At 73.2% G+C, this 115,343-nt stretch carries 74 protein-coding genes and 4 pseudogenes (1 of these 78 running past the window's edge); 58 read left to right on the forward strand and 20 right to left on the reverse strand.

Annotation, left to right across the window (positions count from 1 at the left end):
* Both AB0D08_RS05240 and AB0D08_RS05245 read left to right on the forward strand, forming a co-directional pair.
* Nucleotides 1–606: helicase-related protein (locus AB0D08_RS05240; protein WP_359886263.1), on the forward strand; the 606-nt coding region annotated here is incomplete at its 5' end.
* A gap of 134 nt (nucleotides 607–740) precedes the next feature.
* Nucleotides 741–1,109, forward strand: coding sequence for a CBS domain-containing protein (locus AB0D08_RS05245; protein ID WP_359886264.1), 369 nt, complete (start codon nucleotides 741–743; stop codon nucleotides 1,107–1,109).
* 121 nt (nucleotides 1,110–1,230) lie between these two features.
* Here AB0D08_RS05245 and AB0D08_RS05250 read toward each other — a convergent pair whose 3' ends face one another.
* On the reverse strand, nucleotides 1,231–1,623 hold the full coding sequence (locus AB0D08_RS05250; RefSeq protein ID WP_051813926.1) for an STAS domain-containing protein: 393 nt from the start codon (nucleotides 1,621–1,623) through the stop codon (nucleotides 1,231–1,233).
* Between the two features lie 532 nt (nucleotides 1,624–2,155).
* Nucleotides 2,156–2,503 (reverse strand): helix-turn-helix domain-containing protein, encoded by a 348-nt coding sequence (locus AB0D08_RS05255; RefSeq protein WP_233289298.1) that lies wholly within the window; start codon nucleotides 2,501–2,503, stop codon nucleotides 2,156–2,158.
* A 1,730-nt stretch (nucleotides 2,504–4,233) separates the two neighbouring features.
* Here AB0D08_RS05255 and AB0D08_RS05260 point away from each other — a divergent pair.
* The 3 genes and pseudogenes from AB0D08_RS05260 to AB0D08_RS05270 all read left to right on the forward strand — a co-directional run.
* A pseudogene (locus AB0D08_RS05260) lies at nucleotides 4,234–4,362 on the forward strand (family 1 glycosylhydrolase); the annotation flags it as partial.
* A 219-nt stretch (nucleotides 4,363–4,581) separates the two neighbouring features.
* On the forward strand, nucleotides 4,582–4,953 hold the full coding sequence (locus tag AB0D08_RS05265) for a hypothetical protein (protein ID WP_359886265.1): 372 nt from the start codon (nucleotides 4,582–4,584) through the stop codon (nucleotides 4,951–4,953).
* Between the two features lie 149 nt (nucleotides 4,954–5,102).
* Entirely contained in the window at nucleotides 5,103–6,077 is a 975-nt protein-coding gene (locus AB0D08_RS05270; protein WP_359886266.1) for a hypothetical protein, read from the forward strand.
* 317 nt (nucleotides 6,078–6,394) lie between these two features.
* Here AB0D08_RS05270 and AB0D08_RS05275 read toward each other — a convergent pair whose 3' ends face one another.
* Nucleotides 6,395–9,157 carry a hypothetical protein gene (locus AB0D08_RS05275; RefSeq protein WP_359886267.1) on the reverse strand — a complete coding sequence of 921 codons (2,763 nt, stop codon included), beginning with the start codon at nucleotides 9,155–9,157 and terminating at the stop codon, nucleotides 6,395–6,397.
* A gap of 171 nt (nucleotides 9,158–9,328) precedes the next feature.
* Here AB0D08_RS05275 and eccB point away from each other — a divergent pair, with 171 nt between their 5' ends.
* From eccB to AB0D08_RS05315, 8 genes are all read left to right on the forward strand, one after another.
* Nucleotides 9,329–10,789: a type VII secretion protein EccB gene (eccB, locus tag AB0D08_RS05280; protein WP_359886268.1), complete on the forward strand. Its 1,461-nt coding sequence runs from the start codon at nucleotides 9,329–9,331 to the stop codon at nucleotides 10,787–10,789.
* A gap of 85 nt (nucleotides 10,790–10,874) precedes the next feature.
* Nucleotides 10,875–11,201, forward strand: a complete 327-nt coding sequence (locus AB0D08_RS05285) for a hypothetical protein (RefSeq protein ID WP_033824552.1) — start codon at nucleotides 10,875–10,877, stop codon at nucleotides 11,199–11,201.
* A 31-nt stretch (nucleotides 11,202–11,232) separates the two neighbouring features.
* Nucleotides 11,233–11,532 carry a WXG100 family type VII secretion target gene (locus tag AB0D08_RS05290; protein ID WP_033824551.1) on the forward strand — a complete coding sequence of 100 codons (300 nt, stop codon included), beginning with the start codon at nucleotides 11,233–11,235 and terminating at the stop codon, nucleotides 11,530–11,532.
* Nucleotides 11,533–11,551: 19 nt separating this feature from the next.
* Nucleotides 11,552–11,926 (forward strand): hypothetical protein, encoded by a 375-nt coding sequence (locus AB0D08_RS05295; protein ID WP_033824550.1) that lies wholly within the window; start codon nucleotides 11,552–11,554, stop codon nucleotides 11,924–11,926.
* Nucleotides 11,927–12,004: 78 nt separating this feature from the next.
* Entirely contained in the window at nucleotides 12,005–14,170 is a 2,166-nt protein-coding gene (locus tag AB0D08_RS05300; protein WP_033824549.1) for a hypothetical protein, read from the forward strand.
* Nucleotides 14,171–14,322: 152 nt separating this feature from the next.
* Entirely contained in the window at nucleotides 14,323–14,772 is a 450-nt protein-coding gene (locus AB0D08_RS05305; protein ID WP_359886269.1) for a YbaB/EbfC family nucleoid-associated protein, read from the forward strand.
* The gene (locus tag AB0D08_RS05310) at nucleotides 14,765–15,064 is read left to right on the forward strand and encodes a hypothetical protein (RefSeq protein ID WP_033824548.1); all 300 of its coding nucleotides are present in this window, start codon (nucleotides 14,765–14,767) and stop codon (nucleotides 15,062–15,064) included. Before AB0D08_RS05305 ends, AB0D08_RS05310 begins: the two co-directional genes overlap by 8 nt.
* Nucleotides 15,065–15,140: 76 nt before the next feature.
* Nucleotides 15,141–33,302: a hypothetical protein gene (locus AB0D08_RS05315; protein ID WP_359886270.1), complete on the forward strand. Its 18,162-nt coding sequence runs from the start codon at nucleotides 15,141–15,143 to the stop codon at nucleotides 33,300–33,302.
* A gap of 43 nt (nucleotides 33,303–33,345) precedes the next feature.
* Here AB0D08_RS05315 and eccD read toward each other — a convergent pair whose 3' ends face one another.
* A complete protein-coding gene (eccD, locus tag AB0D08_RS05320) occupies nucleotides 33,346–34,728 on the reverse strand; it encodes a type VII secretion integral membrane protein EccD (RefSeq protein WP_359886271.1) in 1,383 nt (460 codons plus the stop codon).
* A 207-nt stretch (nucleotides 34,729–34,935) separates the two neighbouring features.
* On the opposite strand from eccD, the gene eccCa reads away from it, so the two are divergent.
* The 4 genes from eccCa to AB0D08_RS05340 all read left to right on the forward strand — a co-directional run bounded on the left by eccCa (nucleotide 34,936) and on the right by AB0D08_RS05340 (nucleotide 41,419).
* Nucleotides 34,936–38,862 carry a type VII secretion protein EccCa gene (eccCa, locus tag AB0D08_RS05325; protein ID WP_359886316.1) on the forward strand — a complete coding sequence of 1,309 codons (3,927 nt, stop codon included), beginning with the start codon at nucleotides 34,936–34,938 and terminating at the stop codon, nucleotides 38,860–38,862.
* Nucleotides 38,863–38,934: 72 nt separating this feature from the next.
* Nucleotides 38,935–39,513, forward strand: a complete 579-nt coding sequence (locus tag AB0D08_RS05330) for a hypothetical protein (protein WP_359886272.1) — start codon at nucleotides 38,935–38,937, stop codon at nucleotides 39,511–39,513.
* A 66-nt stretch (nucleotides 39,514–39,579) separates the two neighbouring features.
* Nucleotides 39,580–40,017, forward strand: a complete 438-nt coding sequence (locus tag AB0D08_RS05335) for a hypothetical protein (protein ID WP_033824544.1) — start codon at nucleotides 39,580–39,582, stop codon at nucleotides 40,015–40,017.
* 106 nt (nucleotides 40,018–40,123) lie between these two features.
* Nucleotides 40,124–41,419, forward strand: a complete 1,296-nt coding sequence (locus AB0D08_RS05340; protein ID WP_359886273.1) for a S8 family serine peptidase — start codon at nucleotides 40,124–40,126, stop codon at nucleotides 41,417–41,419.
* A gap of 44 nt (nucleotides 41,420–41,463) precedes the next feature.
* Here AB0D08_RS05340 and AB0D08_RS05345 read toward each other — a convergent pair whose 3' ends face one another.
* The gene (locus AB0D08_RS05345) at nucleotides 41,464–44,292 is read right to left on the reverse strand and encodes a BTAD domain-containing putative transcriptional regulator (RefSeq protein WP_359886274.1); all 2,829 of its coding nucleotides are present in this window, start codon (nucleotides 44,290–44,292) and stop codon (nucleotides 41,464–41,466) included.
* Nucleotides 44,293–44,489: 197 nt separating this feature from the next.
* Here AB0D08_RS05345 and AB0D08_RS05350 point away from each other — a divergent pair, with 197 nt between their 5' ends.
* The gene (locus tag AB0D08_RS05350; RefSeq protein WP_359886275.1) at nucleotides 44,490–47,150 is read left to right on the forward strand and encodes a BTAD domain-containing putative transcriptional regulator; all 2,661 of its coding nucleotides are present in this window, start codon (nucleotides 44,490–44,492) and stop codon (nucleotides 47,148–47,150) included.
* Nucleotides 47,151–47,459: 309 nt separating this feature from the next.
* Nucleotides 47,460–49,778, forward strand: coding sequence for a helix-turn-helix domain-containing protein (locus AB0D08_RS05355; protein WP_359886276.1), 2,319 nt, complete (start codon nucleotides 47,460–47,462; stop codon nucleotides 49,776–49,778).
* Nucleotides 49,779–49,853: 75 nt separating this feature from the next.
* On the opposite strand, the gene AB0D08_RS05360 is transcribed toward AB0D08_RS05355, so the two are convergent.
* Nucleotides 49,854–50,480 (reverse strand): hypothetical protein, encoded by a 627-nt coding sequence (locus tag AB0D08_RS05360; protein ID WP_359886277.1) that lies wholly within the window; start codon nucleotides 50,478–50,480, stop codon nucleotides 49,854–49,856.
* 257 nt (nucleotides 50,481–50,737) lie between these two features.
* Here AB0D08_RS05360 and AB0D08_RS05365 point away from each other — a divergent pair, with 257 nt between their 5' ends.
* The 4 genes and pseudogenes from AB0D08_RS05365 to AB0D08_RS05380 all read left to right on the forward strand — a co-directional run.
* The gene (locus AB0D08_RS05365) at nucleotides 50,738–52,198 is read left to right on the forward strand and encodes a hypothetical protein (RefSeq protein WP_359886278.1); all 1,461 of its coding nucleotides are present in this window, start codon (nucleotides 50,738–50,740) and stop codon (nucleotides 52,196–52,198) included.
* Between the two features lie 78 nt (nucleotides 52,199–52,276).
* On the forward strand, nucleotides 52,277–55,645 hold the full coding sequence (locus AB0D08_RS05370; protein WP_359886279.1) for a right-handed parallel beta-helix repeat-containing protein: 3,369 nt from the start codon (nucleotides 52,277–52,279) through the stop codon (nucleotides 55,643–55,645).
* Nucleotides 55,646–55,839: 194 nt separating this feature from the next.
* The gene (locus AB0D08_RS05375; protein ID WP_033819139.1) at nucleotides 55,840–56,517 is read left to right on the forward strand and encodes a sigma-70 family RNA polymerase sigma factor; all 678 of its coding nucleotides are present in this window, start codon (nucleotides 55,840–55,842) and stop codon (nucleotides 56,515–56,517) included.
* 511 nt (nucleotides 56,518–57,028) lie between these two features.
* Nucleotides 57,029–57,124: pseudogene (locus AB0D08_RS05380) on the forward strand (family 1 glycosylhydrolase); the annotation flags it as partial.
* Nucleotides 57,125–57,341: 217 nt separating this feature from the next.
* On the opposite strand, the gene AB0D08_RS05385 reads toward AB0D08_RS05380, so the two are convergent.
* Both AB0D08_RS05385 and AB0D08_RS05390 read right to left on the reverse strand, forming a co-directional pair.
* Complete coding sequence (locus AB0D08_RS05385) at nucleotides 57,342–58,007, reverse strand: hypothetical protein (protein WP_359886280.1); 666 nt, start codon at nucleotides 58,005–58,007, stop codon at nucleotides 57,342–57,344.
* 363 nt (nucleotides 58,008–58,370) lie between these two features.
* Nucleotides 58,371–60,332: a glycoside hydrolase family 9 protein gene (locus AB0D08_RS05390; RefSeq protein WP_359886281.1), complete on the reverse strand. Its 1,962-nt coding sequence runs from the start codon at nucleotides 60,330–60,332 to the stop codon at nucleotides 58,371–58,373.
* Nucleotides 60,333–60,495: 163 nt separating this feature from the next.
* Here AB0D08_RS05390 and AB0D08_RS05395 point away from each other — a divergent pair, with 163 nt between their 5' ends.
* From AB0D08_RS05395 to AB0D08_RS05405, 3 genes are read left to right on the forward strand one after another with little or no spacing between them, the layout of a single operon-like run.
* Entirely contained in the window at nucleotides 60,496–61,170 is a 675-nt protein-coding gene (locus AB0D08_RS05395; RefSeq protein WP_033819142.1) for a response regulator transcription factor, read from the forward strand.
* Nucleotides 61,170–62,414 carry a HAMP domain-containing sensor histidine kinase gene (locus AB0D08_RS05400; RefSeq protein ID WP_359886282.1) on the forward strand — a complete coding sequence of 415 codons (1,245 nt, stop codon included), beginning with the start codon at nucleotides 61,170–61,172 and terminating at the stop codon, nucleotides 62,412–62,414. Before AB0D08_RS05395 ends, AB0D08_RS05400 begins: the two co-directional genes overlap by 1 nt.
* Before the next feature lie 46 nt (nucleotides 62,415–62,460).
* Nucleotides 62,461–62,601, forward strand: coding sequence for a hypothetical protein (locus AB0D08_RS05405; RefSeq protein WP_158515460.1), 141 nt, complete (start codon nucleotides 62,461–62,463; stop codon nucleotides 62,599–62,601).
* A gap of 787 nt (nucleotides 62,602–63,388) precedes the next feature.
* Here the strand turns inward: AB0D08_RS05405 and AB0D08_RS05410 are convergent.
* Nucleotides 63,389–64,018: a TetR/AcrR family transcriptional regulator gene (locus tag AB0D08_RS05410; protein WP_033819143.1), complete on the reverse strand. Its 630-nt coding sequence runs from the start codon at nucleotides 64,016–64,018 to the stop codon at nucleotides 63,389–63,391.
* A 109-nt stretch (nucleotides 64,019–64,127) separates the two neighbouring features.
* Between AB0D08_RS05410 and AB0D08_RS05415 the strand changes: the two genes are divergently transcribed.
* The gene (locus tag AB0D08_RS05415; protein ID WP_051812000.1) at nucleotides 64,128–64,796 is read left to right on the forward strand and encodes a hypothetical protein; all 669 of its coding nucleotides are present in this window, start codon (nucleotides 64,128–64,130) and stop codon (nucleotides 64,794–64,796) included.
* A gap of 432 nt (nucleotides 64,797–65,228) precedes the next feature.
* On the opposite strand, the gene AB0D08_RS05420 is transcribed toward AB0D08_RS05415, so the two are convergent.
* Complete coding sequence (locus AB0D08_RS05420) at nucleotides 65,229–67,025, reverse strand: glycosyltransferase (protein ID WP_359886283.1); 1,797 nt, start codon at nucleotides 67,023–67,025, stop codon at nucleotides 65,229–65,231.
* Nucleotides 67,026–67,470: 445 nt separating this feature from the next.
* On the opposite strand from AB0D08_RS05420, the gene AB0D08_RS05425 reads away from it, so the two are divergent.
* Together AB0D08_RS05425 and AB0D08_RS05430 are read left to right on the forward strand one after the other, a co-directional pair.
* On the forward strand, nucleotides 67,471–68,841 hold the full coding sequence (locus tag AB0D08_RS05425) for a glycosyltransferase (protein WP_033819144.1): 1,371 nt from the start codon (nucleotides 67,471–67,473) through the stop codon (nucleotides 68,839–68,841).
* A 251-nt stretch (nucleotides 68,842–69,092) separates the two neighbouring features.
* Complete coding sequence (locus AB0D08_RS05430; protein WP_149038018.1) at nucleotides 69,093–69,377, forward strand: hypothetical protein; 285 nt, start codon at nucleotides 69,093–69,095, stop codon at nucleotides 69,375–69,377.
* A gap of 70 nt (nucleotides 69,378–69,447) precedes the next feature.
* Here AB0D08_RS05430 and AB0D08_RS05435 read toward each other — a convergent pair whose 3' ends face one another.
* Complete coding sequence (locus AB0D08_RS05435; protein WP_359886284.1) at nucleotides 69,448–69,717, reverse strand: hypothetical protein; 270 nt, start codon at nucleotides 69,715–69,717, stop codon at nucleotides 69,448–69,450.
* A 90-nt stretch (nucleotides 69,718–69,807) separates the two neighbouring features.
* Between AB0D08_RS05435 and AB0D08_RS05440 the strand changes: the two genes are divergently transcribed.
* Nucleotides 69,808–69,972, forward strand: coding sequence for a hypothetical protein (locus AB0D08_RS05440; RefSeq protein WP_359886285.1), 165 nt, complete (start codon nucleotides 69,808–69,810; stop codon nucleotides 69,970–69,972).
* A 230-nt stretch (nucleotides 69,973–70,202) separates the two neighbouring features.
* On the opposite strand, the pseudogene AB0D08_RS05445 reads toward AB0D08_RS05440, so the two are convergent.
* Nucleotides 70,203–70,403: pseudogene (locus tag AB0D08_RS05445) on the reverse strand (serine hydrolase); the annotation flags it as partial.
* Nucleotides 70,404–70,662: 259 nt separating this feature from the next.
* On the opposite strand from AB0D08_RS05445, the gene AB0D08_RS05450 reads away from it, so the two are divergent.
* From AB0D08_RS05450 to AB0D08_RS05460, 3 genes are all read left to right on the forward strand, one after another.
* Entirely contained in the window at nucleotides 70,663–70,914 is a 252-nt protein-coding gene (locus tag AB0D08_RS05450) for a hypothetical protein (RefSeq protein ID WP_033819145.1), read from the forward strand.
* The gene (locus AB0D08_RS05455) at nucleotides 70,911–71,690 is read left to right on the forward strand and encodes a hypothetical protein (protein ID WP_359886286.1); all 780 of its coding nucleotides are present in this window, start codon (nucleotides 70,911–70,913) and stop codon (nucleotides 71,688–71,690) included. The genes AB0D08_RS05450 and AB0D08_RS05455 overlap by 4 nt, the downstream gene beginning before the upstream one ends.
* Nucleotides 71,691–71,837: 147 nt before the next feature.
* Nucleotides 71,838–72,152, forward strand: coding sequence for a hypothetical protein (locus AB0D08_RS05460; protein WP_359886287.1), 315 nt, complete (start codon nucleotides 71,838–71,840; stop codon nucleotides 72,150–72,152).
* Nucleotides 72,153–72,880: 728 nt separating this feature from the next.
* On the opposite strand, the gene AB0D08_RS05465 is transcribed toward AB0D08_RS05460, so the two are convergent.
* Entirely contained in the window at nucleotides 72,881–73,510 is a 630-nt protein-coding gene (locus tag AB0D08_RS05465) for a helix-turn-helix domain-containing protein (protein WP_359886288.1), read from the reverse strand.
* Between the two features lie 81 nt (nucleotides 73,511–73,591).
* Between AB0D08_RS05465 and AB0D08_RS05470 the strand changes: the two genes are divergently transcribed.
* The 3 genes from AB0D08_RS05470 to AB0D08_RS05480 are packed head-to-tail and all read left to right on the forward strand — an operon-like array spanning nucleotide 73,592 to nucleotide 76,301.
* Nucleotides 73,592–74,344: an MBL fold metallo-hydrolase gene (locus AB0D08_RS05470; protein WP_359886289.1), complete on the forward strand. Its 753-nt coding sequence runs from the start codon at nucleotides 73,592–73,594 to the stop codon at nucleotides 74,342–74,344.
* Between the two features lie 43 nt (nucleotides 74,345–74,387).
* Nucleotides 74,388–75,032 (forward strand): NAD(P)H-binding protein, encoded by a 645-nt coding sequence (locus AB0D08_RS05475; RefSeq protein ID WP_359886290.1) that lies wholly within the window; start codon nucleotides 74,388–74,390, stop codon nucleotides 75,030–75,032.
* Between the two features lie 3 nt (nucleotides 75,033–75,035).
* A complete protein-coding gene (locus AB0D08_RS05480; RefSeq protein ID WP_359886291.1) occupies nucleotides 75,036–76,301 on the forward strand; it encodes a multidrug effflux MFS transporter in 1,266 nt (421 codons plus the stop codon).
* A gap of 222 nt (nucleotides 76,302–76,523) precedes the next feature.
* On the opposite strand, the gene AB0D08_RS05485 is transcribed toward AB0D08_RS05480, so the two are convergent.
* The 3 genes and pseudogenes from AB0D08_RS05485 to AB0D08_RS05495 form a co-directional block, all read right to left on the reverse strand.
* Complete coding sequence (locus tag AB0D08_RS05485; RefSeq protein WP_359886317.1) at nucleotides 76,524–78,206, reverse strand: AfsR/SARP family transcriptional regulator; 1,683 nt, start codon at nucleotides 78,204–78,206, stop codon at nucleotides 76,524–76,526.
* A 16-nt stretch (nucleotides 78,207–78,222) separates the two neighbouring features.
* Nucleotides 78,223–78,900, reverse strand: a pseudogene (locus AB0D08_RS05490) (metal-dependent transcriptional regulator); the annotation flags it as partial.
* 8 nt (nucleotides 78,901–78,908) lie between these two features.
* Nucleotides 78,909–79,448 (reverse strand): YbhB/YbcL family Raf kinase inhibitor-like protein, encoded by a 540-nt coding sequence (locus AB0D08_RS05495; protein WP_359886292.1) that lies wholly within the window; start codon nucleotides 79,446–79,448, stop codon nucleotides 78,909–78,911.
* Nucleotides 79,449–79,608: 160 nt separating this feature from the next.
* On the opposite strand from AB0D08_RS05495, the gene AB0D08_RS05500 reads away from it, so the two are divergent.
* From AB0D08_RS05500 to AB0D08_RS05525, 6 genes are all read left to right on the forward strand, one after another.
* A complete protein-coding gene (locus tag AB0D08_RS05500; protein ID WP_033819153.1) occupies nucleotides 79,609–80,307 on the forward strand; it encodes a GntR family transcriptional regulator in 699 nt (232 codons plus the stop codon).
* A gap of 912 nt (nucleotides 80,308–81,219) precedes the next feature.
* Entirely contained in the window at nucleotides 81,220–82,272 is a 1,053-nt protein-coding gene (locus tag AB0D08_RS05505; protein WP_033819155.1) for an alpha/beta hydrolase, read from the forward strand.
* A 714-nt stretch (nucleotides 82,273–82,986) separates the two neighbouring features.
* A complete protein-coding gene (locus tag AB0D08_RS05510; protein ID WP_359886318.1) occupies nucleotides 82,987–84,450 on the forward strand; it encodes an FAD binding domain-containing protein in 1,464 nt (487 codons plus the stop codon).
* Entirely contained in the window at nucleotides 84,447–86,888 is a 2,442-nt protein-coding gene (gene xdhB / locus AB0D08_RS05515; protein WP_359886293.1) for a xanthine dehydrogenase molybdopterin binding subunit, read from the forward strand. Before AB0D08_RS05510 ends, xdhB begins: the two co-directional genes overlap by 4 nt.
* A 1-nt stretch (nucleotide 86,889) precedes the next feature.
* Complete coding sequence (gene xdhC / locus AB0D08_RS05520; protein ID WP_359886319.1) at nucleotides 86,890–87,699, forward strand: xanthine dehydrogenase accessory protein XdhC; 810 nt, start codon at nucleotides 86,890–86,892, stop codon at nucleotides 87,697–87,699.
* A gap of 373 nt (nucleotides 87,700–88,072) precedes the next feature.
* Nucleotides 88,073–89,011 (forward strand): MBL fold metallo-hydrolase, encoded by a 939-nt coding sequence (locus AB0D08_RS05525; RefSeq protein WP_199520280.1) that lies wholly within the window; start codon nucleotides 88,073–88,075, stop codon nucleotides 89,009–89,011.
* A gap of 73 nt (nucleotides 89,012–89,084) precedes the next feature.
* Here the strand turns inward: AB0D08_RS05525 and AB0D08_RS05530 are convergent, their stop codons facing one another.
* Together AB0D08_RS05530 and AB0D08_RS05535 are read right to left on the reverse strand one after the other, a co-directional pair.
* On the reverse strand, nucleotides 89,085–89,861 hold the full coding sequence (locus tag AB0D08_RS05530) for a hypothetical protein (RefSeq protein WP_359886294.1): 777 nt from the start codon (nucleotides 89,859–89,861) through the stop codon (nucleotides 89,085–89,087).
* Nucleotides 89,862–89,943: 82 nt separating this feature from the next.
* Entirely contained in the window at nucleotides 89,944–90,909 is a 966-nt protein-coding gene (locus tag AB0D08_RS05535) for a helix-turn-helix transcriptional regulator (RefSeq protein ID WP_359886295.1), read from the reverse strand.
* A 138-nt stretch (nucleotides 90,910–91,047) separates the two neighbouring features.
* Between AB0D08_RS05535 and AB0D08_RS05540 the strand changes: the two genes are divergently transcribed.
* The gene (locus tag AB0D08_RS05540; protein WP_359886296.1) at nucleotides 91,048–91,635 is read left to right on the forward strand and encodes a YbhB/YbcL family Raf kinase inhibitor-like protein; all 588 of its coding nucleotides are present in this window, start codon (nucleotides 91,048–91,050) and stop codon (nucleotides 91,633–91,635) included.
* An 87-nt stretch (nucleotides 91,636–91,722) separates the two neighbouring features.
* On the opposite strand, the gene AB0D08_RS05545 is transcribed toward AB0D08_RS05540, so the two are convergent.
* A complete protein-coding gene (locus AB0D08_RS05545) occupies nucleotides 91,723–94,638 on the reverse strand; it encodes a BTAD domain-containing putative transcriptional regulator (protein WP_359886297.1) in 2,916 nt (971 codons plus the stop codon).
* A gap of 298 nt (nucleotides 94,639–94,936) precedes the next feature.
* Between AB0D08_RS05545 and AB0D08_RS05550 the strand changes: the two genes are divergently transcribed.
* The 5 genes from AB0D08_RS05550 to AB0D08_RS05570 all read left to right on the forward strand — a co-directional run bounded on the left by AB0D08_RS05550 (nucleotide 94,937) and on the right by AB0D08_RS05570 (nucleotide 99,314).
* On the forward strand, nucleotides 94,937–95,908 hold the full coding sequence (locus AB0D08_RS05550) for an ABC transporter ATP-binding protein (RefSeq protein ID WP_359886298.1): 972 nt from the start codon (nucleotides 94,937–94,939) through the stop codon (nucleotides 95,906–95,908).
* On the forward strand, nucleotides 95,905–96,654 hold the full coding sequence (locus AB0D08_RS05555) for an ABC transporter permease (RefSeq protein WP_199520281.1): 750 nt from the start codon (nucleotides 95,905–95,907) through the stop codon (nucleotides 96,652–96,654). Before AB0D08_RS05550 ends, AB0D08_RS05555 begins: the two co-directional genes overlap by 4 nt.
* A gap of 14 nt (nucleotides 96,655–96,668) precedes the next feature.
* A complete protein-coding gene (locus tag AB0D08_RS05560; RefSeq protein ID WP_199520282.1) occupies nucleotides 96,669–97,793 on the forward strand; it encodes a sensor histidine kinase in 1,125 nt (374 codons plus the stop codon).
* A complete protein-coding gene (locus AB0D08_RS05565) occupies nucleotides 97,790–98,392 on the forward strand; it encodes a response regulator transcription factor (protein WP_033819161.1) in 603 nt (200 codons plus the stop codon). Before AB0D08_RS05560 ends, AB0D08_RS05565 begins: the two co-directional genes overlap by 4 nt.
* Before the next feature lie 127 nt (nucleotides 98,393–98,519).
* On the forward strand, nucleotides 98,520–99,314 hold the full coding sequence (locus tag AB0D08_RS05570; RefSeq protein WP_359886299.1) for a DUF6193 family natural product biosynthesis protein: 795 nt from the start codon (nucleotides 98,520–98,522) through the stop codon (nucleotides 99,312–99,314).
* 37 nt (nucleotides 99,315–99,351) lie between these two features.
* On the opposite strand, the gene AB0D08_RS05575 is transcribed toward AB0D08_RS05570, so the two are convergent.
* Nucleotides 99,352–101,415: a radical SAM protein gene (locus AB0D08_RS05575; protein ID WP_359886300.1), complete on the reverse strand. Its 2,064-nt coding sequence runs from the start codon at nucleotides 101,413–101,415 to the stop codon at nucleotides 99,352–99,354.
* A 412-nt stretch (nucleotides 101,416–101,827) separates the two neighbouring features.
* Here AB0D08_RS05575 and AB0D08_RS05580 point away from each other — a divergent pair, with 412 nt between their 5' ends.
* The 10 genes from AB0D08_RS05580 to AB0D08_RS05625 all read left to right on the forward strand — a co-directional run.
* Nucleotides 101,828–102,892: an LLM class flavin-dependent oxidoreductase gene (locus tag AB0D08_RS05580; protein WP_359886301.1), complete on the forward strand. Its 1,065-nt coding sequence runs from the start codon at nucleotides 101,828–101,830 to the stop codon at nucleotides 102,890–102,892.
* 40 nt (nucleotides 102,893–102,932) lie between these two features.
* The gene (locus AB0D08_RS05585; RefSeq protein WP_149038406.1) at nucleotides 102,933–103,100 is read left to right on the forward strand and encodes a thiomuracin/GE37468 family thiazolyl RiPP peptide; all 168 of its coding nucleotides are present in this window, start codon (nucleotides 102,933–102,935) and stop codon (nucleotides 103,098–103,100) included.
* A gap of 57 nt (nucleotides 103,101–103,157) precedes the next feature.
* Nucleotides 103,158–103,325, forward strand: coding sequence for a thiomuracin/GE37468 family thiazolyl RiPP peptide (locus AB0D08_RS05590; RefSeq protein ID WP_149038406.1), 168 nt, complete (start codon nucleotides 103,158–103,160; stop codon nucleotides 103,323–103,325).
* Nucleotides 103,326–103,439: 114 nt separating this feature from the next.
* The gene (locus AB0D08_RS05595; protein WP_359886302.1) at nucleotides 103,440–105,446 is read left to right on the forward strand and encodes a hypothetical protein; all 2,007 of its coding nucleotides are present in this window, start codon (nucleotides 103,440–103,442) and stop codon (nucleotides 105,444–105,446) included.
* Nucleotides 105,439–107,094 carry a TOMM precursor leader peptide-binding protein gene (locus AB0D08_RS05600; RefSeq protein ID WP_359886303.1) on the forward strand — a complete coding sequence of 552 codons (1,656 nt, stop codon included), beginning with the start codon at nucleotides 105,439–105,441 and terminating at the stop codon, nucleotides 107,092–107,094. The genes AB0D08_RS05595 and AB0D08_RS05600 overlap by 8 nt, the downstream gene beginning before the upstream one ends.
* Nucleotides 107,091–108,677: a SagB family peptide dehydrogenase gene (locus AB0D08_RS05605; protein WP_359886304.1), complete on the forward strand. Its 1,587-nt coding sequence runs from the start codon at nucleotides 107,091–107,093 to the stop codon at nucleotides 108,675–108,677. Before AB0D08_RS05600 ends, AB0D08_RS05605 begins: the two co-directional genes overlap by 4 nt.
* Entirely contained in the window at nucleotides 108,677–111,292 is a 2,616-nt protein-coding gene (locus tag AB0D08_RS05610; protein WP_359886305.1) for a lantibiotic dehydratase, read from the forward strand. The genes AB0D08_RS05605 and AB0D08_RS05610 overlap by 1 nt, the downstream gene beginning before the upstream one ends.
* The gene (locus AB0D08_RS05615) at nucleotides 111,285–112,271 is read left to right on the forward strand and encodes a lantibiotic dehydratase C-terminal domain-containing protein (RefSeq protein WP_359886306.1); all 987 of its coding nucleotides are present in this window, start codon (nucleotides 111,285–111,287) and stop codon (nucleotides 112,269–112,271) included. Before AB0D08_RS05610 ends, AB0D08_RS05615 begins: the two co-directional genes overlap by 8 nt.
* A 3-nt stretch (nucleotides 112,272–112,274) precedes the next feature.
* Complete coding sequence (locus AB0D08_RS05620; protein WP_359886307.1) at nucleotides 112,275–113,690, forward strand: nitroreductase family protein; 1,416 nt, start codon at nucleotides 112,275–112,277, stop codon at nucleotides 113,688–113,690.
* A gap of 13 nt (nucleotides 113,691–113,703) precedes the next feature.
* Nucleotides 113,704–115,343: the 5' portion of a TOMM precursor leader peptide-binding protein gene (locus AB0D08_RS05625; protein WP_359886308.1), read on the forward strand. It continues 211 nt past the right edge of the window; only the first 1,640 of its 1,851 coding nucleotides appear in the window; it begins with the start codon at nucleotides 113,704–113,706; its stop codon lies beyond the right edge, outside the window.

Consider the following 115,343-nt stretch of genomic DNA (forward strand, 5'->3'; position numbering starts at 1 on the left):
TTCACCGACACCAAGCACGGCGCCGACCGCCTGGTGGAGGAACTGCTCGCGAACGGGGTGAAGGCCGCCGCCCTGCACGGCGGCAAGTCCCAGCCCCAGCGCACCCGCACCCTGGAGCAGTTCCGCACCGGCCAGGTCACCGCGCTCGTCGCGACCAACGTCGCCGCTCGCGGCATCCACGTCGACGGGCTCGACCTGGTCGTCAACCTGGACCCGCCGGCCGACCACAAGGACTACCTCCACCGCGGCGGGCGCACCGCCCGCGCGGGGGAGTCCGGCACCGTCGTCACGCTGGTGCTGCCCAACCAGCGCCGCGAGATGGCCCGCATGATGACCACGGCCGCCATCACCCCCGTCACCACCCGGGTCAGCGCCGGGGACGAGGAGCTGGCCCGCATCACCGGCGCCCGCGTGCCCACCGGCATCCCCACCGTGATCGCCAACCCGGTCGTCGAGCGCCCCCGCCGTAGCGCGTCCACGAGCCGCGGCCGCAGCAGCCGCCCCGCCTACGCCGGCGGTGACACCGGCACGGCCGCCGTGGGCCGCGCCGGCCAGGGCTCCTCCGGCCGCCGCCGGGCACCCCGCCGCGTCGCCCTCGCCGCCTAGAAATCAAGCGCGGGCCCGGACCGTGCCCACGGTCCGGGCCCGCTCCCCGGCGGACCCCCCGCCCGCCTTCCCACCGTCGTCAGTGCCCCGACCGCCGCCGGCCCCGGCGGAAACGACACCAAAGGAGTCCGCCGATGACCCTCATCCTGGCCCGCACCGCCACTACCGCCACGGTCCGCGACCTGATGACCCACCCCGAGCTCCAGATCAGCGACGACGTCATGCTCGACGTGGCGATCCACATCCTGCACGGCTCCGGCGCCGACCACCTCCTGGTCCGCGACGACGACGGCGGCTGCGCCGGCCTCCTGACCCGGCGGCACCTCGCCCCGTTCCAGGCCCACTCCCGGACCCCGGTACGCGACATCGTCCTCGACCGCGCCCCGTTCGCCACCCCCGACATGTCCGCCGCCACCGCGGCAGCCGCCATGCGCGCCCGCGGCCTGGACACGTGGCCGGTCGTCGACCACGACGGCCACGCCATCGGCCTGCTCACCCTCTGAACCCGCCCGCCGGCAGTCGCTGCATCCGCCTGGGGACGCTCCGCCTCCGCTCTCGACCCGTCCCCTCGCCCCCGGTAGCCTCCCCTCCTCCAGGCTGTGGACCCACCTGGACGGCGGGGCATCACAGGATCCTGGAATCCTCCTGCGCGGAACGGGCCTCCGCGGGGTCGGGACTCACCCGAAGCACGTGGTTCACTCCGGTACGCCGCAGCAGGGCCGCTACAGGACCGGTCGGGTTCAGCAGCTGGAGTTCCAGGCCCGTTTCGCGCACTTTCCAGTGGGCACGGATGAGCGCATTGAGTCCGCAGGAGTCGCAGAACGCCACCCGGGACATGTCGATCACCAGTTCCCGCAGCACGGAAGACGTGTCCAGGGCGCTGTCCACTGCGGCGTTGAACAGAGGGCCGGTGTCGTGGTCGAGTTCGCCCACCGCGTCGAGCACGCGGCCGTCCGTTCCCGGTCGCAGGCGGATGTCGAAGGCAGTGGGATGATCGAACTCCGCAGGGACGGCCACGCGGTGCTCCTTGCGGCTCCGGTCTGCGCGGGCCGGGGTGCGCCCGCGTTGCGGGCGGCTGACCTGACGGCCCACGTGCGGGGGCGCACCCGTACCGTAGCGACTGGGTGACGCCGCGGACCACCCGCTCAGCGCAAGGCGGACCGCCGACAGGAAGGTCCGGGTGCGGGCAAGACAGGGCAGGGCAATCACATGCTGAACACGGCCTGGGCGATCCGGTCCCCGGGTGCCGGTCCATCGGGCGCAGTGGGAGCGCGGGCCCGGTACGGCCAACGAGAAGTAGGCCACCGGACCCACGCAGCGGGGCACGCGTCATGACCCGGGCAGGACGGTAGTGGATCAACGACCCGGAAGTGAATTCCGGCGGGGAGGAGAGCTGTCGTACCGGGCGGCGTGGAACCAGCCTGCGCCGGTGAGGCGGGTCGTGCGGGTGGGAGTGGCCGGCCGGCGGTCGGAGGGCTGGTATCCGGGGCGGCCTGCGGTGAGCACGTGTCGCTCACCGCGGGCCGGTCTCGTCGGCCTGGTGGGTGGGTCAGGTGTCGGCTGCGGGTTCCTGTCCGGCGTCGCGGCGGAGCTGTTCGTTGATGCGCAGGGCTTCTTCGAGTTGGTCTTCGAGGATGATGATGCGGCAGGCGGCGTCGATGGGGGTGCCCTGGTCGACGAGGTCGCGGGCGCGCATGGCGATCCGTAGCTGGTAGCGGGAGAAGCGGCGGTGTCCGCCGTCCGAGCGCAGGGGGGTGATGAGTCCCTGGTCGCCGAGGGCGCGTAGGAAGCCGGGAGTGGTGCCGGTCATCTCGGCGGCGCGGCCCATGGTGTAGGCGGGGTAGTCGTCGTCGTCGAGGGAGTCGGGGGCATGCGGTCGGATGGCTGTCGTGGTCACTGCACCTCTTCTTGTTGTTGTGTCCGGGGACGCGCTGAGGGGCCCCGGGGCCATTACGGCTCCCGGGGCCCCGAAGGGTTTTACACCATCTACCGACTCTGGGTCGGGTTCCTTATGTCCGCGTCGCCCCGGGGGAGGGGGCGTGCGGGGATCGCGTATGCGTGACCGGAAACCACCGTCCTTGCCTTGGGGTCTTCGGAATCCGCCCGGGCGACTTCCTCACGGGCCGGGCGATCCTGATGGCGCGCTGTCCCTCCATTCATCCTCTGTACTGGCCGGTTCCTGCGAACTGCGGTACGTCCAACTGCGTGGTGATACGACCTGCTCGGTACCGCTCACACGGGTACTGCGGTAGTGCGAACTGCGTGGTAGTGCCAACTACCCGGTACTGCTGCGGCGGTCCCTGACGGTCCCGCCGACTCCGGCAGCCAGCCCCGTTGCCCGTCCTGCTCAACCGCTCGGCTTGGAACCCCACTGCCGGACTCCCAGCGCGCGCGCCCGCAGTCTGGGCGCCTTCACTGGGGTACCGCGTACTGCGACTGCCGGTACTGCCGAACTCAACTTCACCTACGAGTAGTGCACTTGCTGAACTGCGGTACCGCTCGGTGGCGGCCCCTGATGCCTGCGGGCCACCTGGCCCGGCCGCCAGTCCCGTCACCGTCCTGCTGTGGCTCCGGGGCTCCGCTACCGCGCCGCCTTCTTCACGCCCACCTGCCCGGCGTGTCCTGCGTCCTGCTCAACTGCTGGGTACTGCGTACTGCCTTGCTGAACTGCGGTACCGCTGGGTAGCGGCCCCTGATACCTGCGGGCCGCCCGGCCCGGCCACCGGTCCCGTCGCCTAACTGCACCATCCTGGCTTCAGGACCCTGCAACCGTGCCGACCTGCGAATTTCTGAACTGCTGTCCGCCAGTTCGTGTCTGGCGGGTACCGCTTGACTGCTCTCTACGGGAGAAACACTAGCCACGGTGCGCGGCAATGTCTACTCCCGCGGGAACAGATTTTTCGGTGCCGGTCGGATAGGTATTCTTCGCCCCGCACGGGGCTGGGCTGCCGGTCGCCGCAGCCGTGCTGTGAGGAGGACGCCGCGTCCGGCGGCCAGGGATCACGAGTGAGCGGGAGGCGAAGGGTGGAGGGGCCGCAGGACGCGCGGCAGGCGCGCACCCCAGACCCCCACGCCCAGGCGGCGCTGGCGACGGCCATCGCCGAAGCCGTGCGCGACCGGGACGAGCGGGTCCTGCGCCGATTGCTGGCCCGCTTCGCCGAACAGGCCGCCATCACGGACCTGCCTGCCCTGCGCGACGCCCTCGACACCACAGCGACCGCCTGCCGGAGGCCCGATAGGATCGCGCCGGCCCGCGCCACTGCCGGATCAGAAGGCACGGGTGGCGGCATCACAGGTCAGGCACAAGTACCCGGCCCAGCGCGGCGAATACCACCCCTGCCCTGGCCGCTGTGGGCTCCACCGGTCGACCCACCATGGCCGCGGTGCCCATGCCGCACACGGTGAGCGCCCCCAGGCCGCCGGGTGCATCCGGATCCGAGGGTGCGGCATGGACCGCGTCCTTTGCGATCGCGGCGGCCAGCTCGCAGTCCTCGGCGTTGTTCCTTGAGGAGGGCAGGTCGCCTGCATCGAGTAGTCATGAGCTTCCGTCGTCTCCAACTGCTTTAGTAGGAACGAGGATTGAAGATGCAGAACGGGCTTTGGGTAGAATGACAGCCTGTTCGACGGGCTGAGGGGTTCAATCAGAGATTCGGCCTGGTCCACGTCGACTTCGAGACGCAGGTGCGCACGCCCAAGGGCTCGTACGCCTGGTACCGCGACCTGATCGCGGCCCATCGGTCGCGGTACGGGAGGTAGCCTGCGGCCGTCCTGGGGGAGGCGACGCGGGGGCAGGCCCGTGCGCCGATCCCCTGGCTGCAGCCCTGGGCCCGAAGCGCGTACTGCTCATGATCACAGCACCGGCCGGCCGGAGACCCCGGGTGGCTCGCCGCCGGATGAACGCCGGACGGGGGTGCGGCCGTTCTCGTCGACAGAAATGGTGGTGATGGCCGGCAGCGGTGCTGGCATCCTGGGGGCATGAGGGGGGAGCAGGGGATGCGCGCACTGATCGGGTCCTGGCTGGCGGCGGAGGAGGTCCCGGAGCCGTCCGGGGTCGGAGCCTGCGTGGACGAGGACGAGCACGGCGGCGCGCTGCCGGTGCCGTCCGCCACCGCCGCCGAGGTCGCCGAGGCGGCGCGCCGACTGGCCCTGCGCGAGTTCGACGGGTCGACGGCGGAGGCGCCCCCCGCGCTGAGCGCGCTGGCCGAGGCGCTGGTGGTCGACGAGCACCCGTCCGCCGCGCAGTGGATGGCCCCGGAACGGGCCGACGCGGTGCGGTGGGTGGCGCTGCTGGTCCACCGCTTCGGCGAGGACGGCGTCCAGGAGCTGGTGGCCGAGCTGTCACGCTGAACCGGCGCATGTCGGGCGGCGCGGCCCGCGCCCCGAGCCGGCCCGCGCCACGAGCCGGGCTGAACCCCGGATGTCCGGCGGTCCGTCGAGCAGGTAGCGGGGCCGGACCGTCCGCCCCGCGCGGACTCGGGGAGGCAGTCTTGCTGCGGATGAGCGGAGCGTGGCGGATCACGGTGCTCGGCACCGACACCGGGCAGGAGCGGCGCGTGGTCGCCCGCACCCCTCGCGGCACCTTGATCCTGCCCGGCCGGGTCGATGCGGTCCTGGACGTCCCCGCCGCCGCCGAATGGCACCTGACGCCGGAACACCTCGCCCCCGGCGCGGGCTGGCAGCCGTCCCCCTGGCAGGACACCGGGGCCGGAACCGTCCGCAGCCACGGCCTCTCCCTGCACCTCTACCGCCTCGACACCCCGACCAGGTTCGCCCCGCCACCGCCGCCGGCCGCCAGACCCGTGGTGCGGACCTCCAGCGATTCGACGCCCGGTGGCGGCGGAGGCGGTGCTGCGCAGCGCTGGGGTCGGGAGCCGGAGACGGGGGCGCTCGACGGCGGGCGTCGGGAGGAATGGGAGCGGGCGGAGTGGCAGGAGGCCCCGGCCACGGGGGCGGTGCACCGGCGGCCTGAGCAGCCCCCGGTCCCCGAGGGCTGGGAGTTGGCCCCGGTACCGGAGTCGATGCTCGGACCGGGGGAGGTCCGGGCGATCCGCCCGAAGCAGGGCCGGGCCCTCGGCCCGATGCGCGGCGTGGAGGCACGGCCGGCCACTCCGGCGCGGCAGGCCACCGGGCAGGAGACCGTCCTCGACGCCTTGGCCGGGCACGACGCGGGCGCTGGGTCGGCACCGCGCCGTGCGCCCGCGTTCCGGAAGGCGGAACACGATGCCCCGGAGCCGGGGGAGCGCCGGACGCCCGCGCTCTGGGACGTCGAGGACGACGAGTCCGAAACGGCCGACGTTCGGCCGGGACGGGAGGCCCCCGGTGCGCGGCGCACCGCGAACAGCGGCCCCGTGGAGCCCGGCTGGCGGAGGGCGGCGCGCGGTGTACTTCCGGCGGCCGGTCGCCTGTCGGCGTCGGAGGAGGCCACGGGGCCGACGGCGCGCACCGTCGGGACTGGCCGCTCGGAGGCCTGAGGGGCGGGCCCGCTGGGGCGGAGTGGTGGGCCGAGCGGTGTGCCGCCGGAGCGACGCCGGCCACAACGTGGCGCGCCGTGGCCGTCCGGCTCCGTGGACCGGCGGCCCCGCAGGCTTGCCGCTGGCAGGGCGTCAGTACGACTGTGCCGCGGAGATGATGACCCGGGCGGGGGATCGATCCTGCCTGATGCCTGCCGCCCGACCGTGGGGGCCGGGGGTAACTCGTTGACGCAACGTCAACACACTTGTGTCGCCATCATGTTGAGCCCGGTATGGGGCTGATCCTGTCCGGGGAGCCGTCGCAAGCCAGGTCGGGACTACCCGGGGTCCGGTGCGGGGCAGAGTTCCACTCCCGGCGTGAGGTGGAAGCGCCCGGGGTGTTCGATCGTCCGGCGTTCGGCCGTGCTCAGCCGGTCGCGGCGGTCCAGCCAGGAGTGCAGACGGGTCAGGGCGTCGCGGTCGCGCCCGGCCGGATCGGCGTCCGTGCCGCCGGACTCGCGCAGCAGCACCCGTGCGGGCCCGTCTGCCGGGTCGGCGGTCGGCAGCACCTCGAGGACGGTGAACGCGGTGGCCGGGGGGAAGGTGGCCCGGGTCTCCTCCGGGCCGACCGCGAACGCGGAGGTGCGTCGGCCGGTGACCGACCAGATCACGAACTCCACCGGAGAGCCCGGCAGTTCGGCGGCGGCTGTGGTCAGGCCGGTGACCGGGCCCGGCTCGGTCAGCTGCTGCCCCACCCGGTACTGCGCCAGTAGGTCGTCCCGATCCGACCCGGGTGGGGCCGTGAGCAGGACCGCGCCGTGGTGGCTCGGCAGCCGACGCAGCCCGGAGCCCAGGCAGCGCAGGAACGGCGCGAGCCGGGGGTCGCCGGAGCGGGCCGCCGCGACCAGTTCGTCCCGGTCGGCCGGAACGCCTGCGTCGGTGTGGTGCAGCAGGACGGCCACCAGGTCCGGTTTGATGTCGTCCCCGGTGGTGAACCGCAGGCCGGGAAGCCGGGTCCAAAGCTGTTCCACCCCGCCCGAGCACCGGCGGTAGTACTCGCCGAGCAGCGCCCGGACGGCCTCCCGGTCCTCGACGGTGCTGACCCCGGTGGGTGCGGGTGCGGAAAGGCCCTCGGACCGGAGCAGACGCGGCACGGACTTGCCTGACGCGGAAGCGCCCGGGGTGTCCCCGAGCGGGGGCGCGGACACCGGGTCGGGCCGGGGTCGTGCGCCGGGCTCGGGCTGCTCGTCGGTCGGGGGAACAGGGACGGTGTCGGGCGGGGGGATTGACGGCGCGTCGGTCCGCGGGGGCGAGGATGCCGGTGGCGCTCCGGTCCACGAGGACTCCGCCGGGGCGCCGTCCGGGGCGTCGGCCGGTCGGGCCGGTTCGGCGGCCGGCCGTGACGGTGTGCCTGCGGAGGCGGTCGCGGTGGGCTCCCCGGTCTCCGGCGCGGACGAGGCGCCGAGGGCGGGGAGGTAGGGGAGGTCGGGGCCGCCGGAGGCCGTGGGGCGGGCGGTCGGGCCGATCGGTGCGACGGCCTCGGGTCCGGTCGCAGCGGAGGTGGAGGTCCGGACGGTCGGGGCCGTGGCCGGCGGGGGCACGGGCCGCTGGTGGTTCCGGACGGGCGGTGGCGGCGGGGCGACGGCGCCGTAGCGGACGGGCACGGGGCGCGGCGGGGCGCCGACGGGCTGTTCGGGGCCGAGCCAGTCGAGGTCGTGGGTGCGGGCGACGAAGCGCGCGACGGGGACGGCGGCCGGTTCGAGCAGGCCGTGGACGAGCAGGCCGAAGCCGTGCACCCCGACGGCGGGGAGCCGGTCGAGGAGGCAGCCGAGTTCCTCGAACACGTCCGGGGCGACCGGGCGGTCGCGTTCGCCGACGATCAGCAGCGGACGGGTCGCCTCGGGCCGGCGGAACCGCGGAGTCAGCACGTGCGGCGGTTCGGGTCGCAGCCAGAGGCCGGCCGGGACGGCCTCCAGCGCCCAGTGCGGGAACGCGGCGAAGACGGCCGGCCGTTCGGTGCGCCAGTCGGCGCCGCCGTTGTGCCAGGCGACGGGGGCGACGGCGTCGCCGGGAACGGCGGCGAGCTGCAGCAGGAACGGCTCCCAGCGGGGGTGCCCGTGGGCATCCAGGACGCGCGAGGAGGGACCGGTCGACCCGGCCATGGGCACCCCGATCGAGGCGTGCACGGGCCGGTCCAGGCGGGTGGTGAGCGCGGCGGTGAGCGCGGCGAGTTCGTCGGGGGCCGCCCACGGTGCGCTGACCACCAGCCGGTCGGGGGCGACGGGCAGCGCGGTGACGGCGGCGACGAAGTCCTCGGGCAGCAGGACGGGCGCGGCGGGCGTACCGACCACCAGGACGGTGCTGCCGAGCGGACCGGCGGCCATCGCGAGTCCGGGCAGCGGGCCGGGGGCGGGGGCCGCGACGTGCGTGAGCCAGTACCCTGCGGGCAGCCTTCGCACCCGGACGGTCGGCGGGACGGAGGACCGGAGCGCAGGGACCGCGGTGGGCACGAGGGCCGCCCGGCGGGCGCGGCGGGGGGCGGCGTCGGGGGCGCAGTACCACCAGGAGGCGGGTCCGGACGCGCCGTCCGGGGCGAGCACGTCGAGGTCGCCGTCGGGGGTGATCTCCACCAGGCCGTCGGGGGCGATCACCGGAAGCCCGGCCCGGGCGGCGACCACCTCGGCGGGGCGGCGGCCGTTCGGGGCGCGCGCGGCCAGGCCGGACGCGGCCAGCACCAGGACGTTCGCGCCGCGAGCGCGGGCGAGGTCGCCGAGCTCGCCCATCCGGTCGCGCAGCACGGGCGCGGCGTCGGCGGCGGCGGCCACCACCACCAGGCTGTCCGGGATCGGCCGCAGGACCCCGACCGCCGCCCACAGGCCGTCGTAGTTGGCCGAGGCCGGGGCGATCACGACGTGCGGCCCCAGCTCCCGCAGCTCGGAGCGGTGCGCCAGCCCGGCGGGTTCCGGCCGCGCGACCTCGGACGCCGGGCCGGTCCCGGCGGGCAGCGCGGCGGCCGCCCCGCGTCGACGGACGAACCGTCGGCGGGGCGGGTCGGGCTGCGGGGCGTCGCCGGTGGCGGAGCCGGAACGGAAGGCACTCATCGCCGGGTTCTACGGCCCCCGGCCGCCCCAGGGTTCACCGGGCCCGCCCGGGCCGGTGCCTTCGGGCCCGGTGAACCGTGCGGCGCCCACGGCCCGTGACACAGGAGAGGACGTGCAGGACGCGCGTCCGGTGAAGCCGAGAACGCGCCCCGTGAGCCGGGAAGGAACCGGATGCAGTCCCGTCGTGACCAGGTGCAGGCGCACATGTTCGTGCTCAGCAGGATGGCCTCGGGCATGCTGCGCGCGGAACCCGACGCGCCGGACACCCCCAACGGGCGGACCGTCCGGGGCACCATGACGGGGCTGGCACTGGCGGTGCTGGCCGGACTGGGAATCGCCGTGTACGGCATGATCAGCCCCGGGGGCAACGACAGTTGGGCCACACCCGGCACCCTCGTGGTGGTCGAGGAGACCGGTGCCCGCTACCTCTACGTCGGTGGACAGTTGCACCCGGTGCTGAACGACGCCAGTGCCCGACTGGTGGCCGGCGACCGGATGGCGGTGCGTCAGGTCAGCCGGAGCTCGCTCGCGGACGCCCCGCGCGGCGCGCCGATCGGAATCGTCGGCGCCCCCGACGGCCTGCCGCAGGCGGCCGACCTGGCGGGGGGCGTCTGGCTGGTCTGCGGCACCGCCCGGCCGGGCCCGTCCGGCACGCCGGTTCCCCGGCTGGGCCTCGTGGTGGACCCTTCCGCCGAGGGGCGGGTCCTGACCAGGGACCAGGGGCTGCTGGTCTCCCTGCCGGACGGTTCCGTGCATCTGCTCTGGCAGGGCCAGCAGTTGCGGGTCGACACCGGGAACCAGGCACTGCAGGCGCTCGGCTACGGGGGATCGACCCCCCTGCCCGTCCGGCCCGGCCTGCTGGACGCGTTGCCCGCCGGGCCGGACCTCGCCGCACCGCCCGTCCCGGGACGGGGCGAGGCGGGGCCCACGCTGGGCGGGAAGCCGACCAGGGTCGGCCAGCTCTTCGACGGGCCCGGCGGCGCGCACTACCTGCTCACCCGGGGCGGTCTCGTGCCGCTCACCCCGACTCTGTACGGGCTGGTGCTCGGCGACCTGCTGACCCAGAAGGACGCCTACGGCAGCACCCCGCCGATCGCCGCGCCGATCGGCGCGATGGACCTCGCCGGGCACACCGCGCCCGGCGCCCCGCCGGGCGCCGGCCTCCCGGAACGGCCACCCGCCCTGGTGGTGCCGCAGCGGGGGGAAGGCGTCTGTGCCGATCTGCACGCCGGGAACGGATCGCCCACGACCACCGTCACCGTGCTCCCCGCCGACCAGGCCGAAGCGGGCCGCGCCCCGGCCGCTCCGGCCGGCACGCCGGCGGGCGCCTGCGCGACCGCGGACCTGATCGCCGTCCGGCCCGGCCGCGGAGCCCTGGTCCGGGCGCTGTCCGGTGCCGGCGTCGGCACCGCGGAGTACCTGGTCACCGAGACCGGGGTGCGCTATCCGCTGCCGTCGTCGGCCGCGGCGAAGCAGCTCGGCTATGGCGGCCTCACCCCGGTCGGGGTGCCCTCGACGGTGCTCGGGCTGCTGCCGTCCGGACCCGGCCTCGACCCGGCCGCCCTCGGTGACGGCACGGGCGCCTCGCCGCCCGCCGCGGCCGCGCCGCGGGCCGTTCTTCCGTGCGGCTGAACCACCCTGTGCCGCAGGGCCGTTGTGTTGAACAGGAATCCCCGCCGGGCGGTCCGTCCGGCGAGCGCAGGGAAGGGAGAACACCATGGTTGACCAGGGCACCTTGGCCAAGGAGGACGAGGCGATCCGCAAGGTCCTCGCCGACCTGGAGCACCAGATCGAGAACATGGTGACCGCCGGCCGTACCGTCGAGCGGATCAAGGAGGAGCTGGGCGCGGGTTACATCTCCGGCGCCTCGAGCGTGTTCCAGAGCAGGGTGGAGGACTGGATGGCCCGCTACCAGAAGGTCACTGGTGCCTTCGAGCACTTCATGCAGTCCACCCAGGGCGCGAACCAGATCCTGAACCAGGCCGAGGAGGACGCCCGGGCCCACGCCGCCGACGGCATCTTCCTGGGCCTGCAGGGCGACTGAGACCACCACCTAGGAAGGAGAACCGTTTCCCATGGAATTCGGCAGCATCAAGCTCCACCACGAGACCGTCTCGCAGGCGGCGACCGAACTGAAGCAGGCGGGCCAGATGATGGACGAAAGCCTGCACGAGCTCATCAGGAAACTGGGGGACGTGATCGACGGCGGCCACTTCCAGGGTGCCGCGGCCACTGCTTTCCACGACTTCTCCGCGCAGGTCACCGCCAACGCGGGCGCGATGGACAAGGACATCACCGCCGCGGCGAACACGCTCACCAACATGCACCAGATCATGATCGAGTCGGACGACCAGGCCCGGAAGCAGTTCCACTGACGGATCGGGGTGTCCATCCATGGTCGAGCAGAACATCGAGGTCTCGTTCGACGGCCTCAACAAGTTCGCGGACACGCTGTACACGTTCGAAGTGGACGTGAAGAGCGAGAAGAGCAAGGTCATCGAATGCCCGGCCCTCCTGCCGGGGAACGACACCTTCATCCCGGTCGCGAACCTGCGGGAACAGATCAAGCAGTACCGCGCCAGCCTGGGCGACGCACTGGAGACCATCAGGGGGAGCGTCGACAAGATCGTCGTCGACCTCCAGAACGCGAAGGCGAAGCTCTGGGACGGGGAGGGCGACTCCCTGACCGAAGCCCAGATGCTCGATGTCCTGCAGGACGTGCTGGGCGGCGGCACGGGCTCCACTTCCGCTCCGCCGAAACTCAGCTGACCACCACCGGGGCCGGGCCCGCCGGAGCCTGCGCCCGGCCCCGGCGGGCAGCCCGTCCTCCACAGCCGGGAAGAGAAGATGGCAGATCCCAAGACGTCCTCCGTGTCCTACCCCTGGGAGGACATGGTGAAGGCGTTCGCGCCCACCTCGCTGACCGACAGCGCCACCCGCGACGACGTGGTCGGCGAGCCGTGGCTCGGCAGTCTGAACGTCCAGACGGACTGGGTGGGCAACAACAACAGTCGCAAGACCAAAGGGTTCGACCTGAAGGACAACGCCGGTCTCGACATGTGGGCCGAATGGACCTACAGCGACGGCAAGAGCACATTGATCGGCGCGACGTACCACTGGGAGCTCTGGGACAAGGACAAGAGCATCCTCAGCAGATTCGAATGGGCCGGGGAGCACGTCTTCAAACCGCTGCTGACCGAGGGACGGAACGACACGACCGATCCGACGTCCTTCGAGTCGGCGGCCGCCCTCATCGAGGGCGTCGACACGTGGTGCACCGCGCGGATCGACGAGATCGTCGCCTGGGCGAAGCACGTGGACGGCGCGGACAGCGACTTCCAGGGCAGCGCGGCGAACCGTTTCAGGGAAGTGCTGATCGGGCTGCGCACCGAGTTCGACCAGCTGCACCGGCGGCTGGGCGGGTCCGGAGCCGACGGTGACGGCAAGGCCGCCAAGGAGACCAAGAACGACAACGCGGAGAAACTGCGCGCGGCCGAGAGCGCGCTGCGCAAGGCGGCGCAGGACCTCTTCACCGCCTGGCAGAGCTGGCAGGGCGAATCGACGTACGGAGAATTCGGCGACGGCTGGACGTACAAGGCCGACAATTACGGGATGGCCTGGCCGCACGCGTGCCTCCACATGGCCTTCATCTGGACGACGCTGGCGCTGTCGCCGACCAAGGGCACCGGCGACGTCGTCACCTGGTCGGGCTCGACGGACTCCGTGGGCTATCTGGGGGGTGCGAGCGGTTGGCCGGAGAGCGGTACGGACAAGCCGTTCGCCCAGAACCTGGAGAAGATGGCGAAGCACTGGTGGCTGCTCAACGTGGTCACCACGCTGGACTCGGCGGCCATGACCGCCCAGACCGAGCTGACGACCGCCTACGACACCGCGGCCGCCCGGCTCGGGAAGTTCGATCCGCCCAGGATGATCCTGCCCACCGACAAGCCGAACACCCCGGACACCAAGGGCGGGCCGGACACCAAGGGCGGCCCGGACACGAAGGGCGGCCCGGACCTCAAGGACGGCCCGAACAGCAAGAAGGACATCGGCGGCGGGACCCCGCCCCCGCTCACCGGAAACCACAGCGGTATCGGTGGCAACTCCGGCAAGGGCGGCATCGGTACCGGCGGGGGACAGTCGCCGCTGCTGGACAAAAACGGCAAGCCGCTCCTCGACAAGCACGGCAAGCCGCTGCTCGTGCCGCCCGGCACCACGGTCAACGGCAAGGGCGAGCTCATCGGGCCCGACGGCAAACCGCTGCTCGGCCCGGACGGCAAGCCCCGGACCGTCCCGCCGGGCACCACCGTCGGGAAGCCGGACCCGACCGGTGCCGGGAGCGTCTTCAAGGTCCCGGCCGGTTCCAAGGTCAACGCGGACGGGACCGTCACCGGCCCGGACGGGAAACCGGTGCTGGACGCCAACGGCAATCCCGTGGTGCTCGACAAGGGTTCGACCGTCGACAAGGACGGCACCGTCCGGGACGCCGGCGGCCGGACGGTCTCGCCGTTCTCCCAGCTGCTGTCGGACCAGGAGCACGCGCTCGGCCTCCGCGGCGGCGGTGGGTCCACCGGCGGGTCCGGTACGGGCGGTCTCACCGTCCCGCCGCTGACGTGGGGCGGCTCCGACAGCCTGGGCATCGGTTCCACCGGCTCCCTCGGAGGCCTCGGCGGCTCCGGTGGCAAGGGGCTCGGCTCCCTCACCGCCGGGCCGCCCACGGTCGGCTCGGGCGGTCGGCTCGCGGAGCTGAACGGCGGTTCGGCCACCGGGGCCCTGGCCCAGGAGGAAGCGGCCGCGCAACAGGCCGCCGAGGAGTCCCAGTTGCTGGGCCGCGGGATCTCGACCACCGGCGGTATGGGCGGCCCGATGATGCCCCCGATGGGCATGGGCGGACTCGGCGGCGCCGGGGCGGGCCAGACGGAGAAGGAGCGGCAGCGCACCACCTGGCTGACCGAGGACGAAGAGGTCTGGGGCACCGACTCCGGTGCGGTGACGGGCGTCATCGGCCGCTGAGCGGAGCACCGCCGGCTTCCCCGGGCCGGCATCGAACCCGCGGGTCCCGTCCAGCCGTAGAGAGAACCGTACAGCCCAATGGACCGGTGGTCCCGGGCCCGGCGCCGCCGGGCCCGGGGCGTGCCCGCGGGAAGAGACGGAGGTGCGGGCCGATGGAGTTGTCCTTCGCCGAGCAGATCGAGCAGACGATGGCCGCGCTGGAGAAGCAGCAGGCCAAGATGGCCGCGGTGGCCAAGGAACTGGAGGCGGCGACCGCCTCGGCGACCTCCAAGGACCGGTTGGTCACCGCGGTGGTGGGCGCCCAGGGACAGGTGGTGTCGCTGACCTTCCACACCACCGGCTACCGCTCGATGGCGCCGGCCGAACTCGCCAAGGCTGTCACCGACGTGCTCAACACGGCGCGCGCCGACCTCGGCGACCGGGTGGCCGCGACGATGGGCGAGTTCCAGGGCCTGGGCGAGACGCTGGCGGCCTCGATGACCGGCGGCACGGAGCTGGAGTCGCTGTTCGCCCCGCTGCGGCAGATGCGGCCCGGCTTCGCGGACGAGGAGGCGGCCGCGGAGCGGCGCAGGCGCGACCGGCAGGAGGAGTTCCGTGGGTGAGCAGCTGACCTCGCTGGAAGACCTGAAGGCCAAGTTCGGCAAGTACCCGGAGCTGGCCGACCTGTTCAAGGAGATCGAGGCCAAGATCCGGGAGATCAACGAGTACAACAAGAACTCGGCGGGCCACGACGAGCTCGGCAAGACCTACCACGAGAACGTCGACGAGCCCACCGCCACCATCACCGAGCTGCTCAAGAAGGTGTGGCATGCCGTCGAGAACGCCGGCCAGGGCGGGACGAACACCGCCGACATCCTGAACAACGGCGACGACCAGGCCGCGCACCTGCCCTGACGAGTCGTCAGCCAAGTCCACCCTCCGTCCGTCCCCGGGCGCCGCTGCGCCCGTTCCCCGCCAGGAGTCCGTTCCCGTGTCGATCATGCTGCCGCCGGGCCTGGCCAAGTTCTTCAGCATCGCCACTGGCATGAAGTGGCCGGAGGCGAACGAGGACGACCTGCGCGCGGCGGGCGACGACTACCTGGCGATCCACGAGAAGGTCCCCGAGCTGCGGGGCTACTTGGTCGACCTGGTCAACTGCTGCAGGGACAGCTTCGAGGGGAAGGCGGCCGACGCCTTCCTGCTCCAGATGCGCCGCCTCATCGGCGACACCGGCAGCACCGACTATGTGTCGTCCTCGGGTGAAGTCGCCAAGCAGCTCGGCGACTTCGCCCACAAGGTGGCCAACAAGGTCGAGTACGCCAAGTGGATGATCATCGCTCAGCTCATCCAGCTCGTGGCGCAGATCGCCTGGGCCATCGCCATGATCCCGATCACCTTCGGCGGCTCGATCGCGGAGATCTTCGTCGCCTACAAGGTCACCGGCGAACTGATCAAGCAGGTCTTCCTCTGGCTGCTGAAGCAGCTCCTGCTGCACGAGTTCCTCTCCATCACCACCGCCATGCTGATGGACGGCATCATCCAGGGCATCCAGATCGGCAAGGGTCACAAGGACCGCTGGGAGAGCGAGTCCTTCGTCCAGTCCATCGAGATGGGCGCGATCAACGGCCTGCTGACCGGTCCGCTGGAGCTGCTCACCTTCGGCATCGGCAAGCTGTTCGGGCGGATGTTCGGGAGCGGCCTGACCAAGGGCCTGCTGGCCGACATCAAGACCCTGGCGGGGTCCGAGTTGAAGGGCGAGCTGAAGACCCTCACCACGGCCGAGTTGGACGGGGTCCTCAAGGGCCTGCGGAACGCCCCGACGAGCAGCTTCCAGACCGTCCTGAACATGGTCCGCAACGACCTCGCGGAGCAGGCCGCGAAGACCGCCGCCAAGGACACCCTGGGGCTCACCTGGCGCAAGGAGCTCGGCGAGCTCGCGCACACCGCCGGGGAGGGCGTCGCGCAGGCCGAGAAGAAGCTGGACACGGCCGCCCTGGGGGCGGTGGAGAACCTCGGGCACGGCTTCACCAAGGTGGAGCGGCTGTCCCACCAGATGGGCGAGCTGTTCGAGCAGGGCCTGATCAAGCAGGGCGTCGACGCCCAACTCGCCAACGCGGCAGGGAGGTTGGTCGCGGCCCGGGCCGCGGCCGCCGGCGGCCGCTACGCCGTGGACCTCGGAGCCTTCAACAAGCTGGCGCGGACCCTGGTCGAGACCGCGGGTCAGGCCGAGGGCAAGGCCCTGGAGAGCCTCACCAAGCGCATCGCAAGTCTGCAGAACGAACTCAAGGGCCTCGCCGGCAACGTGGCGGCGAGCGAGGCGAAGAACCTGGAGCTGCAGGGGCTCAAGGACACCGTCAAGGCCACCCAGGACCTCGCCCGGACCGCGGTGGGCCTGATGGACGGACTCCACCCGCAGACCGCCGGGCAGTTCCTGTACCGGTTCGGCGAGGGCGTCGGCGGCTGGATCAGGGGAGGCGTCCAGAACGTCCTCACCGAAGGGTCCTACAACCTCGCCTTCGGCGAGGACCACAAGTTCACCGTCAGCATCGAGAGCTTCTACGGCGGTGTCTCGATGGGGGCGCTGGGACACCTGGGGCACATCGCGGGCGGCCCCCTGCGGCTCAAGCTCCAGCAACTGGACCTGGCCATGCCCAACTACGCCCGCTTCCCGCTCGCCGTGGTCTCCACCCTGATGGGCCACCCGACCGCGCTGTGGCGCTCCGGCCCGGAGGGGACGGAGGCCGGCGGCGTGCCCTCGGTGAAGCCCCTCGACGGCGCCCCCACCCGGCCGGAGAACATCAAGCTGTCCTCCGACGGCCGGACGAGCGGCGGGAGCGCCGGGGAGGAGCGCAAGACGGCCGAGGCCCCCGAGCCCCCGAAGCCGGTCGCGACGGTCGGCGGAGAAGGAGCGGCGCCGAAACCGGCGGAGGAGGAGAGCACCGGGCACGCGACGGCCACCGCCCACGCCGAGACCCCCTCGCCGGACGTGCCCCCGCCCTCCCGCGTCGTGACGGCCAGTGCCGTGCAGCACCCGTCGCCGCCCGACTACGGCCCGGCGTCGGAGCACGGCCACCCGCTGAGCACCGGGGACAGGTCGGCGTGGGTGGTCGGCAAGGAGCTCCCGGACTCCGTCCAGAAGGCTCTGGAGCTCCGGCCCAAGGACGACACGCGCTACGCCCTGGTGATGCACACCAACGCGGACGGCGTCCCGACCGACGGGAGCGGCCGCGAGCTGTCGCCGCGGGACGTCGCCGACGTCATCATCGCGCTCGGCGAGCACGGGCAGCTCGGCGGCCGGAAGATCATCGACTTCATCGCCTGTGACCTGAACGGCGGCGATCACGTCCACTTCGGCGCGGAGGTGATGGAACTCGTCTGGAAGCAGCCGGAGTTCGCCGGTCTGAAGGCGAGGGCGGCCGACGGCCCGGTCTGGGTGGCGCCCGGTTTCACCGGGGAGAAGACGATGGCGGAGGGCCCCGGCACCGGTCACCTGATCGTCGCCGAGAAGGTCGGCTTCGACCAGGACGGGCGTCCGGTGATCGAGGGCGGCGGCAACTGGCACGAGTACACCAGGCACGAGGACACCGGGGGCGAGAAACCCTCGGAGATCATGGCGATCGTGAGCACGACCGCCTCGAAGCTCCCGGAGTACTACACCTCCGGAGAGTTCCACGAGTCGATGCCGGGCGCCGAGCGCTTCGGCGAGGTTCCGCCGAAGTTCCTGCAGCAGAACCGCTTCATCAAGAACGCCGACGGCACCATGAAGAACTTCGGTGCGCCCGGCGGACCCGAGGAGTTCCGGCGGGAGGAGGTCCCGTACCGCAGGGTCAGCGTCGAGGGCGAACTGCTGGGCGCCAAGCGGATCGAGGACTGGCTGGCCGACCACGGGAAGCCGTTGACCTCCGGCACCAAGGACCTGGTGCAGGAATTCCTGGAGCGCGCCCCGCGGACCGACTACCGGAACGACGCGCACGAGCAGTTCTGGTCCGACGCCCGGCGGTTCGCCGCGTACCGGCAGCGCACGGAGTACGTGGAGGTGATGGAGGCGGTCGAGCGCGCCGGCGACTGGATGGTGAAGGAGTACCCCCCGTCCGAGTACTTCTACCTCGGTCTGGGGCGCAGCCCGGCCGGTGTGGTCGCCCTCCTGCACGAGCAGGGGCGCGACGCGCTGTCGATGCCGCTGTCGAGCTTCCGTCCGGGCCCGCGCGACGAGACGGCAGTCGTGGCGAAGGGGCTGGTCAACGACCAGGGGAAGCCGAACCCCGTGCCGAACGACCGTCAGCTCGACCACCTCGACATGGCGTTCGAGCGGACGCTCGGCGGGCTGACCCCGGAGCGGCTGAACGGCCGCAAGGTTCTGATGATCGACTACGTGCAGGGCGCCCAGTCGCTGGTGGCGGCGCAGCACTACGTGGAGCGGTATCTCAAGGGGCGTCCGGGTCTGGAGCACGCGGTGGTGGAGGCCCTGGCGCTGCACCAGGACATCAACCGCGGCTCGGTCGACCGGATCATCGGCTCCATCACCAACCCGGAGCGGAGTTGGCGGGAGTGGGTCCTGGGCACCCCGCAGGAGGTCCTGAACGACCGCCAGGCGTGGAGGGATCGGTTCCACACCCTGGACCTCGGGAAGGGCGGCCCGCTGGGCGAGGCCGGGGACTTCCTGGGCAAGCTGCTGAAGAACGAGGCGTTCGACGGCTTCGCCCAGTACCGGTCGCTCAAGATCCTCGAGGCCGACACGCTGTGGACCGGCAGCGCCGTCCGCACGGTGGAACTGCCGGCGGACAAGCTGACGCAGCCGGTGGGGAAGGTCCGGGAGACCCTCGCGGGCGTCTTCGCCGACCACTACCACAGCACCGGCGACCGGGAGGGCGGGCAGCGGCTCCGCGACGAACTGGAGACCTCCCTCAAGGACTTCCTGCTGCCGGGCAGCAAGGACGGGGCGAAGGACCTGGCGGGGCAGCTCGCGGACGCCTACCGCAAGCGCGCCCGCCAGGAGACCGAGGCCCGGGCCGCCGGCCGCGCCGAAGCGATGATCCACCAGGCCACCGCGGTGCGGACCAGGGCGGAGGTCCGGGAGGGGGTCGTGCCCTCGTACGACGTCCTCCGGGAGGAACTGGGCAACTACCTCAAGCTGGTGCGGCGCGGCGAGTCCCTGGAGGAGTTCGACAGCACCGTGCCGGGTCGCTGGATGGGCGACCTGAAGCTGGACGCCGCCCGGCGGTGGGACCTGCGCGAGACGCTCTCGCGCTTCCCCGTGCGGGAGGGCGTCTTCACCGTGGCCGTCCACGGCGGGGCGGACGGACAGCCGACCCGCGACGGAGCGCCGATCACCCCCGAGGAGATGGCCGGTACGCTGCGCCGGCTCGCCGAGGACGGGACCTGGAACGGCACCGACACCCTGCACTTCGTCGTCTGCGACCTGGCCGGCACGGCGGGGAAGGGCTACGTCACCGAGGTGATGCGGCTGCTGGGCGAGCACAATCTGGGCACCAAGGCGCTGGCCGCGGACGGGAAGGTGTACTTCGTCCCCAAGGTCGAGGGCGACGCGGTCGTCCCGGCCGCCGCCGGGCACCTGGTGGTGGCCTCCCACGTCGGCTACGACGCGGCCGGGCATCCGGTGCTGGTCCGGGGCGGCGAGTGGCTGGAGTTCCGGCGCCCGACGGCCGAGGATCCGCACCCGGAGCCCGTCCCGCTCGACACCTCGGACCCGCTCCGGCAGGTGCCCGAGGGCTACGACACGGTGCCGACGGAGCGCGAGCTCGACCCGGACCGGCATCTCACGGGCGCGCTGGCCTTCACCGACGGGCCCGCGCACCCGCCGCAGGACGGCACGCGGCCGGACCACACCGCCGCCGGACCCTCCTACCGCTACGCCGACGCCCCCGAGCACGTCCGCGCCGAAGCGGACGGCACCCGGGCGGAGCAGTGGCGGCAGACCCAGCGGGACCTCCAGGACGCCTACGACACCAAGCTCTCCGAAGCCGCCGAACAGCACGGCAAGGACCCCGACAACAGCGCCCACCCGCTCGACGAAGCAGCCCGCGGCCGGCTGGCCGAGCAGCTCGCCGAGGGATCCGTGCACCTCCCCGAGCACGCGCCGGCGGACCTGCCGGCGGCGGTGCACCGCCGGGCCCAGGACATGCTGCACGGGGAACTCGCGGCCCGGCCGCAGGACCGCGAGCGGATCCTCGCCGACCTGGACCGACTGGTGCGCGTCGCAGCGGTGCGCGAGAGCTACGTCCGGATGGCCCGCGAGCGCTTCGAGCGGGCCCTGGAGGCCACGGGGGCCTCCAAGCTCCTCGGCGACGGCACCGGTCCCACCCGTGCGCCCGCCCCGCTCCCGGAGGCCGCGCTGCGGGCCGTCCGCACGGCGACGGAGAGCGGGTTCCTGGCCCGCGCCGAGGCCGAGGCCGCCCGGCTGCACGCCCGGCCCGAGGACGCCGGCGAGCACACCGCCGAGGAGGCCGGGGCGCAGGCGCGGGACTCCCTGGAGCGGCTCACCGTCCGGTTGCGCGAGGAACTTGCCCTGCACGCCGACCGTGAGCGCGCCCTCGCCGAGGCCGACCGCCTGGTCGACCGGGCGGTCCGGGACGACGGCTGGCGCGACCGGCTCTCGGCGGCGGACCGGGACCTGCTCGCCGCGGTCGGGGTGACGGGGCAGCCGAAGCCCTCGGACGCCAGTGCGGCGGCGATCAAGAAGCGGCTGCGCGAGCGGGTCGCCGAGGACTTCGCCGGGATCACCGGCCCGCTCGACGCCACTGGGCGGCGGCGCGGGCGCACCGAGGCGGTGGAGCTGTTCGAGCTGGCCCTGGGCGGGCACATCGCCGGTCTGCCCCACGAGTTCGCCGTCCAGCTGGCGCGCGAGAGCGCGATCCGGCAGGCCTTCGCGGAGGCGGAGCAGGCGGTCGAGTCCTGGCAGTCGGCCCCCGGGCACCAAGCGCTCGCCGAACATTTCGGGGTCACCGCCGGGGACCTCCACCGGGCGAAGGAGGAGGCGGCCCGGGACCTCGCTGAGGCGCTGGACCAGCAGGTCCTCGAACACTCCGACCGCCCGGCCGTCCTGCGCCGCGCGATCGAAGGGCTCACCGAGGCCGGGAACATCCGCGACCTGCTGCTGCACCGCGCCGCACGGTCGGCGGCCCACCGCATCGCCGAGACCGCCGCGCGGACGGCGGCGCAGGAGCACGGCGTCCCGTCCGAGCACGCCCGCGACCGGCTGGCGGAAGGCCACACCCAGCGGACCGAGCGGGCCTTCGACGAACTGTTCCGCACCTCCGAGGACCTGACCGGACGACAGGAGGAGTGGGCCCGGCGCCGGAGCGACCTGGACCGGGAACTGGTCGAGCACGCCGCCTTCGAGCGGCAGGCCGCGCCCGCCCTCCGCCAGGCCGCGCGGGCCTTCGACGACCTGGCCCGGCCGCACGTCCTCGGCGAGGACCGGGCCGCCGCGCTCAGGCGCGCGTACGGCGACGAGTTCTTCACCCGCTACCGCGAACTGTGGACCCTCGACCAGTTCGACGCGGTCTCCTGGCAGGCCCACGAACGCACCCACGAGGACGCCTTCGCCCACCGGGTGCCGTCGCGGGTCGATCGGACGCCGCGTTTCGTGGTGCGGTCGTCCTTCGAGGCCCGGCGTTTCGAGCACGGTGGCGAGGAGCACACGGATCTGACGGTGCGGATCGCGTTCCGCGAGGGTGGCGGGCGCGAGGCCGCGGCGGTGTGGGAGAAGCTGGTCGGGGGAGTGGAGGAGCACCTCAACGCGCCGGGTCACCGCTTGGCCAACGGTGACCGGATGCACGTCACCGTGGTGCGGGTCGAGCCCGGTGCGGCGGCCCATCTGACGGTGGACCTGGTCGGGCGGGACCGGCCGATGGACCAGGGCGCATGGTGGGCCGACGCCGAACCGCTGGACTACGTACACGAGTTGGGCCACCAGTTGGGTCTGCGCGACGAGTACCGGACGGCGGACCTCCCGCACCGGCCCGACGTCGACGGCAGCCTGGCCGGGAACCCGCACGCCCCGGCCCCGCAGGGCCTGCGGCAGGGCGGTCTGCGCGATCGCCACCTGCAGCTGATCTCCTCCGTCGTCGGGTACCTCGATCGGCACCCCGGCGACGGGGCCGGCCACCGGAGCTGGGACGAGGCCCGTGACGCCGCCGCCCCGCAGGCGCGCAGCCACGTCTGGGTCGACCCGGTCTCCGTGCCGAAGCTCCACGACGGCACGCACGAGGCGACCGAGGTCGCCCCGCTGGCACCCCCGGACGGCAAGACGCGGATCATCAAGCAGCCCGGCTACTCGTCCGGCGACCAGTTCGGTATCGCGGCGGCGCTGCTCCACGACCCGAACCTGCACGTCGTGATCGGCCGTGGCCCGGCGCGGGGAGCGGACGGCCACGACAGCAGGGACAAGTCCGAGGAGATCCTGAAGTTCTACAAATCCATCAGGATTCCGGCGGATCGCATCCACGTCGCCGACGTGCCGAGCATGCGGACGAAGGACCTGTACAACAGCCTGGACCCGCAGGCCAAGGACATTGCCCGGAAGGTCCTGAAGATCTCTCCGGCGGATCTCCCGGAGGCGATCAAGGACACGCAGTACGGGACCGAGGTCGTCGGCGGCGGTTTCGGCGGGAAACTGCGCGAGGACCTGCGGGAGGCCTGGGGGCTGCATCCCGATCACCGGGCCGTGACCGATGCCCATGACGCCGAGATCGCGAACTGGCTGACGGCGAAGGGCGTCACGCTCCCGGAGCACCGGGGAAAGGTCCTGGTGCTCTGGTCCCGCTTCACCGGGAAGAAGTCCCACTGGGACGACGTCAAGGGGCGGATGGAGCACGACACGAGCTTCGAGGGCACGCGGCAACTCCTTCGCATGGCGGGCGGGTACTACGACGCGGTCGTCATCACGGGTGACCCCCATCCCCGCCGGCCGAACAAGTGGCAGGAGCTGGTCCAGCAGATGGCCGGCGAACTCCCCGGCGTGAAGTTCCACGACATCACCGGCTTCTGGGAGCACGACGCCGCCGTCGCGCGATGGACGGAGGGCAACCGGATCGGGCAGCTCAGGCTGTACGACTACCTCCACCGGAACCACGCCCTGAGCCACCTCGGCGCCCGCTCCGGGAACCTGGAGTCCGTGGCGTTGATCGGCCACCACGTCCGCTACCTGGAAGAGCGCGGGGCCACCGGTTCGAAGCGGATGGAGCACTGGCACGCCAGGCCGAGCGGTCTCACCAGGGGCGGTGCCACACCCCCCGGGTACGAGCGGGTGCAGATCACCGAATCCCCGACGGCGTCCGGCCGTTATGCGTCCCCGTTCGACTCGCGCCGGCCGGGCCACACCGAATTCGCCCCGCCGAGCGGAATCGACCTCCGGCGCAAGCCGGTGGGGGTCTACGGAAAGGACCGCGGGCTCGACCTCGAATCGGTCAACAAGGTCCTGGAGTCGCTCGGACACCAGCCTTCCGACGGGACGTCGGAGTGGTTCCACCAGAAGCGTCTGGAATACCTCCAGCAGCGCTACGAGAAGGTCCGGCAGGAGGTCGAAGGATTCCTCGGCGACGGCCGCAACCGCAGGGAGACGAGGGATCTCCGGAACGAGGCCAAGCGGGCGATCGACCAACTGGAGGAGATCCTCTACGCCGACCGGAAGCCGGGTCAGACGTCCAAGGAGCACTACGAGAACCTGGTCAAGAAGGTGCTGCCCAAGCTGGCCCAGCTCTGGAGGGCCAAGCGTGACCTCGAAGACTCCCGGACCCTGATCGGCGAGGGGTACCGGATCGTGGCCGCAGGGCACGACGGGGACAGCTTCTACAAGGCCCTGGTCCTTTCGCAGGTCGAGGGGGTGACGGCGCACGGAAACGACGCCGCCAAGGTCAGGGATCTGCGCACGCTCCTCCACGCCTGGATCGGCGAGCACAAGGAGGCTGTCGAGGGGATCGCCGGGCCGCACGGACTCACGGTGGGGGACGTCCAGTGGACGGTCCGGACCGGAGGACAGCCGGCCGGGAACCTGGGCGACGTCATCCCGAGGATCGTCGCCTCGGCGGTTCGGGTACGGCTGAACATCTTCGACGGAAACGAGCTGCGCACCTTCGAGCCGGAGGGCGCACCGACGGCGGCCGGGGAGCCCCAGGAGGTCGTCCTCCTCGCGGGCGACAAGCGCTACTCGCTGCTCGGCCGCATCGACACGGCGGCGACCGGAAGCAAGCGGCTCCACGAGAGCGACTCCGAGGGGGAGAACCAGGAGGAGAAGCGAACCCGGCCGCAGGCGCCCACCGAGCAGGAGATCTCCAACGCCGCGCAGGGGATCCACGCCCTGCAGATCGATCCGCAGGGAGACGGGAGCAATCCCGGACGTCCCCTCCAGGGCAGGACGGGCAAGCCCTACGGGTGGGTCCTGGACGGCAGTGCGCTGCCGGGGTTCAGCCACCTCCTCGGGTCGGAGGGCGCGTTCAGGCTCGTGGTCCACACCGACGACGACGGCTGGCCGACGGTCAACGGGCAGCGGGTCACCGCGGACCGGATGGCCGATTGGGCCAACTGGCTGTACCAGAGCAAGCACTGGAACGGCACGGACCCGCTGGAGTTCGACGCCTGCCGCCTCGCTTCCCTCACCACCGAGGACGGCACCGGCTACCTGGAGGCCGTGGGAGGCGCCCTGGTCGGCATGGGCTACTCCTACGTCCGGCTCCGCAGCTTCACGGAGGACGTCTGGTTCGCCCCCACCTTCGTGCAGCACACGGGCGACGCCCCCCGGGAACTCGGCAACCGCGCCTTCGTGACCGCGGCCGAGGTCGGCTACGACGCCATGGGCCGCCCGGTGGTCAGCGGCCCCGGCAAGCGGGTGTCGGTCGATTCGTGGCCGGACGAGGCGGGTCAGCCGGTCCATCACAGGTGGGATCCGGGACAGGCGGAGCAGCCTCCGCGGGTCTATGCGGAGGTCGCGGCCGGGCAGGTCACCAGGCCGCTGCCCGAGGGGTTGAGGTTCGCCAGGCGCCGCGGGACGTCGGACGGGGAGGACGGCTACGACGGCGACACGGAGTCCCTGGCCGGGGACGGCGACCGGCGGCCGGTCGAGGACCGCGGCTACGACGGTGATGTCGACACCCAGTCCGAAGGCGAGTCGCAGTCCGACACCGGGCACGAGCGCAGGCTCCAGCTCGAGCGTGAGTACGAGCGCAAGCTCGAACTGGAACGTCAGGAACGCGAACGCGAGCTGGAGGACCGGCGCCGGCTCCTGCGCGAGCAGCGTGACCGTGAGCTCGAAGAGCGGCGCGAGCTCGAACGGCAGCGACTGGAGCAGGAGCGTCAGCGCCTTGAACGTGAAGAATCGGAGCGTCAGGAACGCGCGGAGCAGGCGCGTCAGGAGCTGGAGCGGCAGCGTCTGGAGCGTGAGGAGCGGGAGCGTCAGGAGCACGAGCTGGAGCTCCGGCGTCCGGCGGCGGTGCTGGACGGGCGGCACCGGCAGTACCTGGAGGGCATGAAGATCGTCGGTGAGCCGGGCCCGGACGCGGTGCGTGCGCGGGTGCACGAGCTGCTCGGCGCCGCGGGGAACGACCGGCAGGTGCGTCGGCAGTTGGACGCGGTGCTGGATCCGGCGAACTTCCGGGCGAAGCACGCCGAGATGGTGAACGGCGGCTGGCACACCACGGTGTGGGTGAGCGGCCGGCAGCACGAACTGGTGGTCGCGGCGGAGGCCGCCGCCTGGCAGTTGCGGACCACCGGGGAGGAGGACGCGGAGAACACCGGGGAGGGCTTCGAGGTCGTCTCCGAGGCGGCTCACGAGTCCGACCCCCGCATGGTCCAGCTCACGACCAACCGGGCGGGCCTGGACCTGGCGCCGACCGGCATCCACCCGATCAACTCGACGCTCCAGTCGGTGCACACGGTGTCCGTCGCCCTGGGCGGTGCCAGCCACGGCATGGAGTCCGCCCTCAAGGTCACGGCGTCGGCGGCGAACAAGGTCGCCCTGGTCGGCCGGACGGACACCTACGCCTCGGAGTTCAGCTACCGGGTGCGGGTGCTCGACGAGCAGGGGCGGGAGCTCACGCCGCCCCCGGAGGGCCACCCGCCGATCACGGCCGAGGTGACCGCCGAGATCCCGCACAGCTCGGCCGTGCACGGCCCCGCGCTCCGGTGGCAGGGCTGGGACCGCCCCGCGGGCGGGCCACCCGTCGGCGCCGGCCGGCCCGTCGGCGGCCACCCGCTGGCGATCCGGGGCCTGCACGCCGTGCGGGACGCAGTCTTCGCGGCGCTGCCGCAGGAGCGGCGCCCCGACGGGACGGCGCACCGGGCCGTCGTCGACTTCCTCAGCACGAAGAACGTGGTCGACGGCTTCGAGCACGCGTCGAGCTGGGGGCTGGACTCGCCCGACCTGCGGTTGACGGACGGGCGGACCGGCCGGCTGCGGCTGACGGTCGAGCCGCTGGAGAGCACCCTCCAGGTCCTGACGGACAGCAGGAGCGTCCTGGGCGCCAAGTGGTCGGCCGAGCAGGCAGCAAACCGCTCGGAGGGCAGCAACCGGAGCGTGGGCACCAACCACGGCCTCTCCGGCCAGATCTGGAAGTCCGATGCGCCGCTCTCCAAGGAGAGCAAGTGGCTCACGGGCAGCCTCGGGTACGGCTACACGGGCGCGACCTCGCACGGTACGAAGGGCAAGAACACCCTCACGCTGGAGCACGGCCACGAGGTGCAGAGCCGGGCGGACCTGGTGTCGACCACGGTCCGCTTCCGGGTGCAGCTGATCGAGGACCACCTGTCGCCCGGCACCGACGGCCTATTCCACAGCCGTGTCACCGACATCCCGCTGCCCGAGCACACCACCGGCGAGGTCGTCCGGATCAGCCCGTTGTGGGAGCCCGCCGAGGTGCCCGCCGGGGACGCGCCGCAGCAGGACGCCCTGACCGGCCCGGGGCTGCGCAGCCGTACCGCCTACCTCAACGTCCCGGGGTCGACCGAGCTGGTCACCCACGTCGTCCGGTACCTGGACACCCACGCCCCGGGCCTGCTGCCGCCGCCGGGCGGCCGCCCCACCGCGGTGCTCACCCCGCGGGCGCACGCCAACCTGCGCAGCCTGCACGAGCAGCTCTCGCCCTCCGCGCTGCGCGCGGCCGCCCCGGACCTGCTGGAGGGCGCCTTCCGGATCGTGCTGGAGGCCCCGCGGCTGCCCGGATTCCCGGAGCACGGGTACGAGATACTGGTCCGGGCCGACCTCGGGGCCGGCCGGCCGCTGGGCACCGGCCCGGCCACCGCGAAGGAGGTCGTCACCCGGACGGTGGGGGCCGACAAGTCGGTGAGCCTCGGCGGCAAGCACGCCTGGAGCGCCGGAGGTTCGCTGCGCACCGCGCTGAACCCGCCCAACACCCAGCGCGCCTTCGTGACGGTCGGCCTCGAATACGCCCGCGGGAACTCGCACCAGCTCACCACCGGGGCCGAGACCGAGGTGAAGCAGGACTTCAGTCTGGAGGCCACGACCGACCGGATCGCCTACCCGGTGACCCTCGGCGTCGACATCGGCCCGCTGGACCCGCGGGCCCCCCGCACCCGCCTCGGGTCCGGGGAGCCCCAGGAGCCGCTGCCGGTCGGCGACCTCGTGGTCGGCGTACAGCGCGTGCAGCAGGCCGACGGCCTCCCCGCCGAGCTGGAGCCGGCGAACCTGCCCGTCCTGCACCTGGTGCGCGACGTCGGCACCGCGAACTTCCGCGACCGCGTCGAGGAGGCGCTCCGATCGGCCTACACCGCCCGGAAGGACGGGACGGAGGCGCCGGAGGACCTGCGCGAGGCCGTGGACGTCCTCGCCGACCGCCGGCGGCTGACCGGGATCCTCCAGGCCTCGCGCCACGGGTGGGTCAACACCATGGACCTGCACGTCGGTTCGGGGCGGAACCGGGACACCGTGGGCCTGTCCCTGCACACCGACCTGGGCACGCTGCGGTACCGGGAGACGCTGACCGGCGAGGGCAAGCTCGCCCTGGAGCTGAAGTCCAGCACGTCCAGCGCCACGGCGGACAAGAACACCAGCACCACCAAGGGCAATCTGGCCGCCGACTTCGGGCGCTTCCCGGAGACCCCCGAGGGCCTGAACACCTCGACCTACCAGCTCAGGGGCGGCGGCAAGCCCAAGGGCTCGTTCGGGAGCGAGTACAGCGACACGGTCAAGGAGAAGACCTCGACCACCCGCAAGCTCGCCCAGAAGGGGACCTGGCACGTCTACGAGGCCACGGCGACGATCACCGTCAAGGGCCGGGTCACCGACCCGGACGGGAACGTCGGCCACGGCGCCGGGCAGCTCAGCGAGCACCACACCGTGCTCGTCCTGCTCTCCGACGCGGACGCCCGGGCGATGGCGACGCCGCTCGCCGGGCCCGTCCCGGACCCCCGGGAGGCCCATCTGCTGGAGCAGGGGGTGGGCGCCGGCACCGTCGTCGAGTTCCACGACAGCAACGCGATCCTGCGGGAGATCGACAGCCAGCTCCGGGGCCGGCAGCCGGACGGCGCGCCGCTCAGGGACCCCGACGCGGCCCTGCCCTTCGCCGAGGCGTTCTCCGCGCACAGCCTGTCGGCGAACTTCGACGACCTCGTCAACAAGGGCATCCTCGACCACTACGTGCAGGAGACCCGGACCGGCCGGATCGTCACCAGGGTCCTGGTGCGCGGCCTCGTCGAGGGCGGCTGGCAGGACGCCCAGCAGCAGTCGACGATGGAGATCACCCGCAAGACGGGGATCGCCCGGACCGTCAAGGGCAACGACGGGACGAACCGGAGCGCCGGCCTCGACCTCAACTTCCGTCCCTCGTACGGCGTGCCGAGGGCCGCCGAGCACTTCGGCAGCGCCACCTACGCCCCCACGCTGGGCGGCGAGCTCGGCGGCGGCACCGGCCACGAGTCCGGGATCACCACCAAGGTCGGGCACAAGACGTCGAAGTTCGGCGCCACCCGCCTGTTCACCGCCCGGATGCGCTTCGAGGTGACCGTCACCCGGCAGGAGCACGGCCGGTACGTCGACCTGGACGCCCCGGTGCCGGTCACCCCGGACCGGCCGGTGAAGGCCTGGGTCCCCGAGTCGATGACCACCGCCCCCGGGGCGGTGGCGCCGGTCGTGCCGCAGGAGCAGCAGCCGGCTCCCGGGCCCGAGCACGCCGGCGCGATCCCGCTGCAGCAGATCGTCGTCCAGGACCCCGCGGCCTGGGCGCGCTCACTGGCTTCGGGGCACGACCTGGTCGGCTTCGACAGGACGAACACGCTGCTGGACAGCGCCGTCACCCTGCTGAACGCCCCCCGGCCCTGGGGCGACGGCATGCTGGGCACGCTGGGCCGGAACGCGGCGAGGATCTACGAACCGGTGCACGGCCTGGTCGGCAGCATGGCGGCCGACGCCGTGTCGGCGGTCGTCCCGGAGCGGGTCGTGGCGATGGCGAGGAAGACCGTCGCCTCCTTCGTCACCGACAGCCGGCTCGCCGAGGACCACCCGCTCCGGACCGAGAGCGGGCTGCCCCTGGCCACCCAGAGCGCGCTGCGCCAGGCGCTCTCGCCGCAGACCCTGCACGCGGTGTTCCACCGGCTCAAGGACCGGGCCGCGGGGTACGAGACGGTGGCGATCGGCCAGGACGGCCGGACCCGGCTGCGGGTCGGCCTCGAGGCCGTCGGCGACGTCACCGAGATCGCGGTCCGCCCCCGGGGCGAGGACGAGCTCACCGGGACCACCGAGCTGGAGTCGGCCACCACCGGCACCGGCACGGTGACCTGGAACGCCACCCCGTTCGACGTCGCCGCGACGACGACGGCCCCGATCGCCACCGTCCCGGTCAACACCGCCCGGTACGGCGGCACCAGCACCTTCGACCGCCGGACCCCGGTGACGTACGCCCCCGGCGCGCCGCACGCGGACCTCCCGATCGGCGGGGTCCCGCACGACAAGGCGCCCACCGAACCCGGCAAGGCCACCCTGACGGGTGAGCAGGCCCTGCTGCGCCAGCCCGTCCGGTTCACCCTGCGGCGGATCGACGGCGACGGCCCGTACGGCGACCCCGTCCCGGTGGAGGGCAACCTCTACTACTGGGCCGCCCGGCCGACGGTGACCGAGGTTCAGAGCACGGTCCACGTCCAGGAGGGGCACCACGAGGGCGACGGGCAGACGCCGCCGCAGCCCCACCGGGAACACCAATCCGAGCAGCTCACCGTGGAACAGGAGATCGAGCTGGCCCTCAACCCCGGCGCCGCCCGGCCGGTGGTGACCGAGCAGCCGGTGCACATGGACACCGTCCGGTTCACCGAGGGGCACCGGGTGCACCTGCTGATGGACCCGCCCGCCCGCGCCTCGGACGCCCACCGCGACCTGCTGGAGGCACTGCGCGCGCTGCCGCACGACGACCCGTACCTCACCCTGGTGTTCCACGGCCACCCGGAGGACGGCGCCCCGCTCCTGAACGGCGAGCGGGTCACCCCGGAACGGTTCGCCGGAGAGCTGCTGCGGCTCGCCGAAAACGGCCGGTGGACGGGCGAGGACGTGCGCTTCCTGTCCTGCAACAGCGCGGTCGGCGGGGCCCGGTCCTTCGCGGGCAGGACCATGATGGCCCTGCACGAGCTGATCGCGGCGCACCGGGTGGAGGCCGTTCGCACCGGACAGCCGCTCGCCGAGCACCTGGCCGCGCTCACCCGCCCGGTGGCCTTCGCCGGCGACGGCTCCGTCTTCCTGACCGGTGGCCAGGACGCCCGGGCCGTCGTGGCCCGCAACGTCGGCTTCGGCGCCGACGGCCGCCCGCTGGTCGACGGTCCCGGCAACTGGCTGCGCCTCCAGGTCGAGGGCGGGGAGGTCAGGGTGACCGAGGCCGGGCAGGAACTCCTCCGCCCGGACCAGGAACCGGTCCCTCCCGTCACCGACCACAACCCCGTCGACCCCGACCGGCCCGCCCCGGTGCGGCTGGTGGACCAGCCGGACCAGGGCGCTGTCCCGCAGAACCAGGCCCCGGCGCGGGTGGACTGGCGGTCGCTGCGCGCCAGGGCCCGGGAGCTGGTCGCGGACGAGGAGACGAGGATCCTCCTGCCGACGGGCTGGCACGAACAGCAGCTCCTGGACACGGAGGGCGGCACCCCCACGGAACGGTGGATCGACCCGCTGCTGTACGACTACGGCACCGGCCACGCGGCGCTGGAGAGGATGGAGGCGAACCTCCGGCGGGCCCTCGGGGCGATGCCGGAGTCCGGCCGGGTGGCCACGGTCGCGATCACCCGGCCCGACGGGGACTTCCGGCTGCGCGTCGAGCGGACCGGGGCGGACACGCTCAGGTGGCGCCGCGACGGCCAGGAGGCGGACTGGGATCCGGCGGGTGAAGACCTGACCGACGCCCATGTCTGGGCGGTCACCGCAGGCGACCACGTACGGGGTACCGAGCTGGCGACCGTGCTCGACCCGGGGACGACGTACGTGATCAAGGCGGAGAACTCCGGCGACATGTACCACGTGCGGGCGGGGCTGGTGGTGAAGCCGGGCCACAGCCTGCTGATCTGGAACGTCGGCCAGGACACGGCGGAGCAGGCCGAGGGGATGCTCAACCTCCACGACGACATGATCAAGGCGGGCCGCCGAGTCCTCTACACGACCGCCAAGCAGCTGCCCCAGCGCTTCGGACGCAAGGAGACCCAGGCCTCGGAAGACGTGGCGAACCACTTCACCCCCAGGTCGGAGCCCGAGCTCATCGGCTACAAGACCGGCATGCAACGGCTCATGCGCGCCTGGCCCGTCGGCGAGCCGCGGCCTGCCGACCTGCCGGGGGTGCTGGGCGACGGCCCCGCGACGCTGCTGGCGGCGGTCCGGACGATCCACGACCGGGCCGAGGCCCACACCCTGCACCGGTCCCTGGAGGAGCACTTCGAAAGCAGGCGGGAGGGGCTGCAGCGGCTCCGTGACGGGCACCTGCGGGCCTGGTTCCAGGACTGGGACAGGGCGTTCTTCGACGGCTTCGGGCACTACTCCGCGGAGGAGGGAGCGGCCTTCGAGACCGACCTGACGGCCGTGGACCGCGGCGGGCTCCGGCACGGGCAGAAGTACGTGATCGTCACCTATCGCGGCAGCGGCCACAGCGGGCGGGCCGGGGCCAACGCGCCCGCGCTCGACACCGGGGAGCACGGCGTGCGGGAGGTGATCGCGGAGGTGCGGGCCGCACTCGGGCCGGAGGTCGAGGTCGTCCTGATGGGCGAGAAGCCGGAGGACTGGACCGGACCGAGCCTGCGGGAGTACTGGAACTGGCCGTCGGCCGGCAACCGGCGCAAGGAACTCGCCCTGCTGCGGTACCTCGAGCGGGAGTTCGACGTCGTCGGCGCCGTCGGCATGCGCAGTGGGGTCATCGACCAGATGGCGTTCGCCGGCATCAAGGTGGTGTCCGTCGACGTCAGCCCGCACCGCGACGAGGGGGACGGCCTGCCGAAGGTCGCGCAGTCCAAGGGGTGGACCCGCGGGCTGAGGTTCGAGGACGCCATGGGGCGCCTGTACGGCCGGATGTTCCTCATCCACCCCAGGGCGGACGACACGCTGCTCGGCGGCGGGGAATTCCCCGGACACTTCCACCCGGAGGACCGGGACGCGATCCGGCACTCGGTCGGCTTCTACCTCGGCCACAGCGAGGACGAGCGGGGCATCGCGGACCGGTCGCACCCCCACCGGACCCCCCAGGTCGAGGCGGGCATCGGGCGGATGAGGGGGATCGACTCCATGACCGGCATGGAGCTGGGCCGGCGGGCCCTGCCGTACCTGAACGAGCTCAAGAGCTTCCGAGCACGGCTCCCCGCGGAGGCGTGGGCCCTGGTGGAGCCGAGCGTGGAGGCCGCGGAGATCGCGGCCGCCGGGTTCCGGCACGAGGCCGGCGAGCTGTGCCGGGCGCAGGTGACGGGGTTCCCGCAGGGCCTGAGCGCGTTCACCGTGACCGCGGCGTCCGACCTGCTGAGGAAGGGCGCGTTCCTCCGTCTCCAGCTGGGGACCGCCGACGAGGCGACCCTCAAGGAGGTTCGAGCGGCACTCCTGAAGGGAGCCGCGGACGCGGCCAAGCCATGGGTCCGGGCGGCGACCCCGGAGCGGCTGCTGGCCGTCCTGGAGATCTGTCTGCGGAGGTACGGCTGGACGCCCGACATGCAGCCGGAGCCGCAGGACGACGAGTGAGCCCCGGCCGGAGCGTTCCGGCCGGGGCCCGGCGTGGCGGCGGTCAGCCGCCCAGGCCGCGCAGGGTCCGGTAGACGCCGCAGGCCTGGAGCGCCAGCGGCAGCAGGGCGAGGGCGCACAGGGTGTGCAGGATGTCGGCGGCTCGCCCCCAGTACGGGAGCAGCCGTCGGCCGGGCACCGTCCAGCCGACCACCAGGAGCGCGGCTCCCGCGGCCGGCAGCGCGCCCGCCAGGGCCAGGCGCCCGGTCGCCGACACGGTGGCCACGGCGGCGGCGAGCAGGAGCAGGATGCCGAACACGCCCGGCAGCAGGACGACCAGCCGCTGGCGGATGCTGCCGACGGCCCGCGCGTGCAGCACCAGCAGCAGGCTCAGGGCGGCGGTCTCGGCGGGCCCGGCCCAGCCGTCGATGAAGGGCAGGACCGCCAGGCAGGCCGCGCAGACCGCGCCGATCGCGGTGTGGAAGGCCATCAGATAGTCGTCCGCCACCAGCGCGCGGGGAAGGACGGCGGAGGCCGGCACCGGGTCGATGTTCTCCTGCAGCTCCTCGGCGTTGCGCGGCAGCATCGGCAGCCGCAGCCCGGACAGCCGGAAGGCCGTCGACGGTACGAACGCGCCCGCCAGCACCGCCGCCACGGCCAGCACCGCCACCACGGCGGACGGCGGTGGCCCGACCAGCAGCATGGCCCCCGCCACCATGCCGAGCAGGGCGGTGAGGACCACCCCGAGGAACAGCGGCGCCGCTGCGCCGACCGCCGCCAACGCCAGGACCGCGGCACCGGCCGCGGCCGAGGACGCCGCCAGCACCCGCGCCCCCAGCAGGTCGTCGCCGCTCGGCCCCTGCGGGACCAGGAACGCGGCCAGGGCCAGGTACGGCACGGCCGCCGCGCCCAGCGCGGCGCCGGTGCCCGCGTCGGCCATCGCCCGTGATGCGCCGGCCGCGCCGAACAGCAGCAGCAGCGCCACCAGCGCCGCGGCCGCCGTGCGCGGGGCGCCCGGGCCGGACACGGCCAGCGGCACCCAGCCGGCCGCGAACGCGGTCAGTCCCAGGGCCAGCGACACGATCCGGGTCGCGGCCGGGTGCCAGGTGTCGCCCCGCCCGCGCACACCTGTGGCCACACCGTCCACCAGGTCGTCGAAGTGCACCGGCGGCAGGGCCTCGTGGCGCTCCCTCAGGTAGAGGGACTCGCCGTCGTGCAGGCCGAGGGCCTCGGCGCTGCGCTCCTCGTCCAGCGGTTCCTCGCCCAGCCGCTGCAGCACCCAGCCGCCGTGCTCCAGCCCGTCCTCGGCGAGGTCGGGCCCGGCATGGCCGAGGACGGCGGGCAGCAGGTCGGCCAGCGGAACGTCGGCGGGGACCGCCAGTTCGAAGGCCGTACCCGGTGCGTGGAACCTCAGTCGGCACAGTCCTGCGACGACACTGTTGCTCATGCCTGTCCTCCGGCTCGGTGGGTGCGCCCCGCACTCGGGCGCACTCGGTCTCCGCTCCGGAGAACGGCCGGTCGGGCGCGGGGTGTTCACCCCGGATGAACCCGGCGCCCCCCGCCGTCCGTCAGTCCGGGAGACGGCGACGGCGGTGAGGAGGCCCGGGTGGGTGTGGTGCTGATCAAGCGGAAGCCCCGGCGGCCGGGGCCGGCGATGCCCGACGGCGAGGTCCAGCTGCAGGAGCCGCCGGGCCTGCCGGAGAAGCAGAGCGGCCTGTCGAGCATGATCAGCATGGCCCCGATGGCGCTCGGCTCGCTGTCGATGGTCTTCATGTTCCTGCACCCCGGCGGCAGCCAGGGCGGCGGCGCACTCAGCTACCTCGCGATGGGCATGATGGCGCTCTCCGCCGTCGGCATGCTCCTCACCCAGCTGATCCGGGGCTCCAGCGACCGAAAGCAGCAACTGCGCGCCGAGCGGCGCGACTACCTGCGCTACCTCTCCCAGATGCGCCGCCAGGTGCGCCGCTCGATCGACGCGCAGCGCCGGGCGCTCGCCTGGCGCCACCCGGCCCCCGAGGACCTGTGGACGCTGGTGGGCACCAGCCGGCTGTGGGAGCGCCGGCCCACTCACCCGGACTTCAGCGACGTCCGGATCGGCCTCGGCGCGCAGCGCCTGGCAACCCCGCTGGCCCCGCTCGCCACCAAGCCGGTCGAGGACCTGGAGCCGCTGTGCGCCCACGCGCTGCGCCGCTTCATCCACGCCTACGGCACCGTCGACGACCAGCCGATGGCCATCCACCTGCGAGGCTTCGCCCAGGTGCTGCTGCGCTCCGACGACCCGGCGGCCGCCCGGGCCATGGTGCGCGCTGTGCTCGCCCAACTCGCCGTGGTGCACGGCCCGGACGAGCTGACCGTCGCAGTCGTCACCGCCGCCGAGCAGCGGGCGGACTGGGAGTGGACCAAGTGGCTGCCGCACGCCCTGCACGCGACCGACACGGACGGCGCCGGGCCGGTCCGGCTGGTCGCGGGCAGCCTCGGCGAGGTCGAGCAGCTGCTCGGCGAGGAGTTCACCGGCCGGCCCGGGTTCGAACCGGACGCCACGCCCGAACGCGACGAACCCTTCACCGTCGTGGTCCTCGACGGTCCCGGCGCGCACACCGGGAGCCGGGCGGCCCTCGCCGGGTACCGCAACGCCGTCCTGGTCGACCTGGCCGACACCCTGGACTGGTCCCCGGCCCGGACCACCCTGCGCCTGCGGATCGAGGACGGCCGGCTCGCCATGGTCGGGTCGGACAGCAACCGCAAGGACGTCGTCACCGACCTCGGCCGGCCCGACGCCCTCGCCCTGCCCGCCGCCACCAGGCTCGCGGCCCGGCTCGCCCGCTACCGGATCGCCGACGGCGTCGACGCCGCCGAACCGCTCGCCACCGACTTCGACCTCACCGCCCTGCTCGGCATCGCCGACCTCAACACCGTGGACGTCGAGGCGCTCTGGGCGCAGCGCGGCATCGCGCAGCGGCTGCGCGTGCCGCTGGGGCTCGGCCCCGACGGACGCCCCGTCGACCTCGACCTCAAGGAGTCCGCCCAGGGGGGCATGGGCCCGCACGGCATGCTGATCGGCGCCACCGGCTCCGGCAAGTCGGAACTGCTGCGCACCCTGGTGCTCGCGCTGGCCGTCACCCACTCCTCCGAGGTGCTCAACTTCGTCCTGGTCGACTTCAAGGGCGGCGCCACCTTCCTCGGCCTGGACACCCTGCCGCACACCTCCGCGGTGATCACCAACCTGGCGGACGAGTCCTCCCTGGTCGACCGGATGCGCGACGCGCTGCACGGCGAACTCGTCCGGCGCCAAGAGCTGTTGCGCGACGCCGGCTACGCCTCGCTGCTGGAGTACGAGACCGCGCGGGCCGCCGGCACCGAGCTGCGGCCACTGCCCACGCTCTTCGTGGTCGTCGACGAGTTCAGCGAACTGCTGTCCGCGCACCGGGACTTCATGGAGCTCTTCATCATGATCGGCCGACTCGGCCGCTCCCTCGGCGTCCACCTGCTGCTCGCCTCGCAGCGTCTGGACGAGGGACGGATGAGCGCGCTGGAGTCCCATCTGTCCTACCGGATCGGCCTGCGCACCTTCTCCGCCATGGAGAGCCGCGGCGTCCTCGGCGTCCCCGACGCCTACCAGCTGCCCTCCCAACCCGGCAACGGCTTCCTGCGCAGCGACATCTCCACCCTGACCCGGTTCAAGGCCGCCTACGTCTCCGGCCCGTACCGGCCCAAGCGCAGCGCGGCCCGGCAGGCCGCGATCGCCGGCCAGGTGGTCGCCTACGGCACCGACTACGTGATGCCCCGCCGGCCGCAGAGCGCCCCGGTCGAACCGCCGGAGGAGCAGGGCCCCGTCGGCTCGCTCCTGGAGGTCGCCAGCGGCCGACTGCACGACGCCGGCCCGCCCGCCCACCGGGTCTGGCTGCCGCCGCTGGACGTCCCGCCCACCCTCGACGAACTTCTGCCCCCGCTCGTCCCGAACCCCGGGCGCGGACTCACCACCGCGTACCCGGGCAGCCACGGCACCCTCCGGCTGCCGCTGGGCGTGGTCGACCGCCCCTTCCAGCAGCTGCGCGACCTGCTCACCGCGGACCTGGCCGGCGCCGGCGGTCACGTCGGGGTCGCCGGCGCCCCGCAGAGCGGCAAGAGCACGCTGCTGCGCAGCCTGATCGCCGGCCTGGCCCTCACCCACACCCCGGCCGAAGTCCAGTTCTACTGCCTCGACTTCGGCGGCGGCACGCTCTCCACCCTGCGCGGCCTGCCGCACGTGGGGGGCGTCACCGGACGGCACGACGGCGAGCGGGTGCTGCGCACCGTCGCCGAGGTCAACACGGTCATCACCCGCCGGGAGCGGTACTTCGCCGAACTCGGCATCGACTCGGTCTCCGACTTCCGCCGTCGCCGGGCGGCGGGCGGCCTGCCCGAGGAGGAGCAGCACGGCGACGTCTTCCTGGTCATCGACGGCTGGAACACCCTGCGCCAGGAGTTCAACGACCTGGTCCAGCCGCTCACCCTGATGTCCCAGCGCGGCCTCAACTACGGGGTCCACCTGGTCGTCGGCACCACCCGCTGGGGCGAGATCGCCGGAGGCCTGCGCGACCAGTTGCAGACCCGGTTCGAGCTGCGCCTCGGTGACGCCGTCGACTCCATGATCAACATGCGGGCCGCCACCAAGGTCCCCAAACTCCCCGGCCGCGGCCTCACCGAGGAGCAGCTGCACTTCCTCGCCGCACTGCCCAGGATCGACGGCTCGGGGCGGACCGACGACCTCGGCGAAGGCATCGCCGACCTGGTCGACGCGGTCGCCGCGCACTGGAGCGGCCCCCGCGCCCCCGAGGTGCGGATGCTCCCGCTGAGCCTGGACGCCGGACTCCTCCCGGCGCCCCAGGGGCGTCTGCGGGTCGCCATCGGCCTGGAGGACACCGAGCTCTCCCCGCTCTGGCACGACTTCGAGGAGAACCCGCACCTCCTGGTCGTCGGCGACACCGAATCGGGCAAGACCAACCTGCTGCGCCTGATGATCGACTCCATCACCGCCGCCTACACGCCCTCCGAGGCCCGCATCATGCTGGTCGACTACCGGCGCGGCCTCTACGACGCGGTGCCAGAGGAGTACCGGCTCGGCTACGCGGTCGCCGTCGACAAGCTCCGCCAGATCGTCGACGGCGCGTCCCGGGCGATGAAGAACCGCGTCCCGCCGGCCGACATCACCCCCGCCCGGCTCAGGCTGCGCGACTGGTGGACCGGCCCGGAACTGTTCGTCCTGGTCGACGACTACGACCTGGTGGGCTCCGGCAGCGGCAACCACCCCTTCGCCGCCCTGCTGGAGTACCTCTCCCAGGGCGCCGAGATCGGCCTGCACCTGGTCGTCGTACGGGGGGCCAACGGCATCGGCCGGGCGCTCTCGGACCCCCTGCTGCGCAAGCTCCAGGAGGTCAACTCGCCCGCGCTGCTGATGTCCTGCCCGCCGTCGGAGGGCTACCTGTTCGGCAACTTCAAGCCCCGGCAGCTCGCCGCCGGGCGCGGGCACTACATCACCCGGCGGCGGACCGTCCAGGTGCAGACCGGACACCTGGCGGTGGAGGAGGAGGGCGAGGAGTGACCGGGCCCGCCCGCGTCCCGCCTGCCGAGCCTCCGCTTCCGTGCAGAGACCGTCGACCCGTCGCCCGAACCGGTGGCCGTGCTCCTCCGGCACGAGGACTGCACCCCGCTGGCCCCGCGCGCCGAACTCCTGGCGGCGGCCCGCTCCGGAGCCCCCGGCGTGCACCGCCCGTACCTGCGCTGCCTGGCCGCCGGACTGCGCCGGCTGCCGAGCCATTACGGCGGCGTGCTGGTTACGGGGTGCGACCCGGGCGCGTACGTCCCCGGGAGGGTCCTGGTCGAGCGGGCGCCGGTGGCCGGCCCGGCGGTCCCGGACGCCGCACTCGGCCCGGGCGCCGGCGTCGAGTTCGTCAACTGGTCGCTGACCGGCCGCCGCAGCTCCGTCTTCGGCGCCCCGGGCGAGCCGCCGGCCGTCGTCCTCCTGCCGGGCACCGGCTTCGAGGTGCTCGACATGCGGCCGTCCGACCCGGGACCGGGACGCCCGCCCCGGGTCCTGCTGCACGAGGCCGGCGGGGTCCGCCCGGACCTCGGCCGCCTGGAGGAACGGCTGGCGCGCCGTGACGCCGTACCCCCGTCCGGCCGGATCGGGCCGTCCGACCCCGCCCGCTACCTGCTCGCCCGCGGCGCGCGGCAGCCGCTCCCGGTGCGGTGAACCCCGGGGCCCCGTTCGCCCGTCGGACTGGGTGTACGGACCAGGGATCGGCAGGAGGAGGACGGCATGAGCGGGGAAGTGCACGACGGGTTCCGGCTCGCGGCGGTGTTCGACAGCGTGGACCCGGCGACCGGTCCCGGTTTCGCGCCCGACCGGCCGCGGCTCGAGGAGGTCGAAGGGCGCGAGGCGGTGGCCCGCTACCTGCGGGCAGGGGCGCCGGTGCTGCTGACCACGATGCTCATGGACGACGTGGTCGACCCGGGCCGCCGGGCCGTCGTGCCGATGGGCTTCCGCACCGACGGCCGGTGGATCTGGACCGACACGGTGACGTACTACCTCCAGGAGTACGGGCTGGCGCCGGACCCGGACCTGCTCGCGCACGTCCGTGCGCAGGGCGACGGCCCGTGGGCGGAGCCCTCCCCGGAGACCGTCGAGCAGGCGGTCGCGTTCGTGCTGGCTCCGCAGGAGGAGCCCCGGGAAGCGGTCTGGACCGTCGGGTCCTGAAACGGCCGGAGCCACCGGCCGCCCCGCCCGCCAAGCCCACCCGCATCCCCGCCGGCGGCGACCCGGCCACCTGCACCTCCCGACCCCCGACGAAGGGAACCCCGGCATGCCGCGTCCGGCGCCGACGGTCCGCGCGGAGCAGCGCGGGCCCGGCTCGTCCCGCCCGACCGGAGCAGCCCCCCACTCGGGGAGGCGGACCGCGGCGCGCGGCACGGTGCTGCTCCTGGCCGTCGGCCTGCTGCTGCCGGCCGCGGCCGGTGCGGCCGCCGACACCGCGGACGCCCTGCCCGGCGTCACCCAGCAGCGGCGCGACGCCGAGGACGGGCAGAACGGATGCCTGCCGCGGTCCACCAGGGGCACTCAGCTCACCCCGTGGTCGCAGGCCTTCCTGCGGCCCGACCGGGTGTGGCCGCTCAGCCAGGGCGAGGGCGTCACCGTCGCCGTCCTCGGCTCCGGGGTCGAGGACGGGAACGGCCTGCTCGCCGGCCGCCTCGACCGCGCCCCGCTGCCCGGCGGCGCCGATCCCGCGCAGGACTGCGTCGGCCACGGCACCTTCCTGGCCGACCTGATCGCCGCCGACCGGCGGGAGGGAACGGGATTCGCGGGCCTCGCGCCGCGGGCCAGGATCCTCGCGGTCTCGGTCACCGACGGGACGGGGGCCTCCTCGCCGGACCTCCTCGCCCGGGGGATCACCGCAGCCGTCGACCGGGGCGCGCGGGTCCTCGCGGTCGCCGTGGCACTGCCCGCCGGCAACGACGCGCTGGCCGCTGCCGTCCGGGCCGCCCGGGACAAGGGCGCGCTGATCGTCGCCCCGGCGGCCCCCGACGCCGCCCCGTCCGGCACCGCCGAGCCCGCACCCGCCTACCCGGCGGCGTATCCCGAGGTCCTCGCCGTCCGCGGTCTCGCGCCCGGCGGCGCCCTCCCCGGCGCTTCGTCCACGGCCGTCGGGGGCCGCGTCGACCTCGCCGCCCCCGGCGAAGCCGTCACCGGACCCGGGCCCGGCCCGGGCGGCTACTACATCGGTACCGGCTCCAGTTTCGCCACCGCCTTCGTCGCCGCCACGGCGGCCCTCGTCCTCGGCTACCGCCCCGACCTCACCGTCGACCGGTTGACCCAGCGCCTGGAGGGCACCGCCTACCGCAGCGCCGACCCGAGGTACGGCTACGGCACCGTCGACCCGGTCTCCGCCGTCACCCGGTTCGCCGAGGTTGCGTCCGGTACCCCGCCCCCCGCCGCCGCCGTCGTCATGCCGCCGGCCCGCCCCGCCACCCACGCCCCGACCCAGGCCCTGCTCATCGCCTTCGCGGCCCTCGGCGGCTCGGCCGCGGTCGCGGCGGCGGCCGCCGCCGCCCCCCGCGCCCGCGGACGCGGCCGGCGCCCGGGACGGCCCGCCGGGGAGTGAGGTGTGCGCGGTCGCCGACGGCGACCGGGGCCGGCGGGCGCCCCTCAGCCCTGCGCCGGCCGGTCCGCCGGGTCGAGCCCCAGGGCCGCGGCCAGGCCCGTGGTGATCTCGCTCGGGCCGCCTCCGCGCCGGTCCTCGGCGCGGAAGTGGCCGAGCGCCGCGTGCAGCCGCCGGTCGGCCTCCCGGGCCCGGCCGCGGGCCGTCAGGTGGGCGGCGTACGACCGTTCGGCGGCCGCGTGGAGGTCCAACAGGCCGGCTTCCCCGCAGGTGGCGAGCAGCCGGTGCCAGACGAGGTCGGCGGTCTCGTCGCGGAGCGTCGGCGCGAGCGTCTGCGCCTCGGTCAGCAGGCACCAGAGGTGGATCCGGGTGAGCGGCACGGGCGGCAGCAGGTCCCGGGCCTCCCACGAGCGGCGCCGCGCGCCCTCCGGGTCACCGGCTGCCAGGCAGACCCGCGCCTGGTGCACCTTTGCCTCGACCAGGTGGCGGCGCTCGCCCGCGGGGAGGGCGAGGGTGAGTGCGGATGCGGTGAGCCGCTCGGCCTCGGCGCGCTCGCCGACCAGCCCGGTGGCCAGGCCGAGGGTGGCGAGGGACCGGATGCGGGCGGCCGCGGCCCCGGGGCCTTCGGCCGCGTCGAGGGCCGCGACGGCCCGGCGCGCCGCCTCGGCCGCCTCGTGCGGCCGCTCCAGCGCGACCAGTGCCTGGGCCCGGCAGGTGTGCAGCAGCGAGACCGGCACCGGATCGCCGCACCGTTCGGCGGCCCTCCGGCCGACGTCGGCGCAGTCGAGCCAGGCGGTGAACCGGCCGAGGCCGTGGTAGAGCGCCCCGCTGAACAGGGCGAGTTGCCAGGCGCGTCCGGGATCGGTGCGGGCGGTCGTGTCCGCCAGTGCGCGGACGGTGGGCTCCTCGGCGCGGAACCAGTCGAGCGCGGTGCGTATGTCGGCGATGGCCGGGAGTGCCTGCGGCGGGTGCGCCGGCGGCCCGGCCCCCTCCTGCCAGGGGTCGAGGAAGCGTCCGCAGCGCCGGAGGACGGCGAGGAAGTAGTCCGCCAGCCGCTCGCTCGGCAGCCGCCGGAGCGGCTCCGCCCGTTCGGCGAGCAGCCCGGCGCCGAACGGGCGCACCAGGGGAGCCCGGCCGTAGCGCCCCGGCCCGGTGCCGGTGAGCAGGTGGTGGGCGGCCAGCTCGTCCAACGCCCGGCGGGCGGCCGGGGTGTCGGTGCCGAGCAGCGCGGCGCTCGTGAGGGCGTCGACCCGGTCGCCGGGGTGCGCGGCCAGGGCTGCGAGCAGGTCGGCGGCCGGTGCGGAGAGCCGACGGTGCGTCAGGTGCAGCCGGCTGTGGACACCGAACGCGCTGTCCGTGCTCAGGGCTGTCAACCGCGCCTGTTCGTCGGCGAGTTCGTCCGCGAATGCGGACAGCGACCAGCCCGGCTGGGTGGCCAGCCGGGCTGCCGCGATCCGCAGCGCGAGCGGCAGCCCGTCGCACAGCCGGACGAGGCGGGCGGCGGCCCGCGGATCACCGTGCACCCGTTCGGGAGTCAGGGCACGTTCCAGGAGGAGCAGGGCGTCGTCCTGCGGCAGTTCGGCCAGCTGCAGCACGACGGCCCCGTCGAGGGCGGGCAGGTCCTGCAGGGGCCCCCGGCCGGTGACGACCGCCACGCAGCCGGGGTCCTGAGGCAGCAGATCGACCACCTGGTCGGCGCTGTCGGCGTCGTCCAGGACCACCAGCAGCCGCCGGCCGGCGGTGCGTTCGCGGAACAGCCGGGCCCGGTCGGCGCGGTCCGCGGGAACGGCCCCGGCGGGGACGTCGAGCGCGTGCAGGAAATCGGCGAGGACGTCCTCGGGGCGGGCCGGGCCGGACTCGGTGAGGCCGCGCAGGTCGGCGTAGAGCAGGCCGTCGGGGAAACGGGCGGCGGCCCGGTGCGCCCACGTGACGGCCAGCGCGCTCTTGCCGATGCCGGCCGGCCCGGTCACCAGGACCGGGCCCCCGGCGGTGCGCTCGGGGAGGCCGGCCCGGTCCAGCCGGTCGAGTTCCGCCCGCCGCCCGGCGAACCCGGCCGTCCGGCGCGGTAGCCGGTCGGGGATGCGCACGATGGGCCCGGCCGGGGCCGCGGCTGCGGCCGGCCGCTCCGGGCCGTCGTCGGCCAGCACCTCGGCAAGTGCGGCCCGCAGGGCCGGGCCGGGCCGGATGCCCAGTTCGCGGTCCAGCCGCCGACGGGTCCGGTGGTACACGGTGAGCGCGTCCGCCGGCCGTCCGGCCCGGTGCAGACAGAGCATCAGCAGCGCCACCAGTTCCTCCCGCAGCCCGTCCGTCCGCACATGCTGCTCCAGCACGGCGACGGCGGCCGCCCCGGTGCCCCGGCGCAGCTGCAGCGCGGCCCAGCGGAGCAGCACGTCGGTGCGGGTCCGGTTCAGGTGGTCCACCAGAGCGGTGCGCAGCGGGGTGTCGGGGAGGTCGGCCAGGGCTTCGCCGCGCCACAGCCGCAGGCCCTCCTCCAGCAGGGCCACGGCCCCGGCGTCGTCGACCGGGCCGGCTGCGTCGGCGTGTCCCGCGGTACGGGCCGCCAGCGCCTCCAGACGCAGCGCGTCCACGTCGTCCGCCGACCCGGTCAGCAGGTAGCCGCCGGCCCGGGTGTGGAGGCCGAACGGGGTGTCGACGAGGACTTTGCGCAGGGCGGCGACGTGCCCCTGCACCGCGGCCCGCGCACTGGTCGGCGGCCGGTCGCCCCACAGCACCTCGCAGAGCCGCTCCACCGGCACGACACGTCCGAGTTCCAGCGCCAGCAGCGCCAGCACCGCCCGGCGCTGGGCCCCCGACACGGTGGTGAAGCCGACCGGTTCGGTCCGCAGTTCCACCGGACCGAGCAGCCGGATCCGCACCCCGCACCCCCTCCGTCCACACCCCCGGCGCCACAGGTCGGCGCCGGGGGACGCAGTGTAGTGTGCGTACTTGTCCGGGATGTGTCATCGTCCGGCCCCGCCGGTCGACGCGGCGGGCACGGGAGCGACCGGCGGGGGCCACGGCGGGCGGACGTGTCGCGGGAGGCCGGTCAGGACCCGGCACGGGGGAGAGGCGCGTGCACATCGATCTGCTGGGGCCGATGGTCGTACGACGGCCGGACGGCGCCGTCGTGACGCCCTCGGCACTGAAACGGCGGGCGCTGCTCAGTGCCCTGGCCGTGAAACTCAACCGGACCGTGGCCACCGGCGAACTGATCGAACTGGTCTGGGACGGCGCCGCGCCGCCCACCGCGCGGGCAGCCCTGCAGGGACATGTCGCCGCACTGCGCCGACTGCTGGACGGGCCGGGGTTCGCCCTGGAGACCCGGAGCTCCGGATACCTGCTGGCCGGTGACCCCGAGCGGGTCGACGCCCTGCGCTTCGCCCGCCTCTGCGAGGAGACGGCGGCACTGCCGGGCGAGCCGGTCGGCCCCGCCGCGGCGGCCCGGGAATGCCCCCTGCCGAAGTTGCGGACCGCGCTGGACCTGTGGCGCGGGCCCGCGCTCGCCGACTGCGGCTCGGTCCGGCTGCGCGAACGGGAGCTCCCGCACCTCACCGGCCTGCGGCTCGACGCGCTGGAACGGCTGGCCGAGACCCTGCTGCGGGCCGGCCGGGGCGGCGAGGCCGTCGCCCCGCTGACCGGGGCCGCCGACGCCCACCAGTCCCGGCGGACCCTGGCCGTCCTGCTGGTGCGTTGCCTGCAGCAGGACGGGCAGCACATGGAGGCGCGGGAGCGGTTCGACCGCATGCCGGTCCGCCCCGCCGGGCCGCCCGGGGCCGGGCCGCACGGCGCGGGAACGCCGCCGGTCGCCCGGCCCCTCGTGCCCGACCGCCGCTTCTGCGGCCGCAGCCTCGAACTCGCCCGCCTGGACGAGGCGCTGCCCGCTGCCCGGACCGGCCGCCCGGTCCTGGTCACGGGCCCGGCGGGGGCGGGCAAGACCGCCCTGGTCCGGTACTGGGCCGCGCAGCGGGCCGGGAACTTCCCGGACGGCGTCCTGGACGCCGCCCTGGGCGGGTTCGACCCGGGCGGGCCACGGGAACCGGCGGACGTCCTGGGCGGTTTCCTCACCGCGCTCGGCGTCGCGCCGGACGACCTCCCCGCGTCGACGGCCGAACGCTCCCGCCGCTACCGCGAACTCGTCGCCGGCCGGCGGATGGTGGTCCTGCTGGACGACGCGGCCTCCCGGGAGCAGATCCTCCCCCTCCTGCCCGACCCGCCGCCGCCCGGCGCCGAAGGCGCGGAGCAGACCCCGGTCACCGTCGTCACCAGCCGCAGCCGACTGCACCGCCTGCTGGTCCACGAGGGCGGCGTCCCGGTGCCGTTGGGTGCCCTCACCCACGAGGACGCCGTCACGCTGCTCGCCCGTGCCTGGGGGCCGGACCGGGTCGAGGACGACCCGGGCGCGGTCGCCGAACTCGTCGAACACTGCGAGCGCCTGCCGCTGGCCGTGCGCCTGGCCGCCACCCGGCTGGCCGCCCGGCCGGACTGGTCGGCGGGCGCTCTCGCCCATGAACTCGCCGACCCGGAGGCGGGGTTGACGGTCCTCTCGGGGGTCGGTGCCGGCCCGGCGGGTGCCCCGGCCGGCCTGGTCGCTGCCCTGGACCGGACCCACCGGACTCTGGCTCCCCCCGCGGCCCGGCTGTTCGCACTGCTGGGCCTGCACCCCGGAAAGGTGATCGACACCGGAGCCGCGGCCGCCCTCGCCGGCACCCCGCGCACCGCCACCCGCACCCTGCTGGCCGAACTGGACGCGGTCCACCTGCTGGACGAGGCGGCCCCCGGCCGCTACAGCAGGCGCGAATCGGTGCGCCGCTACGCCGCCCGGTACGCCGCCGAGCTCGGCCGGGACGAACGGTCCGCCGCCCTCGACCGGCTGATGGACCACTACCTGGACGTCACCGCCGAGTGGACGGCCGCGTGCACGGCGGACGGCGGGCCGGCGTCGATCAGGGGCGCCTTCGAGGAGGAGGAGGGCAGCCTGCGCGCCCTCGTGCTCCTCGGTGAGCGCAACGGCCCGGCCCCCGGTACCTGGTGGCTCGCCCACCGCACCGCCCTGCTCCACGAGGAGACCGACCACGACCGGTGCCACTGGCGGACCGTCGCCGAGGCCGGACTGCGCGCGGCCCGGGCCGGGAACGACGACGCGGCCGTCGCCCGGCTCGGCACGGACCTTGCCGTCCTCCACACCGTGCGGGCGGCCCACCACGCGGCTGCCGTCCAACTGGACCTCGCGATCGAGGCGGCCGACCGGGCCAGGGACGAGGTCCTGCGCCACGACTGCCGCAGCCGGGTGGCCGCCGCGCTGCTGCGCACCGGGCAGCACTGCCGGGCGCTGCCCATGCTCGTCGACCTGGTGGAGGCCGCCCGGACCCCGGCCACCGCCCACCTGCTGGTGCCCGCGCTGACCGGCCTCGCCGACGCCCTGGTCCTGTCCGGGCAACCGGGTCCGGCCCTGGCCCGTGCCGACGAGGCCGTCCGAGCCGCCGCCACCCGATCCGAGGACGCCGCGGCCGTCCTGGCGCTCCACAGCCGCGCCCGGGCCCTGCACGTGCTCGGTCGGCGCGACGCGGCGATCTCCTCCGCCCGGCTCTCGGTCGCCCTGGGCCGGACCGCCGGCGTTCCCGCGGCCGAGAAGCGCGCCCACGAACTGCTCGCGGACCTGATGGGCGTGATCGGCCGGGGCATCGAGGGACCCGTGCCCCCTCGGCGGGCCGCAGCACCGACCGCGGCCCGCTGAGCCGGTCCGCCCCAGCCGCCCCCACCCGCCCCCACCCGCCGCGGCGCGGCCCCGTGCGCCCCTCGGCACCCTGGTACCGGCAGTTCTGGAGAGGAAGAGGCAGAACCGGGTGAGGAACCGCCGGCGGTTCTGCAGGCAGAACGCCCGCGCCGCCGGATCTGCCCCGGGCCGGCGCGGCCCCGGACGGCAGGTGGCGCCGGGTACGTATCGCGATCATGGATACTTCTGCCTGTTCAGGCAGAAGTGCCGAACACGAGCACACGTGCGGGCACGGCGTGAGCGGATGAGCGAATGAGCGGGGGACGGGGCATGGTGGCTGGGGACGGCAGCAGGACGGACGTGGGCGAGTTCGGCCGGCTGTTGGCCGGGTACCGGACGGCGGCGGGTCTGACCCAGGAGGAGCTCGCCGCAGCCGCCGGTGTCAGCCTGCGCGCCCTCGGCGACATGGAGCGCGGCCGCACCCGCGGGCCGCAGCGCCGCACCGTCCGGGCGCTGGCCGCCGCCCTGCACCTCGCGGACGACCGGGCCCGGGCGCTGGACCGGGCCGCCCAGTCCGGGCGTCCGCGCAGCGTGCGGCCCGAACCCACCCCGGCCGAGGACCGCAGCCCGGCGCTCCCGGCGCCCGCCGTCGGCGTGGGGCAGAGCTCCCTCGCCCTGCCCCGCGACATCGCCGACTTCACGGCCCGCGAGGACGTCCTCGCCGAACTCGTCGCCCTCGCCTCGGAGGAGCTGCCCGCGCACCCCCGCGTGGTGCTCGTCAACGGCCAGCCCGGGCTCGGCAAGACGGCCTTCGCCCTGCACGCCGCCCACCTCCTCGCCGGGCGCTTCCCCGGCGGCCAGCTCTCGCTCAACCTCGGCGGCATGTCCGCGCAGCCCCTGTCCGCGCACGACGCCCTCGGCCAGGTGCTGCGCGCCCTCGGGGTCCGGGACGCGGCCGTGCCGGTCGGGGCGGAGGAACGGGCGGGGCTCTACCGGGCTCTGGTGCGCGAGCGGCGGCTGCTCCTGGTCCTGGACGACGCCGCCGACGAAGGCCAGGTACGGCCGCTGCTGCCGGGCTCCGGGCCCACGGTGACCATCGTGACCAGCCGTAACCTGCTGCCGGGGCTGGAGTCGGTGCGTCGGCTGAGCCTGGACGTGCTCACCGCGGCCGAGGCGGCCGACCTGCTCGCCCGGATCGCGGGCCGCGAGCGGATCGGGGCCGCACCGGACGCGACCGCAGAGCTGGCCCGGCTGTGCGGCTACCTGCCGCTGGCCCTGCGGATCGCCGGGCAGCGACTGGTCGCCCGGCCGCAGCAGACCGTCGCCCACCTGGTGCGCCAACTGGCCGCGGAGGAGAACCGCCTGGACCTGCTGCAGACCGGCGACCTGGCGATCCGCCCCGCTTTCGAACTGTCCTACCGGCGACTGCCCGCCGAGTCCCGGCTGGTGCTCCGGCGGTGCGCCCTGACGGCGGGACCGGACTTCACGGCAGCCGTCGCCGCCGCCCACACCGGCCTCTCGGAAGGCCGCACCGAGCTGTTCCTGGAGCAACTGGCCGACGCGGGCCTGGTCCAGGCGCTCGGCGCGGACCGTTACCGGCTGCACGACCTGATACGGCTCTGCGCCGGCGAGCGGCTGACCGTCGACGAGACGGCCGAGGAGGTGGCGCAGGCCCGTGACCGGGCCGCCCGCCTGCTGCTCGGCCGCACCGTCGCCTGCGGGCTGCGGTTCGACCCCGAGCACGCCGAGGACGACACCGGGACCGCCGAGGCGGCACAGTGGCTGGAACGGGAGCACCCCGACTGGCTGGCCGCCCTGCACGTGGCGCAGCGGACCGGGCTCCACCGCGAGGTGATCGACACCGCCGAGGCCGTGCACTGGTTCTCCGACCGGCTCATGAGCTGGGGCATCTGGGAGGAGGTGTTCCAGCTCTCGGTGGACGCGGCCCGCGCGCTCGGCGACCGGCAGGCCGAGGCCGTGCACGTCAACTACCTCGCCTGGACGTACGTCACCTGCCTGCACAGCTACCGGCGGGGCGTCGAACTGGCCTCCGAAGGACTGCGGTTGGCTCAGGAGCTGGGCGACCGCGAACAGCAGGGCTGGGCGCAGGTCTACCTCGCCACCGGTCTGCGCAACCTGCAACGCCACGAGGAGGCCCTCGACGCCCTCGAGCGGGCGGCGGACGCGTTCGCCCGGCTCGACAACCGCTCGGCGGCGATCGGCCGGCTGGTGGCGCTGCGCGTCGCCGCCAATTGCCTGCGTGAGTCCGACCGGGCGGAGGAGGCGGTGGGCACCCGCCGACGCGTCCTCGCCAGCGCGCTGGAACTGGTCGAGCGCCAGCCCTCGCCGCCGATGCACCTGCTGGCCGCCATGACCGCGCACGAACTGGGCCTGGACTGTGCGGCACTGAAGCACTGGTCGGCCGCCGAGACGGCCTACCGGCAGGCCCTCGTGCACTACGAGGAGGCCGGCCGGCCCGACAGCATGACCAAGACCCTGACCGAACTGGGCACCGCGCTGATCGAGCAGGGCCGCGCCGACGAGGCCCGGGAACTGCTCACCGAGGCGCTCAGCGGGCTCAGCGAGGACAGCCGCACCGACCCGGACACCCGGCGCCCCCTCGGCCGCAGCCCGGTCCCGCACAGGTAGGCCGCGGGCTGCTCCGCGGCGTTCCGGGCGGCCGGGACCGCCGACGGCCTCCGGCCCGGGCCGGATCCCGGCGCGTCACCAGGACACCTCGGCCCCGCCCCCGTCCGTCGCGGTCGTCCGGCCACCGGTGCCGGTGCCGGTGCCGGTGCCGGTGCCCCCGCCGCCGCTGGTGACCGCTCGGCCCCCGGCCGCGGCGTCCGGGCCGGCGGCCCACCCGCCGCCGCTGGTGGCCACCCGCACGCCGGACCCGGCCTCCGTCAGCCCGCCCCGCGGCACCGCGGACATCGTCCGGGCCTCCCGCGCCGCGGACTCGGTGCCGACCGGAACCGCCCGGGTCGTCCGATCGGCGGCCGGACGACGGGCCTCGGCGCGGTCGATCCGGATCACCACGTTGCGTTCGCGGTTGGCGCGGTTCGGCCAGTCGTGGTCCTTGCTCCAGACCAGTTGGCTGCGGACGCCGGCCACGTCCGTCCACTTGCCCTGCGTGGCACGGACGTTCGGCCGCCAGAGGCCGTCGTACTCGTGCTCCAGGGACAGGTCCCACCCGTGGCCGCAAGCGCTGTCGTCGATGAGCTCGCTCGCTCCGACCCTGCCGGGGATCACCACGGTCTCCCCCCGCCGGATGTCCACCACGATGCGTTGCGGCCAGTCCGCGTCCACCCCGACGACGGTGATCCTGCAAGGGCCTTCGTACCAAGTCATGGGCAACCTCTCGCGCTTGCGCCGACCGAGCCCGGAACCGGACTCTCCGACCAGGCGAACGGCTCCCCCCGCCCCAGGGGTTCGAACGGAGCCCGGTCCGCGACTCGGGAACCCCCGATCGCGGGTCCCGCGACCGCTCGCACGAACGGGTGAACCGCCGGGCGGGTCCGGGCCGTAACGAGGGAGGGGGATCGTCCGCAGACCGATCGGCGGGGCGCTCCCGTCGACAGGACCGCAGGGGAAGCCGAGGAGATCTGGTGGGTTCGAACACGGGTGGAAACGGTTCTCAGGCCGACCCCGGGGGCATTCAACTGCCGACGGTCGCCTGGGAGATCGAGGAGGGCCCGGCAGCCGCCGCGGCGGGGGCCGAGGCCGAGGCGCCCTCGTACGGGCCGGTCGAGCCGGCCGCGGCGGAGGCACCGCCCGCACCGAAGTACGGCCGGGTGCTGCCCGGCCCCAACGCGGTGCGCCGGCAGCCCGAGCCCGCCGAGCCGCAGCCCGGACCCGTCGCCGTCTCCGTTGTCGAGCCCGAGTCCGATCCGGAGACCGACGACCGGCAGGCCCCGCGTCCGCGCCGCATCCCGCCCGGGGTGTTCCCGTTCCTGTCGCCCGAGCCCGAGCCGGAGCCCCGCCCCGTCCCCATGCCCGACCCGACCGCCGTCGGCCTCGACGGCGAAGCCCCGGACGGGATCGACCAGGAGGAGCCGGAGCACCGCCGGTCCAAGAAGCCGATGATGTTCGCTGCCGTCGCCGTCGGCGCGCTGCTGCTGGGCCTGCCGTTCGTGCTGACCGGCAGCGGCACGAAGACCCCCGGCGCCGCGGCCGACCAGCCGCCCGCCGGGGTCAGCGGGCCCGGCGACCCGCTGCCCACCCCTGGCCCGAACGACCCGACCGCCGTCGCGGCGCCGGTCGACGCGACGCTGCTCCCCGGTAGCTCGGCCTCGCCGACCGACGGCACGAACGGTGCGGGCGGGGCCGGCGGTGCGAACGGCACGACCGACCAGACCACCGGTGCCGCCGGCTCGCAGAACCGCCAGGGCACCACCGGCGGCACGGCCACTGGCGGTAGTACGGGCGGCGGGTCCACCTCCGGCGGCAGCACGGGCGGCGGGTCCACCTCCGGCGGCAGCACGGGCGGCGGCTCCACCTCCGGCGGCGGCGCCCCGGTCGTCCCCGTCCCGAACAAGACCACCCCCGCCGCGCCGACCTTCACCGCCGTCGCCGGAACGGGCTGCACCAACGCGGGCATCGGCTACGACCAGAACGGCTTCTACACCGACGGCAGCAAAGGCTGGACCACCAACACGACCGGCGGATACGCCGGTTCGGGCTGCGGCGGCAAGTACGTGTCGGTGCCGATGTCCGGCAGCGCCGGCAAGGACGCCGGCAAGTCGGTGCTGTGGGCGTTCACCACCAATCCGGTCCCCTCCGGCAACTGCAGGATCTCGGTGTACATCCCGAACAACGGCGACGTGAAGGCCGTCGGCGGCAAGCCCGCCTACTACACCGTGCAGCGGTACTTCACCACCGGCGAGGGCACCATCAGTGCGTTCACCATCGACCAGACCGCCAACCGCGGCAAGTGGGTCAACGCCGGAACCTTCCCCGTCACCAACGGGAAGATCGCCGTGATGCTGCACGACCGCGGCGTCGACTTCGGCTCAGGCGCCGAACAGGCCCACCACGCGGCCTCCGCCGTCCGGGCCGACTGCTCCTGACGGAACTCCGGTACCCGTCGGCCCCTCGCAACACCATCCAGCCCGCCCAGCCCACCCAGGAAGAGGAGAGTCCACGCCATGTCGCGCCACGTGCTGACGGTGTGCCCGGAACAGCGGGACGGCCGCTACCGCACGATCGGCGAGGCACTGGCGGAGGCCCGCAGCGGCGCGGTGATCTCGGTCCGGCCCGGCCGGTACGAGGAGAACCTGGTGATCAGCAAGCTGGTCACCATCACCGCCGCCGAGGCCCGCGGCACCGTCCGGATCACCGCCCGGCGCGGCTGCGTGGTCCAGGTCACCGCCGAGGCCGTGCAGTTGACCGGCCTGATCCTGCAGGGTCAGGACGAGGAACTGCCCGCTGTCGACGTGCCGCGCGGCCAGGCCGCCTTCCAGGACTGCGAGGTGGTCGGCAACTCCTGGACCGCCCTGCTCACCCGCGGCGACGGCTCGCTGGCGATGCGCGGCTGCCGGGTCACCAACCCGGCCGGCGCCGGCCTGGTGGAGACCTCCACCGGCAACAGCGTCATCGAGGACTGCGTCGTCGAACACCTCGGCAGCTCCGCCGTGGTGATCGGCGAACGCGCCGACCCGCTGCTGCGCAACTGCGTGCTGCGTGACGCCCGCGGCAACGGCGTCTGCGCCAACGGCAACGCCCGCGGAACCTTCGAAGACTGCGAGATCTCCGTCACCGACAAGCCCGGCATCGCCCTGGAGGAGAACAGCACCACCCGGCTGCTGCGCACCGACGTCCGCGACACCACCATCGGCGTCTACATCAGCTCCACCGCCCGGGTCGTGCTGGAGGACTGCACCGTCACCGGCACCTCCGGCCACGGCATCGCGCTCGCCGCCGGCACCGACCCCGAACTTCGCCGCTGCCGCACCGCCCGCACCGCCGGCCACGGCATCCACGTCACCGGCCGCGCCCGCGGCACCTTCGAGGACTGCGAGGTCGCCGCCGCCCAGGGCACCGGCATCTGGATCGGCGAATCCTCCGGCCCCACCCTGCTGCGCACCGTGGTCCGGGACTGCGGGGGCGACGGCCTGGAGCTGACCGGCGACAGCGCCGCCGACCTGGACCGGCTGGAGGTCCGCGACGCCGTCGGCACCGGCGTGCTGATCACCGAGGGCGCCAACCCGCGGCTGCGCCGCGCCGCCGTGCACCGCGCCAAGGGCGACGGGGTGGCCGTCCTGCGGGACGGGCGCGGCCAGTTGGACAAGTGCGAGGTGCTGGACGCCGGCCGCTCCGGCATCCGGATCGCCGACGGCGCCGACACCCGGATCGGCGACTGCGTGGTGCGCGACGCGGCCGGCTCCGGCGTGCAGGTCGGCCGGATCGGCACCGCACACCTGCGGGACTGCGAGATCACCGGCTCCGGTGAGGACGGCATCACCGCCGAGGACGACTCCGACCTGAACTGCACCCGGGTCCGCGCCATCGGCAACCGCCGCCACGGCCTCCGCCTCGGCACAGGCGCCCGCGCCGTCCTGGTCAGGGTCGCCGCCGCCGAGAACACTGGCGACGGCGTCCGCACGGACTCCGTCGAGGCCGTCCGGCTCACCGGCTGCACGTTCTCCCGCAACAAGGGTTCCGGCCTGCGACAGACCGTCCCCAGCGAGCGGCTCGCCCTGGAGGAGCTGGTCAGCGAGGAGAACGGCCTGCCCGACGCGCACGGCACCGCCGCCGCCACCCAGTCGTCCGTCCAGGCCGCCCCCGAGGCCGGGATGGACCCCGCCCCTGGCGACCCGACCGCCGCCCCCGCCGAGCCGGCCGCGCCCGCCCCGCCCGCCGCCCCGCCCGGCCCGCTGGAGGTGCTGGAGTCGCTGGTCGGCCTGGCCGAGGTCAAGGAGCAGGTCGCCACGCTGGTCAACCTCAACAAGCTGGCCCGGCGCCGCGAACTCGCCGGCATGCCCGCTCTCCCGATGAGCCGTCATCTGGTCTTCGCCGGGCCGCCGGGCACCGGCAAGACCACCGTCGCCAGGCTCTACGGCAGCATCCTGGCCGAACTCGGCGTGCTGGCCGGCGGCCAGCTGGTCGAGACCGCCCGCGCGGACCTGGTCGCCTCCATCATCGGCGGCACCGCCCTGAAGACCACCGAGGTGTTCCGCTCCGCGCTCGGCGGCGTCCTGTTCATCGACGAGGCATACACCCTCTCGGCCGGCTCCGGCGGCAGCGGCCCCGACTTCGGCCGGGAGGCGATCGACACCCTGGTCAAGCTGATGGAGGACCACCGTGAGGAGATCGTCGTCATCGTGGCCGGCTACTCCACCGAGATGACCGACTTCCTGGCCTCCAACCCCGGCCTCGCCTCCCGGTTCAGCCGCACCGTCGAGTTCGCCAACTACTCCGACGAGGAACTCGTCACCATCGTCGAACGCGCCGCCGCGAACCACGGCTACACCCTCGCCGACGACACCCGGGAGGCCCTGCGCACCCTCTTCGAACGGCTCCCCAAGGGCGAGGACTTCGGTAACGGCCGGGCCGCCCGGAAGGTCTTCGAGGAGATGGTGGACCGGCAGGCCACCCGCCTCGCCGCCTGCCCCGAGATCTCCGACGAGGACCTGGCCCGGCTGCTCGCCGAGGACGTCACCCCCGCCGGACCCGACCCCGCCGCCCGCAAGGACGGCACCGAGCTGCTCGCCGAACTCCGCGCGATGGTCGGCCTCCCCGCCGCCAAGGAACAGGTCGAGGACCTGGTCGACCTGCTCCGGCAGACCCGCCGCCGCGAGGAGGCCGGTCTGCCCACCGCCAGGATCGGCCACCACCTGGTCTTCGCCGGCCCGCCCGGCACCGGCAAGACCACCGTCGCCCGGCTCTACGGCCAACTCCTGGCCGAACTCGGCGTGCTTCCCACCGGCCAGCTGGTCGAGACCGCCCGCGCCGACCTGGTCGGCCGCTACATCGGCCACACCGCCCAGCTCACCAAGGAGGCCTTCGATCGGGCCCGCGGCGGCGTCCTGTTCATCGACGAGGCGTACACCCTCACCCCGCGCAACGGCGGCGGCAACGATTTCGGCCAGGAGGCCGTCGACACCCTGATGAAGCTGATGGAGGACCACCGCGACGAGGTCGTGGTCATCGTCGCCGGATACGAGGACGAGATGCAGCACTTCCTCGCCTCCAACCCCGGCCTCGCCTCCCGCTTCTCCCGGCAGATCGAGTTCGGCCACTACACCGACGAGGAACTCGTCACCATCGTCGGCCGCCACGCCGACCAGGCCGGGTACACCTGCGCCCCCGAGACCGTCGCCGCCCTCGCCCACCACTTCGCCGCCGTCCCCCGTGACCGCACCTTCGGCAACGGCCGCTACGCCCGCCAGACCCTCGAAGGCATGATCACCCGCCAGGCCCGCCGCCTCGGCCGCCTCGACTTCGCCGACGTCTCCGAACTGAGCCTCCTCCTCCCGCAGGACATCGCCGACACCCGCCCCCGCAACCCCGCGTAAACGCACGCCCGGCAGCGCCGCAGCCGACCCGCAGCGCCGCCGCCCCGGGCCGGTGCCTCCGTCCCCGCCGGCACCCGCGTTGGCGCGACGTTGGCGCGACGTTGGGGCGGCCCGCGACGGTGGGCGGCAGAAGACGGTGGGCCATGCAGGCGGCTGGCCCGATGCAGACGATTGTTGTGAAGGGCTCTACCGCTGTGGCCATCGACGTTACTGCTCACCTGAAGGACACCCTCCCCACCACCGGGCCGACCGGCGGAGCGACAGCCGCACGACCGGACACCACCCCGGACACCACCCCGGGGACCGCACCCACCGCGGACGCCCTCGGCGCCGCCCACGCGCCGCGACGTGCCACCCTCGACCAGCAGACCCTGGCCGAGCTGTACCGCCTGCACGGCGGCTACCTGCTGCGCGCCATGCTGCGCGCCACCAACGGCGACCGGGGCAAGGCCGAGGACATCGTCCAGGAGACCCTGCTGCGCGCCTGGCAGAACCCGGACGCGATCCGCCGCGGCCCCGAGCACAGCCGCCCGTGGCTGTTCACGGTGGCCCGCCGGATCGCCATCGACCACTTCCGGATGCAGTCCGCCCGCCCGCAGGAGGTCGCGGGGGAGACCCCCGAGGGCCACGCCGGCGCCCACGACCCCTACGAGGAGGTGCTGGACGCCCGCGACATGGCCGTCGTGCTCGCCGAACTCTCGCCCCGCCACCGCGACGTCCTGGTCGAACTCCACATGAAGGACCGCTCGATGGCCGAGGCCGCCGCCGTCCTCGGCGTCCCCGTCGGCACCGTCAAGTCCCGCAGCTTCTACGCCGTCCGGGCCCTGCGCCCCATCCTCGAAGCCCGCGGTCTCGCCTCCGCCGACCACTGACACCCCCCCGGTCACCGGGCCCCCACGCCCGCCCGGAACCCTCCCTCGGGCGGGGCGATCCCGTGGACGGCCCGTCTGAGCCGGCGCCCCTCGGGGGAGGGCGACGCCCGACCGGAACCCACGCCCTTGCCCGGCACCTGTCGCGCAGCCACCGACGCCTACGACCTGGGCATTCCCCGGCGTGCGAGCCGGCTGGACCCGGAGCACCTGGAACACCTTCCGGAGGTCGCAACCCAACTGTTCCGGCCTGACCTTGGCGTACCGCGGTGTTCGTGCAGGGCTGTCTCTGACACGCGTGCCCGGAGCACTTCGCCGTGGACAAGGGTGCGGAGTTGCTCGTTTCTCAGGGGCATCCACGCGCACGGTGGTTGGCCCGGAATTCCGCGCGGAGCACCGAGGCGGCGCTGAACGCGACGGGCCCGTTCAGCCCCGGTGGGTATGACTCCCGAGAGGCGGTGCGACGTCGGCAGGAGCGATCGCCCGGTCGGTACGATGACACCCCGTCCGACGGGCTGAAGGGTTCAGTCAGAGATTCGGCCTGGTCTATGTCGACTTCGAGACGCAGCGTCGCACCCCGAAGGCGTCCTATGCCTGGATCGCGACCTGATCGGCGCCCATAGGGCGCGGCACGAGAGATTGGAGCGGCTTCGGGCGCGCGCCGGTATCGAGCAACGGTGCTTACTTCCAGTGGAGTTGGCGAATCTGATCTTTGGTCGCATAGGTTGGCAGGTTGTTCGGCGGGCTGGGAGTCTTTCGGATCGAGCCACATACAGGGGTCGGCGCAGACCTCACCGGAAGTCCGACACGGTCCGCTGCTGGGGTCATCAGGAAGCCGGGGAAACGGACATTCGCGCCATCTCCCGGCCGCTCTCGTCCTCCACGAGTACCACCGTTACGGCCTGGCGTGGTAGGGCCGTCGTGATCCTCATGTGCACGGTCTCGCCCTCGGAGATACGCACGCCGCCGCCCGGGGCGCGGTTCCCAGCGGCGTCGGCGGTCATCACACGGTAGGTCCGACCGGGATTCAGACCGGTCAGTACCACGGGAATTTCGGTCCCCCATCCGTGCGAGACCATCTGCCCCTCTCGGGTCACGGCGACATCATGCTTTGGTTCCGTCGGCCACCGCCCGAGCCAGACCGCGGTGGTGATCACCGCCGCTGCTGCCACGACAGCCGGTCCCAGCAGCAGGCGGTGACGGCGGCGGACGCGGACGCGAGCTGTCTCGGCGATGCCCAGGTGGCCCTTGTCGCCGAGATCAGGCGGGCGCGGCACTTCGAGTGGGCTGCTGTACCGGGCAGGCGACCAGTTGCCGGGCGAGGCCCGTCGCAGCGTTCGAACGACGTCCCGGATTTCGGATGCCTCCCGGCGGCACTCCCGGCAGCCGTCCAGATGCCGAGTCGCGGCCTCCGGCGACGCAACCCCCAGCATCAGGCACTCGGCCAGCACCGGCCGGATCTCCCGACAGGCCGGACTCATGGCGCCAACCATCCGTTCTCCTCCAGCACCAGTCGCAGGGAACGCACTCCGTAGTACAGCCTGCTGCGCATGGTCGAGGCCGGAACACCGAGTTCCTCGCCGAGTTGCACGCACGTCTCGCCGCCGAAGTAAACCCGCACCACGGCCAGCTGCTCGGGTCGTCCGCTGGCCAGCTCGCGGCGGCGCGGAGGGAGTGCGGGGCGGGCCCGCAGGAGAGTGCGACGGCGCCTCGGTCGGGGGGAGTCGCCGGCATCGGCGGATGTCCCTGTACCTGGGGGTGGTGGACCGGGGGCCGCACTTGCGAGGACGCCCGGCCTGTGGACGTTGGGTCAGCGTTCCGAACTCGCCCACAGTCCCGCAGCCACCCAATACCGGTCAGCTCGGCTTGGTGTTGGTGTCCTGGGGTGCGGCGGCGAAGGTGAAGGCGAGTAGGGCGGTGGCGGTGAAGTCGTCCGCGGATTCGACGGTCTGCCAGGCGCCGACATGGTCCATGAAGCCGCCGCCACGACCGTCGAAGGCGGTGAAGGGGTTGCCCTGGTTGGCCGGGCAGGCGCGCATGGTGGGGAAGGCGTTGAGATCCTTGAGCTTGTCTGCCGCGTTGGGGCCGTTGACGACGCCGCCGAGGAGGATGTCGCCGTCCCCGTTGAGGTCGCCGGCGAGGTTGGCGGCCTGGTGTTCGGGGCAGCGCGGGAAGGTGGTTCCGGCGCCGATGACGAAGGAGGAGCCCCACGCGTTGGCCCCCAGGGCCCAGTTGCGCTGCTGGGTGGCGAACGCGGCGTAGCGGGAGTCGCCGGTGACCTGGTGGTAGAGCTGGGCGGTGGCGGCCAGGCCCAAGGTGTGGGGCACGGAGTCGAAGTCGGTGTAGACGGCGCCGGCCCTGAAAGGGTCGCGGGCCGCGCGGGCGCTGCCGTCGTCGAGCTGGCGCTTGAGGTCGGCGGCGAGCTGCTCGCGTGTCACTTCCGTGTGGGTCGTGCCGTCGGCGAGCAGGTGGGCGAGGTCGGCGTGGGCGAGGGCGCTGACATCGCCCAGCCCGAGCGTGCCGAGGCTGTCCGAGGTGATGTACTGCTTGGCCCAGTGTCCGGCCTGCCCGGTCCAGCCGGCCGCGCGCCCGTCCCCCAGGGCCTTGGCGGCGAGGGCGAGCTCGGCGGCGCCGAACTCCATGTCGTCCTGCCAGGAGGCCTCGGGGTAGAAGCCGTGCGGGAAGGCGGTGACCAGCTGTTCGCCGGGGTTGGTGTCGGCGAGGGCGTAGATGTGTGCGGCCTTCTCGAGTTCCTCGCGGGCCCGCTCGGGGTCCTCGGCGGCGTCGAGCTGGGCGGCCAGGGCGAAGGTCGCGGCGACGCGCCCGGCGAGGTTGGGGCTGATCGGCTTGCCGGGCGGTGCCGCACGGAAGACCGGCCGGTGCTTGATCAGGTAGTCCGGGTCCCCGGGCTTCACGTCGAGGGCGTCGTCGGCCTCCGGTAGGCGCCACACATCGTGGTCGGAGCGGATCTTGCCGCTGCCGTCGGCGGTGTCGCCCTTGCCGAGCCCGACCTGGACGTAGAGGGTACGCGACCTGTCGTCCCACATCTTGTCGAGCCAGTCCAGGCCGTGGCGTGCCTCGGCGGCGAGCTCCTGCCCGCCGACGGGGGTGGTGCGGTGCGCGAGCAGGAGACTCGCGGTGGAGTAGGAGGCGGTGTGGGTGAACTTGAGGAAGTCCCCGGCGTCATTCCAGCCACCCGAGGCGTCGATCGGGCCGGCGACGCGCTTGAGGGGAGCGGTCAGCACGCTCTCGTCGTCAGCGTAGGCGGGGGTGTCGTAGACCGTGGCCTGGCCGTCCGCCAAGTGGGACGGCTTGCGGCGCAGTTCCGTGGGGACCACGTCGGCGCCGTCGCGCTGGGCCTGGAAGAAGCGGACGTTGTCCTGGATGAGCTTGCCGAAGAGATCGTCCGCCGCGGCGATGCGGAACATCGGGGAGACTGCGGTGACGGGTCCGGACACCTCGACGCGGTAGTCGCCGGGCTCGGCCAGAGGAGACAGGTCAAGGGTGTGGACGGCCTTGTACTTGCTGTTCCATCCCCCGGTGGACGAGCCGACCTCGCCTTTCAGGACCTCCTTCCCGGAGGCGTCGAGGACCCGGAAGGACGCCTTGGACACGGAGACGGAGGTCATGAGGTAGGCCTGCTTGGCCTCGCCGGGCGTGTAGCCGACCTGGTCGACGCGCACTACCGCCCGCGGAGCACCCGCAGCCAGCGAGTCCGCGCCCTGCGCGGACTGGACGCAGTAGACCGCGACAACGGTGGCTGCCAGGCCGGCAGCGGTCATGCCGATGATGCGCTTACGAATACGGATCTTTGCCATGCCCGCAGACTGCCAGCGGCTTCATGAGGCGAACATGAGGCAGGCGCGGCACCGACTGCGCGAGATGGTCACTGTCTCAGCACTGCTCGACGGCAGGGCATAACGCCCCAATCATGACCACCCCGGCGTTCGTGTGGTTTTCGACCCAGTAAGCTCGCCCGCCATGCGTGTACTTGTCGTCGAGGACGACCTTGAACTCGGCCCCGTGATCATCCGCGGCCTGCGCGAGGCAGGCTTCGCCGTCGACTTCGCCACCGACCTCGCCGACGCCGACTTCAAACTCGCGGTCAACACGTACGACTGCATGGTCGCCGACCGCAGCCTGCCCGACGGGGACGCCCTCACGCTCCTGGCCGCCCAGCGCAAGGCCGGCTCCACCCTGCCGGTCCTGCTGCTCACCGCCCTCGACGCGGTCAGCGACCGCGTGGCCGGGTTCGAGCACGGCGCGGACGACTACCTCGTCAAGCCCTTCGCCCTCGCCGAACTCAGCGCCCGAGTACGCACCCTGTGCCGCCGCGGTCAGCCCGCACGGCTGCCGGAACTGCGCTTCGGAGGCCTGGAGCTGGACCTGCCACGCCGCAGGGTCCGGCGCGACGGTGTGCTGCTCACCCTCACCGCGAAGGAGTTCTCGGTCCTGGAGGTCCTGATGCTGCGCGCCGGGGAGGTGGTCACCCGCACCGACCTCATCGAACGCTGCTGGGACGAGCAGACCGAACCGCTCTCCAACGTCGTCGACGTCCTGATAGGCCAGCTGCGCCGCAAACTGGGCCCACCCGAGCTCATCTCGACCGTACGCGGTGTCGGCTACCGGCTCGCCGACCCTGCCGCTGATCTGTGATGCCGTCCAGTCCCGCCGTCGCACGCCTGAACCGGGTCCGGTGGGCGACGACCCTGCTCTTCGCCGCCACGACCGCCCTGTGCCTGCTGGTCCTTGCCGTCCTGGCTTCGCGCACGGACGCCCGGTCCCGCACGAACGATCTCGACAACGGCGTCAGCCGGCGGGCCGACGGTCTCGCCCGCACCGTCTACTACGACGCGGGCGTCCTTCACCTCGACGCCCTGGCGGAGGACGAGCTGGCCCTGAGTGCGGAGCGGCTCGCCGTCATCCAGGCGTCCGTGCCCGGTCGGCCCCAGATCCGTCAGGCACCTACCGCGCGCGCCGCTCTTCCCGACCAGGCCGGGATGGACGAGATCTGGCAGCAGGTCGAGCATGACCAGGAGACCGTCCTCGTTTCCTTGGAGGCCAGCGGGCGGGAGATCCATTGGGCCGCCGCCCCTGTCTGGGACGGCGACCGGATCGGCGCCGCCGTCCTGGTCGGAGCCGACCCCGCCGAGAGCCAGGCCGCCCACGACCGCCTCGTCCGCCGGCTCGCACTGGGCTGCGCCGCCCTGGTGCTGGCCGCCGCCGCCATCGGGCACCTCCTGTCCGGACGGGCCATGCGACCCGCGCTGCGCGGACTCGACCAGCAGGAACAGTTCCTCGCCGAAGCCGCGCACGAGCTCCGTACCCCGCTTGCCACCCTGCGCCTGGTGGTCGAGAGCGGCAGCACCTCCCTCACCCGAGCGCCCGCCGCCCTCGACGAGGCCCTCCGCCTCGTCGACCGCCTGGGCAGGCTGGTCACCGGGCTCCTGGCCCGGGCCCGCGTCGAGGCCGGCACCCAAGAGATCGAGCTCACCCCCCTGCGACTCGACCAGCTGGTCGAACAGACCGTCGAGGAACTGCCGGACAGCACCGGTGTCACCGTCGCCACCGAGCCCGCCGTCGTCAACGGCGACCCCGAACTGCTCGCCCAAGCCGTCCGCAACCTCGTCGAGAACGCGCTCCGGCACGGCGGCGGAACCCCGGTCGACGTGAGCGTCACCCCCGGCCGCATCACCGTACGAGACCACGGCCCCGGCGTCCCCGCCGAGGACCAGGAGCGGGTCTTCGAATGCCGTGTCACCGGAACCACCAGCAGCGGCACCGGAACCGGCCTCGCCATCGTCAAATGGGTCGCCGAACTCCACGGCGGAACCGCCCGGCTCGCCCCCGCACCCGGCGGCGGCCTGCTTGCAGAACTCCTCCTATCTGCAGACCACTGATGGATCACTGGGCCGAGTGGACTGGGCTCGACCAGGAGCAGCAGGATTGACCTGTTGGCCGGCCGAGGGCTGGCGGGTGTCCGTGAACACCGTCGCCGAGATCACGGCCGAGAACGGCTGGTACGGCCGCGAGCCGAAGAAGCGCAGTTCACTGACCCGGCAGGGCAAAGCGGAAGGCCGCCCGTGACTTGGTGGGCCAGCACTTCGACGCGGTATCGCCCGACGTGCTGTGGTGCGGTGACATGACCGCGATCGACACCGGCGAGGGAAGCCCTACCTCGCCACGGTCATCGATCTACTCTCCCGCGGCTGGCCGGGCTACGCGATGGGCGAGCGGCACTACGCCGCCCTGGTTTGTGCGTCCTTGAAGATGGCGCCGCAACCCGGGGCGGCAACGTGGACGGCGTGATCCTTCGCGTCCGCCGCCTACCAGGATCTGTGTGCCCGGCTCGGCGTCGTCCAGTCCATGGGGCGGATGGGGCTGGTCGGCTCGTGCTTCGGCGACGCCGCCGCGGAGGCCTTCAACTCGTAGCTCAAGGTTGATTACGTCCACCGGCACCGGTTCGCCACCCGGACCGGGGCACGCATCAAGATCTCCACCTGGATCGCCGACTTCTACAGCACCAGGCGCAGGTACACCCGAACCGGCGGACTCCCGCCTGCTGAGTTCGAACGCATCATCCGACAGCACCGACAACAGGCCATCCATCAGAGTGATGGCCGCATAGCGACGAACGAGAGGACAGACAACGCATGGATCCCGCGGAACGCCAGGACGGCGGGGCCGCCCCTGCGGGGACCGGCCGTGCGTCGTCAGAGCTGAAGACACCATGACGGCTCTGCCGGTTGCCGATCGATGAGGCTTTCCCGAGATGGACCTCGGCGTATCCTGGGCCCCGTCTCCCGTCAGGCGGACAGAGCCGTGGTGGCCGGCGGGGGCGCGCCGAACGGAGCCGTCCCGATCCGGGTGCCCCTCATCCGGCGAGGGCCGCGAACCCGGTGCAGAGCAGGCGGACGCTCCGGGTGAACTTCTCGTCCTGGCTCAGGCGCGGCAGCAACGGTCCCATGATCAGCGGGAATTGCTCGCAGAGCTCGGCATGGAGTTCGCCAGTGACGGGCGGCGGCGCCGTCGGCTGGTTCTGCTCCTGCAGGACGAATCCGGTGACGTGGCTGAGCAGGGTGTCGGCGGCGATGCCGCAGTGGTCGGCGGACAGACCGGCGTCGAGGAGGGTGCGCAGCAGCCGTTCCATCAGCAGGAGAGCGCCGGTGCTGAGCGTGCCGGGGCTCTCGGCCAGGAGTTGGGCACCGCCGGGGTGCTGTTTGACGCTCAGGCGCAGTGCGGTCGCCTGGGCGTGGACGCGGTCCTGCCAGGTGGCGGCGGCCGGGAGGGATGCCATTGCGTCGGTGCCGGCGTCGTACGCCCGTCGGCAGACGCGGTCGGCCATCAGCGCGAGCAACTCATCCTTGCCGCGGACGTGGTAGTAGAGGCTGCCCGCGTGGGCGTCGAGGCGGTCGGCAACCTGGCGCATGGAGAGGTTGTGGTAGCCGACCTCGGCGAAGACGGCCATGCCCGCGTCGACGATGCGGTCCTTGGTGAGCTTCATGAACCTCACCGTACAGCTACTTCAAACACTGTTCGAAAGCCGTGCTAGCTTTGCGTCGTCAAGTTTTCGAACGGCGTTGGAAAGCGCCGCGATCGGGGGAGAGACAGGCATGGGGGCGATCGTCTTCAACGTGACCACAGCGGCGCTGATGGTCATGATGGTCAACTGCGGGCTCGGGGTGGTCGGCCGCGACACCCTGCGCGGAAGGCCGCTCCCGTGGGCGGCGGTCACCCTGGCCGCACTCGCCGTCATCGGCGTCCTTCTCCAGCTCGTCTGGTCAGGTGCGATGGACGTGCTTGACGCGGACCCCGCCAGGTCCGGCTGGTGGCGCGAGTTCACCTCGGTGTTCATGCAGAACGGCGGCCTCCTCGGCGGGCTGTGGAACCTGGTCACCCTCGCAGCCGTCGCCGCGCTCGCCCACTGGTACTGGGGCGGTCCGCTCACCGTCGGCTTCTTCCTCGTCGGCGTCCTGCTGCCGAGTCGCCTCGACAGCCTGCTCGGCCTTGGCGACGGCCCCAGCACCGACCCTCGCAACTTCGCCGGCAGCTCCGGCGCCACCTACTTCCTCGGCGCCACCCTCGCGCTCGCCTTCCTCACCCGCACCCGCCTCCCCAAGGAGATCGCCTTGGCGGCCGGCGTCCCCGCCCTCGGCCTCGCGATGTGGTTCGCCCAGGAGAACGGCCACGGGTTGGTGTCCGCCTACGGCTTCGCCCTCGCGGCGGCCGTGTGGGCCGTCTGTCGCTGGCTGGGCCGTTCGGCTCCGGGGCAGCCGGCCTGACCGCGGGCCCTGCCGCAGTCGGCCAACTGGAGGGCAGCGCCCAGTAGGTCGCCGACCGCCGCCTCGGCCTCCCGTACGGAACCTACCGACGCCACCTGCGCCAGGGTCTCGACCTGCTCTGCGAGGCTCTGTGGCAGCAGGAACTGCACGGTCCTCGGCAGGTAGGCGCGCGCCTGCTTCGGCACCGGTCCCCGGAGGTCACGCAGGGTAGCGGGCCGGGGCCGCCACGACGGTGGTCGAGAATCGGACGTGGCGCGGGGATGCTGCCGATCCGTGATCCTGTGTCAGGAGCGCGCCTCCGTACCCGCGCGCCTCGTTCCCGCGGCACGCCGCGCGAAGCACTGCCCGGTGCCGGGCGGCCGAGACCCGGCACCGGCTGCGTGGCCGCGGATCTGCTCAGCGAGCCAGCCGCCTGCCGGCCGCCACGTCGCGTCACAGAGCCGCGAGTTGCGCGTATTCGGCGGCGAGAGACTCAGCCATGGCCGACGCGGAGAACCGGGCGGCCACACTCGTGCGACCCTTGGCTGCGATCCGAGCGAGCTCGCCGTCGGAATGCTCGGCAAGCGCGAGCAGTCCCTTCGCGAGGGCCGAGGTGGACTCTGTAGGGAGCAGGAACCCGTTGGCCCCGTCGCGGATGTAGTGCGGGACGCCTCCTCGGCGCGGTCCGGCGGCGACGAGCCCCGAGTCCATCGCTTCGAGCAGCGCGAGGCCGAACTCCTCCTTGGCACTGGGGCACACGTACAAGACACGGCCGGTTTCGCGGCCGCTGGCGAGCGCGCGTTCGAGGATTCTGACCTGGCGGTTGGGCAGAGCGGGCCAGAGTGCGATGTGTCGGCGGGCTTCCGGCCGGCCGGCGAGAAGCTTGGTGATCTTGGATCGCATCTCCTTCTCGACGGGTGTGGCACCGGCCGCCGATCCGCCGATCAGGAGCATCGCCGTCGAGTGGTGCAGGCCCGACTCGAGCCAGGACTCCACCAGACGGTCCTGCTGCTTGACGGGGTGCAGGCGGCCGACGCTGAGGAACAGGCGCATCCCGCGTGCCACGGGGTCGATGCCGTCGGGGCGCTCCCCGCCCTGGAACAGTCGTTCCAGGAGCGCGGCGCTGATGTGATCGTCGTCGGAGCCCGGGGTGAACGGGGGGATTCCCTCCGGCGGAGAGGCGATGCGGCGCGTGGCCCGCGCGTCGGCGAGTTGGGGGAAGTGGACGGACAGGTCCGAGGAGCCGGTGCCGCTAGGGATGGTGACCAGCAGGTCGGAGCGGGCCACGAGGCGGTCGCCCACGAAGATCCGGTGGAGGTCCAGGCGCAGTGCCGATGCCGGTTCGCCCTGCGAGGTGCGCGGCACTCCCCGGTGCCGTTCCGCCATGGTGCGGTGCGGATCCGGTGTGGCCGTGAACACGAAACGTGAGCCGCTGCGGCGTGCGGCGTCTGCCACGGCCAGCGAGCAGTCGTCGGCGTAACGTGCGTGCACCACGTCCGGTGCCGCGCCGGGAAGGGCCAGCAGGCGTGTCGCCCACCAGGCGATGGCCGGCCGCAGGGCGAGTGCGGTGGCGGGGCCTACCGGATCGCTGCCGGGCACCGGAATCCTCAAGGCCCAGTGTTCGGAACCGAGGAGTTCGACCAGCGGCCGGCCCCTGCGTAGGCCGCGGGAGTCGGTGAGGACCAAGGTGAGGACCCGTGAGACCTGACTGGTCGCCGCCATGGCGTCGCCGAGGCCGGCGACCAGGACGCTCATGCCGCCGCTGAGGCCCGTGCCGGGCTCGTCCAGCTGACCGAGCATCATGGACTGGGCCACCACCATCCCCCGGGCGGGCCGCGCCGGCAGGCCGTCGACGGCCCGACGGAAGTCGACGCCGAGCAGCCCGCCGGGCTCGGCCCGCTCCCACGCCGCCGACAGGAGAAGCCGCTCGTAGGGGTCCGATGGGCGGATCGGCCGTGGGGGAAGCACCGCAGGGCCGCCGGGAATGCCGGACAGGTAGCGCAGGGCCGCGTGGCGCTGCACGCTGTGGGCGCTGCGTGCGTGGGGTGCGCACTCGGCGGCGGTCAGCGGCCGCTGGCCGTGCGCCTCCGCGAGGTCGAGCAGGCACGCGGTCTCCGCTGCGTTGACGGTGGTCAGGAGCCGGCTCCTGAGGGCGGAGCGGGCGTGCGCGCGGGACCCAGCAGTGACGGTTTCCGCCCATGCTTCGGCGAGGCTGCTCCGCAGCATCGGTGTGCCTTGGGCCGCGGTCACCAGGGCGAGGGGAGGCCAAGGGGCGCCGGAGCGGGCGGCTCTGCGAAGGTCAGCCGCCAGCAGGTCGTCCGGGGGGAGCTTGCCCGCGCCGTGGCGGTCGGATCCGCGGCCGTATTCGGCCCTGGCCAGGAGCGACAGGAGGTCATCGCCCGCGGGAGCGGGCGCCGAGGGGTTCCACCAGTGGTGGCGCCACCGCGCGACCACGTCCGCCTGGGACGCCCTGGCGCGGTGTTCGTGGGACAGACCGAAGGTGTCGGCTGGCATCGTGGTAGCCCTTTCGTCGGCTGCGTTGCCAAGGACGGGTTCGGAGCCGACCGCCGGACCGGATCTGCAGGGGCACGGTTTCCCGAGCCGGGGACCCAGGGGGATGCGTGGCATCATCGAAAGGACAGCCGCTCCCGGCTGCCGGCCGCGCACTGGAACATGTCAGTTGCGGAGGATTTCCGTGCCCCGAGTCGTTGTCATCAGCCCGCCGTTCCGCTCGCACGCCGCACCTCTGAGCATCCTGGGCGCTGCCCTGCGCGACGCGGGGGCCGATGTCACACTGGCCTGCGCTCCGGCCTTCGCCGACTTGGCCGAGCGACACCGTCTCGGATTCGCCCCGCTGACCGTCACCCGCAACGCCAACCACGGCATCGCGGAGCGAACGGCCCAGGCCAACGACGAAGCCGAACGCCTGCGGGAGTTCCTGGAAGCCACACGCGACGGCGCGGTCGCGGCTCTGCTCACCCAGGCGCGCCATCGGCGGGCCGACATGCTCCCCGACCCGGACCGGATCCTGTCGGAGATCAGCGCCCTCGACGACAGCGCGCGGCCCGACTGGTACTTGGTGGACCAGCTCAGCTATCCGGTGACACTGGCCATGCACTGCCTGGGACTGCCCTACGCCACCTTCTGTCCGGGTCACCCCAGCTACATCCCGACCGGACCGGACGCGTTCTTCGGACTGCCCTATGCCTGGCCCGACACGGTTCGGCCCGATCCGCACGCCCTCGCCCGGCTGCGCACCGCCGCAGCCGTCAACGACTTGGCATTCACCGAGGCGTTCCGACGGGTCGTCCATCGGCAAGCGGTCGAAGTCCCCGTTCCGGAGCGGGCCTTCGCCCTGTGCTCACCGCACGCGGTGGTCTTCAACTACCCTGAGTTCCCCTGGCTCCCGGCCGCGCCCGAGGGCCCCGCAGCGATCTACACCGGGCACTGCACAGCCCGGCCCGCCGCGTCGGGGCTCGACGAGTTCTGGCGGGCTACGGTTGCCCGGCTGACCTCGGGCGGGCGACCGTTGGTACTGATCGCTTTCGGTACGTTCCTTTCGGCCCGCGACGACGTCCTGCGCACGGTCACCGAAGCGGTGCTCGAGCGCACGCAGGCGTCGGTGATCGTGGCGGCGGGGAACCGCATCGAGGACCTCGTGCACGATCCACGGCTCGCGGCGGCGCCTCCCGATCGTCTGTGCGTCGCCGAGGCTGTTCCCCAGCAGGAACTCCTGGGGCACGCTTCGGTGATGGTGCACCACGGCGGCAACAACTCGTTCACCGAGTGTCTGACGGCGGGGGTGCCGATGGCCGTCCTGCCGTTCTCCAGCGACCAGTTCGCCATCGCCCACGACCTGGAGCGGGCAGGGCTGGGCGCCTGCTTGGACCCCAACACCCTCGAGGTCGACTCCATGGGCGCCGCTGTCGGGGGCCTGTTGGCGGGCCCGAGGGGCGCGCACGCGAGCAGGCGCGCCGAGGTCCTCGCCGCGGGCCCGCAGTTTGCCGCCGGGCGGCTGATGTGCCTGATGGCAGGCGTCGCGCGCACGGGTGCCGCGGCGCGGTGACACCCCCGCTGCGGCTGGGCGGGGGCCGATTGTTCCCCGTGCCGCCTCGGTCGTCCCGCGCCCGGGCGCTGCGTCCGTCCGGGACCGGGGCCGGCGGTGCGGGCGGCGCTTTGCGCGACCCGGCTGCCGTGTGGGCCGGGGCCCGCTGCGCGGGCTCATGCGGTGCGCAAGCGATGCGAGTGCCGGTTGGTGCGTGGCTGCAGGCAGGCTGAGCCCGGGAACACTGCTACGGAGTGGAGGGAGTGATGGCCATGCTCATCGTCCGCAAGCTTCACGATGCTGGCATCACCAGTGAGCACGCCTACGCGGCCGCGTTCGGCTCGGTGGGTCTGTCCTTCGTGAGCTGGATCGCGTCGATGAAGGCAGAGCACGCCGGGGTCGAACGGGCCGACCGGTGGGGCATCTTCATCGGTGAGTGGGCACCAACGTTCTTCGGCCTGGGTCTGGCCCTCGCGCAGTACGAGAACGCCCCGGCTGAGGCGGGGGACCACCGTAGCGCGTGGTCCGACCGCCGGTCCGGAGCCGAGGCCGGCTGAGTGCAGGTGCCCTGGGCGGGCGACTGCGCCGTGAGTGTTCGGTGGCGGCAGCCGTCGCGGTCCGGCGTGTCTATGTGCCGGGCCCGGGACTTCCTTCGCTGCTGGCGTCCTGTTCGAGGTAGTGCCGGTAGGCCGAGGCGACGTTCTGCAGGTAGCGCTCGGCGCCGGCCCCTTCGGCTTCGGTGAGGCCGTCGGCTGCGCCGAAGACGAGGCCGAGAAGCGGGGCCAGCTCGCCCATGACGTGGCCGAAGCCGCTCGCGGTCACGTCCAGGACCTGGCGGCGCCTGTCGTCGGGGTGGGGGCCGCAGGTCATGTGGCCCTCGGACACCAGCCGGTTCACCGACTGCGTTCCGGCGGTGCTGGTGACCCAGAGCCTGCGTGAGAGCTCGACCGGCCCGATCGGCTCCCCGGCGCCCGGGTGGGAGAACGGTTGGCTCCCTCCCGCCCCCGCTCCGGGCGCAGGGCCCTGACGCTGGAGGAGGTGCTCGACCTGCAGGCAGAACTGCGAGCCGCTCTCACCCTGCTGCTGCCCGGGCCGGACGACGTCGGCAGCACGCCGCGTCCTGCTCCGGCCTCCCATCGGCCGACCGGTTGACCGTGCCGGGCGGCACATGGTGGTCGGGAGCGCCGAGCGGTTCACGTACCTGCCGCAGCTTGTGGCCACGGGGCACGGGGGTGGGCGGGCGGTGCAGGCGGTCGGCGGCCGCACCGGGAGCCCGGTCGTCACAGTCCTGGGCAAAACCCTGCCCGCCGACCGGACTCCGCCTACGTGATACGCGGGCTGGCACGTCCGATGGGACGGCCAGGGCCGGTTCAATCCGCGGTTCAGCGGCACAGGGCGGCGTCCACGGCCGCCGCCTGGTGCTGAGCGGCCGCGCCGGTCGGGATGGTGGTCACCGCGATGTTGACGGCGCGGCCGTCCCCGGTGACGCCCCCTCGGGTCCGGTACCCCGGGATGGTGCCGCCGTGGCCCCAGTACACGCCGCCGCACGACAGCGGCGTGCTCGTCAGGCCCAGGCCGTAGCGGATACTCCGCCTGGCGGCCGCTCCAGGGCGGCGCATCGCGCAGCGTGTGCACCGACCACTGCGCGCCCCTCATCCGCGGCAGCGGCGGACGCATGGTCGGCGACGGGGAGTGGTACTTCCCGCGCGAACGCGGAACACACCGCCGCCTGTTCACCTGGCTCCCCTGACACCTGCTGTGCCGCGGCCGCACCACCCCGGCCGCGGCACACTGGTGGGAGACTGGGTGGCGAACCGTCACACAACAGGGAGATATGCACCGGTGACCACCCCCGCACGCCCGACCGCCCACGCCACCGTCCCCGGAGTGCAGGACGCTCTCGGCTGGCCGGACGGATGGCAGCCCCGCGGCAGGACCGCGTGGATCGTCACCCGCGACGGCGACAGCATCGCCGCCCACCGCATCCGCCCCGAGGCCGACCAGGTCTTCGACGACGGCATCGCGTCTTCCCCGCACCGTTCGCCGAGCACGGCTACGCCTGCCCGAACGCCGACGGCTCGCTGGTGTTCGTGAGCGGGGACGCGGCACTGACGGCCGTCGACACCGCCGGCCGGCGGCTGTGGACCGTGGAGCACACCCCGTGGAGCAGCGGAGGGTCCGGCGACGGGGCGTGCGCTGCCACCCCCGAAGAGCGCTACGTGCTCTCCACCATCCCCGGTCCTGTGAACGCGAACGGCTCGTACGACGGTGACCTGTGCATCGCCGTCGACGCGCGGAACGGGGAGGTGGCCGACCGGGTCGCCCTCACCGCAGCGTCGGCGACCTACACCTTCCACGGCCGGCCGACAGCCGACGGGGCGTTGCTGTTGTCGGCCGGCCAGGGACAGGAGGACGCCCTCTCCTACGCCGTCGCTTGCACAGGCGGGAAACTCAACGTCGCACCCGCCGCCCGCCCCGACGAACTCCTCGCCGGTATCAATCCCGACGGCGACCGCCTGATCACCCTCGAGCGCGCCGGCACCCGCCTCCAACTCCACGCCCTCACCGGCGACGGAACGTGGCAGGCCGCCGCGTCGATCGCCATCACGGACATCCCCGGCTCCGGCGACGACCGTCTCGTCAACCGCCCCGGCTTCCTCTCCGACACCGCCGTCATCGCCGCGGTCGCCGAACACGACTTCGCGGAAACCTCCCGCCACGTCCTCCTCGACCCGCAGACCCTCACCCTGCTCACCGAACTCACCTACCCGGCCGTTCCCGGCCCCGACCCGCTCGCTCTCGGCGACGGAACCTGGCTTACCACCACTGCCGGAGACCAGCTTTCCCGCTGGACCGTCGGCAACCTGTAGTCACGGGGGTGCCCTCAGGCATGTCCGCGCTTTCGGGTTGCCGACAGCGAGGTCGGCGCCGACCTGGACCGGGCGGGGAGTGGCAGACCTGCGCCTACCATGTCGAGGGTGCCCAGCACCGGGCCGCGATCCGCCGTCAGGCCGAGCGTGAGCAGGACCAGGATCGCACCGAGCCGCCACCCGGGCCCGGTGCCGGCGGCCATCCACGGCCACCCCGGCCCGGTCGAGGAGCAGCGTTCGGCGTACTGTGACCGGCATATGTGGGCCGTGCCGCCGTGCGGCCAGCGTACGTCGCTGCTGGTGGACCAGCCCGCCCTGCTCAAGGTTCCCAAGGCGATCGACGGTGCCGGGCTGCCACCGGTCACGGTCCCGGCCTGGATGACCGCGGACCCCGAGGGCATCAGCCTGCGCGAGCAGCTGGCCGCTCGCGGCCGTGAGCGCGAGCTCGCCGGGAGCCGCTGATGACCGCAGTCACCGACCTCGGCCACATCGTCCTGCTCGCCGCCCGCCAGGCCGCCCGCACGAACGGCAAGGCCCCGTCCCATCGCACCCGCACCGTCCGGACGGACGGACGGACGGACGCGCCGTGCGGCCGCGGGAGCAGATGCCGGTCGCGGACGTTTTCCTCGCCCTGGTCGCCGCCCACGGCTGGACCCTCGGCATCGCCGGCGGGGGCCTGCGCGGCCACTGGCCCACGATTGTCAGTGCCGAGGCTGCTGCCCACTGGCACCTCGCCGGCTACGACCCGACCACCCGCCGCCTGCGCGTGCTCGCCGACTCCCCGCCCAGCTGCGCCTCAGCGTGCGCCGCATCCTCGCTGCCCTCGAGCAGCTGCGGCCCGGCACCACGACGGCCGTCGACGTCCGCGTCGGCCCCGCCCCGTGGTGCAGCCCGACCAGGGCCCCGACGACCGGCCCACCCACGCGGCCGACCCGGCCCCCGCTCACCACATCTGCCAGGAGCTGAGCCGCCGGATGCGCCAGGACGCCACCGCCCACCGGACCGCGATCGCGGACGGCCCGGCCCCCGACGCCGACCAGCACGCCCGCCAGCAGCGCGAGCGCCATCGCGCCGCGCCCCCGCCGTCGCCTGCGGCCACGCCATCCCGCTGCGCACAGCAAAGGACCGCCTTTGAGACCGGCGCAGACTCGGTAGAGCTTGAGGTCGCAGACTCGCAAGCGGCCGGTCGTTCAGCGGGGCAGGATGCGCAGTACTGCCTCGCGTTCGCCGCTGAGCCGCAGGCCTTGCTGTACCGCGGTGCTCAGATCGAGGTCGCCGAGCAGGGTCGCGGCCAGCAGGTGCGGTGATCCGGTCAGGGACGCGGTGGGGTGGTCGACCCGGCCGGCGTGGGTGTGCACGGAGCCGTCCTTGACTTCGATGACCAGGTCTTCGTTGCCGTCGGCGTGCAGTTGGAGGGCGATTGCCGGCTGGTCGGGGCGGTGGTCGGTGAGTGCCCGGGCGGGCATGTCCAGCCAGTGGGTGCGGAAGGTGTCGCTGCCGGCCGGCTCACGCAGCAGCGGAATTCCCCATCGGCTCAGTTCCTGCAGCACCGGTTCCAGCGCGCGGCCACGCTCGGTGAGGGAGAACAGGGTGGTGGCCACCGGCGGCGGGGCGGCCTTGCGGTGGATCAGGCCGGCTTCCTCGAGTTCGCGGAGCCGGTCGACCAGCAGGTTGCTGGCGATCCCGGGCAGCCCGTTGCGCAGGTCGGTGTGCCGGCACGGACCCAGGGCGAGCAGTTCACGGACGATCAGCAGGGTCCATCGGTCGCCGATGGTGTCCAGTGCTTTCGCGATGCCGCAGTACTGCCCGTAGGTGCGCATGCCACCACCCTACCTTGCGGCGTTGAGATTCAAAACTCTCTTGTTGACTTTCTCAACAACGTCGGTCTAGCGTCGCTGCCCATGACCACCACCCTTTCCGTGCGTCGGCTCGCCTGGGCCGGCGTCGAGATCCGTCTCGGCGACACCCGCCTGCTGATCGACCCGCTCGAGAACGTCGCTCCGCTGGCGCCGGTGATGGGGCCGCCGCACCGGCCGGTCGACCCCGTCGACACCCCGCCCGGCACCCACGCCCTCATCACCCACCTGCACCCCGACCACTACGACCACGACCTGATCGCCCGGATCGCGGCCACCGGCACGATCGGCTGCCACACCCCGAGCGCGGCGGCGCTGCACGAGGCGGGCATCACCCCCGTCGCCCAGGACCTGGGCCGGTCACGCCGCATCGGAGAACTGACCGTCACCCCGGTGACCTCGCTGGACTGGCGCGGCAACGACTGCGACCAGGTCGCCTGGGTCGTCGAAGGCGCCGGCCGGCGGATCATCCACTGCGGCGACACCCAGTGGCACGGCAGCTGGTGGCAGATCGCCCGCGACCACGGCCCGTTCGACGTCGCGTTCGTCCCGGTCAACGGCGTCATCGCCCACTTCGAGGGCTACGCGGCCAACGTCCCGGCGACCATGACCCCCGAGCAGGGCGTCGAGGCCGCCGTCGCCCTGGGCGCCGGCACCGTCTGCGCCATGCACTACGGCCTGTTCCACAACCCGCCGTTCTACACCGAGCAACCCGACATCGAGCGGCGCTTCCAGCACGCCGCCGACGAGCGCGGCATCACCGCGGCGATCATCGCCGACGGCCGGCCCGTCCTCTGACCATCAGAAAACATCAGAAACCATCGGAAACAAGGAGCAACACATGAAGATCGTCCTGTTCGGTGCCAGCGGCAACATCGGCCGGCCCACCACCGAGGAACTACTGCGGCGCGGCCACACCGTCACCGCGGTCACCCGGGCCGGCCACGTCGACGGACTCGAGCACAAGGCCCTGACCGTGACCACCGGTGACGTCACCGACGCCGCCGCGGTCGCCGGCCTCGCCGCCTCCCACGACGCCGTACTGTCGGCCGTCGGCCCCCGGATCGGCCAGGAGGACGACCGCGCCACGATCGTCGATGCCGCCCGTGCGCTGATCGACGGACTCCGCCGAGCCGGCGTCACCCGCCTGGTCACCATCGGCGGTGCCGGCAGCCTGCGCACGCCCACCGGCGCCCGGGTCATGGACGACCCGGACTTCCCCGCGCTGTGGAAGGCCAACGCCCAGGCCCAGTCCGAAGCGCTCGACCTCTACCGCGGCGTGCACGACCTCGACTGGACGTACGTGTCGCCCGCCGCGGTCATCGCAGCGGGCGAGCGGACCGGGGTCTACCGCAGCGCCGGGGACACCCTGCTCACCGACGACGACGGCAACAGCCGCATCTCCTACGCCGACTACGCGATCGCCCTGGCCGACACGATCGAGAGCGGCACTGCGATCCGCCGCCGCATCACCGTGGCGTACTGAGCCATGAGCAACGACGCCGCCGACCGACACACCCGATTCATCGTCCTGCTCGCAGCGCTCGTGGCCCTGGGACCACTGTCCATCGACGGCTACCTGCCCGGACTGCCGGACCTCGCCGGCGACCTGCGCGCCGGCGCCGCGGCCACCCAGCTCACCATCACCGCCTGCCTGGCCGGGCTGGCCATCGGGCAGCTGATCGCCGGGCCGCTGAGCGACACCTACGGCCGGCGGCGTCCGTTGCTGGCGGGCCTCGCCCTCTACACGATCGCCAGCGCGCTCTGCGCGGTGGCACCCGACGTCCGGACCTTCGTCGGCCTACGCCTGGTCCAGGGCATCGGCGGGGCGTTCGGCATCGTCATCGCCAACGCCATGGTCCGCGACCGCACCTCCGGAACCCGCACCGCACGTCTCTTCTCCGCACTGACCTTGATCACCGGCCTGGCGCCGGTGTTCGCGCCGGTCCTCGGCGGCCAGCTACTGCGCGTCACGGCCTGGCCCGGAATTTTCGTGGCCCTGGCCGTACTCGGCGCCGTGATGCTGGCGGCCTGTTCCGCAGGACTGCCGGAGACCCGGCCCTCCGCGTCACGCCAGCCGCTGCCGGCTGTCGTCGGGCAGCTGCTCGGCGACCGGGTCTTCACCGGGTACGTCCTGGCCAACGGCCTGGTCTTCGCGGCGATGTTCGCCTACATCTCCGGCTCGCCGTTCGTCCTGCAGGAAATCCACGGCCTGTCACCGCAGCAGTACAGCGCCGTGTTCGCCGTCAACGCCGCCGGACTCATCGCGGCCGCCCGGATCAGCGGCTGGCTAGTGGCCCGGGCCGGCGCCCGCGTGCTGCTGCGCGCCGGTCTGCTGGGCGCGACAGCCGGTGGCACCACGGTCCTGGGCGCGGTGCTGACCCGGGCACCCCTGCCCATGCTCCTGATCGGCCTGTTCGTCCTGGTCTCCAGCGTGGGCCTGGTCATGCCGAACGCCGCGGCCCAGGCCCTGGCCGACCACGGCGGACACGCCGGGTCGGCCGCCGCTCTGCTCGGCTTCAGCCAGTTCATGTTCGGCGCGGCACTTGCTCCGCTGGCCGGCGCGGGTGGCGCCACCGACGCCCTGCCGATGGGAATCATCGTCGCCGTGCTGCCGGCGCTCGCCCTGCTCACACTCGGCGTCCTCACCCGGTCGACGCCCGGTGAGCGCACCCGCAGGCCGGCTCGCCGAGGACCTGCCGGGCACCGGCGACCGCGCCGGCACAGCGATCGCGGACGAGCCGGCATCCGGTGAATCGGGCCGGCGGCACGGGTCGCGGTCCTCCCCCGGCACGATCACCTCAAGCTCGCGCAGAGCGGGGGCACGAGGGTTGAGCAGGTGGACCATCGCGCGTGGCGCCGAGGCCATCGCGACTGCCCGGTGTCGGCCACGGACGCCCCTGAACGTCATGGCGACCTGATCCCGCGGGCCGTGAGGTGAGCGCGGACGGGCCCGGGGCTCGCGGACGGCGGTCGCTCACCCCGTTCCGGCGCATGCCTCCGCCTCTGCCAGGTACCGCGCCACCGGGCCCAGGGTCAGCATGCCGCTGGCGGCGCCGGCGTGTTCTGCACAGGCATCACGCAGGGCAGCCGCAGCGCGGGCGGCGATTCCGCGCTCGCCGAGGCGTACGGCGGCACGGGCGGTCAGGCACCACATGGCCTCCTGCATGTGGTCACGCGGTGGTTCGGGCACCGCGGCGAGGGTGGCACGGGCCTCCTCGACCCGGTCCTGGGCGAGCAGCACGAGGGGGCGCGTCCACGGCCTGTACGGGCCCCAGTCGAGGTGCTGGTCGGTGGGCGCGGGCCGGTCGTGCAGCAGGCGCAGTCCCAGCAGGGCGAGCGGAAGAAGGCCGCGGTGCAGCCCCGGCATTCCGGCCGTCCGGAGGGTGTCCTCGGCCGCGCGGTAGTGCGCCGCTGCCGTGGCGGCGGTCGGTCCGCCGGGTTCGGCGCTGCGGGCGGCCGCGGCCCGGGCCCTGAACCACCCGGTGAGGACGGGGACGAGGGGCGCCTCGGTGGTGGCGGCGAGCCGGTCGGCTGCATCGGCGTGCGAGGTCGCGGCCTCGAGGTCGCCGAGGGCCGAGGCGGATTGCAGGCGGACGAGTCGGCCGAGTACGGCGAAGTTCGGCAGCTCGTGCCGGGTGGACAACTCGAGGATCTCGGCCCCGGTCCTGTCCCGTGCCGCCGCGAGCCCGGGGCCGCTGAAGGACTGCAGGAACACCCCGTTGAGGGCGAAGGCCAGCAGGGCTGGATCGGCCAGATCCCGTGCCAGCTCCTCCGCCTGACGCGCCGCCTGTTGCGCGTGCTCCAGCTCGGTCCCGGACAGATCGGCGCTGCGGCTCTCGACGGCGACCGTGGCCAGGAGGCGGGCGCGCAGGTCGGCGGGGCCGCCTGGTCCGAGCCCGGTGAGCGTGCGCTCGGCAGCAGCGACGACGGCGCGGGACTGCTCCGGGTCATCGGCCCGGCTCCAGATGGCGGGCACGTCGTAGGCGCCGATGATGCGGGCGGTCAGAAAGAGGTCGCCCGTGCGTTCCGCTGCCTCGATGGCGGCGAGGCGATCGCGCCGCGAGTGGACGAGGGCGTCGCCACCCGCCAGTGCGAGGGTGCGGGCCAGATCCACGGTGGTGCGCGTGCCGAGCCGGACACCAGGGCCGGTCCACGCGGCATGTGCTCCTTCGGCGCGCGCGGACCCGTTGAGGATGTCCCTCTCCAGACGCTGAAGGTCGCCACCGGGGTCGAGTCCGAGTTGGCCAACGAGCATCGCGCGGGCGCGGCGGAGGGCGGCCAGCGCGTCGGCCCGGCGGCCCGCGCGGTACAGCGCGCGGGCAACCAGCTCCCAGGCCGGCTCGCGCCACGGGTGTTCGGCGACATGGGCCCCCAGTTCGGCGACGAGATCCGCCCCTTCCCCGGAGTCGAGGAGGATGCGGGCGCGCAGTTCCACCCCGTCCAACCTGAGCTCCTCCAACCGGGTTTGCTCGCGCTGCGCCCATGGGGAGCCGGTCACATCGGCGTAGGCGGGTCCGCGCCAGGCCGCGAGTGCCGTGCCGAGGTCGGTCACCGCGTCGGGGGTGCGGCGGGCCCGGGCCAGGGTGTCCTGGAACTGGTGGACGTCCACGTGCTCTCGCGGCAGGCGCAGCGCGTAGCCGGGACCTTCGGTGACGATGACGCGCGGCGGCTTGCGCGGCGGCCCGTGCGGGGAGGTCCGCGGCCCCTTGTGCGGTGGCGACCGTGACGCCGTCGGGCGACGGTGTCACCTGTACGACGGCGCCGGGCTGCACCCCGGCGCGGCGCAGGGTGTGCATCAGCCGGAGATCGGCCTGGATCGGCTCTCCGATGCGGTGTACGACCGCGCTCGCGCCGTCCGGGGCCCGCCCGAAGTCGTCGAGGCTGATCAATCCCTTCGTTCCCTCCCCGGGGGACAGTCCCGTGGTGTTCTTCCTGTCGAGCTCCTCCAGGCCCGGGATCGGGTTGCCGTAGGGGGACGTGGTCGGGTGTTGCAGCAGGTGCAGGACGCGGCGTTCGACGGCTTCGCTCATCACGTGTTCCCAGCGGCAGGCTTCGGTGTGGGCCTGTTCCCATGCCAGGCCGATCACGTCAACGAGCAGGCACTCGGCGAGGCGGTGCTTGCGCATGACACGTGTGGCCAGTCGGCGGCCCCGGTCGGTCAGTTCCAGGTGCCGGTCGCGGGCGACGTGCAGCAGTTCGTCGCGCTCCATCCGGGCGACGGTCTGACTGACGGTGGGTCCGCTCTGGTTCAGCTGCTCGGCGATGCGGGCACGCAGGGGGACCACGCCTTCCTCCTCGAGTTCCAGGATGGTGCGCAGGTACATCTCCGTGGTGTCGATGAGTTGAGACATGCTGCTGGTCAGGCGAGGGTTTCGGCGGTGGCGGTCAGGACGGCGCGGCCGAGGATGTGGCCGGCCATGGTGAAGCCGAGGACGGCGGGGGTGGCGTCGGGGGGGACGCCGATGGTGTCGACGTCGAGGGCGTGCACCACGATGAAGTAGCGGTGCGGGCCGTGGCCGGCCGGCGGGGCGGCGCCGATGAAGCGGGCCATGCGGGCGTCGTTGGGCAGCTGGAACGCGCCCGCGGGCAGGCCGGAGCCGGTGTCGTCGCCGGCGCCTTCAGGCAGCTCGGTGACGGTGGCGGGGATGTCGGCGACCGCCCAGTGCCAGAACCCGGAGCCGGTTGGCGCGTCGGGGTCGTAGACGGTGACGGCGTAGCTACGGGTGCCTTCCGGGGCGCCACTCCAGGACAGCTGCGGAGAGACGTCCTTCCCTCCCGGGATGCCGGAGAGGCCGGAGTACTGCTCGACCGACCATGCGGCGCCGTCGGTGACGGTCGTGCTGGTGACGGTGAAGGACGCCGCCTCCGGGAGGCGGGCGAAGGGGTTGTTGGTGCTCATTGCATCGTTCCTTTTCAGAGCGGGTTGCGGGCGGCCGGCGAAGGGGTCCGCCCGAGTGCCGTCCGGCGCGCAGCGGTGGCGGTGCCGCATGTCGGCGACGACTTCGAATCGACCATAGCAGCAATAATCGATTATTTTCCAGATCGTCTATGGTGGTGGCATGACGACCCACACCGCGGCCGCCTCGGGGAAGCCGATGCTCTCCGAGCAGGTCTACACACGCCTGCGCGACGCGATCATGCGCGGACAGTACGTCCCCGGCGACGCCCTCAAGCCGCAGGAGCTCGCCAAGGAACAGGGCGTGAGCCTGGCCGTCGTGCGCGAGGCGCTGCTGCGGGTGGTCGGCGAGGGCCTCGCCGACCGTCTCCCCAACCGCGGCTTCGCCGTTCCGGCCTTCTCCGACCGCCGCTGGCAGGAGATCGCGGAAGCCCGACGCACCATCGAACCGGTCATGCTGCGCATGTCCATCGAACGCGGCGACGTCGACTGGGAGACCCGCGTGCGGGCCACCCACCACCGGTTGGCCCGCACCCCTGCGTACGCGGAAGGGGAGGGCGAGTACTACAGCGCCGAATGGGCCGAAGCCCACCGCGCCTTCCACCGCACCCTGTTGGAAGGCTGCGGCAACGCCGTCCTGCTGGAGGCCTTCGACCGGATGTGGACCGCAAGCGAGTTGGCCCGCCGCTGGTCGGCGCACCGCGCCCCGGGCCGGGACGGCATCGCCGAACACCGCCGGCTGGAGGAGACAACGCTGGCGCGTGACGCCGACACCGCCGCCGAACTACTCACGCAGCACCTCGCGCTGACCGCGAACGCACTGACCGACTGCCCCGACCACGGACCCGCGAACCACACCTGAGGCCTGGCCCAGCTGGAGGCGTCCCGGACAGGTGAAGTCGCCGGACCTGGTCGCTCCGACCAAAACCCACTTCAAACGCCACAAAGCATCCTCAATCACCAGTACCTGTCGCGTGAGGGCCGCGTCGCCGCCCGGGGACGGCTCAGGCGCATCGACGCCCCGGCGGAGGTCGCGACCGCCTACCGCGGGTTCGCGCACCCGAACCCGCCTGCTGTTGGCGCTCGGCGTCTTCGCACGGCATCTCGGCGTCGGATGGCTGATCTGGGGGCTGGCGACCGCGGTCGGCTGGCAGCTCGTGTTCGCACCTGGGAAGCGCGGCGGCCTGCTGGAGCGCGCCTCTGCCTGACCCGCGCCTCCCAGGACGTCGGTGGTCCCACCTTTTGGGTGGCGTCTCGGCAATCGGGTTTCACGCACCAGGTCGTAAATTGACAGCCTGAGGGCTACCGCCAGCGCTTCGGCCTGGTCGAGACCCAGCGCCGCACGCCGAAGGCGTCCTACACCTGGTACCGCGACCTGATCGCGGTCCACAAGGCGCGGCACGCACGGTAGGTGGGCCTGTGGCCGACCGGCGTGACATGAGAATGGGGACGCAGAGCCCGGCCGCACCGGGCGGCGCCAACGGCGTGCTCGCAGACCTCTTGTGCAGGCTCGAGCCGGGCGGCTCGGTGACGGTCGAGGTCCGACAGCTGCCTGCGGGCGAGCGGGTGGCGTCGGCGTATGCGGGGGCCGAGCGGCAGGTCTCGACGTGCTGACCCGGGTCGAACCGGCAGCCGGGGATGGGGCCGGACGCACGCCTCTCAAGGTCCGCGAGGGTGAGGCGGGCGCGGGCGGAGTCTCTGTTCAAGGTTGCTACCAACCGGTACGTTCGCGGTGGGGAACCCCTACTGCTCGGCGGGCGCGCCAGGAGGCACGATGACGATTCCGTTCCAGGTCCGGGTCCAGGCGGCGGCCGTGAAAGCGGCCTACGCGTTGCCCGGCCCGCTGCGGAGGCTGATCGCGGGCGCGCCGGTGCGGCGGGACGGCCAGGAGCTGGCGCTGGACGCGCAGTTGCTGCTGCGTCTGCAGCAGCTCTCGGGCACCCACCTGGTCAGCCCCGGCGGGGTCGCGCACTCGCGGGCGGCGCTGGATCTGGGGCGGCATCTGGTGAGCGGCGCGCCGATCGAGCCGGTGGCGACGCGGGAGATCCGCATCCCCGTCGAGTACGGCGAGATGCCGGCCACCCTGTACACGCCGGCCGGGCTCGCCGAGCCGTCCGGGCTACTGGTCTTCTTCCACGGCGGCGGCTGGGTGCTCGGTACCCGGACGAGCCACGACAACACCGCGCGGTTCCTCGCCCAGCGGGCGGGCGTGCGAGTGCTGTCCGTCGAGTACCGGCTCGCTCCCGAGCACATCTTCCCCGCGGCCGTGGACGACGCGCTGGCCGCCTTCGACTTCGCCCACGCCAAGGCCGCCGACCTCGGCAGCGACCCGGCGCGGATCGCGGTCGGCGGCGACAGTGCGGGCGGCAACCTGGCCGCCGTGACCGCCCAGCTGGCCGCCCGGCGCGGTGGGCCCATGCCGGTGTTCCAGCTGCTGTTCTACCCGACCACCGACGCGTCGAGGCACCGGCGCTCGCGTGAGCTCTTCGCCGACGGGTTCTTCCTCACCAGCAGGCACATGGACTGGTTCGCCGACCACTACGCGCCCGAAGGCGTGGACCGTACCGATCCCCGGCTCTCGCCGCTGCTCGCCACCGACCTGGCCGGACTGCCGCCCGCGTACATCGCGACGGCAGGCTTCGACCCGCTGCGCGACGAGGGCGAGGCATACGCGCAGCGGCTGGTGGACGCGGGGGTGGTGGTCGCGCTCAGCCGCCAGCCGGACCTCATCCACGGGTACATCAACTTCCTGGGTGTCGGCCGGCGTTTCCGCGAGGCGACGGCGGAGGCGGCCGGTGCGCTTCGGCTGGCGCTGGCAGCGGGCTGAGGTTCGGCGTCTGCCCGGGGCGCTGGCGGGGGCAGGAGTCCGCTCGCCGGCGCGCCTCGGGCGAGCGCTCCGCCGAGTGCTCCGGCCGAGACCGCCGGCCGCGAGCGGGGCCGGAGCGCCAGTGTCCCCACGTCTCTGGCCGCGGAGGACCGCGCCAGCAGTCGCAGCCGGCCGACCAGGAGGCGGCCGAATCGGTGGACCGGACGGAACGTCACGATCCAAGCGTGGGCCGATTCGGGGCACGAGCACTCCCGATGTGATCGCACCGTGGCCCTGTACGCCCCTGGATGATCGACCAGGGTGAGCCTCTTGACCTCGGTGGCCCCAGCCACTAGTTTTCGGTGGAAGTCGACCCATAATCGCCGAAAGGAGGCGACCAGCGGATGTACACCAACTCCGATCTCGGTCGCCTCGCCCGCCGCACGGTCTGGGTTCCGGGGCGGATCGCGCACGGCTGCTGAGTACGCCGTCTCTGATGTGCCCGGGCGTGGCACATTCCGGGCCTCCCGTCGCAACCTCCCGGAACCATCCCGGAACGTCGCTGTGACCTGCCGTCCTGCGCCGCCCGCTCCTCTCACGTGACCTCCCGCCACGCCGCTGTGGCGTGCCATTTTGCGCCCGTTCCTCTCACGTGGCGAGTCTGAATACAGGAAGCTGCCTGAAATTGGCGAAGACGATGAATCGACCGACCGTGCACCGAAACGAAGGCCTGTCATGGTAGCGGCGCGGATCACGGTCAACGGGAAAGAAGCACCGATCTCACCGGCTGCGCCCAACACCACGGTGCTGGCCTTTCTTCGCGAGCGCGGCCTCACCGGCACCAAGGAGGGCTGCGCCGAGGGTGAATGCGGAGCCTGTTCGGTCCTGGTGGCCCGTCCCGGGGTGAACAGGCCCACCGACTGGGTGGCGGTCAACGCCTGCCTGGTCCCGGTCGCGGCGCTCGACGGCCAGGAGATCATCACCTCCGAAGGTCTGGCCACCGCCGGTGAACCCGGCAAGCCGCCCACCCTCCACCCGGTGCAGGAGGAGATGGCGGTCCGCGGCGGCTCCCAATGCGGTTACTGCACACCGGGATTCGTCTGCAGCATGGCTGCCGAGTACTACCGGCCCGACCGCTGCGCGCACGCGGACCCGGCCGACAGTACCGACCACGAGCAGGGTCCGAACGGTTTCGATCTGCACGCGCTGAGCGGAAACCTGTGCCGCTGCACCGGCTATCGCCCGATTCGCGATGCCGCGTTCGCCGTCGGTATGCCCACCGACGAGGACCCGCTGGCACAGCGTCGCGAGCAGTCCCCGCCGGCACCGGTTGCCACCGAATACGCCCAGGACGACAGCGAGTTCCTGCGGAAGAGCACCCTGGCCGAGACACTGCAGCTGCTGCGCGAGCGGCCCGACGCGGTGGTGGTCGCCGGCTCCACCGATTGGGGTGTGGAGGTGAACATCCGTTCCCGCCGGGCGGATTGCGTGATTGCCATCGACCGGCTGTCCGAACTGCGCGAACTGCGAGTCGAATCCGACCACATCGAGATCGGGGCGGCGCTGACGCTCACCGAGATCGAGCGCCACCTCGACGGCGGCATCCCGCTGCTGGCAGAGCTGTTCCCGCAGTTCGCATCCCGGCTCATCCGCAACACCGCGACTCTCGGCGGCAACCTGGGTACCGGCTCGCCCATCGGTGACAGCCCGCCGGTGCTGCTGGCGCTGGAGGCATCGGTGGTGCTCGCCGGTGCCGACGGTCAGCGCGAGGTCCCGCTGGCGGACTACTTCACCGGTTACCGGCAGAGCGTGCGCCGCCCCGGCGAGCTGATCCGCGCGGTGCGCATCCCGCGGCCGCTGTCGCCGGTCACGGCCTTCCACAAGATCGCCAAGCGGCGCTTCGACGACATCTCCAGCGTGGCGGTCGCTTTCGCGCTGGACGTCGAGGACGGGATCGTCCGCAAGGCACGCATCGGCCTGGGCGGCGTGGCTGCCACCCCGATCCGCGCGCTCACCACCGAAGCGGCGCTGGAGGGCAGGCCGTGGGCGGCGGAGACCGTCGAGACCGCGGCCCGGGTGCTGCAGGCCGAGGGCACCCCGATGAACGATCACCGCGCCAGTGCCGCCTACCGCTCCGCGATGCTCGGCCAGAGCCTGCTGAAGCTGTACGCACGGACCACCGAGGCGGTGTCGTCATGAGCCAGCTGTCCGAACGCCCCGAAAAGCCCGTCGTCGGCGTCCCGGTGCCGCACGAGAGCGCCGTCCTGCACGTCACCGGCACCGCGCTCTACACCGACGACCTGATCCATCGCACCAAGGACGTACTGCACGCCTACCCGGTCCAGGTCATGAAGGCCCACGGCCGGATCACCGCGCTGCGCACCGAGCCCGCGCTCGCCGTACCCGGTGTCGTCCGTGTGCTGACCGGTGCCGACGTGCCCGGCGTCAACGATGCCGGGATGAAGCACGACGAACCGCTGTTCCCCGACGAGGTCATGTTCCACGGCCACGCGGTCGCCTGGGTGCTCGGCGAGACCCTGGAAGCGGCCCGGCTCGGTGCGGCGGCCGTCGAGGTGGAACTCGACGAACAGCCCTCACTGATCACCCTGCAGGAGGCGATCGCGGCGGGCAGTTTTCACGGCGCCCGGCCCGTGATGCTGACCGGCGACGTCGACGCGGGCTTCGCCGACTCCGCGCACGTGTTCACCGGCGAGTTCCAGTTCTCCGATCAGGAGCACTTCTACCTCGAGACGCACGCGGCGCTGGCCCACATCGACGAGGCCGAGCAGGTGTTCGTCCAGAGCAGCACCCAGCATCCCTCGGAGACCCAGGAAATCGTCGCCCACGTGCTCGGTCTGCACAGCCACGAGGTGACCGTGCAGTGCCTGCGGATGGGCGGCGGCTTCGGCGGCAAGGAGATGCAGCCGCACGGGTTCGCGGCCGTCGCCGCGCTCGGCGCCAGGCTGACCGGTCGGCCGGTTCGGGTACGGCTCAACCGTACTCAGGACCTGACCATGTCCGGCAAACGGCACGGCTTCAACGCCACCTGGAAGATCGGCTTCGACGCCGACGGCCGCATCCAGGCCCTGGACGCCACGTTGACCGCGGACGGCGGCTGGAGCCTGGACCTCTCCGAGCCGGTGGTGGCCCGTGCGCTGTGCCACATCGACAACACCTACTGGATTCCCAACGCGCGCATCGCCGGTCGCATCGCCAGGACCAACAAGGTCTCCAACACCGCCTTCCGCGGCTTCGGCGGACCGCAGGGCATGCTGGTGATCGAGGACATCATGGGCCGGTGCGCGCCGCTGCTCGGCCTGGATCCGATGGAGTTGCGGGAGCGCAACTTCTACCGGCAGGGTCAGTCGACGCCGTACGGACAGCCGGTCCTCCACCCCGAACGGATCACCGCCGTCTGGAAACAGGTTCAGGACAACGCCGGCATCACCGATCGCAGGCGCGAGATCGCCGCCTTCAACGCCTCGAACCCGAACACCAAGCGGGCACTTGCGATCACCGGCCTCAAGTTCGGAATCTCGTTCAACCTCACCGCCTTCAACCAGGGCGGCGCGCTGGTGCTGATCTACAAGGACGGCTCGGTCCTGATCAACCACGGCGGCACCGAGATGGGCCAGGGCCTGCACACCAAGATGCTGCAGGTGGCCGCCACCACCCTGGGCATCCCGCTGCACAAGGTGCGGCTTGCCCCGACGCGAACGGACAAGGTGCCCAACACCTCTGCCACCGCCGCCAGCGCCGGGGCGGACCTCAACGGTGCGGCGGTGAAGAACGCCTGCGAGCAACTGCGCGACCGGCTGCTGCAGGTGGCCGCCACCCAGCTGGGTTCGAATGCTTCGGATGTACGCATCGTCGAGGGCGTCGCCCGTGCCCTGGGCAGCGACAAGGAGCTGGCCTGGGACGACCTGGTGCGCACCGCGTACCTCCAGCGGGTTCAGCTGTCGGCGGCCGGTTTCTACCGGACCGAGGGTCTGCACTGGGACGCGAAGGCGTTCAGCGGCTCGCCGTTCAAGTACTTCGCCCATGGCGCCGCCGCGGCCGAGGTGGAGGTGGACGGCTTCACCGGCGCCTACCGCATCCGGCGGGTGGACATCGTGCACGACGTCGGCGACAGCCTGTCCCCGATGATCGACATCGGTCAGGTCGAGGGTGGATTCGTGCAGGGAGCGGGCTGGCTGACGCTCGAGGACCTGCGCTGGGACGCCGGTGACGGGCCGAACCGCGGCCGGCTGCTGACCCAGGCCGCGAGCACCTACAAGCTGCCGAGCTTCTCGGAGATGCCGGAGGAGTTCAATGTCACGCTGCTGGAGAACGCCACCGAAGAGGGCGCGGTGTACGGGTCCAAGGCGGTGGGTGAGCCTCCGCTGATGCTGGCGTTCTCGGTGCGAGAAGCGTTGCGGCAGGCCGCCGCCGCCTTCGGGCCCAGCGGTGTCAGCGTCGAGTTGGCCTCGCCCGCGACGCCGGAGGCGGTCTACTGGGCGATCCAGGCGGCTCGCCAGGGCGATGCCTCCCGCGACGGTCACGCCCGCAACGCGTCTGCCACCAGCAGCCAGGCCGGAAACGGGCACATCGCCAGCGGCAGGATCCCATCCGGTGCTGAAGCATTGAGCGGTGCCTGACATGACGTGGGTCGCCGCGGTGGCACGGCTGCGAGCACGCCGGGAGTCCGGCGTGCTGGTGACCGTCGCGACCGTGCGCGGCCATGCGCCGCGCGACGCCGGTGCAAAGCTCGTGGTGGGGCAGACCGAGACGTGGGGCTCGATCGGTGGCGGCAACGTCGAGGCCGTCGCGATCGACCGGGCGCGGGAGCTGATCGCCGAGTCCAAGCCTGAGCCGGAGCTGATCGACTTCGCCCTGAACGACAAGGTGGTCAACCAGCATGGCGTGCAGTGCTGCGGCGGCACGGTCTCGGTGCTGCTCGAACCGCTGCCGACGGTACGAGCGGTGGCGATCTTCGGCGTCGGGCACGTCGGGCTGGAACTGGCGCGCATCCTGGCACGTCAGGACCTCGACCTCCATCTGATCGACACCCGCTCCGACATCCTCACCGAGGAGCGGCTCGACGTGCTGGCAGACGCGGTGGCGCAGGTGACCGTGCATCACACGCCGCTGCTGCCCGAGGAGGTGCTGGCGGAGTTGCCGCGCGGCACCCACGTCCTGATCATGACTCATGATCACGCCGAGGACGCCGCGCTGTGCGACGCCGCCTTGCGCACAACCCATCTCGGCTCCATCGGGCTGATCGGGTCGGCGGCCAAGTGGGTGCGGTTCCGCAAGCGCCTCGCCACCGAGGGCGGCCACGACGAGGCCAGCATCGATCGGATCAAGACCCCGATCGGGCTGGCCGACATCACCGGCAAGGATCCAGCGACCATTGCCGTGAGCGTCGCTGCCGACTTGCTGCGCACCTTCGAAGCCGAAGGGAACTGATCCTCCACTGCGTTCGCGAAGACGGGGTGATCGTTTGCCGGCGACGACAGCACCACCATGCTGTCCTTCCACCGGCCGGACATCGTCGCCGCCGGGGCACTGATCGCTTCGCTCGTCGGTATGGACGTCGAACGGGGCGAGCGGGCAGGTACGTGAGGCACCGGGCCCCGACCCGTCCTCGAGCGGACCGCCGGCAGAGCCTGGTACACGGGATGCGGGCGATGGGCACCTTGTGCGACGCGGTGATCGTCGGTCGGGGGCGCAGCGCGATTGTGTGGCTCCGAGAACGGGCTCGGTGGCCTCCCGGCCGACCTCGTGGCGGGCATGTAGGGGCGACGCCGGTTGGCTGATGACAAATCAGATAAGGATATCCATGAGTGGCTTGAGGGACGAGCACGACGAGCGACTGCGTCGACCGGCGGGAATCAGCTCGATATGGCTGGGTGACACCAAGGTGTCGTACGTGCCCGACGGCGATGTGCGGCTCCGGCCGCTGCAACTGCTCCAGGACACCACGGAGGAGGTGTGGGCCGCACATCCCGAGCACCTGGACGCCACCGGCCGCCTGGTGGGGAGCGTCGGTGGTCTGCTGGTGGAGCACGGCGACCGCGCGCTGCTGATCGACGCGGGCTTCGGCCCGCGGGCGTACGAGGCTCCCGACGGCCCCCTCGGCGCGATCCGGGGAGGTGCGCTGCCGCGCAGTCTGGCCGAACTCGGCTGCAGCCCAGAGGACATCGAAGCGGTGGCATTCACACACCTCCACTTCGACCACCTCGGCTGGGCCTGCCATCCCGCTCCTGGTGGCGAACGGCCCGTGTTCGCCCACGCCGACTACCTGATCTCCGAGCCGGAGTGGGACCGGCGCGACCTCCTGGAGGCCCAGGGCATGGCCGAGCAGGCCGCGGTCCTCGCGCAGCACGTACGGACGATCACGGACGGGCAGGAGGTCTTCCCCGGCGTCCGCGTGCGGGTCGCCTCCGGCCACACCGTCGGGCACGCCGAGTACGTCATCACCGGGGGCGGACGACGCCTGATTGCCTTTGGCGACGCCGTGATCTCGCCGATCCAGATCGACCACCCCGACTGGTCCTCGGCCTTCGACCACGACCCCGCCCTGGCCGCCGACCACCGCCGTCGCCTCGTCGCCGAGCTGGCGGAGCCCGGCACGGTCGGCTTCGGCGTCCACTTCGCCGGCGTGGTGTTCGGACACGTCCAGCTGGATGGAGACGGCCCGGCCTGGCGGCCCCTGGACGCGCCCGAACCCGGAGCGGCCGGGGCGACGCCTCGACGAGCATCGCAGCGTGGACGGTAGCGAACCCCCGCGAGGCGGCGCAGATCAGCGAACAGGCCGAGGTCGGGTTCGGCCCTGCTGTCGGCAGGGCCGGTCAGCTGTGGCTGCCTGCGATGCGGTCGGACTCGAGCGCGGCCAGAATCGCCGTGGTCACGGTGAGCACGGTGTCCGAGTCCTCCTGGGTGAGCTCCGGGAAGTCCTCCAGCAGCTGTTGCGGCAGCGGGCTGCCGAGTGCACCTTCCAGGAGCCGTGACAGGCGGAGCCCTGACTGCCGCATGCACAGACCGACATTCCAGCCGTTCTCGTCCTGTTCGATCGAGACGTGGAGCCGTGCAGCGGCGGCGAGGTTGTCGGGGGTCTCCGATCCGAAGGCCAGCAGCCCGGCCGTCAGGTCCGTGGCGAGTTTCTGCGGTGGCGTTTCAGGGTGGTCGCCCACGGCCGACAGGGCGGCTCGGAACCGGTCCCGTGCGGGATTGGCGACCGCCCGGTCGTTCTTGATCGAGGGTGATCCCAGCGCCGACAGCACCAGTTTGGCCACCCGGAGGGCGCACTCCCACTCCTGCTGGGGCAGGCCCGGCCACCGCTGTTGCACCTGTTCCGGGACATCGAGGCCGTCCGCGAGCCAGAGGACGTCCACCAGGCGGACATCGCGATCCTTCAGGCAGAGTCCGAGGTTCCGTCGCCCGTACAGGTCCTCTTCGACCGAGACAGCGAGTTGGCCGGCCGCCGCGGCGACGGCGGCCGTGTCGTGGCCGAAGGCGGGCAGTCCCGCCACCACCTGGGCGCCGAGTTGCGCGACGCCGGACTCCCAGTGCTCACCGAGACCGAACAGGGCGGCCCGGAAGCGGGACCGCGCGCTCTGCTGCATCACTGTGTGCGTTCTCCTCGGATCACCATGGCGAGGCCATCACCGCGGTCACGTCGTCGGCATTGCCGTCCGTCCGCTGCCGGGTTCAGGAGCGGGCGTGCTGACGGTCGGTGGCGGCGTCGGCTGTGGACGTGCGCGAGGCCAGAGGCCGTACGTCGGGGCGGGGGAGCGAGGTGGCCCGGTGTACCAGCAGGTCGCGTAGGGCGTGTTCGGCGGTGGGGTCGGCGGGGGTGACCACGGTCAGGCACTGGTCGCCGTCCTGGAGGGTGGCCAGCATGTCGTAGCGGACGGTCAGCGGGCCGACCACCGGGTGGTGCAGGCGCTTGGTACCGTGGGCGCGCTGCCGCACCGTGTGGTCGTCCCACCAGGTGCTGAACTCGGCACTCTCCGAGCGGAGTTCGTCGATGACCTGGCGCAGCCTGGGGTCGCCCGGGTGCCTGGCCTGGTTGGCTCGCAGGTGGCCGACGGTCTCGCGGGCGACCCGTGTCCAGTCCAGTTGCATCGCTCGTACCCGCTCCACCAGGAACAGCATCCGGGCGCTGTTGGCCGCCTCGCCGGTGCCGAACTCCTCGCCGAAGAGCGCGGTGGCGGCGGCGTTGTGCGCCAGGACGTCGAAGCGGAAGTCGGTGAGGTACGCGGGCAGCAGCGGCATCCCGTCCAGCAGGACCCGCATCGAGTCCGCGACCGGCAGCGAGGCCTCGGCGCCGACCGGGGACCGGCTGCCGGCGATCACGTGCAGGTGCCGGCGTTCGGCCGGTGACAGCCGCAGCGCCTCGGCGAGGGCGTCGAGCACGGCGGCCCCCGGGGTGCCGACCCGGCCCTGTTCGAGCCGGATGTACCAGTCGATGCTGACGGCGGCGAGCTGGGCGACCTCCTGGCGCCGCAGCCCCGGGGTACGACGCCGGTCCGTGTCCGGGAGCCCGACGTCCTGCGGCCCGAGGCGGGCGCGCACCGCGCGCAGGAACTGGCCCAGCTCGGCGCGCTGAGGGGCCGGTCGGCGGGGCGCCGGTCCGCGCGGTGCCGGTCGGCTGGGTATCGGTCGGTGCTCCACGTCGTCCATCCTCCGGCATCGCCGCGCGATGTCCAGCGCGGGGCCTGGCACCCCGAGTACCAGCATCGGGAGAGCCTTCCCCGGCTGCCCGGTGCCTGGTGATCGTGGGAACCGAGCAACCCGTTCGAGGAGGACCTGATGACCAGCACCACCCGCGCCGCAGCCGATGCCGCTCCCGCCACCACCATCGCGGCCGACCCCGTGGACACGGACGCCTTCGGCTACCGTCCCGTCCGGCGAGGGGTCCCGGAGGGCGTCGCGCGGTTCACCGTGACCAGTCCGGACTTCGACGCCGACGGCGCCCTGCCGGACGACGCCTGGGCCGACGCGTTCGGCTGCGCCGGCCCCAACCGGCAGTTCGAGCTGGCCTGGAGCGGGGCACCGGAGGGCGCCAGGAGCTTTGCCGTCACCATGTTCGACCCGGACGCGCCCACCGGCGCCGGGTTCTGGCACTGGCTGGTCTGGGACCTCCCCGCCGACACCACGGGCCTGGGCCGGCCGCTCCCCGCCGGCGCGGTCGCGGGCACCAACGAGGCCGGCCGGACCGGCTACCTGGGCCCCTGCCCGCCGGTCGGTGACGTCCTGCACCACTACGAGGTCTCGGTGTACGCGCTGGACGTGCCCAGTCTGCAACTGCCGGCCGACACCCCGCCGACCGTCGCCGCCTTCACGATGTCGGGCCACATCATCGCCCAGGCCCGACTGACCGGCACGGCCCGCCGCTGACCGGAAGGGGGGTGCCCGCGGGCACCCCCACCCCGGCCGACCACCCGCGAGTGGCGGCCCGCCCGGCCGCTTCGGACGCCGGCCGGTTCAGAGGCTGTGTGCCGGCAGGGTGGTGCGGGCCGTGGCGCGTACGGGCTTGCTGCTGCGCAGCTCGAGCAGCTTCAGGCGGAGCTGTTCGGCGTCGGGGAGTTGGAGGTCCTGGAAGAGCAGCCGGGCCTGTTCCCAGGCGTCGCGGGCGGACTCGGGGTCGCGGGCGGCGCGGTGGGTCTCGCCGAGGCGGGTGAGGGTGTCGGCCTGGTGCAGGACGTGGCGGTCGCGGCGGAACAGGTCGAGTGCGCGGTGGTAGCACTCGATGGCCTGCCGGTGGTGGCCGAGGTGGTGGTGGGCGTGGCCCAGGCTGTCCAGGCTGGTGGCCTCGAAGTCCTCGGTGTCCAGTCCGTGGTGGAGTTCCAGGGTCTGCCGGCAGGAGTCCAGGGCCTGGCGGTGGTTGCCGAGCCGGGCGTGGATGCAGCCGATGGCGTTGAGGATGCCGGCCTGGCCGCGGCGCTCCCCGGACGCGCGGTACAGCGGCAGGGCCTGGCGGGCCTGGTCGAGCGCCGCCCGGTAGCGGCCCTGGCGGTCCAGCAGGAGGGCGAGGCCGTGGCGGGTGTTGGCCTCGCCGAGCGGGTCGTCGAGACATCGGTAGAGCTCGATGGCGAGGTCGAGGTGGCTGCGGGCGTTCGGGTAGGCCCGTACGAGCAGCGACAGGTGGGCCAACTGGCGGTGCACGCGGGCCTGTTCGGCCAGGTCGCCGAGGCAGCGGGCAGCGGCCAGGGCGCTGGTCCGGACCGCCCGGTAGTCGTGCCATTGCCCCCGGTGTTCCAGGAACACCCCGAGCGGTCGGGCGAGTTGGCAGACCTCGGCCGCCATGCCGCGGGTCTCGGCCTGGGCGAGCGCGGCCAGCAGGACCCGGTGCTCGGTGCTGAACCAGTACCAGGCCTGCTGGCTGTCGGCGAGGGTCTCCGGCAGCACGCCGGGGCCCGGCGGGGAGAGCGGCAACTGCTCGCGGGCCGGGGCCAGTAAGCGGGCGGCGGGATAGGCGGTGTGCAGGTAGTGGTCGAGGGTCCGGCGGGCCACCCGGTGCTGTTCCGCCGGGCTGTCGTGGACGCCGGACTGCTCGGCGGCGTAGGCGCGCAGCAGGTCGTGGCAGGTGTAGCGGCCGGGGGAGGATTCGGTCAGCAGGCAGGCGCGGGCGAGCTCGTCCAGGGCGGTGCGGGCCTGTTCGCGGGTGACGGCGGCGAGGCTGGCCGCGGCCGGCACGGTGATGTACGGCCCGGGGTGCAGGCCGAGGAAGCGGAACATCCGGGCGGTGGCCGGGGCGAGGGTCCGGTAGGACCAGGAGAAGACTGCGCGGGCGTTCGAGGTCACGTCGCCGGTGTCGAGGGCGGCCAGCCGGTTGTGGTCCTGGCGCAGTTGGGCGGCGAACACGGCGAGGGAGAAGGCGGGTTGGGCGGCCGCGTTGGCGGCGGTGATGTTGAGGGCCAGCGGCAGCCGGGCGCACAGGTCGATCAGTTCCCCGACGCTCGCCGGCTCGGCGGCGACCCGCCGCGCGCCCAGTCGGCGGGCGAGCAGGTCGCGGGCCTCCTGCGGGGTGAGCAGGTCCAGGGTGAGGCTGTGGGCGCCGTCGCGGGCGACCAGGCCGGCGAGCTGGCTGCGGCTGGTGACCAGGACCATGGAACCGGCCGAGCCGGGCAGCAGCGGGCGGACCTGCTCCGGGTCGCAGGCGTTGTCGAGCACCACCAGCATCCGCCGGCCGGCCATCAGGCTGCGGTAGAGCCCGGTCTGCGCCTCGTGGTCGGCCGGGATCTGCGCGGCCGGTACCCCGAGTGCGTCGAGGAACCCGCGGATCGCGGTCCCGGCGGGCACGGGGGTGCCGGTCGGGTCGAAGCCGCGCAGGTTGACGTAGAGCTGGCCGTCGGGGAAGTTCCCGGCCGCCCGGTGGGCCCAGTGCACGACCAGGGCGGTCTTGCCGATCCCCGCGGTGCCGCCGATCGCGGCGACCACCATCGAGCGGCCCGCCTGTCCGGCCAGGGTGCTCAGTTCGTCGAGCTGTCCGGCGCGCCCGGTGAAGTGCACCAGGTCGTGGGGTAGTTGGGCGGGTACGGGCATCGGCCTGGCGGCGGCGCCGGCCTGTGCGGGTGCGGCCGGCGGCCGGGCGGGTGCGGGCAGCGGGGCGGCGGCGCCGGGCGCCGCTGGTACGGGTGGCAGCAGGGAGGGGTCCGCGTTCAGGATGCGCCGGTGCATGGCGTGCAGTCCGGGGCCTGGGTCGACGCCGAGCTCGGCCCGCAGCAGCCGTTCGGTCTCGCGCAGCACGCTGAGCGCCTCGGCCCGTCTGCCCGCGCCGTAGAGCGCGTGCATCTGGAGTTCGCGCAGTTGCTCGCGCAGCGGGTGTTCGGTGACGAGTGCGGCGAGTTCGGCGGCGGCGTGGTCGTACCGGCCGAGGGCCACGGCGCAGGCGAGGCGTTCCTCCTGGGCGCTCAGCCGCAGCTCGTTCAGCCTGGTGCGCTGGGCGTCGGCGTAGGGGCCGGGGACGCCCGCGAGCGCGGTCCCGGTCCACAGGGCCAGGCCCTCGGCGTACTGGCCGACCGCTCGGGCCGGGTTGCCGCCGGTGCGTGCGGCGCGTCCCTGGGAGAGCAGGTGGCCGAAGCGGGTCAGGTCGCAGCGCCGGGGTCCGGCCTCCAGGACGTACCCGCCGCCGACGGACCTGATGTGGCCGCTCCCGGCGCGGCCCAGGACCAGCCGGAGCCGGTAGATGTAGGTGCGCACCAGCCGGGTGGAGGTCGCGGGGGCGGTCTCCCCCCAGACGTCGTCGACCAGGCCGTCCAAGGTGACGTGGGCGCCCTTGCGCAGCAGCAGTGCGGCCAGGACGGCCCGTTGTTGGGGCTGTCCGAGGTCCAGCTCGGTGTCCCCCCGCCAGGCCCGTACCGGGCCCAGAACCGCGAATCGTACGTCTTCGTCGTGCATGCCGCACCCCCAGTCCAGCGCCCCCCACGCCGCCCCCGCTGGCACGGTCTGCCCTTGGCTGCCTGACGTGGTCGGGTGAGACGCAGTATCCGACAGACCGGATCATAAATACATGAATATGAACAAAATATGTATCACCGGAGCGGGCGGGCGCAGCACTCCCGACAGGACGTACCCAGCCGTACCGGAACGCACCCTCCCGCGGACGGCCGGCCCCGCATCGTTGACATTTGTCATCACCGGCCGGTGACGGGCCATCACTACCTCCTCCCGCGGCCGGAAGGGGAGCATGGTGGGCATGGGAACGACAGCGGCAGTACTGACCGCCGAAGGACTCCGGTACCGCTACGGGGAGACCGTCGCACTGGACGGCGTGGACCTCGGAGTGGACCCGGGGGAGTGCGTCGCCCTCCTCGGGCCGAACGGAGCAGGCAAGTCGACCCTGGTCACGCTCGCCGTCGGGCTGCTGACCCCGCAGCAGGGCACGGTCCGCATCCTGGGCAGCGACCCGCGCCGCGCGGCGACCCGCCGACGCCTCGGCGTGGCACAGCAGACCCTCGGCTTCCCGAACACCCTCACCGTCCACGAGCTGGTCACCGGCGCCGCCGTACGCGGCGGACTGCGCGCGGCCGCGGCCGGCCCGGTCCTGGACGAGCTCGGCCTGACCGACCTGCGGCGCAGGCGGGTCGCCAAGCTCTCCGGCGGCCAGAAGCAGCGCGTACAGCTGGCGATGGCGCTGGTCACCGAACCGGCCCTGCTGGTGCTCGACGAACCGACGGTCGGTCTGGACACCGTGGCCCGCCGGCACTTCTGGCAGATCCTGGCCCGGCGCCGGGAACAGGGCACCGCGGTCCTGGTCACCACCCACCTGATCGAGGAGTCCGCCGCGGTCGCCGACCGCGTGGTGGTGCTCGACCGCGGCCGGGTCCTGGCGGACGCACCGCCCGACGAACTGGTCACGCGGCTGCCGGACCGCACCGTCACCGTCCGGACCGGCCTCGACCGGTCCGAACTGGAGCAACTACCAGGAGTACTGTCCGTGACCCCTGAGCACGAGCTGTCGCGCATCCAGACCCGCTCACCCGAGGACCTGCTGCGCGTCCTGCTCGACCGCGACCCGCACCTGTCCGACCTGCGGGTCCAGGACGCCGGACTGGAGGAGGCGGTGCTCGCGCTGACGGACCGCGCGGACGAAGGCACGGATGCCACCGGCACGGACGGCGGGTACGGCAGGGACGGTTCGCAGCGGGCGGCGGAGGTGACCGGGTGAACGCCGGGCTGACGGTACGGGTGTTCGGCGTCGAGCTGCGCGACGAGCTGCGCGCGATCGTCCGGGAACCCACCTCCCTGTTCTTCAGCATCCTGATGCCGGTCGGCTTCTTCGTCCTGTTCAACCTGCTCTACGGGCACGACACCACCCAGGGGATCTCGGCCGGCACCGCCATGGTCGCCACCTTCGGCACCTACGGCGTGATCACCGTGGCCGCGCTGCAACCGGGCATCGGCGTCGCCCAGGACCGCGACCTGGGCTGGCTGCGGATGAAACGGGTCTCCGCGGTGCCGATCGGCATCAGCCTCGGCGCGAAGGCGATGGCCGCACTGCTGTACGGGGTCGGCGTGCTGCTGCTGATGGGGGTGGCGGCCGCCGCGTTCGGCACCCTGCACGCCTCGGTGTGGGCGATGCTGCGGGTCGCGCTGGTGCTGCTGCTGGGCACCGTCCCGTTCACGCTGATCAGCGTCGCGGTCGGGCTGCGCTTCCGTACCAACGCGACGATCGCGCTGCTCAACGCGCTGCTCTTCCCGCTCGCGGTGCTCTCCGGCCTGTGGATCCCGATCCAGTTCCTGCCCCATGTGATGCGGCAGATTGCCAAGTTCCTGCCCACCTACCACCTCGCGCAGCTCGGGCTCTCGCAACTTGGCCACGGCCCGGTCCTGCTCCACGTCCTCGCCCTGTTGCTGACCACGCTGGGAGCGGCGGGGGTGGCCGTGATGGCCTATCGTCATGCCCGGATATGAGTACCGACCATGAGGTGAGTACCCGTCAGGAACCCGCTCCCGGGTCCGTCGCCGCCAGGCTGCGGACCTGGGAGTGGGTGTACCTGGGCTACCTGCTCTTCGTGCTGGTGCAGCCCTACTTCGCCCCCGAGGGGTCGTGGTGGGAGTGGCCGCTGGCCGGCGGGGTGTGCGTGGCGACGATCGCGCTGTACGGGGCGAAGCTGCTGCGCGGCCCGGCCGCCGGGCACGTCTGGACGGCGATCGTGCCGATGACGGTGGTCGGCGCGCTGGCCACACCGTTCAACACCAACGCGAGCCTGGTGTTCGTCTACGCGGCGGCCGTCGCGGGCGACACCCTGCCGTGGCGCGACGCGCGGCTGTGGTTCACCGGGCTGACGGTGCTGAACACCCTTGCCGCGCTGGTCTCCTGGGTGCCGATGCCGTACCGGCTGTGGGGCTTCGTGTCGGCGTCGGTGCTGATCTGGGTGATCGGGCTGCTGGAGCTCAAACAGCGCGACCGGCAGCAGGAGTTGGAGAACCAGCGGCTGCGCACCGCGCAGGTCGAGCTGCTGGCGACGCTCGCCGAACGCGAACGGATCGCCCGGGACCTGCACGACCTGCTCGGGCACTCGCTGACCGCCGTCGTGATGCGCGCCCAGCTGACCAAGGAACTGGTCCTGGCCGACCCGCAGCGGGCGCGCGCGGAGGCGGAGGAGATCGAACGCAACGCCCGGGAGGCGCTGGCCGCGGTGCGCAGCACCGTCACCGGCTGGCGGCAGACCAGCATCCGCGCCGAACTGGAGGCGGCCCGCCGGGCGCTCGCGGGGACCGGCGTCCGGCTGCGGGTCGACTACGACGACGGGCTGATCCTGGTCGCGGCCGCCGAGCACGAACTCGGGCTGGTGCTGCGGGAGGCCGTCACCAACGTGGCCCGGCACGCCCGGGCCTCCACCTGCCGGATCGGGCTGGGACTGGACGTGGACGAGGAAAGGGTGCGCCTGGTGATCGCGGACGACGGGATCGGCGGCACGGCCCCGGAAGGCACCGGGCTGACCGGGGTACGGGAGCGGATCGCCAAGCTCGGCGGCGCGGTGCAGCGCACCGGCTCGGCCGGCACCACGCTGACCATCACGGTGCCGCGTCAGGCGGCGGCCCGGTGATCCGGGTGGTGCTGGCCGAGGACCAGAGCATGGTGCTGGGCGCGTTCGCGGCGCTGCTCGACCTGCAGCCGGACATCACCGTGGTGGCGACCGCCACCAACGGCGACGACGCGCTGGCCGCGGTCCGCGCACACCGTCCGGACGTGCTGGTGACCGACATCGAGATGCCCGGCCGCACCGGCCTGGAGCTCGCCGCGGAGCTGAACACCCTCGGCGACCCCACCCGGGTGCTGATCGTGACCACCTTCGCCCGCAGCGGCTACCTGCGGCGCGCGGTCGACGCCGGGGTGGCCGGCTACGTCCTCAAGGACGCGCCGATCGGCGAACTGGCGGGCGCCCTGCGCCGGGTCCACGCGGGCGAACGCGTGGTCGCCCCTGAGCTGGCGGTGGCCGCCTGGGACGCGGCCGACCCGCTGACCGAGCGGGAGCGCGAACTGCTGCGCGCGGTCGCGGACGGCGCCAGCAACGTCGAGATCGCGGCCCGGCTCTTCCTCGCCGAGGGCACCGTCCGCAACTACCTGTCCAGCGCGATGGCCAAACTCGGCGCCCGCAACCGCACCGAGGCGGCCCGGACGGCACTGACCCGCGGCTGGCTGTAGGCGGCGCCCGGGCCGCCGGGCCGGCCACCACGGGCGCGGGGGATCTCGCCCCGAGGCCTGTCCCACAGGTGACCGTGCGCCGGGCCGCCCTGGCAGACTCGACCGTATGTCCGAGGAGCTTCGAGATGTGACAGCGGCCCGAGTCGCCGATCCCCTCCACGAGTACGGGCCGCTTCCGGATGCGGCGCCGACCGATGCCGCCCATCCCCTGTACGGGTACGCCACCCTCTATCCCGACGTGGTGGGGGCGGGCTCGCTGCAGAACGCGCTCCAGGCGGTGGCCGACCGTGCGGGCGGTGGGCTCGCGGTCGAGCTGACGTCCTCACCGGGCTGGCGCCATGTGGCCGCGAAGGTGGAAGCCGACGGCCGCTCGGCGCATGTCCTGATGGCCTGTGGCGTGCGCAGCCTCATCGTCGACTGCTGGGCCCACGGCATCCGGATGGCCTCGGGCAGCACGCAGGACCTGTCCGAGGCCGTCGGGGCGATGCGTTCCTGGCACCGGGGATCCAGGGTGCGCGACCTCGTCGAGCAGTGGTCCTTCCTGAGGACCTGGGAGCTGGCCGAGGCCCACGAGCGCGGCGAGGCCGTGCCGGCCCGGTGGAAGATGATGCACCAGGTCGCCGAGGCCTACGCCGAACGCCGGCGGGAGCCCGACTGGCGGGCCCTCGTCGAGGCCGCCTTCGAGCAGCCGCGCCTGCGGGCGCTGTCGCCCGGCAAGTCGATGTACTGGCTGACCTTCAGGCGCCGCGCCGAGCCGCCCATCTGCCGCGACCTCCCGAGGACCAGGCCGCTCGGCAACGGCCGCTTCGAGGTGACGTTCGCCGACGGCCGGGTACAGGAGGCGGACGGCGCGGCCGCGGCCGTCGCGGTGGTGGTGGACGGCCTGCCCGACGACGCCGTCCCGCCGCCGCCGGGTTCGTGACGCGAGCCGGGACGGAGCCGCGCTCCCTCCCGGCCGCTCAGCCGTGGCCCGGCGCCCCGGTGGGCAGGGCGTACTGCAGGTCGTGCAGGGGCCGCCCCGTGCCGTGCCAGATGGAGAGGGCGTAGACGCTGATCGGGTAGTGGACCCAGCGCGGGGGTGCCCAGACCGTGCCGCGGACGGTGCTTCCCTGACCGCTCGCGTCGAGGCTGGAGGGGACGTCGCCGGCCTCGACGAGCAGGTCCCAGCCGCGGCGCGGGACGGCGAACTCCGCCTCCTTGAGCTCGCCGCGCAGGCTGGCGCGCAGGATCGTGGTCGCCGCGAGGTCGACCGTCAGCGCGCCGTCGACCAGCACCCGGTCGATCCGGTGCCCGTCGGCGGCCAGTCGCTCGCACAGCCAGTCCGTGGCCGCGCCGAGCAGCTTCGCGGAAGCCTGCTCGGTGGAGACGGCGCGGCACAGCAGCGCCTGGAAGTGCACCTCCTCGGGCACCACGACCTGGTCTCCGATCACGGTCCTCAGCAGCTCCATGTCCACATCGGCGGGCTCCCGGTAGCCCACCTCGATGTTGCGGGCGACTGCGCGCAGGAACGGGTCGGCGCAGTCCTCGGTCAGGAACGTCCACAGCTGCGCGCACAGTTCGACCATCCGGACGCCGGTCGTCTCGTGCAGGACGCGCAGCGCGCAGCGCAGCAGGATCTTCTGGAACAGCGTCATGGCGACGCGGAACCGCATGCCGTGCACCCACTCCTCGGTGGTCATGCACTCGTGCCCGACCACCACGTCGGCGACCAGTTCCGGGTTGGTGATGTCGCCGGGCATCCAGCGGGTGGTCAGCTGGTGCTTGTCCTTGAAGGACTCCCGGGAGTACTCGGTGTTGTTGAGCAGCAGCAGCGGGTAGATCACCGGGGAGCCGCCCGCGGTCAGCACTTCCTCGATTCCGTCGAGGTAGGTGGCGTAGGTCTCGCCGGGCAGGCCCCAGATCAGGTCGGTGTAGGTGGGGACGTCGAGGGCGCGGAAGCGGGAGAGCAGCCGGCGGTAGTGGTCGGTGCGGATGTTGGCGCGGTTGGCGATCTTCAGGACGTTGGCGTCGAAGGACTGCGCGGAGAGCGTGATGGCGCCGGTCAGTTCGGCGGAGTGGAGCATGGAGGCGATCTCCACGATCCGGTCGTTGCCGTTCTTCGCCCAGTTGGTGCTGATGATCAGCCGCTTGTCGTAGCGCCGGCTGAGTTCGACGATGTGCTCGGCGATCTCCCGGTCGCGGGCGATGATGCCGAAGTTGGCGTCCGCGATGAACAGCGTCGCGTCGGTGGGCATCAGCCGGATCAGCCGGTCCAGTTCGGCGAAGATCCGGTCCAGTTCGAACTGGCGGACCTTGGAGTTGGTGGCGCCGCCCCAGTAGCAGAACGCGCACTTGTAGGGGCAGCCGCGGTTGGTCTCGTACACGATCATCGAGGAGCCGGTGATCTCCTCGTCCGAGTAGACCGGGGTGAGGATCGGCGAGACGATCTGCTCCAGGTCGGTGATCCGGTCCGCGTCCGCGTTGGTGACGACCGCTCCCTCGGACCAGTAGCTGATGCCGGGGATGGTGGCGAGGTCGCCGCCGTCGAGGAAGCAGTGCAGCAGGTCGCGGAAGCGCAACTCGCCCTCGCCGTGCACCAGGACGTCCACCCAGGGTGCCTCGGCGAACACCGGGTCCTGCTGGTAGCTGACGTCGTTGCCGCCGAGCACCACCCGGCAGGCGGGCCAGCGCTCCTTCACCCGGCGGGCCAGCTCCATGGACTGGGCGCGGTTCCAGAAGAAGACGGTCAGCGCGACGACGAACGGCTCGTCCCAGGACTCGAGCAGCTCCTTCATGGCCTGCTCGCCGCCGCTCTGCTCGCGCACGCTGATGTGGAAGTCGCAGCTCGCGTCGAGGACCGGGTCGGCGACCGAGGTCGCCTTCAGGTAGCCGAGGGTGACGCTGTAGCGGACGCCGTGCATCGCGGTGAACTCGACCAGGTGCACCGGCTTGCGCCCGGCCGGCCCGGCGGCCGGCGGAGTCGACTGCCCGAAGGGAGCGGTGTCGGGGACGGTGACGTGGACCGGGTCCATCGTGGAGGTCATGGCTACACATCCGTACCGAGTCGGTTGGGTGGACATTCCGCCGTGGCATCCCGCACCGGGGTCCGCCGGACGGATGGCGTCTTCGGCCGCCGTGGTGGCGCCGGCCCGCACATTCCCCACGCCGGAGCCCCCGCCCATGGGCCGGCAGCGGATACACACGGTCGCAGTGCCGACCGGCGTCGTCAATAACGCGCGCTTTGTATCGTAAGTATTCCCGGGGATACCGGCGCTGACCTGACGTCTTTTCGGCGGCGGTCCGCGGCTGCGAAGGATATTGACGCGCCTGGTGGCCCGATGTAGCGTCAGCCGCGAATCAGCCGGTCCTTCACCGGCCCCGGACGGGGGCCGTGAATAGCGCGGGCGTCGATTCGGAGAATTCCTGGGATATCCGGTTGTAAGGGGAGTGGTATCGGTGCGCTTCGGGCTTTCCTTTCTTCCTGACTGCACGCCGGAGACGAAACTCCCGCACACCTATTTCAGCGACGCGCTGGAGCTGTCGGTCCGGGCGGAGCTGGGCGGCCTGGACTCGATCAAGATGACCGAGCACTACCTCCACCACTACGGCGGCTACTGCCCGAGCCCGCTCGGCTTCCTGTCCGCGGTGGCCGCCCGCACCAGCACGGTCCGGCTGATCACCGGCTGCGTGCTGCCGGTCTTCCACCACCCGGTCCAGCTGGCCGCGGAGGCCGCGCAGGTGGACGCGATCAGCGGCGGCCGCCTCGACGTCGGCTTCGCCCGCGCCTACCTGCCCGACGAGTTCGACACGCTGGGCGTGGACATGGACGAGAGCGTCGACCGGTTCCGCGAGACCATCCGGGCGGTGCGGCGGATCTGGACCGAGGAGAAGGTCACCGAGTCCACCCCGTTCTTCGCCTACCGCGACGTCACCGGCCTGCCGCGGCCCACCCAGCAGCCGCACCCGCCGATCTGGGGCGCCGCGGTGCGCACCCCGGAGAGCTTCTCCTGGCTGGGCGCCGAGGGCCACGGGCTGCTGATCACGCCGATGATCTCCCCGCACGAGTTCCGCGACCATCTGACCCTCTACCGCGACGCGTTCGCCGCCGCGCACGGCGGCTCGGGGCTGCGTCCGCGGGTCGCGGCCAGCCTGCCGCTGGTGGTCGCCGACACCGACGCGCACGCCGAGGAGATCGCCGAGACCTACCTGCGCCGCTACCTGGACGTGTGGGCGGAGGCCGTCAGCGCGTGGGACCGCCGGGAGTCCTCGGCCTACCGCGGCTATTCCGGATTCGGCTGGATGCTGCGCGGCCTCAAGCCCGAGAAGCTTTTCACCGAAGGCGGCGCGATCGTCGGATCACCGGCCACGGTCGTCGACCGGATCCGCGCCTTCAACGACCACATCGGCGGCGTCGACCAGATCCTCTGGCAGATCGATTTCGGAGCGATGCCGCTCGCCGAGGCTGGGCAGACCTTGCAGCTCTTCTGCGACAAGGTGCTGCCCGTAGTGAAATCACTGTGACAAATTCTGTCACCCGGAAAGGGAATGGAGGTGTAAAGACATGGAGGGTTTCGACGACCTGGTGCTGGATGACGGCGCCTTCGAGCTCGTGGACCTGGGTGAGGTTGTGCCCGCTTCGGTGACGGCCGGCTACGGCCTGACCGAGCTGTCCGCCTCGGGCGGCGCCAGCAGCTGCTGCTGCTGCTGCCCGTGCTGCTCCTGCACCTGATCGGTGCCGGTGCTCCGTCACATACCGGACCTTGAAAGGGATTGGGGGTGTGAAGACATGGAGGGTTTCGACGACCTGGTGCTGGATGACGGCGCCTTCGAGCTCGTGGACCTGGGTGAGGTTGTGCCCGCTTCGGTGACGGCCGGCTACGGCCTGACCGAGCTGTCCGCCTCGGGCGGCGCCAGCAGCTGCTGCTGCTGCTGCCCGTGCTGCTCCTGCACCTGATCCGGGTGCTGATCCTTGCGGCACCTGTGCTCTAGCCGGTGCGTGTTAGGGGACCGGGTGGCTCTCGGTCCTCCTCCTGGCCCGTCATCAGTCATGCGTGAAGAAGCGGTGGTCATGGAAGTCAATCTGGAGCGGATCCGGCCGCGGCTGCGCGGGGACGTCTACGTCATGCGGGTGCCCGAAGGAGCCTACATCCGCAGCAACCTCGGCGGGTCGATGCTCAAGGGCGCGTCGACCTACGAGTGGATCCAGCGGATCGCCCCGATGCTGGACGGCACCAGGACCCTCGGCGAACTGTGCGCCGCCGTGCCGGAGTCCAGCCGGGCCTCGCTGGCCAAGCTGACGATGCTGCTGCTCGGCAAGGGCTACGTCAAGAACGTCCTGGACGACCGCCCGCACACGCTGCCCGCCGAACTGGCCACCACCTACGCGGCGAACATCGCCTTCATCGAGTACTTCGTCGACTCGCCGGAACTGCGCTTCCAGTCCTACCGCGACAGCGCGCTCGTGCTGACCGGCGCCGGCCCGCTGCTGCAGGCCCTGGTCAACTCCGAGCTGCGCTCCGGTGTGCGGGCCTGCGCGCCGGCACCGTTCGGCGAGTCGCCGTTCGACCGCGAGCGGGTCGCCGAACACCTCGCCGCGGCACGGGAGCAGGACCCCGAGCAGCAGCTCGACTACCTGGACCTCGATGCGACCGCGAGCGGCCACCTCGACCGGCTCGCCGCCGGCGCCGCCATGGTGCTGCACGTCGCTGACCGTCCCATGATCGGGCGCGCGCTGGCCCTGCCGCACGCCGCGAAGGCCGCGGGCGCCGCGTTCGCCCAGGTGGTCGCGGTCGGTGACGAGGCCTGGATCGGCCCGGTGACCGGCGCGGACGGCGACGCCACCGCCTGGGAGTCCGCCTGGCGGCGGCTGCGCGCCCTGACGCCGGAGCTCGACGGCGCCGACCTGCGCGACCACCCCGACATCGCGCCGAGCGAGTTCCTGCGCGGCCCCACCGTCGCCCTGGTCGCCAATCAGCTCTGCTTCGCGGCGTTCCGCCACCTCACCGGCATCGGCCAGGGCGCGGGGGCCGGGACGGAGCAGCGCCCCGGCGACGCCGACCAGGTGGTCCGGTTCGACCTGGAGACGCTCGAGACGGCGACCCACGCCTTCCTGCCGCACCCGCTCGCGCGGCCCGCCCGCGCCGACGACCCGGCCCGCCTCGCCGCGCTGGCCGCCGCCGCGCCGGTGGACGACGAGGAGCTCGGCCGGCGCGCCGTGGACTGCGTCGACCCGCGGACCGGCGTCTTCGCGGAGATCACCGAGCGCGACCACGAGCAACTGCCGCTGTTCGTCAGCGAGGTCCTGGTCTCCGACCCGGTCGGCCTGGCCGGCGGCCCGTTCCCGGTGTTCGGCTGCGGCGAGAACGTCGTCGAGTCACGCCAGCGGGCGGTGCGCCGCGCCTTCGAGCGCTACGCGGCCGTCATGCACGACGAACGCTCCGGCGAGCGCCTGCACGGCGTGGACGTGCTGACCGGTGAGCCCGTCGCGGTCGACGCCGCGGCGGTCTTCCCCGCACCGGCCGCCGCCTCCGGCGACGACTGGCCGGCGGCGGTGCGTGCGGCGGTGGTCGCGGCGGCCAACGGGACCGTCGGCGCGGCGCTGTCCGCAGCGACCGGGCCGCTGCCCCGGCTGGACCTGGCGGCCGTGGAGCTGACCCCGCGGGCGGCGCGCTACCGGAAGCTGCTGGAGATCGTCGAGCAGCCGGTCGAGGTCCACGACCTGTCCGCGCTGATCGGACTGCCCACCTTCGCGTTCACCGGCCCGAAGGCGACCGTCGCCTACGTCAGCGACCTGGCACCCGCCCCCGCGCTGGAGCGCGGCCTGGAGCAGGTCCTGCTCGCCTACCAGGCCCAGGCCACCGACCAGCCCGCGTACGCGCCCGCGCCGGTGCCCGAGCTGCCCGCGACGCTGCGCGGCGGACCGACCGCGGCGCTCCCGGGGCCGGTGGCGCTGGAGGAGCTGGTGGCGCGGCTGACGCGCGAGGGCGGCCGGGTCGTCGCGGTGCCGCTCGACCACGACCCCGTCGTTGCCCGGCTGTGTCCGTTCGTGGCACAGGCCGTGGTCGTCCATGACTGACCTTCCCCCGGTGCGGTACGAGCCCCACCAGGTGGTCGTCGGACCGTGGCCGCCGGGCTGCCCGCGGTGCCTGCACACCCGGCGCACCGCGGCGGCCACCCCGGAACGCGCCGCCGAACTGGCCGCCGAGGTGCCGAAGGACCGGGAACCGCCGAGCTTCCTCGCCGACACCGTCGCCGCACTGGCCTCGGCCGAACCGCGCACCGGGAGCTTCCGGACCGTCGACACCGCCACGCTGGCGCTGGCCCGGCACACGTACCTCACCGACCCGCACTGTCCGGCCTGTTCGACCGTCGTCGCCGACACCGCGGACGGTGCGCGGATCGTCCGCGAGCAGCGGCCCAAGCTGTCGCCGGAGTCCAGCCGGGTCCGCCTGCTGGACCACGCCGGGCTCGACGAGCTCTACGTGGACCCGCAGAGCGGCCTGATCCCCTCGGTGGCCTCGTACACGCAGCACGCGTTCCCGTTCACCGAGGCGGTACTCGCGGTGCCCGGAGTCTCCACCGAGGCCTCCGGCTACGGACGCACCCGCGACTTCGGCTCCGCGCGGGCCGTCGCGGTGGCGGAGTCGCTGGAACGGCTCGCCGCGTACCGGCCGGGCAAGCGCACCGCCGTCCGGGCCGGGTACGCGCAGGTGGCCGCCGACGCGATCGACCCGCGCACCCTCGGCCTGTACCCCGCCGACCGGTTCCGCACCCCGGGCTTCCACTACCGGGAGTTCACCGAGGACGCGGAGACGAACTGGGTGTGGGGCTGGTCCTTCGGCGAGGGCCGGCCGGTGCTGGTGCCGGAGAGCTTCGTCTACTACCGGCTGCCGCGGTCGGCCGGCGGCGAGCCGTCGTTCGCCTGCGAGATCTCCAGCGGCTGCGCGCTCGGGGGCTGCTACGAGGAGGCGGTGCTGCACGGCGTGCTCGAAGTCGCCGAGCGCGACGCGTTCCTGATGGCCTGGTACGGGCGCACCCCGCTGCCCGAGATCGACCTGGCCACCGTGCCCGACCGGCGGATCCCGCTGGTCGCCGAGCGCATCGAGCGGCAGGGCTACCGGGTGCACGTCTTCGACAGCACCCGTGAGCACGGCATCCCGTCGTTCTGGACCCTCGCCGAGGACGTCACCGGCACGCAGCGGCCCCGGGCCGTGTCGACCGGCGGCAGCGGACTGCGCGCGGCCGAGGCCGTCCTCGCCGCGCTGCACGAACTCAGCCAGACCGTCGAGTACGTGACCCTGCTGGCCCTCGACCCCGGCTGGCGCGAGCGGGCCCGGCACCTGGCCGGCCACCCGGACGAGGTCGAGTCGATGGCCGACCACCTGCTGTGCGCGGCCGACCCGGACAGCTTCGACCGCTACTCCTTCCTGCTCGACGCGCCGGAGACCTCGACCTGGCAGCAGGGCCTCGAACGCCGGCCCTGGCCGCGCCACACCGACATCGGCGCGGACCTCGACGAGGCCGTCCGCCGCTTCGCCGCGGCCGGCATGGACGTCGTCGCCGTCGACACCACCTCCACGGAACAGGCCTCGGGAGGCTTCACATGCGTCAAGGTGATAGCACCGGGCTCGGTGCCGATGACCTTCGGACACACCGCCCGGCGGGTGACCGGCCTGCCCCGGCTGGCCGAGGTGCGCAACCCGCATCCGCACCCCTTCCCGTGAGCGGGCCGCAGCAGGGCCACCGGGGGAGCGGCGTCGGCCGCGAGTTCTTCCGGGTCACCCTGGAGGACCTGGCCGAGGCGATGGAGACCCGGCAGTCCGAGTACGGGAACCCGGACGAGCCACTGAAGTTCAAGATCTACCGGGGCCGGCCGCGCCGCCCGCTGACCGTCCGCACGCCGCGCGAGCCGATCCCGGTCGACACCTTCGACGGGACGGCGCTGTCCACCCTGCTGCGCTACGGATACGGCATCTCCCGCCAGGAGTTCGACACCAACGGCACCTGGCCCTACCACCGGATGGTCGCCTCCGCGCGCTGCCTGTTCGGCGTCCAGCTGTACGTCTGCCTGCCCGACGGCGTGTACCACTACGACGCCCCGCACCACGCGCTGGTGCTGCTGCGCGAGGGTGACCACCGGGAACTGCTGCTCCGCACGACCGGGACCGCGACCGGGACCGGCACCGGGGACGCGCCGCCCGAGGCCGTGTTCGTGCTCTCCGGCCTGTTCGCCAAGACCGCGTACATCTACCGGGACTACGCCTACCGGCTGTGCACCCAGGAGGCCGGGCTGCTGACCGGCAACCTCGACCTGGTGGCACGGTCGATGGGCCTCACGGTGCACGTGCACCACCAGTTCCTGGACGAGCCGGTGCACCGGCTGCTCGGCCTCGACCCCGACGAGGAACCGGCCCTGCTGGTCCTGCCGCTGCACCTCGGCGCAGCCGGTCCCGGACGCGTCCGGGTCGGTGCGACGGCCGCGGAGCTGACCGCGGGCCTCGACCCGATCGCACCGACCGTGCTGCCCGGCGGACTGAAGGTCGCCCAGGCCTGCCCGACGCTGACCGAGGTCAACCGCGCCTCCCTGCGCACCGACACCACGGCCTTCGCCACCGCCGAACCGGCGCCGCCCGCCCCGTCCGCGGCCCCGCCGCTGCCCCGGCCCCCGCTCGCCGCCCCGGAACTGCCGCTGGCCGCCGTACTGCGCTCCCGCGACTCCGGACCCGGCATCTTCCGGCCGGTCCCGGCCCGGGTCGACGGGAACGAGCTGTGGGCGCGGCTCGCCGAGATCCGCAACGGGGTCGTCAGCGACGCCGTCCCCGCCGGAGCGCCGGTCCCGCTGGAGATCTACCTGACGGTCGGCGACCTCACCGGGATCCCGGCGGGCGCCTACCGGCTCGACCACGCCACCGGCGCCCTGCACCCGGTCCGCACCGCGGACGAAGCACAGGGAACGGACGCCCTCGCCGCGATCGAACGGGTCACCATCCCCGGACCGGTCTTCCGGCACATGACCGCCGTCGTCCACCTGGTCGGCGACCGCGACTGGGCCTTCGACACCTTCGGCGACCGCGGCTACCGGGTGATCAACCAGGAGGCCGGGCTGCTCGCGCACCGGATCTGCGTCGCCGCCGCCGCGCAGGGCCTGTCCGGACGGATCGTCAACGCCTACCACGCCGAAGGGGTCCGCACGGCCCTCGGCCTCACCGAACAACGCCACACCCCGGTCTTCCAGATCCTGCTGGCCAGGACCGGGCCGGGCGGCCGCGTGATCGTACCCGTCGAGCCCGAGGCGGTGGACCACTGATGGACACCCTGGAACAGACCCCCGTCCCCCCGGCGCGGTACGGGACCGGCCCGGCCGCCGTGGTCCGCCTCGCCGGCAGCCCGGTCGAGGTGCTGGACGGACTGCGCTGCGCCCGGAGCTGGACCACCGCAGGTGAGCTGGTCCGGCTGCGGGCCGAGATCGCCGGCGCCACCGGCGACCTGTCGCAGCTGCTGCACGCGGCGGTCGGCGCCGCGGGCGGCGGCGAGACGAAGGCCGCACTGGTCGCGATCCGCCGGGCCGTGCACCGCGGCCGCCGCCTCGACCCCGACCGGCTCGCCGAACTGCCCGCCGAACTGGCCGCCCCCCTGCGCACCTGGACGGCGCTGCTGGCCGAACGCGACCGCCTCCTCGCCGCCCTCCCGGACCAGCTCGAACAGGACTGGGCCGACAGCTACCGGGCGCTGCACGACGCGGCCCGCCTGCCCGCCTTCCAGCTCGGCCTGGTGCACGCCAACCCGGACGCGTTCCTGGCCCTGCACAAGTGGTTCGCCACCGGGCGGGCGCCGCAGCGCCAGACCGTGCTGCGCCTCGCCCAGTACCTCGCCCGTTCCGCCGCCAAGACCAGCCCGTACTCCACCTTCACCAGCAGCGGCCTGGCCGCGTGGGGCAACGGCACGGACACCGTCGACCTGTCCGCGCGGCTGGCCCGGGGACAGGCCGCCGCGGCGACCGGCACCGAGATCAGCATCGGGACGCTGCACCGCATCGCCCGCGCCGTCGGCGAACGCCCGGACGTCGGCGGCGGCTGCCGGCTGCGGATCAACCCGAGCGCCACCGTCGCCGGGGACGTCCTGGTCTTCCTCGGCCGCCGCCCGGTCGAGCACGTGCACAGCCTGGCGCTCACCCCGACCCTGCGCCGGGTGCTGGAACTGACCGCCGGCCGGATCACCCTCGACGAGCTGCGCGCGGCGCTGCAGGCCCAGGCGGCCGACGCCCGCCAGGTCGACGTGTTCCTGCGCCGGCTGGTCACCCTCGGCGTGCTGGAGCCGGTCCCGCCGCTCGCCGACCAGACCGCGGACCCGCTCTCCGACCTGCGGGCCTGGCTGCACCGGCTCGGCCGGCCCGGCCTGGAACGGCTGGACTGGACCCTGCACGGGCTGCAGGAGGCACTGTCGAGCTACCCGACCATCGGCTCGCCCGGCGACCGGGTCGCCGTCCGCGACGCCGTGATCCGCGGCCTGGACACCGCGCTGCGCGAGGCGGGCGACCACGCGTACCTGAACAACCCGAAACTCGCGAAGGAGTTCGCCCGCTACAGCTTCTACGAGAACGCCGTCCACCCGGGCACCGCCGCCGTGCTCGACCGCGAGCGCTGGCAGCCGCTGCTCGACGACCTGGACGCGGTGCGCACCCTGCTCGGCCTGATCGGACCGGACCTGCCCGCCAAGCTGACCCTCGGCGAGCTGCTCGAACGCCGCTACCCGGACGGGACCGAGGTCCCGCTGATGGTGTTCTACCGCGACGCGCTGGCCGAGCAGCAGGCCGGCCCGGCCGCCGCCGGCCGGGACCGCGGCAGCGAGGCGCTGGGCGAGCTGTACCGGCTGCGCTCCGCCGTCAAACGGCTGCTGGGCGAGCGGGCGCCCGACCCGGACGGCGTGGTCCGCGTCGACCCCGAGGAGGTCCGCACGCTGGCCAAGGAGTGGCCGGCCTGGGTGCGCACCCCCACCTCGGCCGCCGTGTACTGCCAGCTCGCCGCCGCCGCGCACGGCGAGGAACTGGTGGTCAACACCGTCAGCTGCGGCTTCGGCCGCGGCCGCAACCGGGTCCGGCAGATCCTGGACGGGCTGGACCTGCGCGAGGACCAGCCGGCCGAGCCGGGGCCGGCCACCGGTCGCGACCAGGTGCTCTTCGCCGAGTTCGAGGCGGTCGCCAGGTCCGCGGTCAACGTCCGCAAACCCGGGGTCGGACTGGTCGTCGACTACCCCGGCGTGCGCAGCCTGCGCGCCGACGAGGCCCTGCTGCCCGTCAACGACCTGTCCGTGCGGCGCGGCGCGGACGGCCTGCCCGAGCTGGTCTCGCGGCGCCTCGGCCGCCCGATCCGCCCGGTCCACCCCGGCCTCGGCGACCGGCTGCTGCCGCCCGCCGCACGGTTCATGATCGAGGCGTTCGGCGAGTCCACCACCTGGTTCGGGCCGCACACCGAACTGCGGATGACCTCCGACCCGCGCGCCGACCACGGCGTACGGCACCTGCCCCGGCTGATGGTCGGCAAGGTGGTGCTGCGGCGCGCCATGTGGATGACCCGCGCGGACCGCCTGCCCCGGCGCACCGAGGCCACCAGCGACGCGGCCTGGCTGCTGCGGATGGCCGGCTGGCTCGCCGAACACGGCATCCCCGAGCGGTGCTTCGTCACCGTCCTGGACCCGGCCGCCCTGGCCCAGGGCGGCACCGGCCAGGGGCCCGGCAACGACATCAAGCCCAACTACGTGGATTTCGCGAGCATGCTGCTGCTGCTCGGACTGGAACGCCGGCTCGCCGAGCCGCATGCGATCGTGCAGATCAGCGAGATGGTGCCGGACCCCGGCCGGATCCGCGGCGAGCGCGTCGCCGAGTACATCGTGGAACTCAACGAGCCCGGAGTCACCTATGTCTGACATGCCCGCACGCACCTGGGTCAGCGCCCACCTCTTCCACCACGGCGACCAGGACGCGCTGATCGTCGGCGCCCTGCGGCCCGCGGTCGAACGGCTGCGCCTGGCCGGGCAGGCCGACGGCTTCTTCTTCCTGCGCTACTGGGAGGGCGGCCCGCACGTCCGGCTGCGCGTGCTCACCCGGCCGGACCGGGTCGCGCAGGTCCGCGCCGCGATCGAGGAGTGCGCCGCGGAGTTCTTCCGGACCGCGCCCTCGACGACCCCGATGACCGCCGAGGAGTACGCCGACTCCTCACCGGGCCTCGCCGCGCTGGAGCAGATGACCGACTACGACCGGGAGTTGCACCCGGACAACTCGGTGGCGTTCATCGACTACCGGCCCGAGACCGAGGTCTTCGGCACCGGCCGTTCGCTGGAGGCGGTCGAACGGCAGCTGATGGCCGGCAGCGCCCTGGCGGTGGAGCTGATCGCCCGCGGCCGCAAGCCCGGCCAGCGGGCCATGGACGCCTTCGCCATGCTGGCCGCCAACCGCACCCTGTTCACCGGCATCCTGCCCGAACTCGCCTACCAGGCAAGGTTCATGGTGGAGAGCGGCGGCGGCGCCGCGCAGCTGCTGGGCTCGCCCGCCTTCGAGCGGCACTTCGACGCCAACAAGGCCCAGCTGCGGGCCGGCCTGGAAGCGGTGTGGGCGTCGACGCGCGGCGTCGCACTGCCCGAGGGATCGGTCGTCGACGGCTGGCTGGCCAGCACCCGGGACCTCAACGACACCCTGGTCGAGCTGGAACTGCTGGGCCGGCTGGACGCCTACCCGACCTTCGAGGCCCCCGCCGACGTGCTGGACCACATCAACCACCTGGTGCCGCAGCTGATCGTGGAACGCTGCGCACACCTGATGTGCAACCGGCTCGGCATCAGCCTGGCCCAGGAGTCCCACCTGCGGCTGCTGCTCACCCGCACCGCATTCGACCTGTGTGCGGTGTGACCGATGAATGACCAGGTCACCCGCTACCAGGAGGACGTGCACACCCCGACCGAGGTGGCCGACCCGAAGGCGTTCGCACCCCGGCTGGTCAAGAGCTACCCCGGGGCGCCGCGCCATCCGCTGCCCTGGCCGCCGGAGCGGTCCGGACACCGGCTCGGCCGGCTGCTCGCCGACCTCGGCGGCATCACCCGCTCGCAGTGGCTGACCCCGCTGGACCTGCTGCCGTTCACCGACGGCTTCGAGGCCATCCCGGACGCCGACCCGCTGCAGTGGCTGGTCACCCGCCGCCCGACGCCCTCCGGCGGCGCCCGCTACAGCGCCGAGTGGTACGTGCTCGCCGGACCCGACTCCCAGGTCCCCACCGGCGTCCACTACTACGACCCGGCCCGGCACGACCTGGTGCAGCTGCGCGCGGGCGACTACCGCGGCTGGGCGGCGTCCCGGCCCGCGGCCACCGTCCTGCTGCAGACCAACGTGTTCTGGCGGCTGGCCGCCAAGTACGGCGAGATGTACTACCGCCTCGCCTGCCTGGAGTCCGGCATCCAGGTCGCGCAGGCCCTGGCGGTCGCCGACGGGCAGCAGGCCACCGCCCGGCTCTGCTTCCCCGATGCCGACCTCACCGAACTGCTCGGCCTGGACCCCCGGGAGGAAGGGGTGCACGCCGTCGTCGAACTGCTGCCGCCCACGCCGCCCGCGGACCGCGGCCCTTCGCTGGCCGCGTTCCCGCGCGCGTCCGGCGCCCACGCCGCGGTGCTCGCGCAGAGCCGCCCCGGCCCCGAACCGCTGCCCGCCGCCCCCGCGGCGGACGGCGAGCGGATCGGCCTGCCGCTGGCCGCCCCGGACCTGCGGGCCGGCACCCGCACCCGGCACGCCGCCATCCGCGGCTTCAACGGCGACCCCATGACGGCCGCCACCCTCGCCGCGATCCTCACCGCCTACGGGCAGCAGCCCGCCTGGGACCTGCCGGCCAACCTGGTCGAGTACTACTGCGTCATCGCCGACGTGACCGGCATCCCCTCCGGCGCCTACCGCTACCACCCCGACGCGCACCAACTGGAACCGGTCGGCGAGGGCGACCCCCGCCAGCGGCTGCGCGAAGCCGCCCTGGCCGCACTCACCCAGCAGGGCGCACGCACCGCCAACCTGTGGCTAATGCCGGTCGGCGACGCCGAGGCCGCCGAACAGCGCTTCGGCGCCCGCTGGTACCGCGTCCAGCAGGCCGCCGCCGGAGCCGCCCTGCACCGCGCCTGCCTGGCCGCCGCCTCCGTCGACGTGGCCGGCCGGGTCCACAACGACGTGCTCACCCACCTGCTGGACGGCTGGTTCGGCCTACAGGGCCGGCGGCGCAGCCTGCTGATGGCGCAGTTCGGCACCGGGCACCCGGCCGGGCAGCGCCCCGAGTTCCGGCTGACGTGGTGAGGGGGACACCGAGGTGAGCGAGACGGTACTGGGCGACGGCCTGCTCGCCGCCGCCATCGCCCGGCGCCCGCCGGCCATGCTGGTGGTCGCCCGCGACGGCTGGGACACCGACGGCTGGCGGGCCGCCCACGACCGCGGCGAGCCCTGGCTGCCGGTGTGGACCGAACTCGACCGGGCCGTCATCGGCCCGCTGGTCCGCCCGGGCGAACCCGGCTGCGCCTGGTGCCTGCAGACCTGGCGCACCGCCGCACCCCGCGCCGACCGCCGGACCGCCGACCTGCGCGCCGACGGGCGGATCGCCGCCGAACCCTCGCGGTGGCTGAGCACCTTCGCCGCCGACGCGGTGACCGACCTGCTGCACACCGGCGCCGCCCCGGACCGCTGCTGGTACCTGGACCTGCGGACCGCGGCCCTGACCCGGCACACCTTCCTGCCCGACCCGCTGTGCCGGGTCTGCGGCACACTGCCGCCGGACACCGCCGAAGCGGCCCGGATCACCCCGCAGCCGCGGCCCAAGCCCCGGGCCGGGGCCACCCGCGTCCGCGACCTGTCCGAGGCCGAACTGACCGCCCGCTACGTCGACGCCGAGACCGGCGTCGTCGCCCCGCCGAACGGCATGCGCGACGCCGTCCTCCCGCTCGCCGAAGCGGTCCTGACGGAGTACGGCTACCGCGGCGAAGCCGGGTGGGGCCGCGGCCGCGACTACGCCTCCTGCCGGACCACCGCCGTCGCCGAGGCCCTGGAACGGCTCGGCGGCCAGTGGCCCTGGGGCAGGCGGACCGCCGTACACGGCAGCTACGCCGAACTCGCCGAGCACGCCCTCGACCCGCGCTCGCTCGGCCTGTTCCCCCCGGAACGCTTCCCCGACCCCGACGGCCGCTACCAGCCCTTCACCGAGGACACGGCGGTGTCCTGGGTGTGGGCGCACTCCTTCGGCCGCGACCGGCCGGTCCTGGTGCCGGAGAGCTACGCCTACTACCGGACCGAGTGGCAGCCCGGCGCCACGGCGGATCGGGGCTTCACCTTCGAGATCTCCAACGGCTGCGCGCTCGGCGGCTGCCTGGAGGAGGCGGTCCTGCACGGCATCCTGGAGATCGTCGAACGCGACGCCTTCCTGCTCACCTGGTACGCCCGGCTGCCGGTGCCCGAGGTCGACCTCGCCCGCGCCCCCGACCCGCGCATCCGGCTGGTCGCCGAACGCCTCGGGCGCAGCGGGTACCGGGTGCGGGCCTTCGACACCACCATGACCGAAGGCGTCCCCGCCGTCTGGGTACTCGCCCAGGAGGCCACCGGCGACCCGGCCCGGCCCCAGATCATCTGCACCAGCGGCTCGGCGCTGGACCCGGTCGCCGCCGTGCTCAGCGCCCTCGGCGAACTCGCGCCCATCGTGGAACAGGAACTGCGCCGCTACCCCGCCGAGGCCGAACGGGCCCGCCGGATGGCCGCCGACCCCGACCTGGTCCGCGTCATGACCGACCACTCGCTGTGCGCCGCAACCCCGGAGGCCTTCGACCGCTTCTCCTTCCTGCTCGACGGCGACCGCACGATCGGCTGGGACCGGCTCGGCCGCCGGCCCTGGCCGGCCCACGCCGACCTGCGCGAGGACCTCACCGAAGCCGTCGACCGGATGCTGGCGGGCGGCATGGACGTCGT

It is taken from the genome of Kitasatospora sp. NPDC048540 (assembly GCF_040651175.1).
Lineage (GTDB): Bacteria > Actinomycetota > Actinomycetes > Streptomycetales > Streptomycetaceae > Kitasatospora.

What these genes read in the sequence shown, in the direction of transcription:
- xdhC (WP_359886319.1), top strand. Translation starts at nt 86,890, where the DNA reads ATGACGTGGGTCGCCGCGGTGGCACGGCTGCGAGCACGCCGGGAGTCC.
- AB0D08_RS05495 (WP_359886292.1), bottom strand. Translation starts at nt 79,448, where the DNA reads ATGAGCACCAACAACCCCTTCGCCCGCCTCCCGGAGGCGGCGTCCTTC.
- AB0D08_RS05505 (WP_033819155.1), top strand. Translation starts at nt 81,220, where the DNA reads ATGACGATTCCGTTCCAGGTCCGGGTCCAGGCGGCGGCCGTGAAAGCG.
- AB0D08_RS05525 (WP_199520280.1), top strand. Translation starts at nt 88,073, where the DNA reads ATGAGTGGCTTGAGGGACGAGCACGACGAGCGACTGCGTCGACCGGCG.
- AB0D08_RS05615 (WP_359886306.1), top strand. Translation starts at nt 111,285, where the DNA reads ATGTCTGACATGCCCGCACGCACCTGGGTCAGCGCCCACCTCTTCCAC.
- AB0D08_RS05305 (WP_359886269.1), top strand. Translation starts at nt 14,323, where the DNA reads ATGGAGTTGTCCTTCGCCGAGCAGATCGAGCAGACGATGGCCGCGCTG.
- AB0D08_RS05470 (WP_359886289.1), top strand. Translation starts at nt 73,592, where the DNA reads ATGACCACCACCCTTTCCGTGCGTCGGCTCGCCTGGGCCGGCGTCGAG.
- AB0D08_RS05550 (WP_359886298.1), top strand. Translation starts at nt 94,937, where the DNA reads ATGGGAACGACAGCGGCAGTACTGACCGCCGAAGGACTCCGGTACCGC.
- eccD (WP_359886271.1), bottom strand. Translation starts at nt 34,728, where the DNA reads ATGAGCAACAGTGTCGTCGCAGGACTGTGCCGACTGAGGTTCCACGCA.
- AB0D08_RS05540 (WP_359886296.1), top strand. Translation starts at nt 91,048, where the DNA reads ATGACCAGCACCACCCGCGCCGCAGCCGATGCCGCTCCCGCCACCACC.
- AB0D08_RS05610 (WP_359886305.1), top strand. Translation starts at nt 108,677, where the DNA reads ATGGACACCCTGGAACAGACCCCCGTCCCCCCGGCGCGGTACGGGACC.
- AB0D08_RS05465 (WP_359886288.1), bottom strand. Translation starts at nt 73,510, where the DNA reads ATGCGCACCTACGGGCAGTACTGCGGCATCGCGAAAGCACTGGACACC.
- AB0D08_RS05270 (WP_359886266.1), top strand. Translation starts at nt 5,103, where the DNA reads ATGAGCGGAGCGTGGCGGATCACGGTGCTCGGCACCGACACCGGGCAG.
- AB0D08_RS05590 (WP_149038406.1), top strand. Translation starts at nt 103,158, where the DNA reads ATGGAGGGTTTCGACGACCTGGTGCTGGATGACGGCGCCTTCGAGCTC.
- AB0D08_RS05595 (WP_359886302.1), top strand. Translation starts at nt 103,440, where the DNA reads ATGGAAGTCAATCTGGAGCGGATCCGGCCGCGGCTGCGCGGGGACGTC.
- AB0D08_RS05340 (WP_359886273.1), top strand. Translation starts at nt 40,124, where the DNA reads ATGCCGCGTCCGGCGCCGACGGTCCGCGCGGAGCAGCGCGGGCCCGGC.
- AB0D08_RS05395 (WP_033819142.1), top strand. Translation starts at nt 60,496, where the DNA reads ATGCGTGTACTTGTCGTCGAGGACGACCTTGAACTCGGCCCCGTGATC.
- AB0D08_RS05410 (WP_033819143.1), bottom strand. Translation starts at nt 64,018, where the DNA reads ATGAAGCTCACCAAGGACCGCATCGTCGACGCGGGCATGGCCGTCTTC.
- eccB (WP_359886268.1), top strand. Translation starts at nt 9,329, where the DNA reads ATGCAGTCCCGTCGTGACCAGGTGCAGGCGCACATGTTCGTGCTCAGC.
- AB0D08_RS05475 (WP_359886290.1), top strand. Translation starts at nt 74,388, where the DNA reads ATGAAGATCGTCCTGTTCGGTGCCAGCGGCAACATCGGCCGGCCCACC.
- AB0D08_RS05480 (WP_359886291.1), top strand. Translation starts at nt 75,036, where the DNA reads ATGAGCAACGACGCCGCCGACCGACACACCCGATTCATCGTCCTGCTC.
- AB0D08_RS05285 (WP_033824552.1), top strand. Translation starts at nt 10,875, where the DNA reads ATGGTTGACCAGGGCACCTTGGCCAAGGAGGACGAGGCGATCCGCAAG.
- AB0D08_RS05585 (WP_149038406.1), top strand. Translation starts at nt 102,933, where the DNA reads ATGGAGGGTTTCGACGACCTGGTGCTGGATGACGGCGCCTTCGAGCTC.
- AB0D08_RS05500 (WP_033819153.1), top strand. Translation starts at nt 79,609, where the DNA reads ATGACGACCCACACCGCGGCCGCCTCGGGGAAGCCGATGCTCTCCGAG.
- AB0D08_RS05600 (WP_359886303.1), top strand. Translation starts at nt 105,439, where the DNA reads ATGACTGACCTTCCCCCGGTGCGGTACGAGCCCCACCAGGTGGTCGTC.
- AB0D08_RS05510 (WP_359886318.1), top strand. Translation starts at nt 82,987, where the DNA reads ATGGTAGCGGCGCGGATCACGGTCAACGGGAAAGAAGCACCGATCTCA.
- AB0D08_RS05370 (WP_359886279.1), top strand. Translation starts at nt 52,277, where the DNA reads ATGTCGCGCCACGTGCTGACGGTGTGCCCGGAACAGCGGGACGGCCGC.
- AB0D08_RS05620 (WP_359886307.1), top strand. Translation starts at nt 112,275, where the DNA reads ATGAATGACCAGGTCACCCGCTACCAGGAGGACGTGCACACCCCGACC.
- AB0D08_RS05415 (WP_051812000.1), top strand. Translation starts at nt 64,128, where the DNA reads ATGGGGGCGATCGTCTTCAACGTGACCACAGCGGCGCTGATGGTCATG.
- AB0D08_RS05355 (WP_359886276.1), top strand. Translation starts at nt 47,460, where the DNA reads ATGGTGGCTGGGGACGGCAGCAGGACGGACGTGGGCGAGTTCGGCCGG.
- AB0D08_RS05400 (WP_359886282.1), top strand. Translation starts at nt 61,170, where the DNA reads ATGCCGTCCAGTCCCGCCGTCGCACGCCTGAACCGGGTCCGGTGGGCG.
- AB0D08_RS05295 (WP_033824550.1), top strand. Translation starts at nt 11,552, where the DNA reads ATGGTCGAGCAGAACATCGAGGTCTCGTTCGACGGCCTCAACAAGTTC.
- AB0D08_RS05265 (WP_359886265.1), top strand. Translation starts at nt 4,582, where the DNA reads ATGAGGGGGGAGCAGGGGATGCGCGCACTGATCGGGTCCTGGCTGGCG.
- AB0D08_RS05290 (WP_033824551.1), top strand. Translation starts at nt 11,233, where the DNA reads ATGGAATTCGGCAGCATCAAGCTCCACCACGAGACCGTCTCGCAGGCG.
- xdhB (WP_359886293.1), top strand. Translation starts at nt 84,447, where the DNA reads ATGAGCCAGCTGTCCGAACGCCCCGAAAAGCCCGTCGTCGGCGTCCCG.
- eccCa (WP_359886316.1), top strand. Translation starts at nt 34,936, where the DNA reads ATGCCCGACGGCGAGGTCCAGCTGCAGGAGCCGCCGGGCCTGCCGGAG.
- AB0D08_RS05430 (WP_149038018.1), top strand. Translation starts at nt 69,093, where the DNA reads ATGCTCATCGTCCGCAAGCTTCACGATGCTGGCATCACCAGTGAGCAC.
- AB0D08_RS05335 (WP_033824544.1), top strand. Translation starts at nt 39,580, where the DNA reads ATGAGCGGGGAAGTGCACGACGGGTTCCGGCTCGCGGCGGTGTTCGAC.
- AB0D08_RS05245 (WP_359886264.1), top strand. Translation starts at nt 741, where the DNA reads ATGACCCTCATCCTGGCCCGCACCGCCACTACCGCCACGGTCCGCGAC.
- AB0D08_RS05300 (WP_033824549.1), top strand. Translation starts at nt 12,005, where the DNA reads ATGGCAGATCCCAAGACGTCCTCCGTGTCCTACCCCTGGGAGGACATG.
- AB0D08_RS05545 (WP_359886297.1), bottom strand. Translation starts at nt 94,638, where the DNA reads ATGCACGACGAAGACGTACGATTCGCGGTTCTGGGCCCGGTACGGGCC.
- AB0D08_RS05360 (WP_359886277.1), bottom strand. Translation starts at nt 50,480, where the DNA reads ATGACTTGGTACGAAGGCCCTTGCAGGATCACCGTCGTCGGGGTGGAC.
- AB0D08_RS05575 (WP_359886300.1), bottom strand. Translation starts at nt 101,415, where the DNA reads ATGACCTCCACGATGGACCCGGTCCACGTCACCGTCCCCGACACCGCT.
- AB0D08_RS05390 (WP_359886281.1), bottom strand. Translation starts at nt 60,332, where the DNA reads ATGGCAAAGATCCGTATTCGTAAGCGCATCATCGGCATGACCGCTGCC.
- AB0D08_RS05275 (WP_359886267.1), bottom strand. Translation starts at nt 9,157, where the DNA reads ATGAGTGCCTTCCGTTCCGGCTCCGCCACCGGCGACGCCCCGCAGCCC.
- AB0D08_RS05385 (WP_359886280.1), bottom strand. Translation starts at nt 58,007, where the DNA reads ATGGTTGGCGCCATGAGTCCGGCCTGTCGGGAGATCCGGCCGGTGCTG.